Raw genomic sequence first — 115,343 nt, forward strand, 5'->3', positions numbered from 1 at the left:
CGTGACATGGCCTTCGACCGTCGTGTCGGCATCCCATGAGGCACGGACTGTGATGTCTGCGTTCCGGAGTATCTTTCGGTCGTGACCGACGCTCGCAGTAGGCGATGGGTGCTGCATCTCGACATGGACGCGTTCTTCGCGTCGGTCGAGCAGCTCACCCGGCCCACCTTGCGCGGACGCCCCGTTCTGGTCGGCGGAGCAGGCGGTCGCGGTGTCGTCGCCGGCTGCAGCTACGAGGCGCGTGTCTTCGGCGCGCGCTCCGCCATGCCGATGCATCAGGCTCGCAGATTGGTGGGCGGCGGCGCGATCGTGCTGCCGCCGCGCGGCGCGCTGTACCAGAGCGTCAGTCGGACGGTGTTCGACGGTCTGCGCACGAGGATGCCTGTTCTCGAGCAGCTGTCGATGGACGAGGCGTTCGGCGAGCCAGTCGAACTCGTCGGCGCCACCGCGGCCGAGGTGGCGGAGTTCTGCGAGATGCTGCGGGCACTCGTCATGGAACGGACGGGCCTCGTGGCGTCGTTGGGCGCCGGTTCCGGTAAACAGATCGCGAAGATCGCGTCCGGTCTGGCGAAGCCGGACGGCGTGACTGTGGTCGCGCCGGCCGAACAAAGTGCTCTCATGGCTGCGTTGCCGGTGCGGAAGTTGTGGGGAATCGGGCCGGTCGCCGACGAGAAACTTCGAAAGCTCGGCATCGACACGATCGGTAAGTTCGTCGCGACGCCGGAGTCGGAAGTGGCGTCGATCCTCGGTGCGACGGTGGGTCCGGGGCTGCACAGGCTGGCGCGTGGGATCGACGATCGAGCCGTCGCCGAGCGCGCCGAAGCGAAGCAGGTCAGCGCCGAGACGACGTTCGCACACGATCTGGTGACCTTGGCGCAGTTGAGGTCTGCGGTGGAACGGAGCGCGGAAGCCGCGCACCGACGCCTGGTGAAGGACGGGCGCGGCGCACGCACGGTGGTGCTGAAGCTGCGGAAATCGGACATGAGCATCGTGACTCGGTCGGCGACGTTGCCGTACGCGACCGTGGACAAGCAGACCATCGTCGCGACGGCACAGCGTCAGGTGCTGGACCCGGTGGAACTCGGTCCGATCCGGCTGGTCGGTGTCGGCCTCGCCGGGCTGTCCACCGTGCAGCAAGGGTCGCTGTTTCCCGAACTCGATCACGAACCGGAGGACACGTCCACGTCGCCCACGACCACGGGCGAAATTGTGCCTTCGGTAAGAGAACCGCAGCAGAGGTGGCATCCGGGCATGGACGTGAGGCATCCTGAACACGGACACGGATGGGTGCAAGGGGCAGGCCACTCCGTGGTGACGGTTCGGTTCGAGACACGGTCCACCGGACCGGGTCGAGCCCGTACTTTCGCAGAGGGGGACGAGCAGCTCGTTGTGGCGGATCCACTGGACAGTTTGAAATGACAGTGACTCGTCCTGAAATGACGCTCTCGGCTACCGGCGAGTAGCGACGCTTCTTTCCGCCCGAGGCCTCCAATGGCATAGTGGAACAGCCGAGACCGGCCTCTATGTCCGGTTCACGTGAACGACTGAGCAGTACAACCGAAGGGATAAGCACTTGAAGCTCCGTAACACCCGAAAGGCCGTAGTCGCCGGCGTGGCGATCGCTGCTGCGCTGACGATGACCGCATGTAGCTCGGACGACGGTGGCGACACGACGACCACGACGTCGGCAGCTTCCACGACGTCCTCGGCGTCGGCGGCACCGGAGGCATCGGGCGATTACCCACCTGTGCCCACGGCTGAAGAGCTCAACGCCGAACTCGCTCGCGGTCTCGACCCGGCTGTCCCGGTCGAGGAGAAGGCGGCCCTCATCCAGGGCGCCGAGGAAGATCCGGGCCTCATCGAGCAGGTCGCGGCCGCTGCTGTGCAGAACGGCGCCACCGTCGAGATCACCAGTGTCGACGACCTCGGCGACGGCACCCTGAACACGGGCGCGACCTTGACCATCAACGGTCAGGCGAACCCGGGCAACTTCATCTTCGTTGCCGAGGACGGCGCATGGAAGCTGTCCAAGGAGAACGCATGTGGTCTCGTCCAGCTGGCGCAGCTGACCTCGCCTGCGTGCGCGTAGTCACCTAGCTTTTCGCGGTACCTCGAAGCCGGTGCCGTACTCCTCGTTCGGAGTGCGGCACCGGCTTTCGTGTGCCTTCGTCTCGGTCAGGACCCGAGGTCACCACGTATACGCTCGGCTGCTGCATCGGCGAGTGCGGTGAACGATGCCGCGTCGACGCCTTCCTGACTGGTGACGGACAGCTGGAACACGGTGTGGTCGACTACTGCGATCACTACGTCGGACACCAGCGTGAACCCTTCGCTGGTGGTCGCGAGCCGAAACGACGTCGACGCGTCACCTACCGGGGACTGGTCCCGAGCCGACAGCGAGAAGTCGACGTCGATCCCGTCGGCGTCCGTGCCCGTGTACTCGGCGCAGCCGACGAGCGTGTCCTGCACGGTGCGGAACGCCTCTCCAGCGCCTCCGGCACCGTCCTCGCCGCCTGCGTAACTGGCGGCGTCTTCGTCGATGGACGAGAAATTCGGTCCCGAGTACCTGACGTCCGCCACCGCCGATGCGCCCGCCGACTGCGTCCCCACAGCCGCGAGAACGTCGGCGCACTCCTGCGGCTCGGTGCCGGACCGATCAGGCGAGTCGTACTCCGGAGCCGGGTCCAGCCCGAGATCACGCACCGGATCCGGAACCACCGCATACCCGTCGGGAAGGTCGCTGGGCGTCAGCATGCGGGATTGCAGATCTACGGAGTCGGTGACGACGGACCCGGAGAGAACGTCAGGGGCGTCGACGACCGTGACCGGAGCAGCCGGGGAAGTGTCGGTGTCGGCACCGGCGGCACCCGCGTCGTCCGTCCCACCGCAGGCGCCGAGGACCAGAAGAGCCCCCGCGCACACTGCGGCAGTACGTACCGATCCAGCTGCGGACCTCACTCCGACGCCCATTCCAGGGTGTCACTGATGTCCTGACGCAGAACCGTCGTGCCGTCGGTGTCGCTGTATTGCTGACTGCCACCGACGGTCACCTCTCCCCATACCGGAAGCGGTTTCGTCAGGTCGATGCGCAGAGTTCCGGTGCCGGACATCGTGTAGTTGTCGATCGCGAGTTGGCCGGCGTCGTCGGGCAGTTCCAGGGTCGTGGACTCCGGCGTCTGATCGATTCGCAGGTCGATCGTCAGCACGTCACCCTCCCGCGCGCGCAGGGTTGCGGTGGTCGTCTGATTGAGCGTCAGACCGCTGATGACTTGCTGTTGAGCCGTCCAGACCGCGCCGATTCCCAGATCTTCCTCGGGAAAGGAAATCGACCGGTACACCGCCTGGTTCAACGCTTGTTCTATTGCCGCACGTGCTGCGTCCTGTGCCGCGTCCGCAGGCGTGATGGACAGCGCGGTGACGGCCCCGCCGTCGGTCACGGTCAACCCGGCGCCGGAACCGTCGGCCGCGGCGAGCTGGTCCGTCAGACGCTGATCCGCCGACGTCGCGACCCCGATCGTGAGATCGACCTCGTCACCGCTGGCCCCCGACGCACGTGCCGTCAGCGGGACCGTCAGATTCGGCGTCGAGAAGTCCTGTACTGCCTGGTCGTCGATCTGCTGGGTGACGGTCGACCGCGTCGTCAGCCGTACCGACTGTTCGCCGGAGATGTTCCGCGTCACCGCGGTCCTGGGCTCGGCGCCGGGGTCGACGAGGGTGGTCGTCACCGGAGTCACCGGCAGCGACACACTCGACGTCGTGGCGGAGGTGTCCGTCTCCGACGATGCCTCGTCGTCGGACGACCCGCACCCCGCCAACAGTGTGGTGGCGGCGACGGCCACGGCGAGAACTCGGATACGTCGAATCGGGTTTCGGGAACGCGAGATCACGGGACCAGGCTACGGACACGCTCCGGCCACTTCACCGGACACCGTCGGCGAAGCCGTGCGCGTGCGGCCCGCCCGCGGACCCCTCGGTGTCGATCCGGGATTCGGCTGTGCCGGGGCGATGCGACATGATAGGGGGGTGAGTGACGACCGCCCGACCGATTCGACGAGCTCCGACCCGCACCGCGATCAGAAGGCCGAACCCGACGACACCGTGGTGTCCGGCACCGACGCAGACCCTGCCACCGGTGTGGCACCGAAGCCGCTGCGTACCAGGATGCTGGTCCTGATCGCCGTTGTCGTCCTCGCGTTCGACCTGATCACCAAGATCGCGGCCGTGCACTGGATCAAGCCGGGCAACCCGGTGGAGATCATCGGCGACGTCGTCACACTTCGGATGGTGCGTAATCCCGGCGCAGCGTTCTCGATGGCCACCGGCATGACCTGGCTTCTGACGATCGTCGCGGTATGCGTCGTCATCGGGGTGATCCGGATCGGCCGTACCCTTCGCTCTCCGTGGTGGGCTCTCGGCCTCGGACTCGTGCTCGGCGGGGCTCTCGGAAATCTCATCGACCGGTTCTTCCGATCGCCCGGACCGCTGCAGGGACACGTGGTCGATTTCGTGTCCATCGGATGGTGGCCGGTGTTCAACGTCGCGGACTCGTCGATCGTCTGTGGGGCGATACTCCTCGTCGCGCTGAGCCTGTTCGGATTCGAACCGAACGGTGAGCGGGCCACCACGTCGAAGAAGAATGCCGCAGCGAGCACCGACTCGGGAACGGCGGGACAGAAATGAGGGAATCGCGTTCCATGCCGATTCCCGACGGCTTGGACGGCATGCGGGTCGATGCGGGCGTCTCGCGGCTGCTCGGTCTGTCCAGGACGGTCGCGGCGACTCTCGCCGAGGAAGGGTCCGTCTCCGTCGACGGGTCGGCACTGGGGAAGTCGGATCGGTTGTCGGCGGGTGCGTACTTGGAGGTGCTGCTTCCCGAACCTGCTCGCGCGCTGACCATCGAAGCGGAGCCGGTCGAGGGCATGGAGATTCTCTATGCGGACGACGACATCGTCGCGGTCGACAAGCCGGTCGGGGTCGCGGCGCACGCGAGCGTCGGGTGGACGGGACCGACGGTGATCGGTGGGCTTGCTGCAGCGGGGTTCCGAATTTCCACGTCCGGTGCCCATGAGCGGCAGGGCATCGTGCATCGCCTCGACGTCGGGACGTCGGGCGTGATGGTCGTCGCCACGAGCGAGCGCGCGTACACGGTGTTGAAGCGGGCGTTCAAGCAGCGCACGATCGAGAAGCGTTATCACGCGCTCGTGCAGGGCCATCCGGATCCGAGCAGTGGCACCATCGACGCACCGATCGGTAGGCACGGCAGCAACGACTGGAAGTTCGCGGTGCGGGCCGACGGTAAAGCGAGCATCACGCACTACGACACCATCGAGGCGTTCCAGGCGGCCAGCCTGCTCGACGTGCACCTCGAAACCGGTCGGACTCATCAGATTCGCGTTCACTTCTCCGCATTGCGGCACCCGTGTTGCGGAGACCTCACCTACGGCGCCGACCCGAAGCTCGCCGACCGTCTCGGCCTGGAACGTCAATGGCTGCACGCCAAGACACTCGGATTCGCGCATCCGTCGGACGGTCGGTGGGTCGAGATCGAGAGCAAGTATCCAGCTGACCTCGAGCACGCACTCGAGGTGCTGCGCGCGGCATGACGCGGATGTCGGGTGCGGCAACGGCCGCGGCGACGGTCCTGGCCGCGGTGGTTCTGCTGTTCGCCCTCGGAACCGCGAATCCGGTGCCCCGGCCAGGGGTGAACACCGACACCCTCGGTCCGGACACCGGAGAAGCAGTGTCCGAGTACCTGGCGTGGGCGGAGGAGACGCTCGCGGAGGACTCCGCCGACCAGGACTCGGCGGGGAGCAATTCCGAGATGCAGTGGGCGTTGGTGTCGTTCGACGCCGAGGTTGCACCCGCGCGCGCGTACGACGCGGTGCAGGACGTACGGATCGCGCAGGTTCTGCTCCGAGTTCCCTTAGAGCGCGTCCAGACCCAGGTCATCTCCGTCGGAGTGCCGGGAACCGAGGCGTCGGTGCTGGGCTCGGCGGCCGTTGCGGGATCGAGACTTCATGGTTCGACCGGGCAGTGGGATCGCCAATCGCAGATCGATGCAGTGTCTTCCGCACGCTTGCTCGAGGGGTGCGAATGTGTCGTCGGACTGATCGTCCGCGGCTCTTCGGAGCAACTCGGAACCGTCGACGCCGGGGACGGGGTTCGGGCGGTCGAGGCCTTGCCCGCGGACGCTATCGCAGGCCGATTCGCCGTGCGCGCCCTACTTCCCGACTATGCGGACGTCGTCGGCCCGCTGCCGGACGACGGGCCCGTTCCTACTCCGTGACGTACGCCCGTTCGGCGGCGGTTACAGGCGCGGCGAGACCGTCGGCGCGCCGGGCCAGGGCCGACACGCGCGGGGGCCGGACACACCGAGAGCCAGGAATGCTCTGTCGGTTCGAGCGCTTAGAATCAGGTGCACTTCGCGCGCGGACATCTCGGCCCGTACGACCCGGCTCGATCTAGCTCGACCCAGTAGGAGACATCTTCGTGACTGACTCGTTCGTACATCTGCACAACCACACCGAGTATTCGATGCTCGACGGAGCGGCCAAGATTGCGCCGTTGTTCGCAGAGGCGAGTCGGTTGGAGATGACGGCGGTCGGTATGACCGACCACGGCAACATGTACGGCGCGAGTGAGTTCTACAACGAGGCGAAGAAGGCCGGCATCAAGCCGATCATCGGTATCGAGGCGTACATCGCGCCGGAGTCTCGGTTCAACAAGAAGCGTGTGCTGTGGGGTGACCGCAGCCAGAAGTCCGACGATGTGTCCGGTAGTGGCGCGTACACGCACATGACGATGGTCGCGGAGAACGCGACGGGTGTGCGCAACCTGTTCAAGCTGTCCTCTCTGGCGTCCATCGAAGGGCAGTTGGGCAAGTGGGCCCGGATGGACGAGGAGATCATCGCCGCGCATGCGGAGGGGATCATCGCGACGACGGGGTGCCCGTCGGGTGAGGTGCAGACGCGTCTGCGTCTCGGTCAGGACCGTGAGGCGCTCGAAGCGGCAGCGAAGTGGCGTGAGATCTGGGGTCCGGAGAACTTCTTCCTCGAGCTCATGGACCACGGTCTGTCGATCGAGCGTCGGGTCCGTGAGGGTTTGCTCGAGATCGGCAAGAAGCTGCAGATTCCGCCGCTCGCCACCAACGACTGCCATTACGTGACCAAGGACGCCGCGGAGAACCACGAGGCGTTGCTGTGCATCCAGACCGGTAAGACACTCAGCGATCCCACCCGTTTCAAGTTCGACGGCGACGGTTACTACCTCAAATCCGCCGCCGAGATGCGGGCCCTCTGGGACGATCAGGTGCCGGGTGCGTGCGACAGTACGTTGCTCATCGCCGAGCGCGTCCAGCCGTACGACGATGTGTGGGCCCACCGTGACAGGATGCCGATCTTCCCTGTGCCGGAAGGCGAGACGCAGGGTACGTGGTTGGCCAAAGAGGTCGACAAGGGTCTGGAATGGCGGTTCCCCGGCGGTGTGCCCCAGGAATACCGCGATCGTGCCAAGTACGAGATCAGCGTGATTCTGGAGATGGGCTTCCCGGCGTACTTCCTCGTCGTCGGTGACCTCATCGCACACGCCCGCGACGTGGGTATTCGCGTCGGTCCCGGCCGAGGCTCGGCCGCGGGTTCTCTCGTCGCGTACGCGATGGGTATCACCAACATCGATCCGCTGCCGCACGGTCTGCTGTTCGAGCGGTTCCTCAATCCCGAACGTGTGTCGATGCCGGATATCGATATCGACTTCGACGATCGTCGCCGCGGTGAGATGGTTCGGTACGCGACGGAGAAGTGGGGAAGCGACCGCGTCGCTCAGGTCATCACGTTCGGCACCATCAAGACCAAGGCCGCCATCAAGGACTCGGCTCGTGTTCAGTTCGGGCAGCCCGGATTCGCGATCGCCGATCAGATCACCAAGGCGTTGCCGCCGCCGATCATGGCCAAGGACATCTCGGTCGCTGGCATCACCGATCCGGCGCACGAGCGGTACAAGGAAGCGACCGAGGTTCGTGCGCTCATCGATTCCAATCCCGATGTCGCGACGATCTACAAGACCGCGCGTGGCCTGGAAGGGCTGATCCGTAACGCCGGCGTCCATGCCTGCGCGGTCATCATGTCCTCGGAGCCGCTGACCGACGCGATCCCGGTGTGGAAGCGCGCGCAGGACGGCGCGATCATCACCGGTTGGGACTATCCCTCGTGCGAGGCCATCGGCCTGCTCAAGATGGACTTCCTCGGCCTACGCAACCTCACCGTCATCGGTGACGCCATCGACAACATCAAGAGCAACCGCGGGATCGAACTCGACCTCGACACGCTGGGGCTCGATGACCCCGCGACGTACGAATTGCTTGCTCGCGGAGACACTCTCGGCGTGTTCCAGCTCGACGGCAGCGCGATGCGTGATCTTCTGCGACGAATGCAGCCCACCGGCTTCGAGGACATCGTCGCCGTTCTGGCCCTGTATCGGCCGGGACCGATGGGCATGAACGCCCACAACGACTACGCCGACCGCAAGAACGGTCGTCAAGAGGTCAAGCCCATCCACCCGGAGTTGGAAGAGCCTCTCGCGGAGATCCTGAAGGACACGTACGGCCTCATCGTGTACCAGGAGCAGATCATGCAGATCGCGCAGAAGGTCGCCGGGTATTCGCTCGGACAGGCCGACATTCTGCGTCGCGCCATGGGTAAGAAGAAACTGTCGGTGCTGGAAGAGGCGTACGCAGGATTCCGTGAGGGAATGCTGGCCAACGACTTCTCCGAGCCCGCGATCAAGGCCCTGTGGGACACCATTCTTCCGTTCGCCGGATATGCGTTCAACAAGTCGCACGCAGCCGGATACGGTCTGGTGTCCTACTGGACCGGCTATCTCAAGGCCAACTACCCCGGCGAATACATGGCCGGTCTGCTCACCAGCGTGTCCGACGACAAGGACAAGTCCGCCATCTACCTGGCGGACTGCCGCAAGCTCGGGATCACCGTCCTGCCCCCGGACGTCAACGAATCCGAACTCAACTTCGCGTCCGTGGGCAAGGACATTCGGTTCGGTCTCGGCGCGGTCCGCAACGTCGGCACCAACGTGGTGGCGTCGATCATCAGGGCACGCGAGGAGAAGAGCAAGTACACCGACTTCTCGGACTACCTGAACAAGATCGATGCGACGGCCTGCAGCAAGAAGGTCACCGAGTCGCTCATCAAGTCGGGTGCGTTCGATTCGCTGAATCATCCGCGCAAGGGCTTGATGCTCATTCACGCCGACGCCATCGATTCGGTCATGGGCACGAAGAAGGCCGAGGCAATCGGACAGTTCGATCTGTTCGGCGGAGAGGACGCCGACGAGTCGATTTCCGCGGTGTTCAATGTTCGTGTCCCCGAGGACGAGTGGGAATCGAAGCACCGATTGGCGCTCGAGCGCGAGATGCTCGGCCTGTACGTGTCCGGCCATCCGCTGCTCGGCGTCGAGCACATGCTCGCGGCCCAGTCGGACACCAACATTCCTGCCATTCTCGAAGGCGATGTCAAGGACGGTACGCAGGTCACCATCGGCGGCATCCTCGCGTCGGTGAACCGCCGGATCAACAAGAACGGTCTCACGTGGGCGTCGGCTCAACTCGAGGACCTCGTCGGCGGAATCGAGGTTCTGTTCTTCCCGCAGTCCTACTCGGTGTTCGGCGCCGACGTGACCGAGGATTCGGTGGTTCTCGTCAAGGGGCGCGTGTCGGTACGTGACGATCGAATCTCCCTGATCGCCAACGACCTTGCTGTGCCGGACCTCTCGGCGGTCGGTGTCGCGAAGCCTCTCGCCGTCAGCCTCCCGACCCGTCAGTGCACGGCCGACAAGGTCGGAGCACTGAAGCGGATTCTGAAGAGTCACCCGGGCACGTCCGACGTGCATCTCCGGCTGGTCAGTGGGGACAAGGTGACGGCGATGAAGCTGGACGACAGTCTGCGGGTCACGCCCACGTCGGCTTTGATGGGTGACTTGAAGGCGCTGCTCGGACCAGGCTGCTTGGCAGGCTGATGCACGCTCGGTGACCGAGAGTCACATTCGGTCACCGAGCGTGCGTGATCACCGGTTCACAGCAGGTGCGGCTAGCAAAGGATGCGTGAACGCTATCGGCGTACGGTCGCGCGGCGTTCGGCGAACAGCAGCGTCCACCACGTAACGACGGTGGCCGCAGCACTGGTCAGTACTGCCACCTGCAGCGACGTGGTGAATGCCAGAGCGCCGAGAAACACGAGGGCTCCGAGCACGAGCGCCTCGACCTTGTAGACCGGCCAGGCGGTCCCAGCGATGTCGACGGTACCGACATGAGTGCGCCGACGCGGGGTGGTGCTGGGAAGTGCGTAGGTCATGACGCTGACTCCTTCGGCAGTGCTGTTCTCCTACGTCAGGGTATACGCACAGAAGGATTCGGTCCACCGAACTTCTCTGTTCGATGTGCGTGTGCACGGTCGGTGGCGCGCCGGGCGGTACAGGTGTTGACTCGAGTGCATGCCATTGACAGGAGAGTACGAACCCAGCACATCCGATTGGGCACGCGAGCAGGCCGAACTGCTCGAAGGGTCCGGCGGTACCGAGGGCACCACGATGAACGGAATGCCAGTCATCTTGCTGACGACGCGCGGCAACAAGTCCGGCAAGCTGAGAAAGACGCCGCTTATGCGCGTCGAGCACAACGGGGAGTACGCGGCCGTCGCCTCGCTGGGCGGCGCGCCGAAGAACCCGGTCTGGTACTACAACGTGAAGGCCGAGCCGCTCGTGGAGTTGCAGGACGGAACCGATCGTGCCGACTACATCGCCCGTGAAGTGACGGGGGAGGAGAAGGCCGTGTGGTGGGAACGCGCCGTCCAGGCGTACCCCGATTACGCGGATTACCAGACGAAGACCGACCGCGAGATTCCCGTGTTCGTACTGTCGAGAGCATAGAAGGAGCCCGAAGAAATTGAGTACCGAGACTGTCGCCGATCAGATCGTCGGCCAACTGATCGAAGCCGGTGTCCAACGCATCTACGGAATTGTCGGCGACAGTCTCAACCCGATCGTCGACTCGGTACGACGCAGTGGCGGTTCGAAGGCCGGGGGCATCGACTGGATTCACGTTCGCCACGAGGAAGCCGCCGCCTTCGCCGCTGCCGCCGAGGCGCAGTTGACCGGCAAGCTCGCAGTCTGTGCCGGTTCGTGCGGGCCGGGCAACCTGCACCTCATCAACGGCTTGTACGACGCGAACCGATCGGGCGCGCCGGTGCTGGCCATCGCGTCGCACATTCCCAGCGTGCAGATCGGCTCCGGATTCTTCCAGGAGACGCATCCGGACCGGTTGTTCGTGGAGTGTTCGGTGTACGCGGAGTTGGTCAGTACGCCCGAACAGGCTCCGCGAGTGGTCCACTCGGCGCTGCAGCATGCCGTCGGCAGGTCGGGCGTCGCGGTGGTGACGTTGCCCGGGGACATCGCGGACGAACCTGCGGCGCGCTCGGCGCCCGCGTACGTCCGCACCGGCAGGCCAGCGCTGGTGCCTGCGGACGAGGATGTTCGAGCGCTGGCCGGCGCCATCGACGAAGCCGACACGGTCGCGATCTTCGCCGGAGCGGGTGTCCGGACGCGCGGCCCGAGTTGCTCGAACTCGCCGAGAAGGTGGGTGCTCCGATGGGGCACTCGTTGCGCGGTAAGGAGTTCGTTCAGTACGACAACCCCTTCGACATCGGGATGACCGGACTTCTGGGGTACGGGGCTGCTCACGACGGTATTCACGACGCGGATCTGCTGATCCTGATCGGCACCGACTTCCCGTACGACCAGTTCCTGCCGGACGAGGTACGCACCGCCCAGATCGACAGCGCCGCCGAGAACCTCGGACGCCGAACCAGCGTGGATCTGGCCGTGCACGGCGACGCGAAGAGCACGTTGGCCGCGTTGCTTCCGCTGGTGCAGCGCAAGGACGACCGTGGGTTCCTGGACCGTACGCTGGAGCGTCACCGCAAGCTGATGACGAAGGTCGTGGGCGCGTACACCAAGCCGGTGGGGCAACGCACTCCCATACACCCGGAATACGCGGCGTCCATCCTCGACGACCTCGCGGCGGCCGACGCGATCTTCACCGCCGACACCGGCATGTGCAACGTCTGGACCGCCCGCTACCTGAACCCGAACGGTCAGCGGCGCTTCATCTCTTCGGCGTTGCACGGATCGATGGCCAACGCTCTACCGCACGCGATCGGTGCGCAGGTGGCGTTCCCGACGCGCCAGGTCGTGTCGGTGTCGGGCGACGGCGGATTGTCGATGTTGCTGGGCGAACTGGTGACGGTGGCGATGTACAAGTTGCCGGTCAAGATCGTCGTGTTCGACAACTCGACGCTCGGCATGGTGAAGCTCGAGATGCTCGTCGACGGTATCCCGGACTTCGGCGTCGACGTGCCTGCGGTCGACTACGCAGCGGTCGCGGCAGCGCTGGGGATCTTCTCCAAGAGGATCGTCGAGCCGGGTGATCTGGAAGCAGGCCTTCGCGCTGCGCTCGAACACGACGGCCCCGCCCTGGTGGACATCGTCACCGACCCGAATGCGTTGTCTCTGCCCCCGACCATCACCGGCCAACAGGTCAAGGGGTTCGCTCTCGCGATGTCGAGGATGGTGATGAACGGAGGCGTCGGGGAAGCCGTGCAGATGGCGAAGTCGAATCTCCGGAACGTGCCGTTGCCGTCTCAGTTCTCGCCGCGAGGCTAGTCCCGATTGGTCGAGCACCCGCCGCTGGTGGCAGCATAGGTGGGTGTCCAACTCGCCTGACGTCTTCGCGCCCAGCACCGGTTCGTTCGCAGTGACTGCGGATGACATCGACATCGCTGCGCAGCGCATTGCGAAGGTCGTGGCCACGACGCCGTTGCAGTACTGCGAGCGGCTGTCCCGGGAGACCGGTGCCGTCGTCTACCTCAAGCGCGAGGATCAGCAGATCGTCCGGTCCTACAAGATCCGCGGTGCCTACAACCTGATGGCCCAGCTCACACCCGAGGAGCTCGCAGTCGGTGTCGTGACGGCGAGTGCAGGCAACCACGCGCAGGGTGTCGCGTTCGCGTGCCGGGCGATGCAGGTGCGCGGCCGAATCTACGTGCCCGCCAACACGCCCAAGCAGAAGCGGGACCGCATTCGAGTGCACGGCGGGGATTTCGTCGAGTTGATCGTCACCGGTGACACGTTCGACGCCGCCGCGGCAGCGGCCGCCGCGGATGTCGTGCGCACCGGAGCGACCATGGTTCCTCCCTTCGACGACGAGCGGACAGTGGCCGGGCAGGGCACGATCGCCGCGGAAATCGTCGAGCAACTGGGTTGTGCACCGGACACCGTCGTCATGCCGGTCGGCGGCGGGGGATGCATTGCTGGAATCTCGACCTATCTGCGTGAACGCGCACCGGGTACGGCGCTCGTCGGCGTCGAGCCGTCGGGTGCGGCGTCGATGACGGCGGCGTTGGTGGCCGGGGGTCCGGTGACGTTGTCCGACATCGACCCGTTCGTCGACGGCGCTGCCGTGCGCCGGATCGGTGACGTCCCGTTCGAAGCGCTGCGTTCGCTCGGCGCCGAGGTCGTGTCGCACGCGTCGTTGCCGCTTGTGGCGATGCCGACGTTCCCGTCGCGCGACGAGGGCGCAGGCCCATTTCTGATGACACAGATCGACGAGGGTGCAATCTGCACGGCGATGCTCGAGCTCTATCAGAACGAGGGCGTGATCGCCGAGCCGGCGGGGGCGCTCAGTGTGGCGGCGTTGACGCAGATCGCGGTGGAGCCGGGGAGCACCGTCGTCTGCCTGATATCGGGCGGCAACAACGACGTCTCGCGGTACGGCGAGATCCTCGAACGGTCACTCGTTCACCTCGGTCTGAAGCATTACTTCCTCGTCGACTTTCCTCAGGAGCCCGGTGCCTTGCGCCGTTTTCTCGACGAAGTCCTGGGGCCCGACGACGACATCACTCTGTTCGAGTACGTGAAGCGGAACAACAGGGAGACGGGCGCTGCGTTGGTCGGCATCGAGCTGGGCGTGGCCAGCGGCCTGAGTGCGCTTCTCGAACGGATGCGGGCCTCCGGGTTGACCGTGGAGCAGCTCGAGCCGGGTTCGCCCGCGTATCGCTACTTGACCTGATCCGACCCGAGCAGGCGCTCGACCACTTTCCGGTGGAGGTCGGCGTCGACGGGCGGAAGTTCGAGCAGGGCGCCGAGGTAGATTCCGTCGCCGACCAGGCGCACGATCTCGGCGTGCACCTCGTCGGGTATCTCGGTGCGCAGGCTCTCGTCCCACAGTCGCATCATGTCGATGACCGCCTGATGGATCTCGCCGGGGTTGCCGTCGACGCTGCGGAGGGCGGCGAGGGTCGATCTGTACAGCGCCACCTCGTGCTCGGCGATGCCCTCGGGCGGTTGCAGGTACCACCGCGCGACGGTGGTACCACCTCGCTCGGCCTCGGCACGTTGTAGATCGGCCTGCTCGCCGAGGCGTCGAACCATGGCCGCGATCATCGTGTCCTTGGTCTTGAAATGGTAGAGAAGGCCGCCTTTGGAGACGTCTGCCTTGGCTGCGACGCTTTCCAGGGTGACCTTCGTGACTCCTTGATCGAGGAGCATCTCTTCGAGGGCGTCGAGAATGCGATCGCGTGTGTCGGATGCCATGTGCGTCACCCTACCCAATTTCGCTTTACCGGCTGGACGGTTCACTGCTACTCTCGGTCGCTGTACCGGCTGGACGGTTCAGTCGAGGGTGAGAGCATCGAGGAGTGACGAAGTGAAAGACATCAGCGTCGGACCCGCCGCGCAGGCGCAGACCCAGCGGGCGACGCCGAAAGACTGGCTCGGTCTCGTCGTACTGGCGTTCGCGGTTCTCTTGATCGCGGTCGACGGTACGGTCCTGGACCTGGCGCTACCGTTCATCAGCTCGGATCTGTCACCGTCGAGCAACCAACTTCTGTGGATCATCGACGTCTACTCGTTCGTACTGGCCGGGCTGCTCATCACGATGGGCACCCTCGGGGACCGGATCGGACGACGGAAACTCCTGCTCATCGGTGCTGCCGGATTCGGAATCGCGTCCGTCGTCGCGGCATTTGCCACCAGCCCGGAAATGTTGATTGCCGCTCGCGTGCTGCAAGGTGTCTCGGGCGCGACTTTGATGCCGGCCACTCTCGGTCTGATCAGGACGATCTTCACCGATCCCCGCCAACGTGTCATGGCGATCGGTGTGTGGGGCGCAATGGCAGGCGGCGGCGCAGCGGCCGGACCACTGGTCGGCGGATGGTTGCTCGAGCACTTCTGGTGGGGCTCGGTGTTCCTGATCAACATCCCGGTGATGCTCGCGTTGATCGCATTCGGTCCTCTCGTGATACCGGAATCGAAGGATCCGAACCCCGGCACGTTCGACCTGATCAGCTCGGGATTGTCGATGGCCGCTCTGGTTCCGTTGGTCTACGCGGTCAAAGAGACCGCGGCCCACGGCATATCCGCCGTCAACGTCGGCGCGGCACTGGTCGGTGTCGGTGCAGGCGTTCTGTTCGTCCGGCGGCAGAGGCGGCTCGACGACCCGATGATCGACCTACGGCTGTTCTCCAACCCCGCCTTCTCGACGGCGGTGTTCACGAACTTCCTGTCGGTGTTCGCGCTGGCAGGCGTGCTCTTCTTCGGCGCCCAGTATCTTCAGCTCGTGCTGGGCAACAGCCCACTGGAAGCGGGCTTGCTACTGCTGCCAGGCACGGCGTCGAGCATCGTGACGTCTCTGGTGGCCGCGTACCTCGTCCGTATCTGGTCTCCGGCAACGGTGCTCGGCGCAGGACTTGCCGCCGCTGCTGTCGGTGCTGCCGTGCTGTTCGGGCTACGCGTCGACAGCGGCCCGGCATTGTTCATCATCGGCTTCGTTCTCGTCGGCGCGGGCGCGGGCACGGCACTGACGTTGACGTCGGACCTCGTCGTCAGTTCCGTCCGTCCCGAACGCGCCGGTGCGGCGTCCGCCGTGTCGGAAACGGCATACGAGTTGGGGATCGCGCTGGGCGTGGCCGTTCTCGGCACCGTGGTCATGTCCTACTTCCGCCGAGGGCTCGACGTCTCCGGCCTCGATTCCGAGCGCGCGGCGTCCGCCCAGGAGACACTCGGCGGCGCGGCTGCAGTCGCGCGTGACCTCCCGGCGGAGCTGGGAACGGCCCTGACCGAGTCGGCGCATGCAGCGTTCGTTCAGGGCATGCACACGGCGTCGGTGGCGACGGCCGCCGTCATGGCAGCGACCGCCGTCTACGTCGTCCTTCGGCTCCGCCGCAAGTAGAAACAAGCTCGGCTCCGCCGGAAGTAGAAACAAGCTCGGCTCCGCCGGACGTGACAACCGAGCCTCGGCCGCGTTGCTCAGGACGTTTCGAGCACCGCGAACGAGTGACCTGGAACGCGTGTGGCGGAGCCGGTGTCGTTCGACGTCGGCTCCTCCCACGACAGCACGGTGCGACCCCCGACCGGAACGGTCACCGTGGAATCGGACAGGTTGCACACGACGGCGAGCGATCCACGGTGCAGCACGATCCACTGCTGGTCCTCGTCGTAGTCGACCTTCAGATTCGGAAGCCACGGATCGGTGAGTTCGGGCCGCGCACGCCGCAGCGACAACAGATCCCGGTAGACGGTCAACAGCCGGGCATGATCTCCGGTGCCCAGTTCTGTCCACTCCAACTTGGACCGGAGGAACGTGTCCGGGTCCTGCGGATCCGGGATGTCTTCTTTGTCCCAACCGTGCTCGGCGAACTCGGATTTGCGGCCCTCGGCCGTCGCTTCGCCCAGCTCGGGTTCCGGATGCGAGGTGAAGAACTGGAACGGGGTCGACGCGCCCCATTCCTCGCCCATGAACAACATGGGTGTGTACGGAGAGGTGAGAACCAGTGCGGCTTTCACGGCCAGCTGACCCGGGCTGAGGTAGAAACCGGGCCGGTCACCGACGGCTCGGTTACCCACCTGGTCGTGCGTGGTGGTGTACGTGACGAACGAGCTCGCCGGGACTCGGCGCGTGTCGAGCGGCCTGCCGTGGGTTCGACCCCGAAACGTCGAGTACGTGCCGGCGTGGAAGAAGCCCTGGCGCAACGTGTTCGCGAGCCCCTTCAGCGATCCGAAGTCGCCGTAGTACCCCTGACGTTCACCGGAGACAGCAGCGTGGATTGCGTGGTGGATGTCGTCGTCCCACTGCGCGTCGAGCCCGTACCCGCCGCCGGAACGCGCGGTCACCAGCGTGGGATCGTTCAGGTCGCTCTCCGCGATCAGCGTCAGCGGTCGGCCGAGGTGCGCCGAGAGCCGACGGGTGTCGACGGCCAATTCCTCGAGGAGATGGACGGCGGTGTGATCGACGATGGCGTGCACCGCGTCGAGCCGTAATCCATCGATGTGGAACTCGGAGAACCAGCGCAGAGCATTGTCGATTGCGTACCGACGCACCACACCGGACTGAGCTTCCGCGTAGTTGATGGATTGCCCCCAGGTGTTGGCGCCCTGCGTCATGTACGGGCCGAACCGTTCCAGGTAGTTGCCGGACGGACCGAGGTGGTTGTACACCACGTCCAGCACCACCGCGAGGCCGCGAGCATGGCACGCGTCGACGAAGCGCTGCAGACCGTCGGGGCCGCCGTATCCCTCGTGAACGGTGTACCAGAGCACACCGTCGTACCCCCAGTTGTGGGTACCGTTGAATCCGTTCACCGGCATGACTTCGACGAACGTCACGCCGAGGTCCACGAGGTGGTCGAGGCGTTCGATCGCCGCGTCGAACGTACCCTCGGACGTGAACGTTCCGATGTGCAGTTCGTAGATCACCCCACCCGGCAGTTGACGACCGGTCCACGACGAGTCCGTCCAGCCCGACGGATCGAGCGTGTGCAGCTGAGACGGCGCGTGCACGCCGTCCGGCTGCCGCGGCGACCGAGGATCGGGAATCACCGCCGGATCGTCGTCGAGGACGAAACCGTACCGGGCATCGGGGGAGGCGTCGACGTCGGCGTGCCACCAGCCGCCGTCACCTCTGGTCATCGCATGGACGGTGCCGTTCACGTCCACGCGCACCGTGGTGGGGGTCGGAGCCCAAACTTCGAAACGATGGGTCATGCGTCACGTTCTCCTGACGTATCGCTCACGGTGATCTCACGCACGAGCACAGCAACGGGCAAGGACGACAGCAGTGTGTCGGCCTTGACTACGCCGTGGTACTCGTTGTCGGTCAAACGATCTCGCCACCGGCCCGCCGGCAGTGCAATCGTCGTCGACCCCCAGCTGCCCGAATCGAGCCCGAGGGAATGTCGGGTGGCGACGGCGATCACGTCCGCGGCTGCAGCAACGGGGCCACGGGCGAATCCCACGATGTGCGCTGCTGACGAACCTTGCGCGTACACCGGCGCGTACGTTCCGCCGACGAAGCTGTCCGGGCGTTCACGCCTCAGGTGCAGGGACTCGCGGACGACCGCGAACTTGGCCGATCCGGACGAGTCCACCACCGTCGACGACGGAGCGGACAGATGCCGACGTCGAACGTCGTAGTCGATCAACCGACGGTTGTCCGGGTCGACGAGCGAGTCCTCCCAGAGCTCGGTGCCCTGGTACACGTCGGGCACTCCCGGTCCGAGCAGATGGAGCAGTTTCTGGCCGAGTGCGTCACTTCGTCCGTGTGGGTCGAGCCGTGCGACCAGCATGGTCACCGAGTCGGCGACCGAACCGCTCATCACGGAGTCGAGCCACGAATGCACCGATGCCTCGAACGCCTCGTCGACGTCGGTCCATCCCGTACGGGTGCCGGCTTCACGCATGGCCTTCTCCGCGTACGCGTGGATTCGCTCGCGTAGTTCGGCGGAGACGACGCCGTCGGCGGGCCACACTCCGAACAGGTTCTGCCACAGGAACAGTCCGGTCGCACCGTCCGGACTCGGGGCGACCTCCTCCCAATCCGAGATGCACCGCGACCACAGTTCCGGTGTCTGCGACAGCACCCCGATTCGGGCCCGCACGTCCTCGCCGCGTTTGGTGTCGTGAGTGGACAGTGTCGTCATCGCCGCGGGCCACCGAGCCGCTCGCTCCGCATTCGCAAGATGGAACTGAGCGGGGGAGATCCCGAACTCCGCCGGGTCACCGCCGACCTCCTGCAGCGAGATCAACCGAGCGGCGCGGTAGAACAAGCAGTCCTCGACACCCTTCGCCGTGACCGCACCGCACACCTGCTCGAACCGCACCGCCGATTCGCCGTCGGCGATCAGCGCAGCGGTCACCGCATCCAGTGCGTCGACCAGGGCGGGTTCGGCGGCCCCGACGTCGCCGACGACTCGGCCGACCGTCCCGGCCAGCGGCCCGTAGTCCGACCGGTAGTACGGCATCCGGGCCACCACGGCCACGATCGCCGCGGTGATCGACTCGAACGGTGCGTCCGAACCGGACTCGCGCACGACAGCGCGCGCCAGCCGCCTGACCTCCGGAGCCAGATCGCCCTCGGCGACAGCAGTTTTCAAGTCGCGCTCCGCGGCATGCAACCACTGCGCGTCCCCCGGCGCTCCGCCCCGCGAACGAGACAGCTCGGTGAGAGCCTCGGCACCCGACGGATCGACGAAGACACCGCCGAGATCGGCCAGAGCGTCGTATCCGGTGGTTCCATGCACCGGCAACGCGGGATCCAGTGGCTCGCCGCGCGCCAATATCTTCTCGATCACCAGCCAACGATCGGGGCCGATGAGTTCGCGGAGCTCGGTGAGGTAGCCGGCGGGATCGGCCAATCCGTCGGGGTGGTCCACGCGGAGACCGTCGACCAGCTCGTCGGTGATCCAACTGGCAACCTGGACGTGCGACGCGGTGAACACGTCGAAGTCCTCCTGCCGAAGACCGGCGAGGCCGTTGACGGAGAAGAAACGCCGGTACCCGACGAGACCGGACTTCCAGTCGACGAGGCGATACGCCTGCGCGGCATGGACTGCCTCGGCGTCCTCGGTGCCGACTCCGTCAGGGATGGTGCCGGGTCCGTCGGAGAGGGTTCCGGCGGCGATGGGGAATCGGTGCTCGTAGTACGCGAGCAACGGCGTGTCTCCGGACCGGTCGATCGTCAGGGCCGCGGTGTCGTCGGCCGATCCGAGGACGGGCAACGCAATCTTTCCGTCGGCTCCGTTCTCCGACGCCCAGTCGATGTCGAAGTACGAGGCGTACTCGGAGGCCTTCCCCTTGGACAGCACGTCCCACCACCACGCGTTCTGCCGCGGATCGTCGACGCCCACGTGATTGGGCACGATGTCGACGATCACGCCCATGCCACGCGAATGCAGTTCAGCGACCAGCGCTTCGAAGCCTTCGCGCCCACCGAGCGGTGCGGACACCGAGGTGGGGTCGATGACGTCGTACCCGTGGGTCGAGCCGTCGGTGGCTTCGAGGATCGGCGACAGGTATGCATGGCTCACGCCGAGATCGTCGAGGTAGTCGACGATCCGGCGGGCGTCGGCGAAGGTGAACCCGTCCCCTCGCAGTTGAAGTCGATACGTACTCGAGGGAATCGGCCGCGGGGGATGGGACACTGGTGTCAGTCCGTCTTTCGTAGAACGAGGAGTGACCGGGCGGCCACCTCGACCGGTGTACCCGCTTCTATGACATTTTCACTCACCCCGGTGAGGATTGCCGTGTTCAGTGCGACCGTCCACTCCTTGGCGTACTCGCCGTCGGGGGTCAGGAACTCGATGGTTTCGTGATGGGCGTTGAAGCACAACAGGAACGAGTCGTCGACGACGCGCTCGCCTCGCTGATTCGGCTCGGGAATGCCTTCGCCGTTCAGGAAGACGGTCAGGCTCTTGCCGAATCCGCTGTCCCAGTCCTCGGGTGTCATCTCCTCACCGGCCGGGGTCAACCAGGCGATGTCGCGGGCCTGCTCGCCGGTGCGAATCGGCCGGCCCTCGAAGAACCTGCGGCGACGGAACACCGGATGGTCGTTGCGCAGCGCGATCGCGTTCTTGGTGAACTCGATCAAGTCCGCGTTGGTCTCGGCGAGCGACCAATCCATCCATGCCAGTTCCGAATCCTGGCAGTAGACGTTGTTGTTTCCCTGCTGGGTTCGACCTAGTTCGTCACCGTGCGCGATCATCGGCGTGCCCTGACTCAGCAGCAGAGTCGCCATGATGTTGCGGATCTGACGGGCGCGCAGGTCGAGTATCTCGGGGTCGTCGGTCGGGCCTTCGACACCGCAGTTCCACGAACGATTGTGGCTTTCGCCGTCGTTGTTGTCCTCGCCGTTGGCGTCGTTGTGTTTCTCGTTGTAGGACACCAGGTCGTGCAACGTGAACCCGTCGTGCGCGATGACGAAGTTGATACTCGCACCGGGGCGACGACCGGTGGCCTCGTACAGGTCGGAGGATCCGGTGAGTCGTGATGCGAACTCGCCGAGTGTGGCGGGCTCGCCGCGCCAGTAGTCACGGACGGTGTCGCGGTACTTGCCGTTCCACTCCGTCCACAGACCGGGGAAGTTACCGACCTGGTAGCCGCCCTCGCCGACGTCCCACGGCTCGGCGATCAGCTTGACCTGGCTGACGACCGGATCCTGTTGGACCAGATCGAAGAAGGCGCTCAGCCGGTCCACGTCGTGCAGTTCACGAGCCAGCGTCGACGCCAGGTCGAAGCGGAAGCCGTCGACGTGCATCTCGGTGACCCAGTAGCGCAGCGAGTCCATGATGAGTTGCAACGTGTGCGGATGGCGGGCGTTGAGACTGTTACCCGTGCCGGTGTAGTCCATGTAGTGGGCCGAATCGCCGTCGACGAGGCGGTAGTACGCAGCGTTGTCGATTCCCCGGAAGCTGATGGTCGGGCCCATGTGATTGCCCTCGGCGGTGTGGTTGTAGACCACATCGAGAATCACTTCGATACCGGCCGCGTGGAACGCACGGACCATCGCCTTGAACTCGGTCACGGCCGCGCCCGCCGTCGGGTTCGACGAGTAGTCGGCATGGGGCGCGAGGAAGCCGAACGTGTTGTATCCCCAGTAGTTCCGCAGTCCCTTGTCCAGCAGTGTCTGATCCTGCATGAACTGGTGCACGGGCATCAGTTCGATCGCGGTGATGCCCAGATTCAGCAGGTGGTCGATGATCGCCGGGTGGGCGAGCCCTGCGTAGGTTCCGCGCAACGATTCCGGAACGTCGGGGTGCGTGATCGTCATGCCTTTGACGTGCGCCTCGTAGATCACCGTCTCGTGATACGGCCGACGCGGTGCGCGGTCGTTCTGCCAGTCGAAGAACGGATTGATGACCACCGTGGTCATCGTGTGGCCGAGGGAATCGTGCTGCGGAAAATCGTCGCGTGGTGCCTCGTCGTGCGCGATGGGATCCGGCTCGACGACCTCGAGGTCCGGATCCGCCAGATCCGCGTCGTCCTCGTACGGCTTCTCGTCCGGAGCCGCGGCCTCCTCGGGCTCGGGAACGTCGAGGCTGTAGGAGAACAGCGAACGGTCACCGTCGAAGTCACCCTCGAACGCTTTGCCGTACGGGTCCAGAAGCAGCTTGCTCGGATCACAACGATGACCCGACGCCGGATCCCACGGACCGTGTACTCGGTAACCGTACTTCTGGCCGGGGATCACCGACGGAAGGTACGCGTGCCAGACGTAGCCGTCCGACTCCTCGAAACGGATACGAGTCTCGGTGCCGTCGTCGGCGATGAGGCACAGATCCACGGCTTCGGCAACCTCGGAGAACAGCGCGAAATTGGTACCGACACCGTCGTAGGTGGCTCCCAGCGGATACGCGGACCCGGGCCAGACTTCGATCGCGGGTGATTCGTTGGGTGCTTCGACAGACATGAAGGAAACCCTACTGTGGCCGGATCGAACCGGCTCACCACCAACCCGTCGCCGACGCCATCTGCCGCCCCAACTCGCTGGTCAGAGTGCGTACGTAGGTAGCGGTGAGGTGATGTTCGTCGCGGTAGATCAGTACGTTGCCCTCGATGACACGGCAGACCGGACCGTCGCACAGAGCGTTCGAGAGATCCAGGGGGTACACCGTCGGAAGCCGGAAGGATGCCGCGAGAGCTGGGTTGATCGGCCCGAGTGCGTTGCCTCGCTCCATGCCACACGATGTCGCGTTGCCGCCGTCGGCCAGGCAATCGATGGCCCGGTACGCGATGCCGTCACGTTCGAGCCACGGATTGTCGCGGATACCGAGGACGGGGATGCCGTAGGCCGACAGCTCGTTCCATACCTGCACGTACCAGTCGGGGGTGACGTCGCCCGGGCCGTCGTCCCTCGGCCGCGTCGCGGTGGTGAACACGTAATCGGGTCGTATCTGCGCGAGATCGGACAGTACCGTCTCGGTCCAGTCCAGGCAGTCGGGGTATTCGCTGTCGCCGAGCATGGGCATCGTGCCGAGGGTGAGTGGGCAGCCCATCTTGAGATAGGTCACGACGCGGAACCCGTGTTCGCGGCCGAGTAGATCCAGTGCGGTGATCCAGTGCTCCGCGTGGGAGCTACCGGCAAGTGCGATGGTCCGGTTCGCGGTCGTGTCGCCGTACTCGCAGCTGATCGCATCACGCGTCTCGAAGTCCGCGATGCAGCCTTCGACGGTGGTGATCGGCAGATCTTCCGGTGCCGAGAACAGCGCGGGACTGACCGGTGCGTCCTCGGCGACGATGCCGTCGGTGAGTTCGAGAGCGCCCGGATGAGTGATCGGGTCGACGGTGTCGTTGGCCTGCAGGTCCGCGACCGATCTCTGGATGTAGTAGTTCCATCCGGCGGAACCGGCCACGAGTGCGAGGGCAAGGACCGCAGCGGTGCCCGTCACCGCGAGGCGTGGAATGGATCGGGCGGGCGCCTGCACCGGCTTCTCGACGAGGCGAACGGTCAGCATCGCCAGAAGCACGGACGCTCCGATGATGCACGCGCCGGTGAGCAGGTCCGCGGTCTGTTCGCCCGTGTACGCGAGGGTGAAGATCAGAATCGGCCAGTGCCAGAGATACAGAGGAAAGGCTATCGAGCCGAGCCACAGCCCGAATCGCGTGCTGAGCAGCGCTGCGACAGGCGTGTCGGGTCCCGCGAGCACCAACGCGAGTGTCGCGAGTACGGGAAACAGTGCCCAGGGGCCCGGGAACTCCTGCACACCGTCGAAGATGAATCCGCACGCGACGATCGCGGTCAACCCGGCCGCCGCCAGTGCCGTGCGGGCTGTCTTCGACGGCCACGATGCATCGGCCCCGTCGTGGACGGGTGGTTTCGCGGCGTACATCGCTGCGACGGCCGCCCCCAGCAGGATCTCCCACAGTCGAGCGCCCGTGTCGTAGTAATTCCAGGATTGGAGCCGCGACGTACCGTCTGCGGCGTAGACGAAGGACAGCAGTGCCGCGCCGACGAACAGCACCAGGTAGACACGAGGATCGGGGCTGGGTCGCGATGCTCCGCGTGACTTGCGAAGAATCCAGGAGAGCCCGAAGACGACGGCGATGGCGATCAGATAGAACTGGAATTGGACCGCAACGGACCACAGGTGTTGGACCGGGCTGACCGTCGGGTCCGCCGCCAAGTAGTCCTGTGAGGTCCACGCCAACTCCCAGTTGGCGAAGAAGAAGACGCCCGAGACCAGCTGATTTCCGATGTCGACCCATCGCGTGCGCGGGAGCAGAACGATCGTTGCGACGGCCACACCGGTCAGGACGAGCACGAGCGGGGGGCCGAGCCTGCGCAGGATGCGGGCGACTCGACGGAACGGATCGATCGATCCACCCGCGCGGGCGGTGCGAATCAGCGAGGCCGTGAAGAAGAAGCCCGTCAAGGTCAGGAAGACGTCGACACCGCCGGAGACGCGTCCCATCCAGATGTGGAAGACGACGACCAGAGCGATCGCGACGCCGCGTAGACCGTTGAGATCCTGCCGCACTGCCGGTCGTGGGTCGGCCGCCCGAACCGGGGGAGCAGCGGGCACGGAAGTGCCGGCAGGTTGGTACTGGGCGTGCATAAGAGGGTGAAAGCTCCGACGGTCGACGAATACGGGGACGCAGTGCAGTTCTCGAGGCAAACGATACTGTGCCTGAACCCCGGGTGAACAATCAGCCAGCGGCTGCGGGCAATCGGTGGATCGCGTCGACGAGTGGTGCCAACTCGGGAATCTGCTCGGCCGACGACAGTGAGCTTTCCAGAACCTCGTCGTGCGTGGGGCGTGCTCGTTCCAACAGCGCTCGGCCGTCGGTGGTCAGTTCCGTGTAGATGCCTCGACGGTCGTCCTTGCACAGCACTCGTGTGAGGATGCCTCGATCTTCGAGTCGATTGACCAATCGAGTGGTGGCGCTGCTGCTCAAAGCCGTTGCACGTGCCAGTTGCTGCATCCGCATATGCCACCCGTCTTGCCGACCGAGCGCGTCGAGGACTGCGTACTCGACCACCGAGAGTGTGTGCTCGGCCTGCAGTGCGCGTTCGAGTTCGGCCTCGATGTGCGCGTGGAGCGCTGCGAGTGTTCGCCATCCCTGGGCGCGGATGAGGGATGAATCGTCGGCGATTCCCACTGTGTCCTCCTCGAAGCCTGTCGAAAGTTCAGTCGGAGTTTAGCAGCTTGCGCAGTTATAAGGCGTGTGCAACTATTTATGACGCGTCTGCAACTAAGTGCACGCGCTAGCTATCGGCGAACGCATCGATCTAGGAGAAACTGCATGCCGCTCGGACTGCTCGCACTCGCCATCGGAGGGTTCGGTATCGGACTCACCGAGTTCGTGATCATGGGGCTACTGCCGGAAGTCGCCGCGGACTTCGGAGTCACCGAGGCCGTGGCGGGCTGGCTCATCACCGGCTACGCGCTCAGCGTCGTCGTGGGGGCCCTCGTGGTGACGGCACTCGTCACCCGGTTTCCGCGCAAGAACGTTCTGGTCGCATTGATGGGACTGTTCATCGCGGGCAACCTTCTGTCCGCGATCGCCGGATCGTACGAGGCCATGATGCTCGGCCGTGTCGTGGCAGCACTGTGTCACGGTGCATTCTTCGGAATCGGAGCCGTGGTCGCAGCAAGTCTCGTCGAGCCCGCGAAGAAGGCAGGCGCTATCGCGATGATGTTCGCCGGTCTGACCGCAGCCAACGTTCTGGGAGTACCGTTCGGAACCCTGCTGGGTCAGACCTACGGCTGGCGTTCGACATTCTGGGCCATCACCGTCATCGGGGTTGTGGCGTTCGTCGGCACCATCACTCTCGTCCCGGCGAAGACGGACTCCGAGACTCCAGGGCATCTGCGGTCCGAGCTGCGTGCGTTCGGACGCCTACAGGTGTGGCTCTCGATCGCGATCACGATCCTCGGTTACGGCGGTATGTTCGGGGCATTCACGTACATCGCCTTCACACTCACCGAGGTCAGCGGGTTCACCTCCGGCTCGGTGCCGTGGTTGCTGATTCTGTTCGGCGTCGGACTGTTCATCGGCAACTACCTCGGTGGCAGGGCCGCGGATCGTAACCTCACCGCGACGTTGCTGACGTTGCTCGCAGCGCTGACCGCTGTGCTGGTGTTCTTCGCGTTCTCCGCGGAAAGCCAGATCGCAACCGTGGTGTCCCTGTTCCTGATGGGCGTGTTCGGCTTCGCCACGGTCCCCGGCCTACAGATGCGCGTGATGGCCTTCGCCGACGACGCACCGACCATGGCGTCGGGAGCCAACATCGCGGCCTTCAATCTCGGGAATGCTCTCGGTGCATGGATCGGCGGAGTGACGATCACTGCAGGGCTGGGATACACCTCGCCGATCTGGGCGGGCGCGGTCATCACCGTGGCCGCTGTGGTCGTGCTCGTGGTGGCCACCCGACTGCAGCATCAGCGCTCGATGGTTCGGATCTGATCCGACGCCCCACCCTGACGGCAATGGTCCCGAGCATAACGCTCGGGAACATTGCCGTTCAGGAACATTGCCGTTCAGGAACATTGCCGTTCAGGAACATTGCCGTTCAGGAACATTGCCGTTCAGGAACATTGCCGTTCAGGAACATTGACGTTCAAGAACACTGCCGTTCGGGACCACGGTCAGTTCGTTCGGCCTTCGTTCAGCTGATGGCGTCCGCTCGATGCGGCAGTTTCCAGCCCGGGCGAACGAAGTGGCAGGTGTAGCCCGTCGGGTAGTTCTGCAGGTAGTCCTGGTGCTCGGGTTCTGCTTCCCAGAACGGGCCTGCCGGCTCGACCTCGGTGACGACCTTGCCCGGCCACAAGCCGGAAGCGTCGACGTCCGCAATGGTGTCCAACGCGACTCGCTTCTGCTCGTCGGACGTGTAATAGATCGCCGAGCGGTAGCTCAGTCCGACGTCGTTGCCCTGGCGGTTCTTCGTCGACGGATCGTGTATCTGGAAGAAGAACTCCAGCAGGTCGCGGTACGAGATCAGACTCGGATCGAACACGATCTCGACGGCTTCGGCGTGCGTGCCGTGATTACGGTACGTCGCGTTGTCCACGTCGCCGCCGGAGTAACCGACCCGAGTCGACAGAACGCCCGGTCGGTGCCTGATAAGTTCCTGGGCTCCCCAGAAGCAGCCTCCGGCGAGAATGGCGGTCTCGGTGGTTGTACTCACTGCTGCGCTCCTTCGTCTGGCGTCGATACTGTGTCCGACTGTGCGTCGTCCGACTGTGTGTTGTCCGACTGTGTCGTCGTGTCGAACTGTGCGCGGTATTCACCGTAGCCCTCGGCTTCGAGGCGATCCACCGGCACGAACCGGAGGGCAGCGGAGTTCATGCAGTAGCGAAGGCCGCCCTGGTCCTTCGGGCCGTCCTTGAACAGGTGGCCAAGGTGCGAGTCGCCACCGGAGGAACGAACTTCCGTGCGGACCATCAGATGGCTGAAGTCGCGCTTCTGCACTACCGATGTCGCGTCGACGGGTTTGGTGAAACTCGGCCATCCCGAGTGGCTCTCGAACTTGTCGAGTGAGGAGAACAACGGTTGCCCGGTCACGACGTCGACGTAGAGGCCCGGCTCGTGGTTGTCCCAGTACTCGTTGTCGAAAGCTCGCTCGGTGCCTTCCTGCTGTGTCACTCGGTATTGCTCGGCCGTCAGATTCTTCAACTGCTCGGAATCCTTGGCGTAAGAACGTGTCATCGGTGTCCTTCCTGCTGTCACCGTCGGCCGTCACGGCCACACCATGAGTCAACAACGCTCACCTGTCGATATTCCGGTGCCCGTATCCACGTCGGGTGTTCAGTAGGCTGGCCGCGGCAAGGGCTCACGCCCACCGGCATCCGGCAGTAGGGACGAAACGAAGATGGCATCGGGTACTGATCGGTTCTGGAAGGTTCTGGGGCGCTCCGCGCAGAAGGGCCAGGCCCGGTCACGGTCCAGCGTCGACAACGCAGCCGGACACGCCGAGTGGGCGAAGGGCCTGTCGGACGAAGATCTGAAGGCCGCGGCTGCCGACGCAACTGTGTCGGACGCAGCCAAGCTCGACGTTCCGCGCTACCTCGCACTGGTCCGTGGGGCATCGTCGCGCGCGCTGGAGCTGCAACCGTTCGACGTTCAACTCCTGGCTGCGGTGCGCATGCTCGCAGGCGATGTGGTGGAGATGTCGACGGGCGAAGGCAAGACCTTGTCCGGGGCCCTCGCTGCGATCGGCTACGTGATGGCCGGGCGCCGCGTCCACGTCGTGACCATCAACGATTTTCTGGCTCGACGCGACGCCGAGTGGATGGGGCCGCTGTACGAATTACTGGGCTTCACCGTCGGTTGGATCTCCGAGGGCTCGTCCGCGGCCGAGCGACGAGCTGCATACGCGTGCGACGTCACGTACGCGTCGGTCAACGAGATCGGCTTCGACGTTCTTCGCGATCATCTCGTGGACGACGCCGCCGATCTGGTCACGCCCGCACCCGACGTCGCGCTGATCGACGAGGCGGATTCGGTGTTGGTCGACGAGGCGCTGGTTCCACTCGTGCTCGCCGGTTCGGTGAAGGGCGACGTTCCGTCGGATCGTGTTTTCGACGCCGTGAAGCTTCTGCAGAGTCGAACCGACTTCGACACCGATGCCGACGGTCGCAACGTCTTCCTCACCGATGCCGGTGCGGAGAAACTGGAGAAGGAACTCGGCGACATCGACCTGTACGCGGAGAACCACGTCGGATCCACCCTCGTCGCGGTCAACGTTGCTCTTCATGCCCAGGTTCTCGTCAAGCGCGACGTGCACTACATCGTGCGCGACGGACGGGTGCAGCTGATCAACGCATCTCGCGGACGTGTCGCGGAGTTGCAGCGGTGGCCCGACGGTCTGCAGGCGGCCGTGGAGATCAAGGAAGGCCTGACACCGACCGAGACCGGCGAGATTCTGGACACCATCACCGTCCAGGCCCTGATCGGTCGATACGCCACGGTGTGCGGAATGACCGGCACCGCGCTTGCTGCGGGCGAGCAGCTCAAGAAGTTCTATTCGCTCGGCGTGTCCGTCGTTCCGCCGAATGAACCCAACATTCGTGTCGACGAAGCCGATCGTGTGTACGACACGTCCGAGAACCGCAATGCCGCCGTCGTCGCGTTCGTCGAACAAGCCCACGAGACAGGCCAACCGATTCTGATCGGTACGCACGACGTCGCCGAGTCCGAGGTCTTCTCCGATCTGCTGGACAGGGCGGGTGTACCCCACGTCGTGCTCAACGCCAAGAACGACGCCGAGGAGGCGGCCGTCGTCGCGCGGGCCGGTGAGCGGTCGGCAGTGACGGTGTCCACTCAGATCGCCGGGCGCGGAACCGATATCAAGCTCGGTGGTCCCTCCGGCGGGGGGAAGGAAAAGGACGAGGTCGCCGAACTCGGTGGTCTGCTGGTGGTCGGCACCGGCCGACACACGACCGAACGGCTCGACAACCAGTTGCGGGGCCGAGCCGGGCGGCAAGGCGATCCCGGCCGCTCGGTGTTCTTCTCCAGTTGGGAGGACGAGGTCGTGACGGCGAACCTCGGTCCGAAGGATCAGCCGAAGAAGACCGACGACACCGGACTCGTCACGGCGAACGGTGTGGCGGCGAAGATCGACCATGCGCAACGCATCGCCGAGGGGGCCATGGTCGAAGTGCACTCTCGGACATGGCGTTACAACCAGTTGACGGCGCAGCACCGCGACATTCTGGATCGTCGGCGAGCGTCGTTGCTGACCACCGGCGAGGCGCTCGAACTTCTCGAATCCGCAGCGCCGGATCGAGCGGCCGAACTACGCGAGACGGTGTCGGAGGACGTGTTGACGGTTGCAGCACGCCGCATCGTGCTCTTCCATCTCGATCGGTCGTGGTCCGAGTACCTTGCTCATCTCGCCGACGTGCGCGAAAGTATCCATTTGCGCGCGCTCGGGCGCGAGAATCCGCTCGACGAGTATCACCGGATCGCAGTGGATGCGTTCAGGGAGGTGTCCGACAAGGCGATCGAGCATGCTCGTGCGACGTTCGAGTCGGCCGAGATCACCGAGAACGGCATCGATCTCGGCAAGAGTGGACTTGCCCGACCGTCCTCGACGTGGACCTACATGGTTCACGACAACCCGTTCGCCGGCAACACTGCGAACAGCGCGGGACTCGGCCCGATCTTCGGCGGTTAGGACAGTCGCGCTCGGTCTCCCAGGCGTGCTCGGACGCCGTCGACGAACAGGGTCAGTCCGAAATCGAAACGGCTTGTCGGGTCCGGGCTTTCGAACAGAGGCGATGCGGATTCGGTGAGCGCTCCGGCCGAGTCCATCTGCATGCGTGCCTGTTCGTCGACGGTCTGGCCGAGCACGTAGTAGAGCACTGTGTCCGCGGCCAGTTCGGATTCAGCCCGACGCAATCCGGCCCGTATGCACACCGCTGCAATACGTTCCCGGATGCGGTTGGTGACCAACCGTGACGCGTACGTCGCGGCGACCAACTCCGCACCGTCGCGGTGCGAGAGCAGCGCATTGCGTAGGCGATGGGCCAGTTCTCGCAGTTGGTCGTCCCAGTCGCCGGCGTCCGTCGCGGCGTCGACGTCGGCGAGCAGGGTGTCGGCGATGGCGCCGAGCAGAGTCTGCTTGTCCTTGAAGTGCCAGTACAGCGCGCCCGGCTGCACGTGAAGTGATGTCGCGAGGCGGCGCATCGTGAGATCGCCCAGGCCGTATTCGTCGAGGATCGCAATGGCACCGTCGAGGACGTCGGCTCTGCGCAGTTGCACTCTTCACTCCTTGTCGGTCCGCTCGACTTTGACAGTAATCGACGCCGAGTATAGCTTGAACGCCGTTCAACTTGAACAGTGTTCAAGGCTAAATTCGAGCCGCAGTCGGCGAACCTCAGGAGTTGCTCATGACGCACGGATCGGTAGGCACGGGGTCGAGCCTGCAGGAGCCGTCCGGTAGGACGGACGTTCTGGAGACCGCACGGGTGCAGGTGCTGGCGGACGGTATCGGGTTGGGGCAAGCTCAGGTGCTCGAGGTCCTGCGGCTGCCGGAATCGCGGTTGGAGGACCTTCTCGCTCTTGCGCACGACGTCCGCATGAAGTGGTGCGGGCCGGAGGTCGAGGTCGAGGGGATCATCAGCCTGAAGACGGGTGGTTGCCCCGAGGACTGTCACTTCTGTTCGCAGAGCGGGTTGTTCGAGTCTCCGGTTCGCGCGGCACGGCTGGACATCCCGAGCCTGGTCGAGGCGGCGAAGCAGACCGCGAAGACGGGCGCGACCGAGTTCTGCATCGTCGCAGCGGTCCGCGGGCCGGACGACAGGCTGCTTGCCCAGGTTGCCGCGGGGATCGAGGCCATCAGGAACGAGGTCGACATCGACATCGCGTGTTCGCTCGGCATGCTCACTCAGGAGCAGGTCGATCGATTGGCAGGCATGGGTGTTCACCGCTACAACCACAATCTCGAGACGTCGCGGTCGTATTTCCCCAACGTGGTGACGACGCACACGTGGGAGGAGCGCTGGGAGACACTGCGAATGGTGCGCGACGCGGGGATGGAGGTCTGCTGCGGCGGGATTCTCGGGATGGGGGAGTCGCTGGAACAGCGGGCGGAGTTCACTGCGGATCTCGCGGCGTTGGAGCCCGACGAGGTGCCGTTGAATTTCCTCAATCCGCGTCCGGGCACCCCGTTCGGGCATCTCGATGTGCTTCCTGCGTCCGAGGCGCTGCGTGCCGTTGCCGCGTTCCGTCTGGCGCTGCCGAGGACGATTCTGCGGTTCGCCGGCGGTCGCGAGATCACTCTGGGCGACCTGGGGGCACAGCAGGGAATTCTCGGCGGTATCAATGCGGTCATCGTGGGCAATTACCTGACCACTCTCGGTCGACCGGCCGAACAGGACCTCGACCTGCTCGGTTCGCTGCAGATGCCGATCAAGGCACTGAACTCGACCATCTAAGGTGGACGGGGTGATCAGTGCCGCGCTATTCGACGCTTACACCGGTCGGCCTGTGGTGCCAGGTGTCGCACAGGTGCTCTCGCCTGCGGTTGCCCTGGGCCTCGAGCCTCCTCGATTCTGTGTGGAGTGCGGCCGCCGAATGGTGGTCCAGGTGGTGCCCGACGGATGGACCGCGGAATGCTCCCGGCATGGAGTCACCGATTCGACGTTGCTGGGCAGGCGTTGATCGTGACGGGGCAGTTCGACGTGCCGACGACCGCGAGGTGGCGGGTGCTCGGTGTTCCGATCGCGGTGTCGGTCCTCGTCGGTGTTCTCGCCGGGATCGTCTGGGCGTTGCTCGCTCCGGCCGAGAGGTTCGTCGTGGTTGCCCCCGGGCGTGGAGCCGCTCTGACCGGTGAGAGCCTGCATCGATTCGATGCGCTGGCGATGGCGGCCTGTGCGGCGATTGTTGCGGGAATTGTTCTGCCCGTTGCGGTCTGGGCGTGGACGGCAGTTCGGGGTCCGCTGCAATTCGCGGGTATCCTCATCGGTTCGATACTCGGATCCGGGGCGATGCTGGGCGTCGGTATCGCTGCCGCACGGTGGGTTCATCCCAGGCCCGACGATCCGGCGACGGGCTCCGTCGTTGCAGTCGCACCGGGATTCGAATCGCCGTTGCTGCTGGTGGTGCAGCCCCTCGTGGCGTCGCTGGTGGTGCTCCTGTTGGTTGCGATGAACCCGCACGACAATCTGCGGTTCACTCCGCTGGATCACGACGGCGACCCCGACGGCGGCGAGGGCGGCGGCGACCCCGCCGGCGCGCCGGAGGGCGAGTTCTTTCTCGAGCGCGACCGAGCCTGAGGTCAGGTCGGAGGCCGCAGGGCCGCGAATTCGTCCGTGACTCTGATCGACGATTCCGCAAAGCGGAAGAGTGCGGGAGGTCGACCTCCGGTCCGGCCCGACGGCGAGGTTCGACCGGTCGGTTCGATCACTTTGCGCCGGCCGAGCACGCGTTGGAGGTTGGTCGCGTCCACGCTGTATCCGAGTGCTGCGGTGTAGATTTCCCGCAGCGTGGACATCGCGAATTCGACGGGTGCCAGCGCGAAGCCGATGTTCGTGTAGGACAACTTGGCGACAAGACGGTTGCGCGCGTGTCGCACTACGGTTCCGTGGTCGAACGACGTCTCCGGTAGGCGGGCCACGGGGTGCCACGCTGTGTCGGGTGGCAGTCGGGGGTCGGACACTATCGGGACAAGTCCGAGGAAGTTGGATGCGATTCGTCTGTCGCCCGGTACGCGCTCGGGGTCGCTGAACACCGACAACTGTTCGAGGTGCGCCACCGTGCGCACGTCGACCTTCTCGGCGAGTTGTCGCCGCGCCGAGGTGGGGAGGTCTTCGTCGTCGCTCAGTACACCGCCTGGAAGCGACCACGAACCCTTCTGGGGATCGAGCGCACGTTGCCACAGCAGCACGGCCAGTTCCGGCGCCTGGCCTGCGGCGAAGCTGCGAACCTGGAATACCGCGATGAGAACTTCGTGGACGGTGCTACGATGTTGCATGTTTTCGATTGTAAGTCGAAAACCTGAAGGAAGTAAATCCGGACGAAGTACGCCGGACCGACACGTTCGCTGGAAACGCCGGCGGCACTACCTCGGCCGGACGATCGATGAAGGAGTACCGCCATGGCGAGCAGGACGAACGGGCTCGGGGCCAGTGGTTCGGCAGTGATCAATTCTGCCGTGATGGATTCCGCCGCGACTGCGGCTCTGTGGGCGGGCGCGGCCGGCATAGTCGACGGCCCCGGCGGCTACAGCGGGGTGGAACCGACCGAGGAGTGGGCGGCCGAGGTGAAGCGTCTGGCGCGCCGTCGCGGTGCGACGATCCTTGCGCACAACTACCAGCTTCCCGCCATCCAGGATGTCGCGGACCACGTCGGTGACTCCCTGGCGCTGTCGCGGATGGCCGCCGAGGTTCCCGAAGAGGAGATCATCTTCTGCGGTGTCCACTTCATGGCCGAGACCGCGAAGATTCTCAGCCCGTCGAAGACGGTCCTCATTCCCGATCAGCGTGCCGGATGCTCGCTGGCCGACTCGATCACCGCGGACCAACTCCGCGAGTGGAAAGCCGATTACCCGCACGCCGTCGTCGTGTCCTACGTCAACACCACGGCCGAGATCAAGGCCCTCACCGACATCTGCTGCACGTCATCGAACGCTGTCGAGGTGGTCGAGTCCATCGATCCGAGTCGCGAGATTCTGTTCCTTCCCGATCAGTTCCTCGGAGCCCACGTCAAGCGGGTCACCAAGCGCGAGAACCTGCACATCTGGGCAGGCGAGTGCCACGTGCACGCGGGCATCAACGGTGACGAACTGGCGGAGAAGTCGAGGGCTCACCCCGACGCCGAGTTGTACGTTCACCCCGAGTGCGGTTGTGCCACGTCGGCTCTGTACCTCGCGGGTGAGGGCTTCGTCACGGAGGACAAGGTCAAGATCCTGTCCACGGGAGGGATGCTGGATGCCGCCCGTGCGACGGGAGCCAAGCAGGTTCTGGTGGCCACCGAGATCGGCATGCTGCATCAGCTGCGCCGTGCCGCACCGGAAGTCGACTTCCAGGCGGTCAACGACCGGGCATCGTGCGGTTACATGAAGATGATCACTCCTGCCGCGTTGCTGCGCTGCCTCGTCGAAGGAAAGGACGAGGTGCACGTCGACCTCGACACGGCGCACGTGGCGAGCAAGTCCGTCCAGCGGATGATCGAGATCGGCACGCCGGGCGGCGGCGAGTGACGACACCCTCGGGGGCTGCACGGGAGGCCTCGGCCGACATCGGGTCCCGGGAGGCCTCGGCCGACATCGGGTCCCGGGAGGCCTCGGCCGACATCGGGTCCCGGGAGGCCTCGGCCGACATCGGGTCCTGGGAGGTGTCGGCGGACCTCGTCGTCGTGGGAGGCGGCGTCGCGGGTCTGAGTGCGGCACTGTCGGCGAGCAGACGCGGGCTTCGCGTGCTCACGATCGCCAAGGACGGACCGCCCGGGACCGCGACTCAGTACGCGCAGGGCGGCATCGCTGTTCCCGGATCGGGCGGGCAGGCCGCGATCGACTCGCACGTGCGAGACACGTGCGGGGCCGGCGGCGGACTGTGTGACGTCGAGGCCGTCAGGTCGATCGTCGCGAGCGGTCGTGATGCCCTCGCGACGCTGCAGGAGTGGGGTGCCGTGTTCGACCTCGGTGCCGACGGTCTGCCTGCGCGTACGCGCGAGGGTGGGCACTCGGTTCGGCGGATCGTGCACGCCGGGGGGGATGCGACGGGAGCCGAGGTCCAGCGAGCGTTGACGGTGTCGAGTCGCCAGGCCGACGGGCACGTCGTGATGGCCGGACGAGTGGTCGAGGTTCTGACGGTGTCGCGGCACGTCGTCGGGGCGCTCGTGCTGTCCGGTCGAGGTTACGGAGTCGTCCATGCGCCTGCGGTTCTGCTCGCGACGGGCGGTCTGGGGCAGCTGTTCTCGTGCAGCACCAATCCGGCAGGGGCGACGGCCGACGGAATAGCGCTCGGTCTCGATGCAGGCGCGGACACGGCGGATCTCGAGTTCGTTCAGTTCCATCCGACGGTGCTGTTCGCCGCGGGCAGTACCGGGCGCAGGCCGCTCGTCAGCGAAGCCGTGCGAGGCGAGGGTGCTGTTCTGGTGGATCAGGACGGTGTGCGCTTCATGGCCGGAAGTCACCCGATGGCCGATCTCGCGCCGCGTGACGTCGTGTCGCGTGCGATCGCCGAGCGGCTGCGCGCAACCGGTACCGACCATGTTCTGTTGGACGCCAGGATGATTCGGGACTTCCGTACTCGTTTTCCGACGGTCACCGCCTCGTGCCTCGCTGCGGGAATCGACCCGGCCCACGACCTCGTTCCGGTCGCACCGGCAGCTCATTACTCGTGCGGAGGGCTTGTCACCGATGTGTGGGGGCGCACGTCGGTGACCGGTTTGTACGCGGCCGGGGAGGTGGCGCGGACGGGGCTGCACGGAGCCAATCGGCTCGCGTCGAACAGCCTGCTCGAAGGTCTCGTCGTCGGTGAGCGCGTCGGGCAAGCAGCGGTCGAACGACTCGGATCGCCGACCCCCGAGGTCGACGTGTCCGTGCCCACCGCCGCCGCGGTTCCGCGAGAACGATTGCAGAAGACGATGACTGAGTGCGCCGGTGTGGTGCGTGACGAGGGTGGTCTTCGCGTCGCCGCGGAGGTTCTCCGAGAATCCACCACCCGCGACGTGGTCGACGGGACGGCGCTCGAGGATTCGGCGCTGACAGCGGCGGCGTCGGCTCTCGTTCTCGCGGCGAGCCAGCGCGCCGAGAGTCGGGGATGCCACACCCGGGCTGACCATCCCGAAGTCCGGGACGATCTGCTGGGCAGTTTCAGAATTTCCAGGAACGAGGAGGGTGTGCTCGAATCGACGTTCGAGGCCTGCCTTTCGCACGTGACGACAGGGGTGAGCTGACAGTGAACGCGCTGATCGAACAGGGACTCGATCCCGACGAGATCCGGTCGATCGTCCGCACCGCGTTGGCGGAGGACCTGAGGTACGGGCCCGATGTGACCACGACTGCAACGGTTCCTGCGGAGGCGCGCGCAACGGCGACAGTGGTGTCTCGGCAAGCGGGCACCGTCGCGGGAATCGACGTGGGTCTTCTCGTTCTCGACGAGGTGTTGGGCGTGGACGGGTACACGGTCGAGGATCGAGTCGTCGACGGCACCGAAGTTGTTCCCGGACAGTCGGTTCTGACCGTCACAGCGCCGACGAGAGGTTTGCTGACCGCCGAGCGCACGATGTTGAACCTGGTGTGCCACCTGTCCGGAATCGCGACCGCGACTGCGGCCTGGGTCGACCAGGTCGCCGACACCGACGCGAAGATCAGAGACAGCCGAAAGACGTTGCCCGGCTTACGGACGCTGCAGAAGTACGCGGTGCGCGCAGGCGGTGGAGTGAATCACCGAATGGGGTTGGGTGACGCGGCGTTGATCAAGGACAACCACGTCGCAGCAGCGGGATCGGTCGTCGCGGCGTTGCAGGCCGTCCGCGACGCGGCACCCGACATCGAATGCGAGGTGGAGGTGGACAGCCTGGAGCAACTGGACCAGGTACTGGCCGAGAACGTCGAGTTGGTCCTGCTGGACAACTTCGCTCTGTGGCAGACGCAGATGGCCGTCCAGCGCCGAGCCGCACTTTCTCCGCAGACCAAGTTGGAGTCCTCCGGTGGTCTGACGATCGACGTCGCCCGCGACTACGCGAAGACCGGAGTGGATTTCCTCGCGGTCGGGGGGTTGACGCACTCGGTGACGGTGCTGGATCTCGGGCTCGACATGTAGACGGTGGCCGTCTTGTAGATTCGAATCCGATGTCAGAGATACAGAGCGTCCGCCTCGACAGCTGGATCTGGGCGGTCCGGCTGTTCAAGACCCGCTCGGCAGCGGCCGCCGCGTGCCGTGCGGGTCATGTTCGGGTGAACGGCACCCCGGCGAAACCCGGTCTGCGTATCGGCGTCGACGACGAAGTCAGACTGCGCGTGGAGGGACTGGAGAAGATCGTGGTGGTGACCCGCCTGATCGCCAAACGCGTCGGAGCGCCGGTAGCCGCGGAATGCATGATCGACCGCAGTCCGCCCCCGCCGGCGAAGGAAATTCTGGCCTCACAGCCTCGACGTGACCGGGGCGCCGGAAGGCCGACCAAGCGGGACCGTCGCGACCTCGACAAGCTGCGCGACCTCGATCGCATGCGGGACCTCGAGCGCCACCACGGAGCCTGACCGAGTCAGCGCTTGGGACGCTTACGCGGCCCCGCCTTGCGTGGTGCTTTCCCGCTCTGCGTCTTCCCTTTCGGCGCTGCGGGCTTCTTGACCTGATTCGGCTTTCGGGTCTGGTCCGCTGTCTTGCCTCGAGAGCTGCGCGCCGATCTGCCGCGGACGATACCGAAGAATTCCTCGACGTTCTCGGTGTTCTTGTCGCTCGGCCAGGCGAGCGCGACCGTGGATCCGGCCACCCCGTCCACCGGCCGATACACGAGATCCTTCCGAGCGTGCAGCCGCGCGATGGACTGAGGGACGATGGCGAGCCCCAGACCGGCAGCGACGTATTCGACAAGTTCCGAATTGGACCCGATGTCCGGGATCGGGAGGGCCGTACCGTCGGCGATCTCGGTGGCGACTGCCGCCCACTCCGGTATCTCCTCGGGTGACTGCAGGAGGTGCTCGTCGGCGAGATCGGTCACCGCGACCCGGTCGAACGCGGCTACCGCGTGATCCTTCGGCACGACGACCACAGGGACTTCTTCGTACAGCGCAACGACACTCAGCCCGTTCCGATCGACCGGCAGCCGAACGAAGCCGGCGTCCACGGCACCGCTTCTGAGCAAGTCGAGCTGGGTGTCGACTGTGGTGGGGACCAGCTCGAGGGTGATGTCCTCGAATCGCTCGGCCCAGATCCGGCTCCACTTCGTCGGGGTCACGCCCTCGGTGAACCCGACAGTGAGGGTGGCGACTTCGGCGGCCTTGCGCGCGGCCTCGGCGCGGAGTCTTGTGTCGTCCTCGGCGACGCGAGCCCGGGCGGTCACGAGAAACTCCCGGCCTTCGGCGGACAACTGGGTCGGGCTCACGCCGGGACGAAACAGTGGGTACCCGAGTTCTGCTTCCATGTCGATGACAGCCGCGCTGAGTTTCGTCCTGGCGATGTTCAGCTTCTTCGCCGCGCGTGCGAAGTGCAGTTCCTCGGCCACGGCGATGTACCAGCGGAGCACCTGCACGTCGAAATTCACGTGGTCAACACTATGCGAGAACCGGCGAGAGCCCGGACGGTGGCATCGAGCACTGCGTGGGGAAGATAGGCTGTGCGGGTGAGCCCGGAGAAGAATCAGCAGAACATGAAGCCCCTGACCGCGGCGAACAAGCTCGGCATCTACCTTCCTGCGGCCCCGCAGGAGTTTCAGTCGACTCCCGTGAGCCGCTCCGAACTCGACGCACTGAGGCAGAATCCGCCGCAGTGGTTGGCGGACCTGCAGCAGCACGGCCCGTTCCCGAAGGACGTCATCGCGCGCAAGCTCGGGATTTCCATCGCGGGACTCGGCAGGTCGGGCGTGACCGAAGCGCTGACGTCGGAACAGATCGAGACGTTGCTCGCCGACAAGCCGGACTGGCTCGTGAAGGAACAGCGGCTGCAGAAGGAAGTGCGAGCCGAAGCCGAACGCGTCAAGGCGAAGGAAGAAGCGCGCCGTGCGGCCTCCAATCGGCCGCAGAAGCTCCGCTGACCAGAGGCACAGAAGCTCCGCTGACCAGAGGTATGGAAGCTCCGCTGACCTGATTACGGGCTGAGGACGCCGTCGAGATAGAGCCAGTGTCCGTGTTCGCGAACAAATCGGCTGCGCTCGTGTAGAACTCCGTTTCCGTCGGGGTGCCGGTAGAAGGCACTGAACGCGACGACGCCGTCGGAGTCGAGCAGCCCACCGGAGCTGGTGTCGTCGATGTCCAGCCGGTACCAGCGCTGCTCGTCGTCCAGGGTGAGCTCGTCGGGCCTGGTCGTCGGGTGCCACGTTCGGAGCAGGTACTCGGGGTCGCGGACTGCGAATGCGGTGTACCGCGACCGCATCAGTCGTTCTGCGGTGGGTGCGTGCGTGGTTCCTGCGAGAAACGGTCCGCAGCAGGCGTCGAACAGGTCGCCGCTGAGGCAGGTGCAGGTGGGGCTCACTCGCCGACCACGGCGACGTCGTAGGTGCCGAGTTCGTGTTCGTCGCGGTGACCTTCGTCTCGAATCCAGGTGTTGGCTTCGAGAAGGGTGTCGAAGGTCCCGAGCGCCGTGACGGTGTCGCCGTCGGGCGATTTCATGAGCACTTGATACTTCCTCATGGTGTTGACTCCTGCCTTCAGATCGGGTTTGCCCTGCGGATGGTGGCCAGGAACGTGGCTGCGACGAAGAACAGGCCCGCGAACGTCCTGTTCATAGCGACCTGCTGACGGTGCGAGCGCATCAGCTTCAGCACTCGCGAGGCGAGTGAGGTGTAGCCGGTCATCACGAGCATGTCCACGGCAACCATCGTGGCAGCGATGATCATGTACTGCGGCAGAAGTGGATGTGCCGGGTCGAGGAATTGTGGGAGAACGGCCAGCATGAACACCACTGCCTTGGGGTTCGAGGCGTTGACGAGGAAGCCTCGTCCGAGCATGGCGACGCCCCGGTCGGCGACGCCGGGGGCGTTGTCGATGTCGGTCGGACCCGCCCGCCATTGCCTGATTCCGAGGTAGACGAGATAGGCGACGCCGAACCACTTGATCGCCGAGAACGCCACCGCCGACCCCGCGAGGACGGCGCCGAGGCCGACCGCGACGATTCCGATCTGCAGCAGCAACCCGATCTGCAGACCGACGATGTTCCAGTAACCGCGTCCCAGTCCGTAGCGGAGGCCGGTGGACATCGAGGCGATGGCGCCCGCGCCGGGCGAGAGGCTGATCACTACTGCCGCGCCGAGGAACGCCAACCAGACGTGCATGCTCATGGGACTATTGAACATCAGGAGTGGTTGCGGCGATCGTGGGTACTGAACCGGTATGGCTTCCATCGAAACGATCGATCAAGGTGACCGCGTCGTGGCTCGTCGCACCGTCGTGAATGCGCCTTCGTCCGAGTTGTTCGCTCTCGTCGCGGATCCGCATCGGCACGGCGAATTGGACGGGTCCGGCACCGTGAAGGACACGGTCCGCGGGCCGAGCCGTCTGACGCCCGGAGCGAAGTTCTCCGTCGGCATGAAGCAGTTCGGAGTTCCGTATCGGATCACCAGCACGGTCACGGATTTTCGCGATGACGCGGATGTCAAGGTCATCGAGTGGCAGCATCCGATGGGGCACACGTGGCGTTGGCAGTTCGAGGAGACCGAGCCGGGTCGTTCCGCTGTGACCGAGTCCTTCGACTACAGCACGGCGAAGGCTCCGAAGCTGCTCGAGGTGTTCAAGATGCCGCAGAAGAATGCGAAAGGCATCAGTTCGACGCTCGCACAGCTTGCCCGCAAGTACGCCTGACTTGAGCACCTCGTCACCGTCTGCAGGACGTGCGGGGATAACCGATTGGCACCGGCACTATCCTTGAGGATCGACAACCGTCACTTCTCGTCGTTTCGCAAGGAGTCCTTATGCCTGCCCGCATCGAGCTCGCCCGCGTGGATCTACGCGGCCGAACTCCATCCACCGCCGAACTACGCGGCGCGCTTCCACGAGGTGGAGTGGATGTCGATGCGGTGTTGCATCAGGTTCGTCCCGTCGTCGAGGCGGTGCGGGAGCGCGGCGTCGAGGCGGCGCTCGAGTACTCCGAACAGTTCGACGGTGTTCGTCCGGAGCGTGTGCGCGTTCCCGCCGCGGCTCTGGAGAAGGCACTGGCCGAACTCGACCCTGCGGTTCGTGCGGCGCTGGAAGTGGCCATCGAGCGCACTCGAATCGTGCACGCGGACCAGCGTCGCACCGACACGGCCACCGAGGTGGTTCCGGGCGGAACGGTCACCGAACGGTGGGTTCCGGTCGAGCGCGTCGGTCTGTACGTGCCCGGCGGAAACGCGGTGTACCCCTCGTCGGTGGTGATGAACGTCGTTCCGGCTCAGACCGCAGGTGTCGGTTCGCTGGTGGTCGCGTCCCCACCGCAGAAAGAGTTCGGTGGGTTGCCACACCCCACGATCCTCGCTGCCGCGCAACTGCTCGGTGTCGAAGAGGTGTGGGCCGTGGGCGGCGGCCAGGGAATCGCCTTGCTCACGTACGGCGGCACGGACGTGGACGGCACCGAACTGGAACCGGTCGACCTGATCACCGGTCCCGGCAACATCTACGTCACGGCAGCCAAGCGCCTGTGCCGTTCTCTGATCGGCATCGATTCCGAGGCAGGTCCCACGGAGATCGCCGTGCTGGCCGATTCCACTGCCGATCCGGTGCACGTCGCGGCGGACATGATCAGCCAGGCCGAGCACGACGTGATGGCGGCCAGCGTGCTGGTGACTACCAGCACCGAACTCGCGGATGCGGTGGATCGTGCGCTCGACGCCCAGCTGGAGTTCACCACGCACGCAGAGCGCGTCGCGACGGCGCTGTCCGGTAAGCAATCCGGCATCGTGCTCGTCGACGACATCGATCAGGGATTGGCCGTGGTGAACACGTACGCAGCCGAGCACCTCGAGATCCAAACAGAGGACAGCCGGGCCGTGGCTGCTCGTGTGCGCAGCGCAGGCGCAGTGTTCGTCGGCGCCTGGTCGCCGGTCAGTCTCGGTGACTACTGCGCCGGGTCCAATCACGTTCTGCCCACCGCGGGTTGCGCGCGTCACTCGTCGGGTTTGAGCGTGCAGACGTTCCTGCGCGGAATTCACGTCGTGGACTACTCGGAGGCGGCGTTGAAGGATGTTGCAGGCCACGTGATCGCCCTCGCGAACGCCGAGGATCTTCCGGCACACGGCGAGGCGGTCCGGTTGCGATTCGAAGGGTTGTCGAAGTGAGCGGCGTCATCGGATCGAGCGTCTCGATGGACGAGTTGCCGTTGCGGGAGAGCCTGCGAGGCAAGACGGCATACGGAGCGCCGCAACTGTCGGTTCCGGTGCAGCTCAACACGAACGAGAATCCGCATCCTCCGACGCAGGCGCTCGTCGACGACGTCGCGGAGTCCGTCCGGGTGGCCGCGGCCGAACTGCATCGGTATCCCGATCGCGATGCCGTCGAACTCCGCGCGGCACTGGCCACCTACCTGACCGGTCAGACCGGCTTCGAGGTCGACGTCAGCAACGTCTGGGCCGCCAACGGCTCCAACGAGATTCTGCAGCAGCTTCTTCAGGCGTTCGGTGGACCCGGCCGGACATCGCTGGGGTTCGTGCCGTCGTACTCCATGCATCCGATCATCTCGTCCGGGACCCAGACGGAATGGCTCGAGATGAACAGGAGCGAGGACTTCTCGCTCGACATCGATCGTGCCGTCGACGCCATCGCCCAGCGTGATCCGGACGTCGTGTTCGTGACCAGCCCCAACAACCCGACCGGGCACAGTATCGCGTCCGCGGACCTGCGTCGGATTCTCGACGCGGCACGCGGAATCGTGATTCTCGACGAGGCGTACGCGGAATTTTCCGCACAGCCCAGCGGAATCGGTCTGATCGACGAGTATCCGTCCAAGCTCGTCGTGAGCCGAACGATGAGCAAGGCCTTCGCATTCGCCGGTGGGCGGCTCGGTTACCTCGTCGCCGCACCCGCCATCGTCGACGCGATGTTCCTGGTGCGCTTGCCGTACCACTTGTCGGTCGTCACGCAGGCCGCCGCGCTGGCGGCGCTGCGGCATGCACCGGAAACCCTTGCGAGTGTGGCGCAGTTGTCCGCCGAGCGGGATCGGGTGATGGCACGGCTGACCGAGCTCGGGTTCGACGTCGTTCCCAGCGACGCGAACTTCGTTCTGTTCGGCCGGTTCTCCGACGCGGGCGCGACGTGGAAGCGGTATCTCGACGACGGAGTGTTGATTCGCGACGTCGGCATCGCCGGGTACCTACGCACCACGATCGGCCTCGACGCCGAGAACGATCGATTCCTCGACGTCAGCGCGGCACTCGCGCACGAACAACTGGACAACACCGACCGAGCAGAGGCACACCGATGACCGCAGCAGAGCGAGCACCGAGGATCGCGCGCATCGAGCGCACGACGAAGGAATCGGACATCACCGTCGAGATCGACCTCGACGGCACGGGCATCGTGGACATCTCCACCGGTGTGCCGTTCTACGACCACATGTTGACCGCACTCGGCACGCACGGCCGATTCGATCTGACGGTGCACGCCAAGGGTGACGTGGAGATCGATGCTCATCACACCGTCGAGGACACCGCGATCGTGTTGGGTCAAGCTCTCGGTCAGGCACTGGGGGACAAGTCCGGCATCACTCGCTTCGGTGACGCCTTCATCCCGATGGACGAGACTCAGGTCCACGCGTCGGTCGACGTGTCCGGCCGGCCTTACTGCGTGCACACCGGCGAGCCGGACTACATGGTGCATTCGGTCATCGGTGGCTATCCGGGCGTGCCGTATCACGCGGTCATCAACCGCCACGTGTTCGAGTCTCTGGCGATGAACGCGAGAATCGCTCTGCACGTGCGGGTTCTGTACGGACGCGATCAGCATCACATCACCGAGGCCGAGTTCAAGGCCGTTGCCCGGGCACTTCGGCAGGCGGTCGAGTACGACCCGCGGGTCACCGGAATTCCGTCCACCAAGGGCAGTCTGTGACGTCGGCTTGACTTCTCGGCTCCTGAAGATCGAGGGGCTGCCCGCGGCGATGGTCATGGGGGCGGCTGCGTTCGGTGGGTGGGGACTGCTCCTGCCCGTCGTTCCGTTGGCAGTGTCGGTCGGAGGCGGATCCGCGGCCGTGGCCGGGGCAACCACGGCCTTGTTCATGACAACGACGGTTCTCACCCAGCTCTTCGTTCCCCGGCTACTAGTTCGCTTCGGTCACCGGCCGGTGCTCGCGGCGGGATGCACCCTCCTCGGAGTGCCTGCGCTCGTCCTGGTGGCGTCGGCCGCTGTGGTGCCCGCGCTGGCTGTATCCGCTGTACGCGGAGTGGGTTTCGGGCTGTTGACCGTCGCCGGTGCGGCATTGGTGGCGGAGTTGGCCCCGCCCGTTCTGCTGGGGCGGGCCACTGGAGCACAGGGCATCGCGGTGGCGCTGTCGCAGATGGTGACGTTGCCGCTCGGCCTCGTGCTGTTCTCCGTGTCCCCGACGGCAGTGTTCGTCGTCGGGGCGCTGGTCTCGGTGAGCGGGCTGTTCGCGATCGTTTTTCTGCCGCCGGTACGGCCGATGGCTCCGCCGCGTCGGGACAAGTCCGACGGACGATCGTCGGCACGCGCGCTGGTGATTCCGTGTCTCGCCGTCGCGGCGGCATCTGCGTCGTTCGGTGGGTTGTCCAGTCTGCTGCCGATCGCCGAGCCCGGCCGGGAGTCGATGATCGGTGTCTCCCTCGCCGTGATCAGCGGTTCGATGCTGATCGGACGCTACGGCGCGGGCGCAGTGGCGGATCGTCTCGGCATCGGGCGCTCTCTCGCACCAGCGCTGCTGCTGGTGTTCAGTGGGGGAACGTTGTTCGCTGTCGCCGTCGCACAACGCAACCCCGCGGCTGTGTTCATCGCCGCGGCCGTACTGTTCGGCCTCGGGTACGGAGCGACCCAGAACGACAGCCTGGTGATGACGTTCCGTGCAGCCGGCCCGGACAGATTCAGCCAGGCCAGTGCCGCCTGGAACATCGGGTTCGACGCGGGGACCGGGGCAGGCGCCATGGCCCTCGGGGTGATCGTCGGGACGGTCGGCTACGCCACAGGATTCGCGACGGCGGCGTCGGTGGCGCTCGTGATGGCCGCGGTGGTCGCGGTCTACTCGTGGCGGAGGCCTGGATAGACTGGCGGCATGAAGTCTGTCGCGCTGCTCGATTACGGCTCGGGCAATCTGCATTCCGCGAAAAGGGCCCTCGACCGGGTGGGCGCAGACGTCACTGTCACCGCCGATCCCAAGATCGCGCTCGCGGCCGACGGGTTGGTGGTGCCCGGTGTCGGCGCGTTCGCTGCGTGCATGGAGGGCCTCCTGGGAGTCAAGGGAGACCGGATCATCGGGCAACGTCTTGCCGGTGGTCGACCCGTCCTCGGCATCTGCGTCGGAATGCAGATCATGTTCGACCGTGGCGTGGAATTCGGAACGTCGGCAGCTGGTTGCGGTGAGTGGCCGGGGACCGTCGAACGACTGCAGGCGGACGTGCTGCCGCACATGGGCTGGAACACCGTCCGAGCACCGGAGAAGAGCGTTCTGTTCGACGGTATCGACGCCGATACGCGGTTCTACTTCGTGCACTCGTACGCAACCCAGAAGTGGGAGATGGACGTCGGCGACACCATTGCCGCACCTCTGCTGACGTGGGCCGATCACGGCGGTGATTTCCTTGCCGCCGTCGAGAACGGTCCGTTGTCCGCTACGCAGTTCCATCCGGAGAAGTCCGGTGACGCGGGGGCCGCGCTGCTGAAGAACTGGATCGACTCGCTGTGAGCACGGCCTAGGTGAGCGACCGGGAGTTCTCGTTCGGGCGTCTGGCCGTCGCCTCCCTCGGGAGCGCGACGCTGGTTCTCGTCGTCACCACCGCGATCGTCGCCGTCGTGCGACCGGGGCCAGGAGTCGGGCTCTTGATCGTTGCCATCGGAATCGCTGCGGCGATCACCGCGATGGGTGTGGTGTCCACACGCATGACTCGCCGCGGTCTGGGCGCAGAGGGTTCGGTCGAGGACGGCAGCGGAGACCCTGAGCGCTGACGGCGTCGTCGATGGCAGTAGCATAATCGCACGTGAGCCTGGTCTTATTGCCTGCTGTCGATGTCGCAGGCGGCGAAGCTGTCCGTCTCGTTCAGGGAGAGGCGGGGAGCGAAACCAAGTACGGATCGCCTCGTGACGCCGCCCTCGCATGGCAGAACGACGGTGCCGAATGGGTCCATCTCGTGGACCTCGACGCCGCGTTCGGTCGTGGATCCAACCGTGAGTTGCTGGCCGAGGTCGTCGGCGAACTCGACGTGAAGGTGGAACTGTCCGGCGGAATTCGCGACGACGAGTCGCTTCGTGCGGCGCTCGCGACGGGTTGTGCGCGTGTCAATCTCGGAACCGCTGCGTTGGAGGACCCGGAGTGGTGCTCGCGGGCGATCGGCGAGTTCGGCGACAGGGTCGCCGTCGGGCTGGACGTGCTGATCGTCGAGGGGCAGAACCGTCTGCGTGGCCGCGGGTGGGTCAGCGACGGCGGTGATCTGTGGGAAGTTCTCGAGCGGCTCGAGCGCGACGGTTGCTCCCGGTACGTCGTCACCGACGTGACGAAGGACGGCACACTCACCGGACCGAATCTCGACCTGCTTCGCCAGATGTGCGAGAAGACCGACAAGCCGGTCATCGCGTCCGGAGGCGTCTCCACGATCGAGGACCTCCGCGCGATCGCGTCGCTGGTACCCGAGGGAGTCGAAGGCTCGATCGTCGGTAAAGCGCTGTACGCGGGCCGATTCACATTGCCCGACGCCCTCGCGGCCGTGTCCCGCTAGTACCGGAAGACGAGAGACATTTCATCGATGAGCCTGCCCGAGGACCCGCAACGGTTGCTGGAGATCGCCGGTCGTTTGCTCGACGGCACCCACGACCGCTTCGTCGCGGGCGTCGGTGCTCCGAGCGCGGTGCAGAAGGGGCCGGACGACTTCGCGACCGCGGTCGATCTCGAACTGGAGAAGCGGTTGTCCGCAGAACTGTTCGAGCACACCGGGATTGCGGTTCACGGTGAGGAGTTCGGCGGGCCGGATCTGAGTACGGGCACGGTGTGGGTCCTCGACCCCATCGACGGGACGTTCAACTACTCGGCCGGATTGCCCTCGGCCGGAACGTTGTTGGCGTTGCTGCACGACGGCGTGCCGGTGCTCGGGTTGACCTGGCTCCCGCTCGTCGGGCACCGGTTCACGGCGGCAGCCGGTGGGCAGGTGCACCTGAACGGTGAGGAATTGCCGAGACTGGGCAGTCGCGCACTGTCGGATTCGATGATCGGGTTCGGTGCGTTCAACATCGCCAGCCGAGGCCGCACGCCAGGCCTGTACCGGGTGCGAATCCTCGAAGAGCTGTCGAAGGTGTCCTCCCGCTTGCGTATGCACGGTGCCACCGGCGTCGACCTCGCCTACACGGCGAGCGGAGTGCTCGGCGGATGCGTCGTGTTCGGTCACCGTGCGTGGGACAACGCGGCGGGCGCGCTGCTGGTGCAGGCAGCAGGCGGCGTGGTCACCGACCTGGCGGGTGAGCCGTGGACCGTCGATTCGACGTCGGTGCTCGCTGCCTCTCCCGGAGCACACGACGAACTGCTGAAGGTCATCACCGACCTCGGTGATCCCGCCGATTTCCTGGAAGGACGAGTGCGATGAGCGTCGCCGTACGTGTCATCCCGTGCCTCGATGTCGACGCAGGCCGCGTCGTGAAAGGCGTGAACTTCGAGAACCTGCGGGACGCAGGCGATCCCGTGGAACTCGCGGCGGCCTACGACGCCCAAGGTGCCGACGAATTGACGTTCCTGGACGTCACCGCGTCCACTTCGGACCGCGCAACGATGCTCGACGTCGTCAGCCGAACTGCTGAGCAGGTGTTCATTCCGCTGACCGTCGGCGGGGGAGTGCGCACCGTCGCGGACGTCGACAGGCTGCTGCGTGCAGGCGCGGACAAGGTGAGCGTGAACACCGCCGCCATCGCGCGCCCGGAGCTTCTCCGCGAACTGAGCGAACGGTTCGGATCACAGTGCATCGTGCTGTCGGTGGACGCGAGGACCGTGCCGACCGGCGGGCAGGACACACCGTCGAGTTGGGAAGTGACGACGCACGGTGGAAAGCGCGGCACGGGCATCGATGCTGTCGAGTGGGCGGTTCGTGGTGCCGAACTGGGTGTCGGCGAAATTCTGCTGAACTCGATGGACGCGGACGGAACCAAGGCGGGTTTCGATCTGCCGATGATCGCAGAGGTTCGTCGAGCCGTGCACGTGCCGGTGATCGCCAGCGGCGGAGCAGGACTGGTCGAGCATTTCCCGCCGGCGGTGAGGGCAGGCGCGGACGCAGTCCTCGCGGCCAGCGTCTTCCACTTCGGGGATCTCACGATCTCCCAGGTCAAGGACGCAATGCGCAGCGACGGCATCGTCGTCAGGTGATGCGCCCCTCGGTCGTACCGAGGGTGTCGCTGTCGATTCGAGAGGTATAACGGTTGTCATGAGTCTCGACCCCGCTATCGCGGCACGCCTCAAACGCAACGAGGCGGGTCTCGTCAGCGCCGTAGCTCAGGAGAAGTCGTCCGGTGACGTTCTGATGGTCGCCTGGATGGACGACGAAGCCCTGGCTCGGACGCTGGAAACGCGCAAGGGAACCTACTATTCGCGTTCGCGGCAGGAGTACTGGGTGAAGGGCGAGACGTCCGGCCACACCCAGTACGTCCACGAGGTTCGACTCGACTGCGACGGAGACACCGTTCTCCTCGTCGTCGATCAAGAAGGCGGCGCCTGTCACACCGGTGACCACACCTGCTTCGATGCCGACGTGCTGTTGAGCTAGTGCAGTCAGGCTTTGCCTGTGCCTTCGGCAATGCCCTTGTCGAGTTGGGTGAGGATGGTGGAGCTGAGTCGGGCGAGTGCGGTGACCTGGTCGTCGTCGAGTCCTTCGAACAGCAGGGCTTGGACGGTGGCGACGTGGCCTGGTGCCGATTGGACGACTTTGTCCATTCCTGCGTCCGTGAGGACGGCGTAGCTGCCACGTGAGCCTTCGATGCTCTCGCGGCGTACCCAGCCGATCTTCTCGAGCTTGGTCACCACGTGGGACAACCTCGACAACGATGCGTTGGCGAATTTGGCGAGGTCGCGCAGCTGGATTCGCCGGTTCGGGTCCTCGGACAGCACGGACAACACGAAGTAGTCGAAGTGTGTCAGCGAGGAGTCGCGCTGGAGCTGCGTGTCCAGAGCCGCGGGGAGTCGGGTGATGATCGCGACTACGGAGCGCCAGGCCTCTTGTTGGCTGTCGGTGAGCCAGCGTGGTTCGGAGTGGTCTACCGACTCGGCCATCGCGGGGCAACCCTTCTTTCGAGCGAACAGTTGGTTGTAGTCAACACAGTGTTTCACTCGATTGAAGGTTCACGTTATCGCCCCGTGCGGTGGCTATGCCTTCGAGCGGTTCCGAACGAACTCCAGCGCGTGGTCGGCGTGCGCCTCGAACCTGAATTCGCTGGTGAAGACGTCGAGAACGGTCCGGTCCGTGTCGATGACGAACGTTGCCCGCTTGACCGGGGACAGCTTGCCGAGCAGGCCGCGTCGCACTCCGAACTGTGTGGCGACGGCGCCGGACTCGTCCGACAGCAGCGGATAGTCGAAGGACTTCACGTCGGCGAACTCGGCCTGCTTGGAAACTGCATCGGTGCTGATTCCCACGCGAGTGGCACCGGCCTCGGCGAACTCGGCGGCGAGGTCGCGGAAGTGGCAGGCTTCGACGGTGCAGCCCGGTGTGAGTGCGCCGGGGTAGAAGAACAGCACCACGGGCCCGTTCTGCAGCAGCGTGTCGAGCGATTGCGGGGTTCCGCTCTGGTCCGGCAACGTGAAGTTCTCTACACGATCTCCTGGTTTCATTCCTGCGACGCTACCGCTCGGTAAGTTCGAAGACCACCGCGCACCACACCTTCTGTCGGGCACCTGGGAGGATGGACGCATGCATGGCGAGACCACCACCCTGCCCGGCGTCCACTCCGATCCGGATGCGGAATCGACAACCAGTCGCGAGGTCTTTCGGGCGCTCGCAGCCGAGCACCGAGTGGTGCCGGTGGTGCGCAAGGTTCTCGCGGACTCGGAGACCCCACTGTCCGCCTACCGCAAGCTCGGTGGCGACCGGCCGGGCACGTTTCTGTTCGAGTCCGCCGAGAACGGCCGGTCCTGGTCACGGTGGTCGTTCATCGGTGCAGGAACACCTGCAGCGTTGACGACGGCCGACGGTGAGGCGGTGTGGCGCGGCAACGTCCCCGCGGGCGTCCCGACCGGCGGCAACCCGCTGGACGTTCTGGGAAGGACGCTCGAACTACTGCGCTCGGAACGGCTTCCCGATCTGCCGCCGTTGACGGGCGGCATGGTCGGCTACATGGGGTACGACGCTGTTCGGCGTATCGAGAAGCTGCCGGAGCACGCTCAGGACGACCTGCAGGTGCCGGAGATGGTGATGCTGCTGGCGACCGATCTCGCGGCCGTCGATCACCACGAAGGCGCGATCACTCTCATCGCCAACGCGGTGAACTGGGACGGCACGGACGATCGTGTCGACGAGGCGTACGACGACGCAGTTCGCAGACTGGACCGAATGTGCGCGGATCTCGCGGCGCCCGCACCCTCGACCGTGTCGACGGTGAGCCGACCCAAGCCGGACTACCGCCGTCAGCGCACGTCCGAAGGATTCGGACGGGACGTCGACAGGCTCGTGAAGGAAATCGAGGCGGGCGAAGCCTTCCAGGTGGTGCTGTCGCAGCGATTCGAAATGGACACCGACGCCACGCCGCTCGACGTGTATCGCATGCTTCGAGCGTCGAATCCCAGCCCGTACATGTACCTGCTGCACGTGCCGGGCGAGGACGGCGAGACCGCGTTCTCGATCGTCGGATCCAGCCCCGAAGCTCTCGTGACCGTCGTCGACGGTGTCGCCACGACTCACCCGATCGCCGGTACGAGGTGGCGAGGCGAGTCCGAGGAGGAGGACATCCTCCTCGAGAAGGACCTCCTGGCGGACGAGAAGGAGAACGCCGAGCACCTGATGCTGGTCGATCTCGGTCGCAACGACTTGGGGCGCGTGTGCACGCCGGGCACCGTGCGGGTGCACGACTATCGCCACATCGAGCGATACAGCCACGTCATGCATTTGGTGTCCGTCGTCTCGGGACATCTGGCCGAAGACAAGCAGGCACTCGATGCAGTCAAGGCGTGCTTCCCGGCAGGAACGCTGTCCGGTGCGCCGAAGGTGCGCGCGATGGAGTTGATCGACGAACTCGAACCGACGCGGCGTGGTGTGTACGGCGGGATCGTCGGATACCTGGACTTTTCCGGTGACGCCGACACTGCGATCGCGATTCGCACGGCTCTGATGAAAGACGGCACGGCCTATGTACAGGCCGGAGCGGGTGTGGTCGCCGACTCGGTCGCGGAGTACGAGGACACCGAGGCACGGAACAAGGCGATGGCGGTTCTGGGCGCCGTTGCCGCGGCCGAATCCCTCCGAGCCGTCGGCAACGATGCGGCGGGAGGGAAAGAGAAGTGACCGCAGCTCCGGCGTCGGGCACCGGGCGACCGGCGAGATCGAGAGCTGCGGCGATCCCCGTCGTCGCGATGCTCGTCGGGGCGCTCTGTCTGTGGGGGAGTTCGCGGATGACGTGGGTTCACGTGATCTCGTCCGACGGGCTCGGCGAGGACCGCGCGACGGATCTCCTCGGAAGCACGTGGGCAGCGGCATCGACTCCGTTGGCGCTGGCGTTGGTGGCGGCGGTTGCCGCGTCGTTCGCGGTGCGGGGGTGGGCTTCTCGCGTTCTCGCGGTTCTCGTGGGGCTCGTGGCGGTCGGGGCAGGGATTCCTGCAGTGCAGGCTCTGGTCTCGGACGTGTCGGAGGCGAGGGCTGCGGATCTGGCCGAGCTTCCCGGGCGCGCGGACGTGGTCGGCGCGGAGGCGTTCACGTTGCCCGCGGTCGTCGCACTGGTGGGCGCACTGTGCGCGGCGCTCGCCGCCGTCATGCTGCTTAGGAAACCGACCGCACGGAAGGTACTGTCTTCGAAGTACGACGCACCCGCTGCGCGTCGTGAGGAAGTGGCACGGCGAGCATCAGCGGCAGCATCGTCGGCCACGGACCGGGCCGCTTCGAACGACGAGGGGGAAGACTTGACGGAACGAATGCTGTGGGACGCACTCGACGCCGGTGAGGACCCCACCGACCCGTCGGGCACCCGGAGAAAAGAAGACTGAAGCTGCCGACTACGCTAGGACAGGCCTGAAATGAGTTTTCTCACATCAGGTCATCGATGGGAAAGGACTCGGGTCACCATGACTGTTCTCGATTCGATTCTGGACGGTGTGCGAGCCGATGTCGCTGCCCGGGAGTCGGTTGTCGACTTCGCGACCGTGAAGGCGGCAGCGGCAAAAGCACCCGCACCGCTGAACGCGACGGCAGCGCTGCACGAGGACGGAATCGGTGTCATCGCCGAGGTCAAGCGGGCAAGTCCGTCGAAGGGCGCGCTCGCCGAGATCGGTGATCCCGCCACACTCGCCCAGGCGTACGAGCAGGGCGGTGCACGCATCATCAGTGTGCTCACGGAGGAACGCCGGTTCCACGGCTCGCTCGCAGACTTGGACGCCGTACGCAAGGCCGTGAGTATTCCGGTGTTGCGCAAGGACTTCATCGTCGGTCCGTACCAGATTCACGAGGCGCGGGCGCACGGCGCCGACGTGATTCTGCTGATCGTCGCGGCGCTGGAGCAGGACGCGCTCGTGTCGTTGCTCGATCGCACGGAGTCGCTCGGAATGACCGCGCTCGTCGAGGTTCACACCGAAGCCGAGGCCGACAGGGCGCTCGAAGCGGGTGCCCGGGTGATCGGAATCAACGCCCGCAACCTGAAGACGCTGGAAATCGATCGTGACAGCTTCGGTCGCATCGCCCCCGGGCTGCCCAGCGAGGTCATCCGCATTGCCGAGTCCGGTGTACGCGGAACCGCAGATCTCCTGGCCTACGCAGGTGCAGGAGCGGACGCCGTACTGGTCGGAGAAGGTTTGGTCACCAGCGGTGATCCACGCACGGCCGTGTCGGATCTCGTCACTGCGGGCACACACCCGTCCTGCCCTCGCCCCGCTCGCTGACAGGCAAGTCCACCGTCCGATCGATCCTGCCCCGATGGTCGCCGCCGGCGGCCGCTGGGGCAGACTGTTCGGGTGAGCAGCGCGCAGACGAACCCCGGTTTCAAGGGCGGCGATCTTCCTCAGAGCAGTCTGGGGTTGACCGACCGTAGCCAACACGATCCCGACGTAGGTGGGCACTTCGGCGTCTACGGTGGCCGGTTCGTGCCCGAGGCGCTCATGGGCGTCATCGAAGAGGTCACCGCCGAGTACGACAAGGTTCGCTCGGACAACGAGTTCCTCGGCGAGCTCGATCGACTCCAGCGTGATTACACCGGACGGCCGTCCCCTGTGTTCGAGGCGACCCGTCTGTCCGAGCACGCAGGCGGTGCGCGCATTCTCCTCAAGCGAGAAGACCTCAACCACACCGGATCTCACAAGATCAACAATGTGCTCGGTCAGGTTCTTCTGGCCAAGCGTATGGGTAAGACGCGGGTCATCGCGGAAACCGGTGCGGGACAACACGGTGTCGCCACAGCAACCGCGTGCGCTCTGCTCGGTCTCGACTGCGTCGTGTACATGGGTGAGGTCGACACCGAGCGTCAGGCTCTGAACGTCGCCCGCATGCGGTTGCTCGGATCCTCGGTTGTCGCGGTGAAATCCGGTTCGCGAACCCTGAAGGATGCGATCAACGAGGCGCTGCGGGATTGGGTTGCCCACGCGGACAACACGTACTACTGCTTCGGCACCGTCGCCGGGCCGCATCCCTTCCCGGCTATGGTGCGCGATTTCCAGCGCATCATCGGACTCGAAGCGCGGCAGCAGGTTCAAGCGTCCACCGGGCGGTTGCCCGACGCCATCGCCGCCTGCGTCGGTGGCGGATCGAACGCCATCGGAATCTTCCATGCCTTCATCGACGATCCGTCGGTGCGTCTGATCGGATTCGAAGCAGCGGGCGATGGCGTGGAGACAGGCAGGCACGCCGCGACGATCAGTGGTGGTTCGCCCGGTACGTTGCACGGCACCTACTCGTACCTGCTGCAGGACGAGGACGGGCAGACCATCGAATCGCACTCCATCTCGGCCGGGCTGGACTATCCGGGTGTCGGTCCGGAGCACTCGTACCTCAACGACATCGGCCGTGCCGAGTACCGCGGCATCACCGACACCGAGGCGATGAACGCGTTCCGGCTGCTGAGTCGTACCGAAGGAATCATCCCTGCCATCGAGTCCGCACACGCGGTGGCCGGAGCGTTGAAGCTGGGCAAGGAACTCGGTGAGGGTGCCATCGTCCTGGTCAACCTATCCGGTCGCGGCGACAAGGACGTCGACACCGCGGCGGAGTGGTTCGGCCTGGTCGACGGTGACGGTGATGCAGAAGTAGACGGCGAGAAGGGCGAGAAAGCATGACCGAACGACGTTCGAGGCTCGCGGACACGTTCGCACAGTGCCGCTCGGAGAATCGCGCTGCTCTCGTCGGGTATCTGCCTGCAGGATTCCCGACGGTGCCCGAGTCGATCGAGGTGTTCCAGACCATGGTCTCGGCCGGTTGCGACATCGTCGAGGTCGGGATTCCGTATTCGGATCCGGTCATGGACGGACCGACGATCCAGGCCGCGGCCGACACCGCCCTGCGAGCGGGTGCACGGGTTCGCGACGTGTTCACCGTCGTGGAAAAGGTTTCCGCGGCGGGTGGCAAGGCCGTGGTGATGACGTACTGGAACTTGGTCATGCGCTACGGGATCGACGCGTTCGCTCGTGATCTCGCGGCCGCAGGAGGGCTCGGCATCATCACGCCCGATCTCATCCCCGACGAGGCAGGGGAGTGGATCGAAGCGTCGGACAGACATGACCTCGACCGCATCTTCCTCGTCGCGCCGTCGTCGACGGAGGAGCGTATCGCCAGCACGGTCGCGGCGAGCCGCGGGTTCGTCTACGCCGCGTCGACGATGGGTGTCACCGGCGCCCGCGATGCCGTGTCCTCGGCGGCGCCCGAACTGACGGCCCGTATTCGTCGCCACTCGGACATTCCGGTGGGCGTCGGCCTCGGTGTCCGGTCGGGTGCGCAAGCTGCCGAGATCGCGCAGTTCGCCGACGCGGTCATCGTCGGATCAGCGCTCGTCAGTGCCGTGGACCGCGGCCTGGATGCGGTCGCCGAGCTCACGTCGGAACTCGCCGAAGGCGTCCGATCCGCTAACGTGGCGTCGTGATGTCCGGCAGCTCCGCGTCGTCCGCAGTACTCGCGTACATTCCCAGTCCTCCTCAGGGAGTCTGGTACGTCGGGCCTCTGGCTCTGCGTGCGTACGCACTGTTCATCATCGTCGGGATCGTCGTTGCCATCGTGTGGGGCGATCGCCGGTGGGTTGCTCGTGGAGGCACGAAGGGCACGGTTCTCGACGTCGCCGTGTGGGCGGTCCCGTTCGGTCTGCTGGGCGGGCGGCTCTATCACGTGGCGACCGACTGGAGCACGTACTTCGGTCCAGGTGGCGATCCCGTGCGGGCACTCAAGGTGTGGGAGGGCGGCCTCGGAATCTGGGGCGCGGTGCTTCTCGGTGGTGTCGGCGCCTGGATCGCGTGCAGGCGACGAGGAATTCCGTTGCCCGCGTTCGGCGACGCCGTGGGTCCTCCGATTCTGCTGGCTCAGGCCATCGGCCGCATCGGTAACTATTTCAACCAGGAACTGTACGGCCGTGACACGACGGTGCCGTGGGGACTCGAGATCTACGAGCGCGTGAACGACTCGGGCCGCATCGATCAACTCACCGGAGTGTCGACGGGCGTCGTGGAGAAGATCGTCCATCCGACGTTCCTGTACGAACTGCTGTGGAGTCTCGCCGTCGTGGCGCTGTTGGTCGTCGTGGACCGCAGGTTCTCGATCGGCCACGGTCGTCTGTTCGCACTCTATGTTGCGGGGTACTGCGCAGGTCGGTTCTGGGTCGAGCTCATGCGCGACGACTACGCCACCCACATCGCAGGCATCCGCATCAACAGCTTCACGTCGGCCATCGTGTTCGTGCTCGCCGTGCTGTACTTCGTCCTCGCCACCAAGGGCCGCGAGGACCCGGCATCGCTCCGGTCCGACGACGACAGGTTCGACGACGACCGGTTCGCGGCCGGCGACAGGTCCGAAGGCGAGGACAGGTCCGGGGACGAACCATCCGACGGCGACGATGCTGCCGAGGTTCCGTCCGGCGACAACGCGGCGCCGGGGACCGATGCGCAGTCCACCTCGAACAAGGAGTGACCGGTGAGCGAGTCCGACAAGAATCAGGAATCCGGTTCCGGTAGCGCATCCGACGGCACCGAGTCGCGGCCCGAGTTCGCCTCGTCGTTCGACTACGACGCAACCGCCGAGGCGTCGCTGTCCGAGCCGCCTGCCACCTCGGAGGCAGGCCCGGTGACGGGAGCCGTCGGCTCCGGTTCCGGGTCCGGCCCAGGCTGGGACGTCCACTCCGGGGTCGGGAACGGTCCGGGTTGGGGTGAAAGTCCCAGCTACCCGCCGCCCAGCACTCCGGACACCACACCGCAGCCGACGGTCGATCTGGGCAAGCGCGCGTCCGCGGCCGGTGATCCGACGGCCGCTCACGCCCCTGATTCTCAGGGTTACCCGCCGTACCGAGCGGATTCACCGACGACTGCATTCGGCGCACCGGGCGGCCCCGTGTACGGCCCGCCGGATCCGAACTATCCGCAACCGGGCCCGTACGACGGACAGGGTTACGGTCCGCAGCAGGGTTATGGCGGATCCCAGGGCTACGGTCCCCAGCAGGGTTTCGGTGCTCCACAGGGTTTCGGTGCTCCACAGGGTTTCGGTCCACAGGGTTACGGTCCGCAACCGGGCTACGGTGCTCCGGATGGCTACGGTCCGCCGCCCGGGTATCCCGTGCCACCCGCGTATGCCGTGGGACCGTACGGTGTGGATCCCGTCGCTCCCTACGGCCGTCATCCGGTGACGGGCGAGCCGTTGTCCGACAAGTCGAAGGTGACCGGCGGGGTGCTCGGAATACTCCTCGGTCCGTTCGGTGCCGGACGGTTCTACCTGAATCAGCCAGGGATGGCCGTTGCACAGATTGCGGTGACGTGGTTGACGTGCGGTATCGGCGGAATCTGGCCGTTGATCGACGGGATCATGATGCTCACCGGGAACGTGCGCGATCAGAACGGACGCCCGCTGCGGGACTGAATCCGCCGGCATCGTTCGCTGGTGGCTGCCTGCCGGTGGAGGTAAGCCGGCCTGGTGGTTTCGGTGTTTGTCAAGAGCTACGGTAAGCTCCAGTCATTCGGTGCTGAGACGGCCGAATTCCTTCGCGGGCCAGAGTTGTCCCGGTAGACCCGTTCAGTGAAACAAGAGCTCCCACGAGCCTAGAATCGTGTCGGAGCTGATCGCTAGCGGAGTTGCCGAGGAGAACGAGACGGCGCCGTGATGTTTCGAGTGCCGTTCGCTCTGCGGTGCCTCCCTGGCCGAGAGGGAGGTGGCGGATTTGCTGTTCTCACAGTTGCCGGCGGAGCAGGGGCTGTACGACCCGTCTCGCGAAAAGGATTCCTGCGGCGTCGCGATGATCGCGGACATCGCGGGTCGCCGCTCTCACAGCATCGTCGCCGACGGCGTTCTCGCCCTGGAGAATCTGGAGCATCGGGGTGCTGCGGGCGCCGAGCCGAACAGTGGTGACGGCGCAGGCATTCTGATTCAGCTTCCGGTCGAACTGTTGGCCTCCCTCGCCGACTTCCCGTTGCCCGACGCCGCCGCCGACGGCGCGAACACGTTTGCCGCCGGTATGTGCTTTCTGCCGCAAGGAGTACGTGAGCGGGCTGCCGCCGTGGCTCGGGTCGAAGCGATTGCCGCCGAGGAGGGTCTGTCGGTTCTCGGGTGGAGCGAGGTCGAGGTCGATCCGGACAAGGCCGATATCGGTGTGACGGCACTGGGCTGTATGCCGCACATGACGTATCTGTTCGTGACGGCTCCCGAGGTGAACGGCGTCAGGCCGTCGGGCGTTGAACTGGATCGTCTGGTCTACGGCTTGAGGAAGCGGGCCGAGCGGGTGACACCGGAGATCGAAGCTGCCGGCACCGGGCTGTTCTTCCCGTCGCTGTCCTCGCGGACGATGGTCTACAAGGGCATGCTGACGACGATGCAGTTGCCGCTGTTCTTCCCGGATCTTCGTGACCCGTTGTGCATGAGCGCAATTGCCATTGTGCACAGTCGATTCTCCACCAACACGTTTCCGTCGTGGCCGCTGGCGCACCCGCATCGGTACGTCGCGCACAACGGTGAGATCAACACCGTCAAGGGCAACCGAAACCGTATGCGCGCCCGTGAGGCGATGCTGGCGTCGAGTCTCATTCCCGGTGATCTGGAGCGTCTGTACCCGATCTGCAATCCGGACGGTTCGGATTCGGTGTCTCTCGACGAGGTCCTCGAACTTCTGCATCTCGGCGGGCGCAGTGTGCCGCACGTGGTCATGATGATGGTCCCCGAGCCGTGGGAGAACCACAGCACCATGGATCCGGCGGTGCGGGCGTTCTATCAGTTCCATGCGTCGGTCATGGAGGCGTGGGACGGGCCCGCCTGCGTCACGTTCACCGATGGTGCGTACGTCGGGGCCGTGCTGGACCGGAACGGTCTTCGTCCGGGCAGGTGGTGGCAGACCGAGGACGGTCGGGTCATTCTCGCCAGCGAGGCCGGTGTGCTGGACGTGCCGCAGTCCGAGGTGGTGGCCAAGGGACGGCTCGAGCCCGGCAAGATGTTCCTGATCGACACGGAGGCAGGCCGTCTCGTTCCCGACGAGGAGATCAAACTGCAGCTCGCGTCGGAGCACCCCTATCAGGAATGGCTGCATGCAGGCCTGCTCGAGATCAAGAGCCTGCCCGATCGTGCGCACATCCAGTACAACCACGACTCGGTGGTTCGTCGGCAGGTTGCGTTCGGGTACACCGAGGAAGACCTGCGCGTCGTGCTGACGCCGATGGCCGCGTCGGGCGGTGAGCCGTTGGGATCGATGGGAACCGACACGCCACCCGCTGTGCTCTCGCAGCGGTCGAAGCAGCTGTACGACTACTTCATCGAACTGTTCGCCCAGGTCACCAACCCGCCGCTCGATTCCATTCGCGAGGAGATCGTCACGTCGCTGACGCGAGTGATGGGCCCGGAGCAGAACTTGCTCGAACCGTCCGCTGCGTCGTGCCGTCAGATCGTTCTGCCGTGGCCGGTGTTGGACAACGACGAACTGAACAAGATCATTCACATCAACTTCGACGGCGATCACCCTGGCTTGTCGGCCACTGTGCTGCGGGCACTGTACGAGGTCGAGCGCGGCGGCGAGGGGCTCGCCGAAGCCCTCGAGGATCTGCGTCGTCGTGCCAGTGATGCGATCGCCGCCGGATACCGAACGCTCATCATCTCCGATCGGGACTCCGACCACACGTACGCGCCGATTCCGTCGCTGTTGGCCACGGCTGCAGTCCACCATCACCTGGTGCGCACCAAGGAACGCACCAAGGTCGCTCTCGTCGTCGAGTCCGGTGACGCACGCGAGGTCCACCACCTCGCCCTGCTGATCGGTTTCGGTGCAGCGGCGGTCAATCCGTATCTGGCGATGGAGTCCATCGAGGATCTCGTCGCTGAGGGTGAACTCACCGGTGTCGAGTCCACGGTCGCGGTCCGCAACTACCTGTACGGACTGGGCAAGGGCGTGCTCAAGGTGATGTCGAAGATGGGCATCTCCACGGTCGGCTCCTACACCGGTGCGCAGGTCTTCGAGGCCGTCGGTCTCGACAAGGAGGTCGTCCGCGAGTACTTCAAGGGGACGGTCAGCACCCTCGGCGGTGTCGGCCTGGACGTTCTCGCCGAGGAAGTCAAGCTGCGGCATCGTCGCGCCTACCCGGAGAACCCCACCGACCGGGTCCACCGTCGTCTCGACATCGGTGGTGAATATCAGTTCCGTCGCGAGGGCGAGCTGCATCTGTTCACTCCGGAAACCGTCTTCCTGCTTCAGCACGCGACCCGCACCGGGCGTTACGACGTGTTCCAGAAGTACAGCAGCGAGGTGGACCGGCTGGCGCGGGAAGGTGGTGCGCTCCGCGGTTTGTTCGAGTTCAAGGAAGGCCTGCGCGCCCCTGTTCCGCTGGACGAGGTCGAGTCGGCCGAGTCGATCGTCACCAGGTTCAACACCGGTGCGATGAGCTACGGGTCGATCTCTGCCGAAGCGCACGAGACCATGGCCGTCGCCATGAACAACCTCGGCGGTCGCTCCAATTCCGGTGAGGGCGGCGAGGACACGGATCGGTTGTACGACAAGTCTCGTCGCAGCGCGGTCAAGCAGGTGGCGAGCGGCCGCTTTGGGGTCACGAGCGACTATCTGGTCAATGCCAGCGACATTCAGATCAAGATGGCGCAGGGCGCGAAACCTGGTGAGGGTGGTCAACTGCCCGGCTACAAGGTGTATCCGTGGGTCGCCAAGACCCGTCACTCGACGCCGGGTGTCGGTCTCATCTCGCCGCCCCCGCATCACGACATCTACTCCATCGAGGACCTGGCGCAGCTGATCCACGATCTCAAGAACGCCAACGAGAATGCACGCGTCCACGTCAAACTCGTCAGCTCGGTCGGAGTGGGCACCGTGGCAACGGGTGTGAGCAAAGCGCACGCCGACGTCGTCCTGATCTCGGGTTACGACGGCGGCACGGGTGCGGCGCCGTTGACGTCGCTCAAGCACGCGGGCGCTCCGTGGGAGATCGGTCTCGCCGACGCTCAGCAGACTCTGGTACTCAACGGACTCCGCGACCGAATCACGGTGCAGTGCGACGGTGGGCTCCGCACCGGCAGGGACGTCATCGTGGCGGCGCTGCTCGGTGCCGAGGAGTTCGGATTCTCGACGGCTCCGCTCATCGTGTCGGGATGCATCATGATGCGTGTGTGTCATCTCGACACGTGCCCGGTGGGCGTGGCGACCCAGAACCCGGAACTACGCAAACGGTTCACCGGAAAGCCCGAGTTCCTGGAGGACTTCTTCCGGTTCGTGGCCGAGGACGTGCGCAAGTATCTGGCGCAGCTCGGTTTCCGCAGCATCGACGAAGCCGTCGGGCACGCAGATGCTCTGGAGACGGCCGCCGGTGTGGCGCACTGGAAGAGCAAGGGCTTGGACCTGACGCCGATCTTCGCCATGCCGAAGGATCAGCACGGCGCACCGATGACGCAGCGTCGACGCCTCCGCGGTCAGGACCACGGACTCGATCTCGCGCTCGACCGAACCCTGATCCAGTTGGCCGAGGGTGCACTCGAGGATGCGCATCCCGTGAAACTGGAACTGCCGGTGCGCAACGTCAACCGAACCGTCGGCACTCTGTTGGGTGCGGAGGTCACGCGCCGGTACGGCGGTGCGGGGCTTCCCGACGACACGGTGCGCGTCGAACTGACAGGGTCTGCAGGTCAGTCGCTCGGTGCATTCCTCCCCACCGGGATCACCCTCGATCTGATCGGTGACGCCAACGACTATGTCGGAAAGGGGCTTTCGGGCGGCCGCGTCGTCGTCCGGCCGTCATCCGACGCCACCTTCGTCGCGGAGGACAACGTCATCGCCGGCAACACCATTCTCTACGGCGCCACTGCGGGTGAGGTCTTCCTGCGCGGACGGGTGGGGGAGCGGTTCGCGGTCAGGAATTCCGGCGCGACTGCGGTCAACGAAGGCGTCGGCGACCACGCGTTCGAGTACATGACAGGTGGCCGTGTCGTTGTCCTCGGACCGACCGGACGCAACATGGCCGCCGGTATGTCCGGAGGTATCGCCTTCGTCCTCGGGCTGGACGAGAGCAACGTCAACATGGCCATGGTGTCTCTGCAGACGCCCGATCCCGACGATCTCGCATGGCTGCGGGACACCGTCGAGAACCACCGGAAGTGGACGGGATCCGCGGTGGCGTCGTCGCTGCTCGCGGATTGGCCGCGCCGTTCCGCTCTGTTCACCAAGATCATGCCCGTCGACTATCAGCGTGTGCTGGAGGCGACCTCGATGGCGCGCGCCGAGGGGCGCGACGTCGACTCAGCAATCATGGAGGCTGCACGTGGCTGACCCACGAGGATTTCTGAACATCGTCAAGCAGGAAGCAGCGAAGCGGCCGATCGGTGAGCGGGTCAAGGACTGGAAAGAGGTCTACTCGCACCAGCCTGCCGACGAGCGAGCAGCCGAGGTCTCCGATCAGGCACGCCGGTGCATGGATTGTGGAATTCCGTTCTGCCACTCCGGAACTGCGGGCTGCCCCCTCGGCAACCTGATTCCGGAGTGGAACGACCTGGTGCGTCGAGACCGCTGGGACGCTGCGAGCGATCGCCTGCACGCGACGAACAACTTCCCGGAGTTCACCGGCCGTGTGTGTCCTGCACCCTGCGAAGCTGCGTGCGTGCTCTCGATCTCGGAGAGCGAGACCGGTGGAAGCGTGACGATCAAGCGCGTCGAGCAGACCATCGCGGACCTTGCGTGGGACGAAGGCAGCGTCGTACCGCAGCCGCCGACGATCAGCACGGGTAAGACCGTCGCGGTGGTCGGCTCCGGCCCGGCCGGACTCGCCGCCGCGCAGCAGCTGACCCGCGCGGGTCACGACGTCACCGTGTACGAACGGGACGACAGGCTCGGAGGTCTGCTTCGGTACGGCATCCCCGAGTTCAAATTGGAGAAGTCGGTTCTGGATCAGCGCCTCATGCAGATGCGTGCGGAGGGTACCCATTTCGTCACCGACTGCGAGGTCGGAATCGACTTCACCGTCGAACAATTGCGGGCGAAGTTCGACGCTGTGGTTCTTGCTGTCGGTGCATTGCGGGCGCGGGACAACACCGAGGTCGAGGGTCGTGGTCTGAGCGGTATCCACCTCGCCATGGAGCATTTGGTGCCGTCGAACAAGGAATGCGAGGGCGACGGCCCCACGTCCATCTCGGCCAAGGACAAGCACGTCGTCATCATCGGCGGCGGAGACACCGGAGCCGACTGTCTCGGCACGGCGCACCGTCAGGGCGCCGCGTCGGTGACGCAGCTGGATTACAACCAGGCGCTTCCGGATGCTCGGGACGACTCCAAGTCGCCGTGGCCGTCGTGGCCCCTCGTTCTGCGCACCTCACCGGCCCACGCCGAGGGTGGTGTCGTGCGGCATCAGGTTGCCGTCCAACGTTTTCTGGGCGACGAGAACGGCCGCGTTCGAGCGATGGTCCTCGCCGAGGTCGAGGTACAGCGCGACGCAGACGGCCGACGGATCATCACCCCCATCGGTGAGGAAGTCGAGCTTCCCTGCGATCTCGCGCTCTTCGCGATCGGATTCGACGGTGTCGAGCACAGTCCTCTTCTCGACGACTACGGCCTGTCGCTCACTCGTCGCGGTTCGCTTTCCTGTGGGCCCGACTGGCAGACCACCGCTCCCGGCGTGTTCGTCTGCGGCGACGCTCATCGCGGCGCGTCCTTGGTGGTCTGGGCCATTGCAGAGGGACGGTCCGCGGCGCATGGCGTCGACGCGTTCCTGACCGGTCGCTCCGACCTTCCGTCGCCCGTTCATCCGACGGCTCTGCCTCTCGCAGTGGTGTGATCAGCACCGTTGTGAAGTCGTAGTCTGTACCGATCCAGGTCTGTTCACCTGTGGCAACTCACTACTACCGGCCAGTAGTATTGCGTCGGTTACCTCTGCCGTAGAGAAGGTGAGGGGCACCGACTACGCTCGTGGTCGTGAGCCGACGTACGAAGATCGTTTGCACCCTTGGACCTGCAACCGCCAGCGCTGAGCGAATCCGCGAACTCGTCGAGAGTGGAATGGATGTCGCTCGACTGAATTTCAGCCATGGTGATCACCCCGATCATCAGGCCAACTACGAGTGGGTCCGTGCGGCCTCGAATGCCACCGGCAAAGCCGTCGGCATCCTTGCCGACCTACAGGGACCCAAGATCCGTCTCGGACGGTTCACGGAAGGCAAGACCACCTGGGCCGCCGGTGAATTGGTACGCATCACCGTCGACGAGTGCGACGGCACGCACGATCGCGTGTCGACCACGTACAAGGAATTGGCGCAGGACGCCAAGGAAGGTGACAGGCTCCTCGTCGACGACGGCAAGGTCGGCTTGGTCGTCACCGGAGTCGAAGGCAACGACGTGCTGTGCCGCGTCACCGAAGGCGGACCGGTCAGCAACAACAAGGGTGTGTCCCTGCCCGGCATGGACGTGTCCGTTCCGGCGTTGTCCGAGAAGGACATTGCCGATCTCGAGTTCGCCTTGTCGCTCGGAGTCGACTTCATCGCACTGTCGTTCGTTCGTTCCCCCGCGGACGTCGAGCTCGTGCACGCGGTCATGGATCGCGTCGGTCGCCGAGTGCCGGTCATCGCGAAGCTCGAGAAGCCCGAAGCCGTGGACAACCTCGAAGCCATCGTGCTCGCGTTCGACGCGGTCATGGTCGCCCGCGGCGACCTCGGCGTCGAGCTCCCTCTCGAGCAGGTTCCCCTGGTGCAGAAGCGCGCGATTCAGATCGCCCGCGCCAACGCCAAGCCCGTCATCGTCGCCACCCAGATGCTCGAGTCGATGATCGAGAACTCCCGTCCTACCAGGGCCGAGGCGTCCGACGTCGCGAACGCCGTGCTCGACGGCACCGACGCGGTCATGTTGTCCGGTGAGACCTCCGTCGGCAAGTACGTGATGGAGACCGTCCGCACCATGGCCCGCATCGTCGAAACGGTCGAGAGCGAGGGCGATCCCGTTCCTCCTTTGACTCACGTTCCGCGTACCAAGCGAGGCGTCATCTCCTACGCTGCGCGGGACATCGGCGAACGTCTCGACGCCAAGGCGCTCGTCGCGTTCACTCAGTCCGGAGACACCGTTCGACGGTTGGCGCGCCTGCACACGTCGCTTCCACTGCTGGCGTTCACCTCGATTCCCGAGGTGCGCTCGCAGCTGGCGCTGAGCTGGGGAACCGAGACGTTCCTGGTCCCCGAGGTCGCGACCACCGACGCGATGGTTCTCGAAGTGGACAAGGCACTCCTGGAGCTCGGCCGCTACAACAGGGGCGATCAGGTCGTGATCGTCGCCGGAGCGCCTCCCGGCACAGTAGGCTCGACCAACTTGATCCACGTGCATCGAATTGGGGAAGAGGACCGGTAAGTGACCGACGCGGGGGGAACCGGCGCAGCTACTGCGCCCAGCAGTGATCGTGATGTGACGACCGACCTGGACACACTCCTCGAGCTGCTTCAGCTCGAGGAGTTCGGCGAGGACAAATTTCGGGGAGTGCATCCTCGCCAGGTCGGGAGTCGCACGTTCGGTGGTCAGCTGGTGGCGCAAGCGCTCATCGCGGCGGGCCGAACGGTCACGGGAACGACCCGCGACGTACACGCGATCAACGCGCACTTCATCCGCGGCGGTGATGTGAAGAAGCCGATCGAGTATCACGTCGATCGACACCGCGACGGTCGAGCATTCGCGAACAGGCAGGTCACGGCCTATCAGGACGGCAACGAGATCTTCGTGATGCTCGCCGCGTTCCAGGATTTCGGCACCGGGCTCGAGCACAGTGTCGAACTGCCCGATGTTCCGTACCCGGACGCATTGCCGCCGCTCGGCGACCACTTCGTCGGGTACGAGGACAGGCTGCAGATGTTCGTCGACGCCCTCAAACCGATCGACATGCGCTACGCGAACGATCCGGCGTGGATTCTGCAGGGGACCGGGGAGAAACTCAACCACAACCGCGTGTGGATGAAAGCCGACGGCGACCTTCCCGACGACCCGATTTTCCACGCCGCCACTATGGGATACGCGTCGGACACGACGGTGCTCGACTCGATCATCACCACTCACGGTCTGTCCTGGGGGTTCGACCGCATCGTCGCGGCGACGGTGAACCATTCCATCTGGTTCCATCGACCGTTCCGGTTCGACGACTGGGCGCTGTACGCGACGGAGTCTCCCGTCGCGGCGGGGTCCAGAGGCCTGGCCACGGGTAGGTTCTTCTCGATGGACGGCTTGCTTCTCGCGACCGTGGTGCAGGAAGGTCTGATCAGGCACTTCCCACGGAAGGCCTGACTCGGGGGCCCGACGCTCAGGCCAGGGCAGGCGCGATCGTCGTGGTCCAGGCTTCGCGTAGCTGGTCTTCGAAGAGCGGCCAGGTGTGAGCGCCCCGCTCACGCATGGAAATCGTTGCCGGAACTCCAGTTCGGTGCAGAGCGTCGACGAACAGTGACGTGCAGTAGTTGACGAGCGCTTCGACGACGATTCCGCCGACGGGTGGGAAAGCGCCGACAGGGATACGGTCCACCGGCCCCGGTTGCCCCTCCGATGCGCTGACGTACACCGCTGTGCCGCGCAGTCTTTCGACGTTCACGGCCGGGTCGTGTTCGCGCCACGCAGGGTTGCCGGGCAATCCCCACATGTTGAACGGATTGTTCAGGCCACCCGCGATCATCGTCGAGATTCCCGCCATCGCAAACGGATTCGAGGGTGCAGGGCAGCCGCTGAACGACGCCGCGGCATCGAACACGTCCGGTGCCTGAATGGCAAGATCGAGCGCGGGGCCTCCGCTCATGGACAGGCCGGCGATGCCGTTCTTCCCGGTCGAGCCGAAGTGGCCGTCGATCGCCTGGGGCAGTTCGCGGGTGAGATACGTCTGCCACTTGTAGTTTCCGAGCACCGGGTCGGGGTTCTGCCAGTCGGTGTAGAAGCTGAACCTCCCACCGACCGGCATGACGACGGTGACGTTCTTGTCGGCGAAGAACTCCGCTACCGAAGAGTTTCCGAGCCATCCCACGCCGTCCTCGTTCCCGAGTGCACCGTTCAGGAGATACAGGGTGGGAAGAGTGCCGCCGTGGGAAGGCCGCAGGACGTCGTTCGAGATCACCTTGTCCATGGACGGCGAGTACACGTCGACTACCGAGTGAGTTGCGGACACGGCGCGCACATCGACCACACGGGCGGCTTCGGCGGGACCGGCGTACGCGGGACCGGCGATCGCGAGGACACTCGCAGCGAGCGCGATCACGACGACGGAACGCAACATCAGTAACTTCTGCCACATCCGCATCAATCGATGGTGGCATGGATCGGCGTGACCTCTGCTAACGATCCAGCGTCGAAACGACAAAGTTCACCCGTGTCGTCCGTGACATTTCACGGATTCGCAATATTCTCCGATTCATGCCGGGAACAGACACGTTTCGACGACACGACGGGCGATGGGTCACGTGTGCAGTTGTCGCCGCAGCCGTCGCGCTCGTCGCACACGCGTGGACGTTGGGATTCGCCGGCTTGTACGGACTGTTCGGAAACGGGGTCGACGCCATCGTGTACCGGCACGGCGGCGGGACGTTGCTGACCGGTGAGGGCCTGTATTCGTTCTCGCTGTTCGACACAGCGCTCCCGTTCACCTACCCGCCGTTCGCTGCTGTGGTGTTCGTTGCGCTTGCCGTGCTACCGATCTCGGCCACGACGGCGGTCGTGGGCATCGTCAACATCCTGCTTCTCTATCTCGCGGTGCTGTCGAGTTGGCGGATTCTCGGATATCGCGGAGTGCCCACTCATGTCGTCTCCCTGGGGTCGGCGATTGCGTTCACCTGGCTCGAACCAGTTCGAATGACGCTGTGGCTCGGGCAGATCAACCTTCTACTGCTGATCCTCGTGCTGTGGGACCTCGGCCGTCCCGACGGCAGTCGCCTACGAGGAATCGGCGTCGGCCTCGCCGCGGGGTTGAAACTGACGCCGGCATTCTTCGTCGTGTACGCGCTTGCCATCAAACAGTTCCGGACTGCGGCGGTGGCCGTCGCGACGTTCGTCGCCACCGTCCTCGCGGGATCGATTCTGTTGTTCGACGACGCACGCACCTTCTGGACCAGCGCGATCTTCCAGTCCGATCGGATCGGGTGGCTACCGTCGCCGGCGAATCAGTCGGTGCACGGTGTGCTCGCTCGACTCTGGTCCGACGGGTCCCCGCCGATGGTGCTGTGGCTAGGCTGTGTTCTCGTCGTCGGCGCGATCGGACTGTGGTGCGCGGTGGCGGCCGAGCGACGAGGCGCTCGATTGTTGTCGTTGACGATCTGCGGCCTGACAACACCCATGGTGTCCCCGTTCTCGTGGGGGCATCACTGGGTGTGGTGCGTGCCGTTGGTCGTGGTGGTACTGGACTGGGCCGCGAGATCCGCTCGGTCCTGGAGCTGGGCGGTGCCGGCCCTCGTCGTGGCCCCGTTCGTCGCCTGGTACTGGACGGCGCCCAGCGGCACTGCCGTCATCGGCACATTCATGCTCGGCGTCCCGTCATGGGCGTGGATTCCGGTTACGTCGGTCTACCCGATCGTGTTCGTCGTCGTTCTCCTGGTGGCCCTCGTCTCGACCGTAGGACCCAGATATCGCCGGCCGAGGCTGCGCGATCGTTCGCCACGCGTCGAGCTTTCGGTCGAAGGACAGAGAGGCGTGAGCGGGACTGGTCGACGGAAGCCGACGTACAGCGACATCGCGTACGGACGGGGCGACGTGACGAACGAAACTCGTCTCCGCCTTGGCTCCGTTGAAGACGATGCGCCGGATGGAAGGAAATTCGCCGAGCAGGGAGTCGAAGTCGTTCGTCACGACAGTCGAATCGACGATCGCGGAGTCGAGGCTCCCGCGCCGCGTGCATAGCTTCACCACATCCCACACCGCGATTCCACGCGCGAGCAGAATCGCTGTTCGCTCGTCGTAGGACTTCTCCGGGCCCGCACCGAACAACGCACCCATGATCGGCCAGAACGCGTTACGAGGATGCGCGTAGTACTGCGCCGCTCTCAGTGACGCCACTCCGGGCATGGAGCCGAGGATCAACGTGTGCGACGAACGGTCGACTATCGGCGGAAAGCTGTGCACCGTGGTCATCCCACCAGCATGTCAGGCCCAATCGCGTGCGGGCACCGGCGTCGTCGACGACAATGGAGCTATGTTGGATCCACGAGTACTCGACAATCATGAACTCGACGCAGAACTCGCTGTGCTCAAGCGCGGCCGCGACCAATCGATGGACGAGGGTGCGCAAGGCGCCGAGCTCGCCGAGGCGGATGCTCTGATCGAGAAGTTCGAAGCCGAGATCCGTCATCGTCACGAGCAACCGCAAGCAGATTAGATCCGCGCCGCCGCGGTCAACACAGCACACGCCAGAGTGGCCGCCGCAGTCCTGGCATGGTTCCACCGCGTCCAGCGGGTGAGGTAGTCCGCCCACACCGAAGCACCGTGGCTGCTGGACGGGTCGACCGAGGCCAGAGAATCGTTGAGCGGCACGTTGATTGCGACCGTCACCGCTACGCACCCGACCACGTACACCACGGCGCCGGCAACGACGAGCGTCCCCGAATCTCCGCCCGACGCAAGGCTCGTGACGGCCGCGGCCACTGCAGCAGCAGCGGCGCCGAGGAAGACCGTCAGGAACACAGGTGAGACGATCACGTTGTTGATCTGCTGCATCGTGGCAGCGGCGTCGGCGGCGGGTCGCGTTCTCAGCGCGGGCATGACGCCGACCGAGAACGCCAGCAGCACCCCCGCTGTCAGCCCGCACCCGACGGCAGAGGTCGTGGTGGCGATGGATGCAACCTTCTCGAGCACGACGGTGTCCCTTCTGTCGGTTCGTCCAGCATGCCTCCGAGTGGCTGGACGATCCATGCTCGTTCGTCGCTACTTCATGCTCGTTCGTCCACGACGTCGTACGATCGGTCGATGCGCGGCCACGATCCATGGAGAACATCCGACCCGCTCGGCGAAGCCCTGCATTTCGTCCGAATGACCGGTGCGTTCTACTGTCGGTCCGAGCTGGCCGAGCCCTGGGGACTCGCGATGCCCCCCATGGAGGACTGCCTGTGGTTTCACGTCGTGGTCGCCGGACGAGGCCTCCTCGAGGTCGACGGCGCCGAGCCTCGGTGGATCGCCCCGGGCGAATTTGCGCTGGTGCCGGACGGTTCCGGACATGTCCTGTCCAGCGACGCCTCCCTCGCCGACTCCGCGCCCCTCGTGCACGAGTTGCACCACGACTACATCAGCGATCGATACGCCGTCGTCCGCCACGGAGGCACCGGATCCCCGACGACCATGATCTGTGGAGCCGTGCGGCTCGATCACCCGTCGGTCGGAAAGCTGCTCGACTGCCTGCCGTCGCTGATCGTCGTCGAGTCGGCACCGACACCGCAGCTGTCGTGGATGCACAGCACACTCGGCCTCGTCGCCGACGAGGCCCAGCGAGTCCGACCCGGCGGGGAAGCCGTGATCACGCGGTTGTCGGACATCCTCGTCATCCAGGCGCTGCGGTGGTGGATCGAGAACGATCCCGCGGCCGGATCCGGTTGGCTCGGTGCACTGCAGGATCGAGGGATCGGCCCAGCGCTGGCGGTGATTCACCGCTCGCCGGACAAGCCGTGGACCGTGGCGACCCTCGCCGCCGAAGTCTCGATGTCGAGGTCGGCCTTCTCCGCACGCTTCACCACACTCGTCGGTGAAGCACCCATGCGCTACCTCGCTCGGTGGAGGATGCAGTGCGCTCACGACGCACTGAAATCCGGTGACCGCACTGTCGCCGAACTGGCACGTCGAAGCGGCTACGAGTCCGAAGCAGCCTTCGGGAGAGCATTCAAAAGGCTCGTCGGGCAGTCACCGGGAAGCGTCCGTCGCCGAGAGCTACCGGTGCCCTGACACTAGTCCAGAAGGTGACGCAGATACATCGACGGATCGGCGAGGTACCGACGCCAATGCGCGACGAGTTCCAGTTCCTCCCAACTGGTTCTGCGTAGACCGTGGTCACCGACTTCGACGATGTCGGCTCCGGGCACCGACGCCAACACAGGCGAGTGCGTCGCGCAGACGACCTGGGCCCCGGCGTCGGCGAGTTCGGACATCAACGCCACCAGTCGAAGGCAGGCCGTGAAGGACAGTGCCGACTCCGGTTCGTCCAGCACGTAGAAGCCCGGGTCCTGGAACATTGCGCGAAACACCGCGAGAAATCCCTCACCATGGCTCAATTCGGTGGTGTCCTCGTCCCAGTAACCCGGCACGCCCGAGTAACGCTCGGTCAGTTCGACAGCCGTCTCGGCACGGAGAAAGAAGCCTTTCTTCTGCAACCGCGGTCCGCGAAGCATCCGTGCGCCTCGCGGCGTCGTCTCGAGTTCGATGACGTCACCCAGCGGGGTCCGAACGGTGTCCGTGCGCGGCAGTCTCGACGCCCGGCCGCCACGCGAATCGAGATCGAAACCCTCCGCGACAGCCTCGACGATGGTCGACTTACCCGAGCCGTTGTCACCGACGAGCATCGTCACGGGCGCATGGAACTCGAGTCCGTCTCCGACGAGGTCCGCCACGGCAGGAACGGTGAAGGGCCAGTCGTCGACGTGATCGACCGGATCGACGAATGCGCGCTCTACGAACATGAATTCAGGCGGTCACCGGTCGATCGACGTATCCGGTCACATGGGTGCTGTCGGCACTGCACTGGAAGTACACCCACTTCGGTTCCGACCGGTCCGCAGCATCTCCGAACCGGTGATTGACACGCTGAGCGCACAAAGTGCCGGCGCCGGTGTCGTGGCATCGGAGATTGCTGGGTATGTACATCGCTTCACTGTATGCCTAGCGGCTTCACCGTGTGACCAGCGGTGCGGGTCGGTGTACCAGAGACGATGGGGGGTGGTGCCCTCGGTGAGACTCGAACTCACACTGGACGGGTTTTGAATCCGTTTCCTCTGCCAATTGGGATACGAGGGCTGGCGTCTTCGTGCGGTTCACTACTTTAGAAGATGCGCTTCAGGCCCCGTACACCGGTACCCTCGAAGGGTTCGTGGAACCAGGTGAGGTCTGCGGCAGAGTGCCGGGCATGCGAGGATTTCTGCTGGTCGATGACGTGTCTAAGGAGACTGGTAAACGATGAATGCTCCTGCCCAGCAAGAGAGCGCAAAGCCCGCTCTACGGGTCGTGGTCGCCGAGGACGAATCGCTCATCCGCCTCGATCTGGTGGAGATGCTGCGTGAAGAGGGCTACGAGGTGGTCGGTGAGGCGGCCGACGGTCAGCAGGCCGTCGACCTTGCCGTGGAACTTCGCCCCGATCTGGTGATCATGGACGTCAAGATGCCACGACGGGACGGAATCGACGCAGCGTCGGAAATCGCCGAGAAGCGTATAGCTCCCGTCGTCATCCTGACGGCGTTCAGTCAGCGTGAACTCGTGGAGAAGGCGCGGGACGCGGGAGCGATGGCGTATCTGGTCAAACCGTTCTCCAAAGCCGACCTGATGCCTGCCGTGGAACTCGCGGCAAGTCGGTACACGGAGATCTCGTCGCTCGAGAGCGAAATCGCGGATCTCCAGGAACGGCTGGAGACGCGCAAGCTCATCGAGCGGGCGAAGGGCAAGCTGATGGAATCCCAGTCGCTCACGGAGCCACAGGCGTTCAAGTGGATTCAGCGCGCCGCGATGGATCGACGGACGACGATGAAGGCCGTCGCCGACGTCATCATCGAGACGCTCGACGCCCCGCCCGAGGCCTGATTTCGGGCCCGCACGCTACGGCGATGTAAATCTTCGGCTCCTCAGGTCACAGTCAGGTCACGAGCCGTCTTCTCGCCCATCGCGAACCGATGGGGACAGCTAGCGTCTGATCCACACACGCGGCGCATGACTCACGTGCGCTTCGTTTTTGGATCGACCAAGGAGACCCTAGATGGCAAAACGGACCTATGTCCGCACGGCTGCGGTGCTGGGTGCTGCTTCACTGGCACTGTTCGGCTGTTCCTCGAGCGACGATTCCAGCTCGGGGGACAGTTCCAGCTCTGCCAGCGGTGGAAGTTCGGCGGCCGAAGAGACAACGGTGTCGACCGACTGCACGCCGGATCAGGCAACGGCAGGGGCGACCCCCGTCACGACCCCGCTGGTCGTCGGTACGCTGCTTCCCGAAACCGGCAGCCTCGCATTCCTCGGCCCGCCGGAGGTCGCGGGTGTGCGCCTCGCGGTCGACGAGGTCAACGCTGCGGGCGGCGTTCTCGGACAGCCTGTTCAACTCATCCCCGGCGACTCGGGTGACACGACGACGGACACCGCGAACACCACGGTCGACCGTCTGCTCGCGGGTGGAGCGGACGTCATCGTCGGTGCGGCATCGTCCTCGGTGTCACTGAAGGTCATCGACAAGATCGCCAGCGCCGGCGTCGTACAGTTCTCCCCGGCCAACACTTCGGACCAGTTCGTCTGCTACGCGGACAAGGGCCAGTACTTCCGTACCGCACCCACCGATGTACTTCAGGCTCAAGCGCTTTCGCAGCTCATCGCGGAGGACGGTGCGCAGCGTGTATCCATCCTCGCGCTCAACGACCCCTACGGCACCGGCCTCGCCGCCAACACCGTGGAGAACCTCGAAGCAGCGGGCATTCCGTCGGATCAGATCCAGTCGATCATCTACGACCCCAACGCACAGTCGTTCAACGCCGAGGTCGACGACGTGAACAACTTCGCGCCCGACGCCGTCGCAATCGTCGGCTTCGAGGAGTCCGCGAAGATCATCACGCGTATGCACGAGGTCGGCATCGGACCGTCGGACGGCACGCTCGTCTACGGAGTCGACGGCAACATGGGCAACGCCCTCGGCGAATCCGTCGCACCGGGCCTGCTCGACACGATGCGCGGAACCACCCCGCTCACCGACGTCGGCACCGCCTTCCAGGATCGACTCAAGACCGTCGACCCCGCCCTGGTGGACTTCAACTACGCCGGCGAGTCCTACGACGCAGTCATCATCTCGGCCCTCGCAGCAGAGCAAGCAAAATCGACGGCGGGCACGGACATTGCGGCCAACATCAACAGCGTCACCAAGGACGGCGAGAAGTGCACCACCTACGCACAGTGCCTTCCCCTCGTCCAGGCCGGAACCGACATCGACTACGACGGTGTCACCGGTGCGCTGAACTTCAGCGACGCAGGTGAGCCGGCCACAGGTTCCTACGGCAACCTGGTCTTCGGCCCGGACAACACCCTGAAGACGGACGGATACATCGTCGTCGGAGAGTGATCGGTCCTCGGTACTGACTCAGAACACACGGAACCCCGGTCCACCTGGACCGGGGTTCCGTGCTGTCGGTGGCCATGCCGTGCGGTTATCCGTTGGGACCGAATGAACCGTTCGGTCACTCCAAGTGACCGAACGCCACGTTCGCTCCGCCTTGGGCATCCGCCGTTGGGACCGAATGAACGGTTTGGTCAGTCAGACTGACCGAACGCCACGTTCGCTCCGAACGGGGCGTGCCCGAGCCCGTCTGCGCTGGGGAGCACGAGGACGGCCCCTGAGAATGCAGCAAGACCCGGGCTCGTGGGGTGAGCCCGGGTCTTGTCGGAGTGCGGAAGTTATTTCTTCTCTTTGCTTCCCGCCAGGGTGCCGAGGTAGAGCTCGATGACCTTGGGGTCGTTCATGAGGTTGGTGCCGGTGTCGGTGTAGGCGTTTCGGCCCTGGTCGAGGACGTATCCGCGGTCGCAGATCTGGAGGCAGCGGCGTGCGTTCTGTTCCACCATGATGATGGAGACGCCTGTTGCGTTGATCTTCTTGCAGCGGATGAAGACTTCGTCCTGGAACATGGGGGAGAGGCCTGCGGACGGTTCGTCGAGCAGCAGGACCGATGGTTCCATCATCAGGGCACGGCCCATAGCGACCATTTGTCGTTCGCCGCCGGAGAGTGCGCCTGCTTTGACTTTCTTGCGTTCGCCGAGGAGTGGGAAGAGTTCGCTGACGAAGTCGAAGCGTTCCGCGAATTTCTTCGGCCGCAGATAGATTCCCATTTCGAGGTTTTCCTCGATGGTGAGTGACGGGAAGACGTTCTGTGTCTGCGGCACGTATCCGACGCCTTTGGTGACCAGTACGTGGGCTTCGGCGGAGGTGATGTTGTCTCCGCGGAGTTTGACCGACCCCTTGCGGACGGGGATGAGCCCGAACAGTGTTTTGAGCAGGGTCGATTTTCCTGCGCCGTTGGGGCCGATGATGCCGACGATCTCGCCGTCTTTCAGGAAGAAGTTGCACTCTTCGAGGATGTTGACGCCAGGGATGTATCCGGCGACGAGGTTGTCGGCGCGGACGAGAGCCCCCTCGGCGAGCCGGGCGTGTTCTTCCGGTGTTGCGGCGAATTCGGGGGGTGTCAGTTTGTCGGTGTTCGGTTCGCTCATTTGCCGTCTTCTTCCTTGGCGTGCTTGCCGGTTGCGACGTCGGCAGACGCGACGAACTCGGGCTCGGACAAGTCGCCGCCTGCTTCGAGCTCTTCGGCTTCGGCCTGTTCCAGCGCTTCGGCCAGTTCGGCTGTGGCGCCGACGGGATTGCCGTTCTCGTCGAATTCGAGGGCCTGGTCGTGATGGCTTCCGAGGTAGGCGTCGACGACAGCACCGTTGTTGGACAGGTCTTCCGGGGTGGATTCGGCAATGACGCTGCCCTGCGCCATCACGACGACCCAGTCGCTGATGTCGCGAATGACGTCCATGTCGTGTTCGACGAACACCACCGTCATCCCGTCGTCGCGCAGCGACTTGATGTGGCCCAGAAGGCTCTGTGTCAGTGCGGGATTGACGCCTGCCATGGGTTCGTCGAGCATGACCACGGCCGGATCGGTCATGAGGGCGCGCGCCATTTCGAGTAGTTTGCGTTGTCCGCCGGACATGGAGCCGGCGAGGTCGTCGGCCTTCGCGTCGAGCTTGAATCGCTCGAGCAGTTGGTAGGCCCGGTCGGTGATCTCCTTCTCCTGCTTCTTCCACGTCCAGGGCATCAGCGTGTTGACGATCCGTTCGCCGCGCTGGCCGGTGGCGCCGAGACGAACGTTGTCCAGCACAGTGAGTTTGGACAATGCTTTGGTCAACTGGAACGTGCGTACGACGCCCTTGCGCGCGACCTGGTGGGGGTGCATCCGGCCCAGTGACTGTCCGTCCATCGACCAGGTGCCCGTGTCGGGGCGGTCGAATCCGGTGAGCAGGTTGAACAAGGTGGTTTTACCGGCACCGTTGGGGCCGATGAGGCCGGTGATGCAGCCTCGCTGGATCTCGAGGTGTGCGACGTCGACTGCTTTCAGGCCGCCGAAGGTTCGGGACACTCCGTCGACGACGAGCGTCGGATCCGGTTTTGCCGCACCGGGAGTCTGGGGGACTCCGGCGAACAGCGATGACCTTTCCTGAGCGCTCAGTGGCCGCCGTGCGTCCGCTGTTGTCTTGTCAGGCATTGAGCTGTACCTCTCGCTTGTTGCCGAGAATGCCTTGCGGCCTGAACACCATCATCACGGCGATCAGAATGCCAAGGAGTACGAATCGAGTGGCGCCGACCTGCTGTTCGGTCAGGTTGAGCAGGGGATCGGGACCCGAAATGGCTTGCCGCAGGATGGCGTCGGGGATGGAGAGAAGGAACCAGAACAGCATGGCGCCGAGTACCGGGCCGAACACTGTTGCGGCACCGCCGAGAATCAACGCACCGAAGGCGAAGAACGTCTGCGCGGTGGAGTAGAAGTCCGGGTTGATGGACTTGGTCTGCAGGGCGTTGAACACGCCGCCCATGCCTCCGATGACGCCGCCGAGGACCAGAGCCTGCATCTTGTAGACGAAGACGTTCTTGCCGAGCGATCGCGCTGCATCCTCGTCCTCGCGGACGGCCTTGAGAACGCGGCCCCACGGGCTGTGCGTGAGCAGATAGATGAATCCGCAGAGGATCAGTACGAGCGACCATCCGACCACCATGGCCCACAGGTCGTCACCGTAGAACTTCACGCCGAGGAACGCGTACTGCTTACCGGAGTCGAACGGGCTGAGAGAGGTGAACGGATCGGCGAAGCCGAAAATACCGTTGGTGGACTTGGTGATCGGATCGGACGCCGTCGATCTGAAGACGAGTCTGAGGATCTCCGATGCGGCGATCGTGACGATCGCGAGATAGTCGGCGCGCAGCCGTAGCGTCGGGATGCCGAGGACGAGTGCCAGCAAGCCTGCGGCGCCGAGGCCGACGAGTATGCCCAGCCACAGAGGCTGCTGGTAGGTGATCGTCATGATGCCGACGCCGTAGCCGCCGAGCAGCGCGAAGCCGATCTGACCGAAGTTGAGCAGCCCGGCGTAGCCGAAGTGCAGATTCAAGCCGATTGCGAGCAGTGCGTAGAAAATTGCCGACGGCCCGACCAGTTGGGCGAGCGAGACCTGGAGTGCTCCGAGGATATCCACGTTGTCACCCGATCCTTTGCCGCGAGCCGAGTATGCCCTGGGGTCTGACGACGAGGATGAGAATCAAGACGAGCAGTCCTCCGATGTATTTGAGATCGGGATTGATGATCATCGTCGACCACTGGACCAGCAGTCCGACGATGACGCAGCCGAGGAGGGCTCCGTACGCAGTTCCCAAGCCTCCCAGTGTGATTCCTGCGAACATCAGGAGCAGCAGCTTGAAGCCCATCTCCCACTGAACGCGGCCACCGAGCTCGGAGAGCCCGAACAGGACGCCGCCCAGGGCGGCGAGGCCACCACCCATGCACCAGACGAAGGTGACGACGCGCTCGACATTGATTCCCGACGAGGCGGCGAGGTCACGATTGTCGGCAACGGCGCGCATCGCCTTGCCGATTCGGGTGCGCTGCAGCATCACCGCGACGCCGACGAGGACGACGATGCTGATGACGATGCAGGCAAGGTTGACATTGGTGATCGCCAGCGGTCCCCATTCGTTCTGGGTCTGCGCCTGGTAGTCGGCGAACGGTTCGGCGCGATCGGAGAAGAAGATCAGGATGAGGTATCGCAGTGCGATGGCCAGGCCGATCGACACCACGAGTTGAGCGATCAAGCCGGTCTTCCGTTTTCGCAACGGGCGCCAGATCACTGTGTTGTTCAGCCAGCCGATCGCGATGCCGACGATGATCGCCAGGATCGTCGCCCAGATCAGCTGTATGCCCATGCTGACGTTGAAGACCCACGCGGCCACGGCGCCGAGCGTCACCAACTCGCCGTGCGCGAAGTTGGTCAGGCCCGTGGTGCCGAAGATCAGGCTGAGGCCGACGGCTGCCAGTGCGATGACCAGACCGAAGCGAAGGCCGTCGACGGTAGTCCTGATGAATTTCTCGTAGAACGGCACTTCCGTGGCCGTTCTGGCTTCACCGAAGGAGAAGATGACGGTGTTGGCGCGTCCGGCCTGCACGTCGCGTTCCACCGAGCCCTGGACGCTGACTCCGTCCGGGAGGGTTTCGGAGTCGACTTCGAATGTGTATGTGCCGGGCGACAACTGGAGTGTCCAGCGGCCTCCGTCCTGAGAGGTGGTGCGAACCACCTCGTCACCGGAGGAGTCCAGTGCCTTCACATCGACGTCGGCAAGGCGTTCACCGCCGTTGTTGAGGCTTCCGCTCACGGCGACCGCGTCGGCGGGCGGTGCGTCCGAGATCGCGGTGGGCGGGGGAGTAGGGGTCGGTTCTTGAGCTGCGGCAGTGCCACCGAACGTCACTGCTGCTATGGATCCGAGTATCGCCAACATGAGGATCTGTCTCAGAAGGCGGAACGAACGTCGGTCTGTGTACCGAATTCGGATCTTCCTTCGGGTCCATCGAACATTTGGAGCCACGCACGTCCTCCGGACGGTTGTCGGGGTGAGCCCAGGATTGGGCTCGGCTGCTTGCAATTGTCGGACTCTAACCGTTGGAACCGCACGAAATCGGCGTCTCGAATTTCCGATAAGTATCATTTGTGTTTCGAACTACGTGAACAGGCGAAATCGCAGCAGATTCCCATCCGCGCCCGCCGCTGTCGGACCCTCTACCTAGACTGGGCAACCGTGAGCCCCGTAACCGACGCCAGTGCCGCATCCGCACCCTCGACCGGCAAATCAGCCGACGGTCAGCAACCGACGCTGTTGCTCATCGACGGTCACTCGATCGCGTTCCGCGCGTTCTTCGCCCTGCCCGTGGAGAACTTCAAGACCACGAGCGGCCAGTCGACCAACGCGGTCTACGGGTTCACCTCCATGCTGATCAACCTCCTCCGGGACGAGAAGCCGACGCACATCGCCGCAGCCTTCGACGTCTCTCGGCAGACGTTTCGCGCCGAGCGATTCCCGGACTACAAGGCCAACCGCAGCAAGACCCCCGACGAGTTCGCCGGCCAGGTGGACATCACGAAGGACGTCCTGGGCGCAATGGGTATCCCGGTCATGGCCGAGCCGGGTTTCGAGGCCGACGATATCATCGCCACGTTGGTCACTCAGGCCGAAGCGCTCGGCTACCGCGTTCTCGTCGTGACCGGTGACCGCGACTCGCTGCAGCTCGTCACCGACAACGTGACCGTGCTCTACCCCAAGAAGGGGGTTTCGGAGCTCACCCGGTTCACCCCGGAGGAAGTGACCACGAAGTACGGGTTGTCGCCGTCCCAGTACCCCGACTTCGCGGCGCTGCGAGGCGACCCGAGCGACAACCTGCCCGGAATCCCCGGCGTCGGCGAGAAGACGGCGACCAAGTGGATCGTGCAGTACGGCTCTCTGGAAGAACTGGTCAACAACGTCGACAAGGTGAAGGGCAAGGTCGGTGACGCACTGCGCGCCAACCTGTCCTCGGTCGTCCTCAACCGCGAGCTCACCGAAATGGTGCGCGACGTGCCGTTGCCGTACACCCCGGACCAACTCGAACTGGCACCGTGGGATCGCGAGAAGATCCACGGCTTGTTCGACGACCTGGAGTTCAGGGTTCTCCGTGACCGCCTGTTCGACACGTTGTCCTCGGCCGAACCGGAGGCGGAGGAGGGCTTCGACGTCAAGGGTGGCGCCGTCCCCGTCGGAGAGCTCGCCTCGTGGCTTGCCGCTCACGCGTCGACGGGTGAGCGCCACGGACTGTCGGTCGTCGGTCCTCGTCGCCCGTTCGACAGTGATGCCGTGTCCATCGCGATCGCCGCGTCCGACGGTGAGGGCGGATTCGTCACGACGAGCTCACTCGATCCGTCGGACGAGACAGCGCTCGCGGCATGGTTGGCCGACGAAACGCAGCCCAAAGCCCTTCACGAGGCCAAGTGGGCCATCCATGCACTCCGCGGTCGGGGATGGACTCTGGGCGGGTTGACGAGCGACACCGCACTCGCTGCATACCTCGTTCGTCCGGGGCAGCGAAGCTTCAACCTGGACGATCTGTCCCTGCGCTACCTCAAGCGTGAGCTTCGGGCCGAGGGCTCCGTCGAAGGGCAGATGTCCCTACTGGACACCGAGGACGTCGCCGAAGCCGCGGTGGCCGAGGGCGAGATCCTGCGAGCGCAGGCCATACTCGATCTGGCGGCTGCACTGGACTCGGAACTGACCGACATCGAATCGACGTCGTTGCTGTCCGAGATGGAGCTACCGCTCCTCGGAGTTCTCGCGGACATCGAAGCGACGGGCATCGCCGTCGATCGCACCCACCTCGAGGAACTCCAGAGCCGCTTCGCCGGGCAGGTGTCCGACGCCGCCAATGCCGCCTACGAGGTGATCGGCAAGCAGATCAACCTGGGTTCGCCGAAGCAGCTGCAGGTCGTGCTGTTCGAAGAACTCGACATGCCGAAGACGAAGAAGACCAAGACCGGTTACACCACCGATGCAGACGCACTGCAGGGCTTGTTCGAGAAGACCGAGCATCCGTTCCTGAAGTTCCTGCTGGACCACCGTGATGCGACGCGCATGAAAGTGACCGTCGACGGGTTGCTCAAGTCCATCTCCGACGACGGGCGTATCCACACGACGTTCAATCAGACGGTCGCAGCGACGGGCCGCCTGTCCTCGACGGAGCCGAACCTGCAGAACATTCCGGTTCGTAACGAGGCCGGGCGCCACATCCGCGACGGGTTCGTCGTCGGCGAAGGCTACGACATGCTGCTGACGGCCGACTACAGCCAGATCGAGATGCGCATCATGGCCCACCTGTCCGGCGACGAAGGTCTGATCGAGGCGTTCAACACCGGCGAGGATCTGCACAGTTTCGTCGGAGCGCGAGCCTTCGGTGTTCCCATCGAGGAGGTCACCCCGGAGCTGCGTCGTCGGGTCAAGGCCATGTCGTACGGGCTCGCCTACGGGCTCAGCGCCTTCGGGTTGGCTGCGCAACTCAAGATCTCCACGGACGAAGCCAAGCAGCAGATGGAGGCGTACTTCGCTCGCTTCGGCGGCGTGCGTGATTACCTGCGGAACGCGGTGGAGGAGTCCAGGAAGGTCGGATACACATCCACGTTGTACGGCCGTCGCCGCTACTTGCCGGACCTCAACAGCGACAACCGTCAGCGGCGTGAGGTTGCCGAGCGTGCTGCGTTGAACGCGCCCATCCAAGGCACGGCTGCGGACATCATCAAGGTTGCGATGATCGACGTGCACAAGTCGTTGAGCGCGTCGAACCTGAAGTCGCGCATGCTGCTTCAGGTTCACGACGAGTTGGTGCTCGAGGTGGTCGAATCCGAGCGCGACGAGGTCGAGGCACTGGTTCGCGACAAGATGGCGTCGGCCATTTCGTTGTCGGTGCCGCTCGAAGTGTCGGTCGGTACGGGGCGTAGTTGGGACAAGGCCGCGCACTAGGCGCTATCCGGCCCCATCCGACAAGGGCACCGCTCGACCACACAGTTCAGGGCCGGTCGCAGTTGCGACCGGCCCTGAACGCGGCAACGCCGTCCGAATTATTCGCTGTCAGCGGCGGCAGGCTGCTCGGCGATCTGCTTGCGCACCTCGTCCATGTCGAGTGCCTTGACCTGTCCCACCAGATCCTCGAGTGCCGCGGCGGGGAGTGCGCCGGGCTGCGCGAAGACCAGGACGCCCTCACGGAACGCCATGATCGTGGGGATCGACTGGATGTTGGCAGCGGCCGCCAATCCCTGCTCCGCCTCGGTGTCGACCTTGGCGTGCACAACATCCGGGTGGGATTCCGAGGACTTCTCGAACGTGGGCGCGAACTGGCGGCACGGTCCACACCACGACGCCCAGAAGTCCACGAGCACCACGTCGTTGCCGCCGACGATCTCGTCGAAGTTCTGCTGAGTCAAAGTCTGTGTTGCCACGCCTGCCCTTTCGTCGATGTTTGCTTCTCTGGATCCCTCAACGCGCCCCGGGCTCGAAATCATCCCGGGTCATGCAGGTTGCGGCGCCGCCCGGAACGTACGTCGGTACGAGTTCGGCGTCGTACAGCGCAGCCGGACGAAGTGTTGCCGCAGCACAGCGGCATTTCCGAAGCCCACGCGTTCGGCGATGACATCCATCGACAGGTCCGAGTTCTCCAGTAGCTGTTGCGCCGCCAGTACCCGCTGGTCGTTCAACCAGCGGGCGGGCGTGGTCCCGGTTTCGGCCTGGAACCGGCGCGCGAACGTGCGTGCGGACATGTTGACCCTCGCGGATAATGTCTGGACCGACAGTTCGGTATGCAGGTTTTCCGTCATCCAATCCAGCAGTGGCGCAAGGGTATCGACCTCGACGGCGGGGAGGGGCGTGGTGACGAACTGGGCCTGGCCGCCGTCCCGATGCGGCGGTACGACCATCCGTCGCGCGATACCGTTCGCCACGACGCTTCCCTGCTCCTTGCGGACGATATGAAGACACAGATCGATGCCGGCAGCCGTTCCCGCGCTGGTCAGGACATTTCCGTCGTCGACGTAGAGCACGTTGCGGTCGACCTCGGCGAGAGGATATTCCGCGGCCAGTCGGTCCGAGTGTCGCCAGTGCGTCGTGCATCGCCGTCCGTCGAGCAATCCTGCTTTGCCGAGAAGAAAAGCGCCGTTGCACAGGCTCGCGACCTTGGCGCCCCGAGCAACAGCGGCGCGTAACTTGCCGAGCAGGGGTTCCAGTGTGTCGTCGAGTTCCGAGTTGCACAGCGCGGAGCCGTCGGAGGCCAGGTGGGTACCTCCCGCCGGAATCACGATGAGATCGGCGTCGTCCAGCTGGGACAGGTCGTACGGAACGTCTATGGTGTAGCCGAACCGGGATCTGATGGGTTCCGCCACGCCTGCGATCAGAGAGAAGTCGTAGGTGGGCAGTCCCTCGTCGGACCTGTCGAAGCCGAACACCTCGCAGGCGACACCCATCTCGAATTGCTCGGTCAGTGGCAGCAGTGGAACGACGACGCGTTTCAACATGTCGGCAAGTATGGCAGAAAAACGTGGAACTGTGTCGTATCTGCCACTGTTGGTGTGGAACCCCTGCTAGCAGGCTTGCATCCATGACCATCGCACTGATTTTCCTGGCCACGATCAGCCTGGTGTACCTCGCGACGATGCTCGGTTACGCCCCCGACACCCATGCCGAGGTGACTCAGTTCGGTGACTACAAGTTCTGATGACCGGGCCGCGTCGCGAGCCACTCACGCTTGCCGTCACCGTCCCATCGACGCAGTGCCACCGTGTGTCCGACGAGGTCCGGTTGTGCCGAGTCCAGGCGCACGAGCGCTTCGGCCAGCTCGACCCGCGTCATCCGTCGTGCAAGCGTGACGTGTGGTGACCACTTACCGGGTTGAGTGTGGGATCTGTTGCCGTCGGCGTCCCCCAGAATCGTTGCCGCTCGAGAGTGCAGGTCGAGCAGCTTCCTCGAGGGGACGACTGCACGCGCGAGGGTGATGTGCTTGCCCCGGAACAGCACGTAAGCCCCGAGCCGAATCGGGAACTCCACAGCGAGGTACTCGTCCGCGATGCGCGCGTCCAACCCCTCCATTTCGTCGGCGACCGCCAGGGTCACATGTGGCCTGTTGGACTCGCCGGTGTGTCGCGCCTGGCTGGGCAGGTCGGCGTCGAGCAGGATCTGCCACTCGCGCCGGACCGCGGCATCGAGGGATTCGTCGAGAAGCAATTCGAGAGACTGAACCATAGTCAGTCATGATTGCCGATATGGCACACGACGGAGTCACGAAGGTGAGAATCGGCTCGATGCTCGGCGACGGCATCGGGCACGAGATCGTTCCGGCGACCCAGCGCGTCGTCGACGCCGCTGTGGGGGCGGAGCACGCCCTGGCCGTGGAGTGGGTCGAGTTGCCGCTGGGGCACGCGGCGATCGAGTCGCACGGAACGCCGGTTCCGGAGTCCACGCTCGCGGAACTCGATGCGCTCGATGCCTGGGTACTCGGCCCGCACGACAGCGCGTCGTATCCGGAGCCTTTCAGGTCTCAGTTGACGCCGGGCGGTGTGATTCGCAAGCGATTCGATCTGTACGCGAACATCCGCCCTGCCAAGGCTCATCCCGGTGTCCGGGCGGTGTCGAACGGGATGGACCTCGTCGTGGTCCGCGAGAACACGGAAGGGTTCTACGCAGACCGCAACATGTTCGTCGGCAGCGGGGAATTCATGCCGACGCCGGACGTCGCTCTGGCAGTCGGCGTGTTCACCCGGGCCGCGTGCGAACGGATCGCCCGAGAAGCATTCGTGCTGGCACGAACGCGGTCGCGGCACGTCACCATCGTGCACAAGACCAACGTCCTGTCGTTGACCACGGGGTTGTTCCGCGACGTCTGTCGCGGCGTGGCCGAGAGCTTCCCCGATGTGAGCGTCGACGAGCACCACATCGACGCTCTGACTGCCCACCTCGTTCGGCGGGGAGAGGATTTCGACGTCATCGTCGCGGAGAACATGTTCGGCGACATTCTGTCCGACCTCGCAGGTGAGCTGTCCGGATCGCTGGGAATGGCACCGTCGGTGAACACGTCCGAGAACAAGGTGATGGCGCAGGCAGCGCACGGATCCGCACCGGATATCGCCGGAACGAACAGAGCCAATCCGACGGCGTTGTTCCTCTCTGCCGCAATGCTTCTCGAATGCCTGGCGACCCGACACGGCGACACGCGGCTGGCGCACGCTGCCGGGCGGATCCGGCACGCCGTCGACGGTGCCCTCGAATCCGGAGTGGCCACAGCCGACCTCGGCGGCACCGCGTCGACCGGTGAGTTCACCGAGACCGTTCTCGCGAGAGCGCTGCGGATCTGACTGCGCCCCGCGTGCCGAGGCCGCCGAAGGTACGAAAATGCCCTGAGGTTCGACGCGCCCGCGTTACTGTTCGATTACCCGGACAGCAAGGGCGACGAACGTCGCCTAGGGTTCGTAGGTCCGGCTCACCGCTCGACGTGGTGCGGCCGTGCAGGACTGTCGCGTTGGATCGTGTTTGGATTTCGGAGGATTTCTCGTGTTTGATCGCTCGTACTCGAAGACCGCTCGGATGTTGTTGGCAGTGGGCGGCGCCGGGGCGCTGTTGCTCTCGGGCTGCGCCCAGAACACCGAAGAAGGTGCTTCACCCGCAACCGACGAGACGACAGCTGTCGAGGTGACCAAGGTCGACGAGATCGCGGCGACCCTGCCGGAGAAGAACGTGTCGTCAGGGACTCTCGTCGTCGGTGTCAACGTGCCTTACTCGCCCAACGAGTTCAAGGATTCCTCGGGCAAGATCGTCGGTTTCGACGTGGACCTGATGAATGCAGTGGCAGGCGTGTTGGGCGTGACGGCACAGTACGAGGAAGCCGACTTCGATCGGATCATTCCGTCGATCCAGGGCGGTACGTACGACGTCGGGATGTCGTCGTTCACCGACACCAGGGAGCGTGAGCAGACCGTCGACTTCGCCACGTACTTCAACGCGGGTACGCAGTGGGCGCAGCAGACGGGCGGAAGCGTCGACCCGACGGACGCCTGCGGGCTGAAGGTCGCCGTGCAGACCACCACGATCCAGGATCAGGAGGAAGTTCCTGCGAAGAGCGAAGCGTGTGTCGCCGCAGGCAAGCCCGCCATCCAGATCGAGAAGTACGACAGCCAGGACGATGCCGTCAACGCACTCGTACTCGGGCGTGTCGACGCGATGTCCGCCGATTCACCGGTCACCGCGTACGCCATCAAGCAGACCGGCGACAAGCTGGAGGCGGCCGGTGACGTGTTCGACTCCGCTCCGTACGGTTACCCGGTCGCCAAGGGATCGCCGTTGGCGGCAACCCTGCAGCAGGCAGTGCAGCACCTGATCGACAACGGTCAGTACCAGACCATCGCGGAGAACTGGGGCGTCGAGGCGGGCGTCATCGAGGAGTCGCAGATCAACGGTGCGGTCAACTGATCCGCGGTCTGCTGCACTCACTCGTCGAAAGGACTTAGTGTGACCTCCTCGGCTTCGCCCGGCGCCGGCCGTTCCGGATCCTCGGACGGTTCGAGCACGGATCCGGCGCCGATCAAGGCGATTCCGCTGCGCCACCCGGGACGCTGGATCACCGCGGTCATCGTCATCGTGTTGTTCGGGCTGTTCGTGTACGGGGCTGCAACCAACCCTGCCTATGGTTGGGGCACGTACGGGCGCTACCTGTTCGACAGCCGGATCGGCAACGGTGTCTGGATCACCGTGCAACTGTTGGTCTACTCGATGGTCATCGCGATCGTGTTGGGCGTCGTCGTCGCGGTCATGCGATTGTCTCCCAACCCGGTGCTGCGCAGTGCCGCGTGGATCTACCTCTGGATCTTTCGCGGGACCCCGATCTACGTCCAGCTCACGTTCTGGGGACTGGTTCCGGTCATCTACCGCGAGGTGGCGCTCGGAATCCCGTTCACCGTTCAGTTGGCGACGTTCGATCTGCAGTCGCTGTACTCGGCGTTCTGGTTCGCGGTGATCGGGCTGGCCCTCAACGAGGCCGCCTACATGGCCGAGATCGTGCGCGCCGGCATCAACTCGGTCGGTGAAGGTCAGGTCGAGGCGTCGACGGCACTCGGCATGTCCTGGTCCCAGACGATGCGTCGGACGGTGTTGCCGCAGGCGATGAGGGTGATCATTCCTCCCACCGGTAACGAAGTGATCAGCATGCTGAAGACCACCTCGCTGGTCATCGCTGTGCCGTTCACGGGTGAGCTGTACGGGCGCGCCCGTGATATCTCGGGAGTGAACTTCGAGCCTGTGCCGCTGCTGCTCGTGGCGTCCACGTGGTACCTGGTGATGACGAGCATCCTGATGGTCGGGCAGTTCTACCTCGAACGCTATTACTCGAAAGGTGTGTCTCGTAAGTTGACCGGTCGCCAGTTGCAGGCCCTCGCCGATGCGCAGGGTGGCAAGCCGTTGCCCGTGCAGCGCTCCAGCGAAGGCGGCCCGTCGTGAGTCCGATGGTCAAAGCGCAGCAGGTGTGCAAGAACTTCGGCGCGCTGCAGGTTCTCAAGGGGATCACCCTCGAGGTCGACAAGGGCCAGGTCCTGTGCATGGTCGGACCGTCGGGATCGGGCAAGTCGACGTTCCTGCGGTGCATCAATCACCTCGAGCAGGTCAATGCCGGCCGGTTGTACGTCGACGACGAGCTCGTCGGGTACGAGGAGAAGAACGGCAAGCTCTACGAACTGCACCCGAAGAGGGCCGCACAGCAGCGCCGTGACATCGGAATGGTCTTCCAGCACTTCAACCTGTTCCCGCACCGAACGGCTTTGGACAACATCGTCGAGGCGCCGACGCAGGTCAAGGGCATCAAGAAAAAGGATGCGACGGCCCGAGCGAAGGAACTACTCGACCGGGTGGGTCTCGCGGACAAGGCCGACGCCTACCCGGCCCAGCTGTCCGGCGGCCAGCAACAGCGGGTAGCGATAGCGCGGGCACTGGCGATGGACCCCAAGCTCATGTTGTTCGACGAGCCGACGTCCGCACTCGACCCCGAGCTGGTCGGCGAAGTCCTGGGAGTCATGAAAGAACTCGCGCGCGACGGAATGACCATGGTCGTGGTGACGCACGAGATGGGCTTCGCCCGTGAAGTTGCGGACCAACTGGTGTTCATGGACGGCGGCGTCGTCGTCGAATCGGGCGACCCGAGATCTGTTCTGTCCAACCCGCAGCACGAGCGGACGCAGGCGTTCCTGTCGAAGCTGCTCTAGCTCGGTTTCCGAGCGCTGAAGATCGCGGTTCCGGGGAAGAGCTGACCGCGGAGTGGGCTCCACTGACCCCACTCGCGGTCCAGCCACTCCGGCCAGTCCGGTTCGACGATGTCCACGACCTCGAGTCCGGCGCCGACGATCTCGCGGACCCGGTCTCCGATCGTGCGATGGTGCTCGACGTACGTCGGCACGCCGTCGGCATCGAACTCGACGTACGGAGTTCGGTCGAAGTAGGGGATCGTCGCTGTCAGTCCGACCGGTCCCGGATCGTCGGGGAAGATCCACCTCATCGGGTGGTTCACCGCGAACACCCAGATTCCGCCGGGACGAAGTACGCGCGCGACTTCCTTCATCACCCCGGCGGAGTTCGCCACGAACGGCACGGCACCGAAAGCCGAGCATGCGATGTCGAAACTCGAATCGAGGAACGGAAGCGCCTCGGCGCTCGCCTGCACCAGCGGAACGTGATCGCCCGCGGCGGCCATGGCATCGACGCCGGTGCGCAGCATCCCTGCCGAAATATCCAGGCCGACGGCGCGGGCCCCCTGGGCGCCGAGCCACCGAGCACACGGCGCGGACCCGCAGCCCACTTCGAGGACATCTCGTCCGGACACGTCGCCGAGCAGGTGCACGTCGCCCTCGTGAAGACCTTCGGGGCACCAGACGAACTCTCCACGTTCGGACCCGACACCCAGAAACTCCCCGTGAGTGCGGTGGTACTCGTCGGCGTCGGAATCCCACCACGATCGGCTGGCTCGGTCGCTTGCCTCGGAGTCGATACGCGCACGGCCCGGGACGGCGGGAGACTGCGGGGTGTCGGTCACCGGAAACACGTTAGCTGGATTGCTCGAGCGTGGTGCTGTCGCGTTTGCCCACCTGTGACCTGGTCGAGTACCCTTACTGACGCGAGTGTGTTCACGCTGCCCCTGATCCGTCGAGGTTCGAGGGTGCGCGGGAACATTTTCGTTCTCGATCTGTTCTTGCATCACGAGCAGTAGGTGTCTTTCGACGCATACGGTTCTCGTTCTGTTCAGAACTACGTTCTACAGTCCGACCGAACATCCATCAACCGATACCCAACCCGTCCGGAGCAACTCAACACATGCCCTCAACCACAACCTCACCGCAGGTAGCCGTCAACGACATCGGCTCCGCAGAGGATTTTCTCGCCGCTATCGACGCCACGATCAAGTACTTCAACGATGGTGACATCGTCGAAGGCACCATCGTCAAGGTCGACCGCGACGAGGTTCTGCTCGACATCGGTTACAAGACCGAAGGCGTCATCCCTTCCCGTGAGCTCTCCATCAAGCACGACGTCGACCCCAACGAGGTCGTCTCCGTGGGCGATGAGGTCGAAGCTCTCGTCCTCACCAAGGAGGACAAGGAAGGCCGCCTGATCCTGTCCAAGAAGCGTGCGCAGTACGAGCGCGCCTGGGGCACGATCGAAGAGCTCAAGGAGAAGGACGAGGCCGTCAAGGGCACCGTCATCGAGGTCGTCAAGGGTGGACTCATCCTCGACATCGGTCTCCGTGGCTTCCTTCCCGCCTCGCTCGTCGAGATGCGTCGCGTCCGCGACCTCCAGCCGTACGTCGGCAAGGAGATCGAGGCCAAGATCATCGAGCTCGACAAGAACCGCAACAACGTGGTCCTGTCGCGCCGCGCATGGCTCGAGCAGACCCAGTCCGAGGTTCGCAGCGAGTTCCTGCACCAGCTCCAGAAGGGCCAGGTCCGCAAGGGCGTCGTGTCCTCCATCGTCAACTTCGGTGCCTTCGTGGACCTGGGTGGCGTCGACGGACTCGTCCACGTCTCCGAACTGTCCTGGAAGCACATCGATCACCCCTCCGAGGTTGTCGAGGTCGGCACCGAGGTCACCGTCGAGGTTCTCGACGTCGACCTGGACCGCGAGCGCGTGTCACTGTCGCTCAAGGCAACGCAGGAAGATCCGTGGCGCCAGTTCGCTCGCACCCACGCGATCGGCCAGATCGTGCCCGGCAAGGTCACCAAGCTCGTTCCGTTCGGCGCATTCGTTCGCGTCGAAGAGGGCATCGAGGGCCTCGTGCACATCTCCGAGCTGGCCGAGCGCCACGTGGAGGTCCCGGACCAGGTCGTCGGCGTCGGCGACGATGCACTTGTCAAGGTCATCGACATCGATCTCGAGCGTCGTCGTATCTCGCTGAGCCTCAAGCAGGCCAACGAGGACTACGCAGAAGAGTTCGACCCGTCCAAGTACGGAATGGCCGACTCGTACGACGAGCAGGGCAACTACATCTTCCCCGAGGGCTTCGACTCCGAGACCAACGAATGGCTCGAAGGCTACGAAAAGCAGCGTGAAGAGTGGGAAGGCCGCTACGCCGAGGCAGAGCGTCGCCACAAGATGCACACCGCTCAGATGGAGAAGACGGCCAAGGACGAAGCTGCCGAAGCCGCCAACACCAACTACTCCTCCGAGTCGGGTCAGGTTGCCGACGCCGAAGGTGATGCTCCCGCAGCATCCGCTCCGGCATCGACCGGCGGATCACTCGCCAGCGACGCACAGCTCGCTGCACTGCGTGAGAAGCTGTCGGGCAACGCCTGATAGACACTGTCCACCCCTAGTGGTGTGACCACAGCCCCGGCCCTCCCTTCGAGGGCCGGGGCTTCGTCGTTCGCCCCACCTCCTTCGAGACCGAATGTGCCGTTCGGTCACTTGAAGTGACCGAATGTTCCGTTCGGTCACCGAAGGGGCGGGAGGTGGTGCATCCGGGAAAACAAGAATGGACCCGATTCCGCGAGGGAATACGGGTCCATCGTCGTTTCGACGGGGTGGCTCAGCCTGCGACGGCGGGACTCCACTGAGCGACGGCGCCTGTCCGCTTGCGCATGGACGCGAAGCTGTGACGAGCCGGGCTGAGCAGGTTGGTGAACCAGTTGCGCCGATGGTCGGCCAACGCCAGGGCAACCTCGGGGATCAGAATGACGTGAACTCCCGATTCCATGCCGAGACGGTGCCGACCCGGTTGGATCTGATTGCTTCGCATCGAAAGTCCTTTTCGCTAGCAGTGGGTCGGCAAATACTTATCTCGCACGACGAAGATAACGGACACGGAGCCGAACCTGGTGCATTTGAGGCTGGTGTGCTTCGGCGTGTTTCGGTGAGAGACTGGGGACATGTTGAGACTCGGCCTCACCGGAGGCATCGGAGCAGGGAAGTCGACCGTGTCGAAGAGGCTGGCGGAGTTGGGCGGGGTGCTCGTCGACGCCGACGTGATCGCTCGGGAAGTCGTCGAGCCCGGGACTGTGGGTCTGCAGGAGTTGCTGGAGGCGTTCGGCGACGACATTCTGGCTGCCGATGGCTCGCTCGATCGGCCGGCGTTGGCGGCCAAGGCATTCGGTGACGATGCCTCTCGCGCGACGTTGAACTCGATCGTCCATCCGCTCGTCGGGAAGCGTACTGCCGAAATCATCGAGGGCGCCGCGGACGATGCCGTCGTGATTCAGGACATCCCACTTCTGGTGGAAGGCAAGATGGGTGCGCTGTTCCAACTCGTCGCTGTCGTGTTCGCCGATGCCGAGGAGCGGGTGGAACGACTTGTAGGCCAGCGGAAGATGCCGGAGACGGATGCGCGGGCCAGGATTGCTGCTCAGGCAACGGACGAACAACGCCGTGCGGCGGCGGATATCTGGATCGACAACAGCGGCGCACCGGATGATCTCGACGACGTGGTGCGTGATCTGTGGACCGAGCGCCTGGTGCCGTTCGAGAGGAACATCAGAGACGGCGTGATCGTCAGAACACATCCTGAACTCGTTCCGGCAGATCCTCGGTGGGCAGCTCAGGCCGAGCGCATCAAGGCGCGCATCGCGGTTGCGGCTGGAAGTTCAGCTGTGAGAATCGATCACATCGGCTCGACGGCGGTGCCCGGTCTCGACGCCAAGGACGTCATCGACATCCAGGTCACCGTCGCGAGTCTCGACGACGCGGATGCACTCGCGGAACCGTTGCGTCGGATAGGGTTTCCCCGCAACGCCAACATCACCGCGGACAACCCCAAGCCCGCCTACGGAATCGGCGGTGAGGCTGATCCTGCGTTGTGGACCAAGCGTTTCCACGGTTCGGCGGACCCGGGCCGGACGGCCAACATCCACATCCGCGTCGACGGGTGGCCAGGGCAGCAGTTCGCGCTCGTCTTCCGTGACTGGCTGATCGCCGATGTCGACGCGACCGCCGAGTATCTGGAAATCAAGCGCGCCGCTGATTTCGCGGCCAAGGATCGGTCCGATTACCAGTCCGCGATCGAGGCTTACGTCGGCGTGAAGGAGCCCTGGTTCGACCGAGCCTACGTGCGCGCCTGGGAATGGGCGGAGCGCACGGGTTGGAAGGCCTGAGAGTGAGCTCGTTCCCCGCTGCCGCATGAATGGACCATGCAAGCCGGCAGACCGTATGAATGGAACTTTCAAGCGATGGCGTCCCGCGCTGGAGCGAACCTCCGAAGCACTCCAGTCGTGTGGATGATCCGTTCGAGCGGTAGGGGACCGAACCCTCGTACGTGAGACCTCGACTTCTGCGTGACCTCAAGTGTTGCGTGGACGCCAGGTCGTGGGCATGCCCAGGGAGTCGAGCCAGGCGTCGAGGTCGTAGTCGTGGGAGGCGAGGCCGGCGACGGCGAGGACGGAGCGGTTGACTGCGAGGTCGGCGGTTGCGGTGTCGAGGTGGCCCTCGACTCTGGCTTCGAGGAGTTCGTCGGCGTCGAGGTAGTCGAATCCTCGTCCGGTGCGGACGCTGAGGTCGAGGTAGTGGTCGACGGAGGTCCAGGCGTCGACGCCGGGTGTGAACTCGCCGATGTCGATGTAGTAGTCCTGGTCGCGTTCGCTTCCTGGGGTGTAGTGGAAGATCGAGGCGCGCAGCCCGAGGCTGGGCAGTAGCCAGGACTGCAGGTAGTCGAATTGTGGGTGGTCGGACGGCCGCGCCATGTAGAGGCCCCACGGTTCGACGCGGTACTCGTCCACCGGGCGCACGAATCCCTTCGGGTCGGTGTTGGTGAGACCGACGACGTCGAAGTACTCGACCTTCGGTGGGTGGACGTGTACGTGTGGTGCCGCGGCGGGTGCGTCCATGGGTGAACAAATTACCTGGACGCGGCTCGAAAGGAACCTGTCGGTGGTCGCGTCTACCCTGGTTTCATGGCGTTTGCATCCGAACATCCCGTGGTGGCTCATTCCGAACACCGTCCGGTCGGAGAGATCGAACGGACGGGTCCGGCGTTCGAGGTTGTCAGTGAGCACAAGCCTGCCGGTGACCAGCCGACGGCTATCGCCGAGCTGGAACGCAGGATCAAGGCCGACGAGAAGGACGTGGTCCTCCTCGGTGCCACCGGAACGGGTAAGTCGGCGACCACGGCGTGGTTGATCGAGAAGCTGCAGCGGCCGACGTTGGTGATGGCGCCCAACAAGACGTTGGCGGCGCAGCTGGCCAACGAGCTTCGCGACATGCTGCCGAACAATGCGGTCGAGTACTTCGTCTCCTACTACGACTACTACCAACCCGAGGCGTACATCGCTCAGACGGACACCTACATCGAGAAGGACTCGTCGATCAACGACGACGTCGAGCGGCTGCGGCATTCCGCGACGGCAAACCTGTTGTCCAGGCGGGACGTCGTCGTGGTCGCGTCGGTGTCGTGCATCTACGGCCTCGGTACCCCGCAGTCGTACGTGGATCGCTCCATCGAACTGCAGGTCGGCGTCGAGGTGCCCCGGGACGCACTGCTGAGGCTCCTCGTGGATGTTCAGTACACGCGCAACGACATGGCGTTCACACGCGGATCGTTCCGGGTGCGCGGCGATACGGTCGAGATCATCCCGTCCTACGAGGAGCTGGCGGTTCGCATCGAGTTCTTCGGGGACGAGATCGAGGCGCTGTACTACTTGCATCCGTTGACCGGTGACACCGTCCGCCAGGTCGATTCCGTCCGTATTTTCCCGGCGACGCACTACGTTGCCGGTCCGGAGCGGATGGAGAAGGCGGTCGCGAACATCGAATTGGAGTTGGAGGAGCGCCTCGCCGAGTTGGAGAACAAGGGCAAATTGCTCGAGGCCCAGCGACTTCGCATGCGCACGCAGTACGACCTGGAGATGATCAAGCAGGTCGGGTTCTGTTCGGGCATCGAGAACTACTCGCGTCACATCGACGGCCGCGGACCGGGTACCGCTCCGGCGACGTTGATCGATTACTTCCCGGAGGATTTTCTTCTCGTCATCGACGAGTCCCACGTGACGGTGCCGCAGATCGGCGCGATGTACGAGGGCGACATGTCGAGGAAGCGCAACTTGGTGGAGTTCGGGTTCCGGCTTCCCTCGGCAACGGACAATCGACCGTTGACCTGGGAAGAGTTCACGCAGCGTATCGGTCAGACGGTGTATCTGTCGGCGACGCCCGGCAAATACGAGTTGGGGCAGACGGGCGGAGAGTTCGTCGAGCAGGTCATCAGGCCCACCGGTCTCGTCGATCCCAAGGTCGTGGTCAAGCCCACCAAGGGGCAGATCGACGACTTGGTTCACGAGATCCGCGAGCGCGCGGAGAAGGACGAGCGCATCCTCGTCACCACGTTGACCAAGAAGATGGCCGAGGACCTGACGGATTATCTGCTCGAGCTCGGCATCCGCGTCCGGTACCTCCACTCGGACATCGACACCCTCCGGCGCGTCGAGCTTCTCCGTCAGCTCCGCCTGGGCGAGTACGACGTTCTGATCGGAATCAACTTGCTTCGTGAGGGACTCGACCTTCCCGAGGTGTCCTTGGTCGCGATTCTCGACGCGGACAAGGAAGGGTTCCTGCGGAGCGGCACCAGCTTGGTCCAGACCATCGGCCGTGCGGCACGTAACGTCTCGGGCGAAGTCCACATGTACGCGGACAAGATGACGGACTCGATGACGTATGCCATCGAGGAGACCGAGCGGCGACGTGAGAAGCAGATCGCGTACAACCTCGAGAAGGGTGTCGATCCTCAGCCACTGCGCAAGAAGATCGCCGACATCCTGGATCAGGTGTACGAGGAAGCCGAGGACACCGAGGAGTCGGTCGAGATCGGCGGCTCCGGGCGCAACGCGAGTCGTGGGCGCCGTGCGCAGGGGGAGAAGGGCAGGGCCGTCAGCTCGGGTGTCTACGAGGGCCAGGACGTCAAGTCGATGCCGCGTGCAGAGCTTGCGGCCTTGGTCCAGAATCTCACCGATCAGATGATGAACGCCGCCCGCGAGTTGCAGTTCGAGCTTGCCGGACGACTGCGCGACGAGATCCAGGATCTGAAGAAGGAGCTGCGCGGAATGGACGCGGCCGGGTTGAAGTAACCGGCTTTCGCTACGGTTCAACCCATGAATGCTTCCACTGCCGGCCGGAGTGCCCGCGCACTCGAACTTCTGCACTCGTTGAGCTATTTCGTCCCGGAGACCCAGGACGCCTTGTCGGGTGCCGGCCTGGAGGGGCGTGCGCCGTACTTCGCCGGTCGTGCGGCTCCGCTGGGGGCTGTCGGTGCGGGCGTGGTGGCCGCAACGTTCTACAACTTCAATCGTGAACTGATCGAGCCGTTGGTACCCGCGGCGTGGAAAGCGGTGTCGCCGGAACGAGTCGTCGAGATCCGTTACCGAGCTGTCGGTGACGCCTACACCCGTCTGTTGGGGCAAGACGTGGTGTCGTCACATGCCATGGCCGAGGCCGCCGAGTTGGCATCGATCGCGGCGAGCCACATTCCCGGCGACGACGGACGTCCCCTGTATGCCGCGTACGCCGAGCTCGACTGGCCCGAGGTGCCCCACCTTCGTTTCTGGCACGCGTTGACGCTTCTCCGTGAGCACCGGGGCGACGGGCATATCGCGGCATTGCAGACAGCCGAGTTGAGCGGAATTCAGGCGCTCATCACTCACACTGCAACGGGCAAGGGGTTCGAGAAGGAATTCGCTCGGAAGCGTCGCGGGTGGTCGACCGAACAGTGGAACGACGGCCTGGACTCTCTTCGGGACCGTGAGATCGTAGACGCGGACGGTGCGCTCACCGAACACGGCAACGACCTCCGCGAGCTGGTGGAGGACATCACCAACGACTTGGCCCTCGCGCCCTGGGCTGCTCTCGGTGAGGAGGGCGCAGCGCGCCTCGTAGAGCTCGCGACACCGTGGCGGGACACGGTCATCGATCAGGGCGTGTTCCCGAACGGTGTGTTCAACAAGAAGTAGGCCAGGTGTCGGTCAGCTGGTGATGTCCTTCGTCGAGAATCGCTGCCAGGCCGCAACTCCGAAGACCGCCGCGTAGGCAAGGGCCGAGAAGGATCCGACGACCATGTCGTTCCATTCGATCGTGGGCGACAATGCGTCGATCCACGTGTTCGCGTAATGACCCGGCAGGTAATTGCGCAGCGAGCCGAGGGCGGTGATCTGGTCGAGGATCTGCATCAGGATGGAGGTCATCACCGCGCCGCCGACGGCTCCGAGCGGTGCATCGGTCAGGACCGAGAGCAACATCGCCAGGCCCGCGACCCACAACAGGTTGATGCAGATGTAGAGCACGGCAATCGCCAAGCGGCCCAGAGCCTCGGTGTAGGACAAGCCGTCGCCGAACGGTGTCACCAGTGGTTCGGCGCCGTACAGCACCGTGCCGAGGGCTAGGGACACCACTACCAGCGTGACGATCGCCGCGATGGACAGCGTTGCGGACACCAACGCTTTCTGCATCAGCAGGCGTGTGCGCGGAACCGGGATCGCCAGCAGATATCGGAGTGACGACCAGGACGCCTCGCTGGCCACCGAATCGCCGAAGAACAGCGCGACGACGACGATGAGCAGAAATCCGACGGACATGAACAGTGCGAACACGGTGAAGTTGACGCCTCCGCGCGTGCCGAGCTCGATGAGGCCGCCTGCATCGGAGTCCGCCGAGTTGCTGCCCACCGCGAACGCGATCGCCAGGATCACCGGGAGCAGGGCGAGAAATCCGATCGAGAGCTGTGTCCGACGTCGCCCGAACTGGCGTCGCAGTTCGGTCCGGAACGGGAGCGTCTTTCCAGCCGAGTAGCCGTCCACTCGTCCATCCGAATGCGCGCTCATGGGGTCTCCTTGGTCGACGCCGCGCTCATGGGGTCTCCTTCCGTCGACGCCGCGGGCAGGGCGTCGTTGTGGACGAGGTCGAGGAACACGTCTTCGAGTCGCGTCGACTGCGAGAGGCCGCGAAGCTGCAGCCCGTCGTCGAACAGCGCCCGGGTGACCCGTGCAGGGTCGAGCGCGCCGAGGTCGACTCGGAGTGTCGTGTCGTCGACGACGGCTGGGTGCAGGTCGAGCCGTTCGAGAACGCGCGCGCCGCGCTCTGCGTCGTCGACGCGCACTTCGGTCTGGCCTTTGGCTTCGGTCAGTTCGCGGACGGTGCCGGAGCTGATGACCGAGCCGCGGTTCATGACCACGACGTGGGTGCATGTCTGTTCGACCTCGGCCAGCAGGTGGCTCGAAACCAGCACGGTACGTCCTGTCTTCGCGTAGTTGATCAGGACGTCACGCATCGTGCGGATCTGGGGCGGATCGAGACCGTTGGTGGGTTCGTCGAGGACCATCAGGTCCGGTAGTCCCAGCATCGCCTGCGCGATGGCCAGACGTTGCCGCATGCCTTGGCTGTAGGACTTCACCTTGCGTTCGATGGCGGCGCCGAGATCGGCGATCTCCAACGCCTCCTCCAGGTGGGCGTCCTCGGGCGGTCTACCGGTCGCCTGCCAGTACAGCCGCAGGTTCTCCTTGCCGCTGAGGTGTGGGAGGAAGCCGGATCCTTCGACGAAGGATCCGAGGCGGGACAACACCGGCGATCCTGGTGACACCTTGTGTCCGAACACCCGGATTTCACCCGCGGTCGGAGTAATGAGACCCATGAGCATGCGCAGTGTCGTCGTCTTGCCTGCCCCGTTCGGACCGAGGAGACCCAGCACCTGGCCCTTCTTCACCTCGAAGCCCACGCCGTTCACGGCTTTGAACCCGTTGGAGTAGGTCTTCTCGAGTCCGGTGATGACAAGAGGTGTCTCGACGAGTGACTCGTCGACCTCGGCGACGATCCTGCGGCGTCCCCGAACGACGTTGACGCCGATCAGCGCGGCCACCGCGAGTGCGATCACACCGATACCGACGAGCGGAGCCGTCGGCACGGAACTGCTGCTCGTCGACGTGCCTTCGACGGACGGGACCGACAGGGTCGGGTCATCGAGGGACACGACGAATTGGGCCGGCTCGAGCGGGACCGCGTAGGCCTGATCGGTCGTCGACACGGAGATCTCGATGTGGTGGCCCTGTGGAACTGCATAGCTGATGCCCGGCAGCGTGACGGTGACGGGGATCGACCCTTCCGTGGCGGTACTCGGCAGTCTCACGGCAGCGACGCCGCCACCGGGAAGCGTGCGGCGACCGTCGGGCGCGACGTCGTAGAGCTTGACGAAGACAACTGCTTCCTGGGGCTGAGCGAATGCACCGATGCGGAGATTCACACGCGACGAGCCTGTGATGTTGAGTGGTTCGGCGAGTGGCGTGCCCTCGAACGTTGCCGACTGACCGGGAATGTCGGCCGACAGCGCAGCACCCGCCGGAGTAGCGGTCAGGGCGGACAGAGCCGAACCGAGACCGGGGACGGACGAGATCGCCGACGGGGATGCGCCCGGTGGCCTCACGATGGTCTGCTCGGCCGGAGGAGGGGCCTGCGCCGAAGGATCCTCCTGCGCGCCGTCCGCGGTGGCCGCGGATTTCGGGGACAGATCGACATCGACGAATTGTGCCGACGACGGCTTCGGGTCGCCCGCGAGGCCTGGGTAGTCCGGGGCGGTCATCCGGCGGTTCCGCGCTCGTTCCTGTTCGACGGCGGATCCTTGTACGGCATAGTTGAACGGTTGTTCGCTGCTCTCGGCGGCGTCCGGGCCGCGGAGCTTCGCGTCGAGGAAGTCCTTCATCGCGTTGTCGGAGCCGCCGTTGGTTCCGCCCCCGTCGTGCCCACCGCCGAACCACCGGACCTCCACGTCACCGCCGGCCTCCGAAATCTGGCGGGCGGTCGTGTCGGCCTGGTCGAGTCCGAACAGCGTGTCCTGCAGACCCTGCACGAGAAGCGTCGGGGCTGTGATGTTCGACGCGACGGCTGTGGGTGAGTGCGCGCTGAGGAGAGCGAGTAGTTCGGGTGTCGGCTCTCCGGTCACCGCAGACTGCGCGTACGCGGCACAGAATTCGGGCGCGAAACGGCCGCAGCCCGTCGAGGTCGCGTCGGCGCCGCCGCTGGTGTCCGGCGGCGGCGTGCTTCCGGCGCCGAAGAACACGCCCGCCCATCCTCGTTTGAGGACACCGGGTCCTCCGTACACGGATCCGGCGGGTGAGTCGATCGCGGCCAGTGAGGCGCGTGCTTCGTCGCTGGTGACGCCGTAGTTGGGGAACAGGGCCTGGCCGAGGTCGTTCCACGTGATGGCTGCGGCGACCGCGTCGATGCGTGGATCGGTTCCGGCGACACTCAGGGCGAGCGCGCCACCGTACGAACCTCCCGCGACACCGACACGTGGATCGCCGGGGCCATCGAGGAGAGTTTCGGGCCGCTCGGCGAGCCAGTCGATCAATGCGCGGCCGTCCGCGACTTCACCGTCCGGGTCGTTGAGGGAAATTGCTCCTCCGCTGTCACCGAAGCCGCGTGCACTGTAGGTGAGCACGAGAAAACCGTCAGCGGCAAGCGAGCGAGCTTGGCCGTCGACCGACAGTTTGTCGCCGCCGAATCCGTGGGCCAGCAACACGGCAGGCGCGGGCGTCACCTCGGGCACGTACAGGCGGGCATCCAGATCGATCGTCTCGGCACTGCCCGGGGCCTCCGGTACGGTGATCCTCGTGTCGAGGGTGGACGCCGCATCCTGGGAGGCGGGGGAGCGGAATACGAAGAAGATCGAGACAGCCAGAACGATCGCAACGAGAAGTACGGCGAACGCGGCGGTTCCGGGCGACCGAAGCGGCCGGGGGATGTGCATGTGAACCAATGTATGTGAGGCGCGAGAGTCGTGTTGTCGGCGAACTCCGCCTCACATCCGGCGGATGCAGATAGGGTCATCGAAACGGGTACGGGGACGGGCAGATCGGCTTGTGATCGACCACGACCGCACCCGTAGAAGCATCGTCGAATGTGTGACAGAACACCTACAACTGGAGGAATGAATGAGTGCCTATCGCACCGTCGTCGTCGGAACCGATGGGTCCGAGTCGTCATTGCGCGCAGTGGAGAAGGCTGCGTCGATCGCCGGCGACGCGGACGCGACGCTGGTGATCGCCTGCGCTTACTATCCGGCCGATCCCAAGGACACAGGCAAGGCAGCCGATGCGTTGCGCGAGGATGCGTACCAGATCACCGGTTCCGCTCCGACGCACGACATCCTCCGGACCGCGCGTGAGCATGCGGTCAAGGCAGGCGCGAAGAACATCGACGAGCGTGCGATCGTCGGCGCCCCCGTCGAGTCCTTGCTTCAGCTGGTCGACGATGTGAAGGCGGATCTGCTCGTCGTCGGAAACCGCGGACTCAATTCGCTGACCGGTCGGTTGCTGGGTTCCGTCCCGTCCGACGCAGCGAGGAAGTCCACCAGCGACGTCCTCATCGTTCACACCGTCAGGTAGACGAGATCACTGTGGCCCGGCGGACTGCCCGCCGGGCCACAGTCGTGCGGTCAGGTACTGCGTGGGTCAGTGGACGAGGGCCTCGAACGGTGCGAGCGAGCGGAGTTCGACGGGCAGCGGACGGCTGTGCACGACACCCAGACGCTGCGTCGCGCGCGTCAGAGCGACGTAGAGATCACTCATGCCCATGGGGGATTCGTCGATGATGTCCGAGGGCTCGACGATGAGAACCGAGTCGAATTCCAGTCCCTTCGCGTCCTTGACCGTCGACACCGTCACGGTGTCCGATCTCAGATGCGCGAACGTGTCGACTCTGTCGTGGGGTGCCAGCACGACGCTGATGCCTGGGCGTGGGTGCTCGGCAAGACGCTGTTCGACGGTGCGCGGCAACGAGGTCTCGGCGACTTCCTGCGCCCACGGCACATTGCCGGAATCTCGTACCGATCGTGGCACCGACTGAACCGGGTCGATGGCCGCGAGAACGTCACGGGCGACGGTCATGATTTCCGACGGCGTTCGGTAGTTGACCGTCAGCTCCGTCTTCTTCCACCGCTGTGCGACATACGGTTCCAGTACTCGAGCCCACGACGTGGTACCGGCGGGGTCGCCGGTCTGAGCTACGTCTCCGACGAGGGTCATCCACCGATTCGGTATGCGCCGCATGACCATTCGCCACGCCATGTCGGACAGTTCCTGAGCCTCGTCGACGATGACGTGCCCGTACGTCCAGGTGCGGTCACCGGCGGCGCGTTCGGCCGTGGTGAGACGTGCCCCGGAGTCCTGTCGGCTGGCGAGCTGACTCGCGTCGATCAGGTCGTATGCCATCAGAATTTCGGGGTCGAGCTCGTCTTCGAGATCCTGCGGTGCGGACCCTGTGAGGATGTCCAGTGCTCCCTGCGCGTCGGCGATTTGGTTGCGCCACTGACGATTTGCTTGTTCGCGTTCCGCGTTGTCGTCGATGCCGAGCAATTCGGCGAGTTCGTCCAGCAACGGTGCGTCGGCGGACGAGAATCCGCGTCCGCGTCGGACCAATGCGTCACGCTCCGCGGGGGTGAGGTCCGGCGCAGCCGACGCGATCCGGTCCGGGGAAGCGAACAGGTCTCGGAGTACTTGCTGGGGAGTGAGATCCGGCCACAGCTCGTCGATCGCCGCCATGACGTCGGCGTCTTCCTTCATCTCGTCCCGCATGTCGGCGATGTCGTCCCGGCTGAGAAGGCTGCCACCGTCGACCACGTTCTCACCCAACTTCGCCGCCAGTTGTTGTGCGAGCCCGTCCACGACGGACGCCACGAACAGCGGCCGCGCCAGGTTGTGGGGCCGCCGCGACGATCTGGCCCGGCCCCGAGCACGGGTGACGATCTTGCGGTCGAGGGTGATGTCGTAGGTGTCGAAACGCAGTCGCTTCGGTTCCGACGGCACCTCTTGGCGATCGCGTACCGCCTTGGTGAGCACCGCGACCATCGACGTCGATCCCTTGACCTGTGCAGCGAGTGTGGAGTCCTCGAGCGTCGCCCGCACCCCCGGGTAGAGGTTGCCGATGGTGGAGAGCAGCACTCCGGTCTCGCCGAGCGAGGGGAGTACTTGGCCGATGTAGTCCAGGAATGTGGCGTTCGGCCCGATGATCAGCACACCGCTCTTGGCGAGCTGCTGACGATAGGTGTAGAGCAAGTACGCGGCACGGTGAAGTGCCACGGCGGTCTTACCGGTACCGGGCCCTCCCTGCACCACCAGCACACTGCGGTGCTCGGAGCGAATGATGGCGTCCTGTTCGCTCTGAATCGTCTCGACGATGTCGTTCATCTGCCCCGTGCGGGCCGCGTCCAGAGCCGACAACAACGCGCTCTCGCCGGCGACACCGGTGGAATCGGAACTCAGGCCGACTTCCTGCGCGGCGGCGAGATCGAGGTACTCGTCGGCCAAAGACGTGACCCGACGACTCCTCGTACGGATGTGGCGCCGACGAAGCACGTTCTCCGGCGCAGCAGGCGTGGCGAGGTAGAACGGGCGGGCCATGGGCGCACGCCAGTCGAGCAGCAGGGTTTCGTAGTCGTTGGCCTCGTCGAGAATCCCGACACGGCCGACGTAGCGGACCGGCGAGTCGTCACCGTCGGTGGACAGGTCGATCCGTCCGAAGCACAGGCCGTTCTCGGCGGCGTCGTACTTCGCGATGTCGTCGGTGTAGAGATGCGTGAACGATTCCCGTTCACTTCGCGCCTGCGGTGTGCCCCCGGTTTCGAGCAAGACGGTGCTGAGCCGATTCTGCGCGTACTTCCGTAGGGCGTCGAGTTGGTCGTAGAGCATTGTGACGTAGGACTGCTCGCGATCCTGGTCGGTCACGTGCTGATCGCTGGTGACCGAAAGGCCGTCGTCCGGCAAAGGTTCTCCTCGGGAGTTCGGCGAATAGATGCGCGAAAATCGCCCAAGTAGTCTACGACGAACGAGAGCCCCACCGCAGAACAGCTGCTCGCGGATGGGGCTCTCGGGTCGGTTCGACCTACTTGGAGTACTTCTGCACGCGCTTGTCGAGCTCCTTGCGCGCCTTCTCGACCTTCTTGTCCAGCTTCGCGCGAGCCTTCTCGGTTGCCTTGTCGAACTCACGGCTCTGCTTCTCCGCGCGCTTGCGTGCCCGGTTGCTCAGGGTTTCCGTGCGGTCCGCAACCAGCTCCGCCAGTTTGCTTCCGCGTTCCTGAGCGACGTCGGCGAACTCCGCCGCACGCGCCGACGCCACGTCGGCCCATTTTCCGCTTCGGTCCTGGGCGGCATCGACGAGGTCTGCACCGCGATCGGCGGCGGTCTCGGCCCACTTGGAGCCGCGCTTCTGAGCCAGCTCGGCCAGCTCTGCGCCGCGGTCCGCGGCTTCCTCGGCCAGCTGCGAACCACGCTTCTGTGCCTTCTTCGCGAGTTTCGAGCCACGCTTCTGAGCGAGTTCGGTCAGTTCCTCGCTGCGATCGGCGGCGGTCTCGGCCCACTTGGAACCGCGCTTCTGCGCGACCTTCGCCAGATCCTGTCCACGATCGGCTGCTTCCTCGGCGAGCTTCGAGCCGCGCTTCTGCGCGACCTCGGCGAGGTCGTGGCCCCGATCTGCGGCCTTGTGGGCCCATCGTGAGATGACCGGCTGGGCGGCGTCGGCGAAGTCGGATCCCTTGTCCGCCGCGACGTCGGCCCAGTGCGACACGACGGGCTGTGCTGCCTCGGCGAGATCGGAACTCTTCTCGGCAGCGACGTCGGCCCACTTCGAGACGACCGGCTGTGCTGCCTCGGCGAGGTCCGCGCTACGGCTCGCAGCCACCGACGCGATCTCGCGGATGCGGCCGGTGGCGGCACCGAGGTGGTCGGCGGTGTCGTGAGTCCCCGGCAATGCCGAGACGACGGATTCCTGCGCCTTGCGTGCAGCCCTACGTCCACGCCATGCGAGGGACGGCTTGCCCTCGGTGTCGACGGCGGCGATCAGAAGACCACCGAGCAAGCTGACGTTCTTGAAGAACTGGGTGCGCTGTGCGGCCTTCGCGGCGGGATCGGTCTCGTTCCAGAAGGCGTGGCCCGCGACAGTGGTGGGCACGAGGCTGCCTGCCAGAGCGAGCGACGCGATCCGCGGGGCCTTGCCCGTCGCCAGGAGGATTCCACCGCCGACCTGAATCGCGCCGTTGATGCGGACGAGGGTCTCGGGATCGCTCGGCACGTTCGATGTGACGCTGTCAGGAAGTGTGTCCTGCCCCTGCTCGATCAGGGGTGCCGCAACCTTCGCCTTCCCGGCGGGGTTACGCAGCGCGTCGATCCCTCCGGCGATGAAGATGGTCGACATCAGCGGACGAGCGATACGGCGGACCAGCATTGACAGCCTCCTGGATGGGTCGATGAACGTCGATGTTCGACGCGGACACCCCTCCGAGGACAGGTGCCTGCGCCGCTCCACCGTATCCATACCCGGGGTTCGGGCATCTCAAGCGCGCCGAGAAGATCACCAGCCGCGCGAGCGCCACTCGTCCAGCGATCCACGCTCGGCGCCGAGCGTGGTGTCCTTGCCGTGCCCTGGATAGACGACGGTGTCGTCCCCGTACTCGTCGAACAGTTTCGACGAGACGTCGTCGAGCAACTGCGTGAAATCCTCGGGTGTGGAGGTCTTTCCGACACCGCCGGGGAACAACGAGTCGCCGGTGAAGAGATGCGTGACACCGGACTTGCCGTCCGTGAGAGCGAGCGCGATGGACCCGGGTGTGTGACCACGCAGGTGAATCGCTTTCAGTGTGAGGCTGCCCACCTCGATGGTGTCGCCGTCGGCCAACAGGCGGTCCGGGGTGACCGGCAGCGGTTCCGCATCCAAGGTGTGTGCAGCCGTGGGCGACGCCGTTCCGCCTGCGATGTCCTCGAGCGCCTGCCAGTGATCCGCATGCTGGTGAGTCGTGACGATCAAGCTCAGGGTCGGCGCGTTCTCGTCGATGAGCTGTGACAGGCGCTCGGCCTCGTTGGCGGCGTCGATGAGAAGCGACTCGCCGCTGGTGGAACAAACGACGAGGTAGGAGTTGTTGTCCATCGGGCCGACCGACATCTTCGTGATCGTGCCGCCGGAGATCTGCCGTCGCTGAGGCGTCGATCCCGGGGAAACCGCGCCGGTGTACTGGTCGTCGATGACCATGAGGTGCTCGTCCATTGCGAGGAGGCTACCGTCGGCGCGAGCACGTTGCCTGTTCGACCCTGTGTAAGTCCTGGGCCTTGCGTAGCCACCGAGTGCTGCGGCGCCGAGCAAACGTGTCGGTGGGTCGGCCTAGCATTGCTCGTGCGTGAACTGGATCTTCACGTGTGCATCACAACAGCATCGGTTGGATCGGTTCGGTCGGTGGTACCCGAGAGTCGTCGGTATCGGCGTCCGATGTTCGAAGACTTCCGAAAAGAAGGGAAAATTGTGGCGGATCGCCTGGTCGTTCGAGGTGCGCGGGAACACAACCTGCGGGGGGTCGATATCGACCTGCCGCGCAACAGTCTCGTGGTCTTCACCGGGCTCTCGGGTTCGGGTAAGTCGTCGCTGGCGTTCGACACCATTTTCGCGGAAGGTCAGCGACGCTACGTCGAATCGCTGTCTGCCTATGCCCGTCAGTTCCTCGGTCAGATGGACAAGCCGGACGTCGATTTCATCGAGGGTCTGTCGCCCGCGGTGTCCATCGATCAGAAGTCGACCAACCGCAACCCGCGCTCGACCGTCGGCACCATCACCGAGGTGTACGACTATCTACGTCTGCTCTTCGCGCGCGCCGGCACGGCTCACTGCCCGGTGTGTGGGGAGAAGATCGCCAAGCAGACACCTCAGCAAATCGTGGACCAGGTGCTCGCGATGGAGGAGGGCATCAAGTTCCAGGTGCTCGCTCCGGTTGTCCGTACCCGCAAGGGCGAATTCGTCGACCTGTTCGAGTCGCTGAACACTCAGGGCTACTCGCGAGTCCGCGTCGACGGCGTGGTGCACCAGTTGACCGATCCCCCCAAGCTCAAGAAGCAGGAAAAGCACGACATCGAGGTCGTGGTCGACCGCCTCACGGTGAAAGCCAGTTCGAAGCAGCGGTTGACGGACTCGGTCGAGACGGCGCTACGCCTCGCCGACGGGATCGTCGTCCTGGATTTCGTCGACATCGACGAGAACTCGCCCGATCGCGAGCGTCGCTTCTCCGAGAAATTGGCCTGCCCCAACGCGCATCCGCTGTCGATCGATGATCTCGAGCCCCGGTCGTTCTCGTTCAACTCGCCCTACGGCGCGTGTTCGGAGTGCCTCGGGCTCGGTGTGCGCAAGGAGGTCGACCCGGATCTGGTGGTACCGGACCCGGATCTGTCCTTGGCCGACGGTGCCATTGCGCCGTGGTCGATGGGCCAGACATCGGAGTACTTCGGTCGGCTGCTGTCCGGGTTGTCGGACGCAATGGGCTTCGACCTGGACGCGCCCTGGAACAAGCTGCCCGCGAAGGTGAAGCGCGCTGTCCTGGAGGGCAGCGAGCACCAAGTGCACGTCAAGTACAAGAACCGGTACGGGCGTACCCGTTCTTACTACGCGGAGTTCGAGGGCGTCATGCCCTTCCTGCATCGCCGGCTGGAACAGACAGAATCCGAGCAGATGAAGGAACGCTACGACGGGTACATGCGTGACGTCCCGTGCCCGGCGTGCGGTGGCGATCGTCTTCGGCCGGAAATCCTCTCGGTCACCATCGAGGCCGGGGGATTCGGGGCGAAGTCCATCGCCGACGTCTGCCGTCTGTCCATTTCCGACACCGCCGACTTCCTGAACAGCCTCACCCTCGGGGCCAAGGAAGAGGCCATTGCAGGTCAGGTCCTTCGGGAGGTCCAGGCCAGGCTCGGGTTCCTGCTCGACGTCGGCCTCGAATACCTCTCGCTGTCCCGCGCAGCCGGTTCCCTCTCCGGCGGAGAGGCTCAACGCATCAGGCTCGCCACGCAGATCGGATCCGGTCTCGTCGGCGTCCTGTACGTCCTCGACGAGCCGTCCATCGGCCTGCACCAACGGGACAACCGTCGACTCATCGACACCCTCACACGACTACGAGATCTCGGGAACACCCTGATCGTCGTCGAGCACGACGAGGACACCATCCGTACGTCCGACTGGGTCGTCGACATCGGACCGCAGGCGGGCGAGCACGGCGGACGCGTCGTACACAGCGGGTCCTACCAGGACCTGCTGAAGAACGAGGAGTCCCTGACGGGTGCCTACCTCGCGGGTCGCCTCGAGATCCCGCTGCCCGACCTCCGGCGTGTGGTGGACAAGAAGCGTCAGGTCACCGTCGTCGGTGCTCGCGAGCACAACCTCAAGGGAATCGACGTCAGTTTCCCGCTCGGTGTGCTCACCTCGGTCACCGGCGTGTCGGGATCGGGAAAGTCGACGCTCGTGAACGACATTCTCGCGACGGTCATGGCGAACAAGCTCAACGGTGCTCGACAGGTCCCCGGACGGCACACGCGAATCAACGGACTCGACCAGCTGGACAAGCTGGTGCGCGTCGACCAGTCGCCCATCGGGCGTACGCCGCGCTCCAACGCGGCCACGTACACCGGTGTGTTCGACAAGATCCGAACGTTGTTCGCGGCCACCACCGAGGCGAAGGTGCGCGGGTACCAACCAGGCCGATTCTCGTTCAACGTCAAGGGCGGTCGGTGCGAGGCATGCTCGGGCGACGGCACGCTGAAGATCGAGATGAACTTCCTTCCCGACGTGTACGTCCCGTGCGAGGTGTGCAACGGAGCTCGCTACAACCGCGAGACACTCGAAGTGCACTACAAGGGAAAGACCATCTCCGAGGTACTGGACATGCCGATCGAAGAGGCAGCCGAGTTCTTCGAGCCCATCACGTCCATCCACCGTTACCTCAAGACCTTGGTCGAGGTCGGCCTCGGTTACGTCCGGCTCGGTCAGCCGGCGACCACGCTGTCCGGTGGTGAAGCGCAGCGAGTGAAGCTGGCGTCCGAGCTGCAGAAACGCTCCACCGGTCGGACCGTCTACATTCTCGACGAACCGACGACCGGCCTGCATTTCGAGGACATCCGCAAACTGCTCGGCGTCGTCAACGGACTGGTGGACAAAGGCAACACCGTCATCGTCATCGAGCACAATCTCGACGTCATCAAGGTGTCGGACTGGATCATCGACATGGGTCCGGAAGGCGGTTCCGGCGGAGGCACCGTCGTGGCCCAGGGCAACCCCGAAGAGGTCGCTGCAGTGCCGGAGAGCTACACCGGCAAGTTCCTGCAGGAGGCTCTCACCCGCGAGCCTGTGAAGGAAACCAAGAAGGCACCGGTCAAGAAGCGGCGTCCCCGCAAAGCCGCAGCCGTCTGACCTCCCCGACCGTCTCTGCACCGAACGTCACATTCGCTCCGGTTCTTCCCGCTCTTTCCGGAGCGAATGTGCCGTTCAGTCACTTCAAGTGACCGAACGGCACATTCGGTCCCTCCAAGTGACCAGACGGCACGTTCAGTCCCTTCAAGTGACCAGACGGCACGTTCAGTCCCTTCAAGTGACCAGACGGCACGTTCGGTCCGACAGGGGAGCGGGTGATCAGTACACCGGCCCCGTGTATTTCTCGCCGGGACCCTTGCCGGGCTCGTCGGGGTAGGCGGAGTTTTCGCGGAAGGCTTTCTGCAGTGCCTGGAGTCCTTCGCGGATGGGGCCTGCGTGGGGTCCGAGGTATTCGACCGAGGAGGTGACGAGTCCTGCGAGGGCGGTGATGACTCGTCGGGCTTCGTCGAGGTCGAGGTGGGGGCTGGAGGAAGGGTCGGCTTCGGACAGTCCGAGTTTTTCGGCTGCGGAGCTCATCAGCATCACGGCGGCGCGGCTGATCACCTCGACGGCGGGGACGTCGGCGAGTTCGCGGACGTCCGGCTCGTCGGCATGTTCGGGGTTGCTCATGTCTACGAGGATGTCACGGCGATGGTGAACAGCGTCCGCCAGCGCCGATTCGGCGAACAGCCTGGTCGGCTGGTACAGTTCTTCAACGACCGTCTTCGACGCGTTCTCCAGCTGGGGATTGTTACTCGAAGGCAGCAAGTGGAGCCCGACTCCCACCGGCTTTCAGCTCAGGTTGATTCCGGTCCGGTCACTCGGACAGGCGCCGTAGAGGCGCAGTGCCGAGCTTCCTCGCGAGAGGGGATGTGCATCGCGTGCGGTGTTCGTCCGGCCGGTCGACTTCGGGCCCTGCTTCAGCGGAAATGCTGAGCAGGGTTTTTGCGTTGTACGGGTCAGTGCCGCAAGGCATGGACGTCCCGGCGGCGCCGTCGTCGTAGGACAAGCGGGCAGGCGGGCTGTGCCAGGCGGTCGGCTCGACCCCACATCGCACTACCTAGGAGGCCCCATCAGCACTGAGACTCGCATTAACGACAACATCCGTGTTCGCGAGGTTCGTCTAGTCGGACCGGGCGGTGAACAGGTTGGCATCGTGCGTGTTGAAGATGCACTCCGCTTGGCTCTCGAAGCCGATCTCGATCTCGTAGAAGTGGCTCCCGACGCTCGTCCGCCGGTCTGCAAGATCATGGACTACGGGAAGTTCAAGTACGAGGCAGCACAGAAGGCGCGTGAATCGCGCAAGAACCAGACTCTGACGGTGATCAAGGAGCAGAAGCTCCGCCCGAAGATCGACGCACACGACTACGAGACCAAGAAGCGAAACGTCGTTCGCTTCCTCGAAGCCGGCTCGAAGGTCAAGGTCACCATCATGTTCCGCGGACGCGAGCAGTCGCGTCCCGAGCTCGGCTTCCGCCTGCTCCAGCGTTTGGGAGCGGATGTAGCTGATCTCGGCTTCGTGGAAACGTCCGCGAAGCAGGACGGACGCAACATGACGATGGTCCTTGCCCCTCACAAGGGTGCCAAGACTCGCGTCAAGGCGCAGGAGAGCGCGGCAGCTCCGCCGGCTCAGCGTGCGGCAGCTCCGGCTCCGGCCGCCGAGCCCGCACCTGCCGAGCCTGCAGCGGGAGATGCTCCGGCTGCGGCGACGCCGCCGAGCTCCTGAACCAAGCACGACCAGTAAGACGATCCGTGCCGGTGATCACCGGCACGGATCGTGCCGAGCAAGACCGAAGAGCAACACAGAACTGAGGACTCCATGCCCAAGCAGAAGACCCACAGTGGCGCCAAGAAGCGATTCAAGGTGTCCGGCAGCGGCAAGATCCTGCGTCAGAAGGCCGGCCGTCGCCACCTGCTGGAGCACAAGGCCACCAAGGTGACCCGCCGTCTCGACGGCGTTGCAGTCGTCACGAAGGCTGACGAGCCGCGGATCAAGCGCCTGCTCGGCATCTGATCTGGACTTCGTAGTCGGCGCACTTCGCCGGCGTCATCCCATACCATTCGGGGTTGTGTGACTAGCCCCCAGATCGACAGGATTTACCAGTGGCACGCGTAAAAAGGGCGGTCAACGCCCAGAAGAAGCGCCGTTCGATTCTCGAAGCGTCCAAGGGCTACCGCGGACAGCGCTCACGTCTGTACACCAAGGCCAAGGAGCAGCAGCTCCACTCGCTCACCTACGCATACCGCGACCGCAAGGCTCGCAAGGGTGACTTCCGCAAGCTGTGGATCACGCGTATCAACGCTGCAGCTCGCGCCAACGACATCACGTACAACCGCTTCGTTCAGGGTCTGAAGGCCGCAGGCGTCGAGGTCGATCGCAAGATCCTCGCCGAGCTCGCAGTCTCGGACGCTGCTGCATTCGCTTCCTTGGTGGATATCGCCAAGGCTGCACTGCCTGCCGACGTCAACGCTCCTGCCGGAGAAGCAGCCTGAGTAGGTTGACGCACGACGATCTCGATCCGAAACGACCCGTGGACACGCTCACCGAGCGAACGCCACGGGTCGTTTCGGCTGTGAAGCTCCTTCGCGCCTCCGAGCGAAAGAAGACGGGTCTTTTCCTCGCCGAGGGCACCAACTCCGTCGCCGAGGCGTTGCACGCCGGCGTCGCGCGCGAGGTGTTCTTTCGCGAGGACTCGGCAGACCGCAACGGTGTCGTGCTCGACCTCGCGCGCACGACGGGCGTTCCGGTTCACGCGATCACCGAACGCGCCGCCAAGGGCCTGTCGGACACGGTGACTCCGCCTGGGGTGGTTGCGGTGTGCCGCACCGTCGATGTGGATGTCCGGGTGGCTCTCGCCGGAACCCCGCAGCTGGTGGCTGTTCCTGTGGAGGTGTCCGAACCGGGCAACGCCGGAACTGTCATACGGGTCGCCGACGCAGTGGGTGCGGACTCGGTGATTCTGCTCGGAGATGCCGTCGATCCGCACAACGGCAAGTGCGTTCGTGCGTCGGCGGGCAGTGTGTTCCATCTCCCGATCGCTCGCGAGCGGTCGGTGAACGTCGGGCTCGATGCGCTGCGTGCGGCCGGCGTCACGATTCTCGCGACGGCAGCCGACGGTGATGTGGACCTCGACGATGCGGACGAGCTCCTGAGCCGACCGACGGCGTGGTTGTTCGGCAACGAAGCGCACGGGTTGGCACCCGCGGTTGCAGCGGCTGCGGACCATCGCGTCAGAATTCCGATTCACGGCCGAGCCGAAAGCCTGAACCTGGCGACGGCGGCGGCGATCTGCCTCTACGCTAGCGCGCGAGCTCAGCGCAGGTCCGGGCATAAATGACTTTGTCGCTCGCCTAGAATCGTCCTTCAGGGACATCAATCCACACCATCAAGGAGTTGCAGCACTCGTGGCGAAGAAAGAAGCCGACAACGCCCAGCCGGTAGATCCGAGCGTGCTCGAGCCGGCTGCGCTCGATGCCGCCGCCGACGGGGCCGAGAAGGCTTTTGCCGCTGCTCGTGATCTGGACGAGTTGACGCAGGTGAAGATCGAGCACATCGGCAACCGGGCGCCGCTCGCGTTGGCGCAGCGTGCTCTGGGATCGATCCCGGGTGATCGGAAGGCCGATGCCGGTAAGCGAGTGAAGGTCGCGCGCGATCGCGTACAGAAGGCTTTCGATGCTCGCCGCGAGGTTCTGCTCGCCGAGCGCGATGCCGCGATCCTCGTCGCCGAGACCATCGACGTGACCCTGCCGTCGACGCGTCGTCCGGTCGGTGCTCGGCACCCGATCACGATCATTGCCGATCAAGTTGCCGACGTGTTCGTTGCGATGGGGTGGGAGGTCGAGGAAGGCCCGGAGGTCGAGACCGAGCATTTCAATTTCGACGCCTTGAACTTCTTGCCGGACCATCCTGCTCGAACGATGCAGGACACGTTCCACATCGCACCGGAGGGGTCGCGCCAGGTTCTTCGTACGCATACGTCGCCGGTGCAGGTGCGGTCGATGTTGTCGCGTGAGGTGCCCATCTACGTCGTCTGCCCTGGGCGGACGTTCCGCACCGACGAACTGGACACAACGCATACCCCGGTGTTCCATCAGGTCGAGGGCCTCGCAATCGACAAGGGTCTGACGATGGCGAACCTACGCGGCACGCTCGATGCTTTCGCTCGGGCGCTGTTCGGCGAGGAGACTCGTACTCGTATGCGGCCCAACTACTTTCCGTTCACCGAGCCGTCCGCCGAGGTCGATGTCTGGTTCCCGAAGAAGAAGGGCGGGCCGGGCTGGGTCGAGTGGGGCGGCTGCGGAATGGTCAACCCGAAGGTGCTGCGGGCCAGCGGTATCGACCCGGAGGTGTACTCGGGCTTCGCCTTCGGTATGGGTCTGGAGCGAACGCTGCAGTTCCGCAACGACATTCCCGACATGCGGGACATCGTCGAGGGTGACATTCGTTTCACCATCCCCTTCGGCGTCGACGCCTGATCTCGAGAACTGCCCTTACCGAGTTTCGATCCGTAGAAAGAGCTGAGCAGACGTGCGAGTTCCACAATCCTGGCTGACCGAGGTTCTGCAGCGCACCGCGCCGCAGTGGAAGGTGACCCCCGAAGAACTCGACGAAGGCTTCGTTCGCGTCGGCTTCGAGGTCGAGGAGTTGGAATCGCTGGACAACGTCACCGGTCCACTCGTGGTCGGTCGTGTCTCGTCGATCGAGGAGTTGACGGAGTTCAAGAAGCCGATTCGGTTCTGTCATGTCGACGTCGGCGCCGAGGAACTGCAGGAAATCGTCTGCGGTGCACGGAACTTCGCCGAAGGCGACCTTATCGTCGCAGCCCTGCCGGGAAGTGTGCTGCCCGGAGGATTCGCGATCGCGGCCCGTAAGACGTACGGCAAGACGTCCAACGGCATGATCTGTTCGACGGCGGAACTCGGGTTGGGGCGTGACTCGTCGGGAATCCTGGTGTTGCCGGAAGGCACCGCAGCTCCCGGTGACGACGCCAAGGCCGTGCTGGGGCTCGACGACGCGGTGATCGAGTTGAACGTGACACCCGACCGCGGATACGCCTTCTCCGTCCGAGGGCTGGCTCGGGAGCTCGCGAGCAGCTTCGATCTGGAGTTCGCGGATCCAGCAGCTGGGCCGGTACAGAACAACGAGGCCGATACGTGGCCCACTACGGTCGAGGCCGATTCCGGGGCGACCCGATTCGCGCTGCGCAAGGTCAGCGGCATCGATCCGAACGCGACGACTCCGTGGTGGTTGCAGCGCAGGCTGCTGCTGGCGGGCATCAGGCCGATCTCGGCTGCGGTGGACGTCACCAACTACGTGCTGCACGAGTTGGGTCAGCCGCTGCATGCGTTCGACGCGAACAAGCTGAGCGGCGGAATCGTCGTCCGGCGGGCCGAGGCAGGGGAGAAGCTGACCACGCTCGACGACGTGAAGCGCACTCTCGACGCCGAGGACGTCGTGATTGCCGACGATTCAGGTGCGATTTCTCTTGCAGGTGTCATGGGTGGTGCGTCCACAGAGGTCGACGACAATACTGTCGACGTGATTCTCGAGGCAGCGACGTTCGATCCTCTCGCGGTGTTCCGTACGGGTCGCAGGCACAAACTGTCCAGTGAAGCGAGCAAGCGCTTCGAGCGCACTGTCGACTCGGCGCTGCCCGTGGCTGCGTTGGATCGTGCGGCGCAGTTGCTCGTCGAGATCGCCGGAGGTCGCGTCGAGTCGGTGTTGACCGATATCGGGGAGCCGCACACGTTCGACGCCGTTCGTATGGATCTCGATCTACCTGATCGTGTCGCTGGGGTCGCGTACCCGAACGGCACGGCCGCTCGACGTCTGACCCAGATCGGGTGCGATGTCGAGGTCGGTGTCAGCGCGTCGGGCCACGGCGAGCTGGTCGTGACTCCGCCGACGTGGCGTCCGGACCTGCAGCAACCTGCCGATCTCGTCGAGGAGGTCCTGCGTCTGGAGGGGCTGGAGCAGATCCCGTCGGTGCTCCCGACGGCTCCGGCCGGGCGCGGTCTGACGGCCACTCAGAAGCGCAAACGCGCTGTCGGCAAGTCGCTCGCGTTCGCCGGCTTCGTCGAGGTGCTGCCGACGGTCTTCCTGCCGACCGGGGTGTTCGACACGTGGGGACTGCCCGCCGACGATGTTCGTCGCCGGACCACCTCGGTTCTGAACCCGCTGGAAGCGGACCGTCCCGAGCTCGCGACGACGGTGTTGCCCGGCTTGTTGGAGATATTGGCGCGCAACGTCAACCGTGGGCAGCGGGATCTGGCGTTGTTCGGCATCGCTCAGGTCGTTCGCCCCGGTGATCACACGGTTCCGGTCGATGCGCTAGCGGTGCACGCGCGTCCGAGCGACGAGGAGATCGCTCACTTGCGCGGGTCGCTTCCGGACCAGCCTGTGTTCGTCGGTGCTGTGCTGACCGGCCAGCGCGATCCTTCGGGTCCGTGGGGACCGGGGCGCGCAGCCGATGCGTCCGACGCGTTCGCGGCGGCTCGGACGGTCGCGGCGGCCGCCGGTGTGCAGTT

103 protein-coding genes, 1 tRNA gene and 2 pseudogenes (2 of these 106 cut by a window edge) are annotated in these 115,343 nt (G+C 64.9%); 65 read left to right on the forward strand and 41 right to left on the reverse strand.

The window, feature by feature from the left end; all coding sequences use genetic code 11:
- The 3 genes from CH290_RS06400 to CH290_RS06410 all read left to right on the forward strand — a co-directional run.
- Window positions 1–5 carry the 3' end of a peptide deformylase gene (locus CH290_RS06400; protein WP_033188569.1) on the forward strand. It extends 658 nt beyond the left edge of the window, so the window shows 5 of its 663 coding nt (coding positions 659–663); its start codon lies beyond the left edge, outside the window; the stop codon is at window positions 3–5.
- 118 nt (window positions 6–123) lie between these two features.
- Window positions 124–1,419, forward strand: a complete 1,296-nt coding sequence (locus tag CH290_RS06405; RefSeq protein ID WP_441347090.1) for a DNA polymerase IV — start codon at window positions 124–126, stop codon at window positions 1,417–1,419.
- Between the two features lie 154 nt (window positions 1,420–1,573).
- On the forward strand, window positions 1,574–2,089 hold the full coding sequence (locus CH290_RS06410) for a WKL family lipoprotein (protein ID WP_019665908.1): 516 nt from the start codon (window positions 1,574–1,576) through the stop codon (window positions 2,087–2,089).
- Window positions 2,090–2,175: 86 nt separating this feature from the next.
- Here the strand turns inward: CH290_RS06410 and CH290_RS06415 are convergent, their stop codons facing one another.
- Window positions 2,176–2,958 carry a hypothetical protein gene (locus CH290_RS06415; RefSeq protein ID WP_230620891.1) on the reverse strand — a complete coding sequence of 261 codons (783 nt, stop codon included), beginning with the start codon at window positions 2,956–2,958 and terminating at the stop codon, window positions 2,176–2,178.
- A complete protein-coding gene (locus CH290_RS06420) occupies window positions 2,955–3,839 on the reverse strand; it encodes a hypothetical protein (RefSeq protein WP_033188571.1) in 885 nt (294 codons plus the stop codon). The genes CH290_RS06415 and CH290_RS06420 overlap by 4 nt, the downstream gene beginning before the upstream one ends.
- Before the next feature lie 322 nt (window positions 3,840–4,161).
- On the opposite strand from CH290_RS06420, the gene lspA reads away from it, so the two are divergent.
- The 4 genes from lspA to dnaE all read left to right on the forward strand — a co-directional run bounded on the left by lspA (window position 4,162) and on the right by dnaE (window position 10,026).
- Entirely contained in the window at window positions 4,162–4,680 is a 519-nt protein-coding gene (lspA, locus tag CH290_RS06425; RefSeq protein WP_230594098.1) for a signal peptidase II, read from the forward strand.
- On the forward strand, window positions 4,677–5,603 hold the full coding sequence (locus tag CH290_RS06430; RefSeq protein ID WP_020111985.1) for an RluA family pseudouridine synthase: 927 nt from the start codon (window positions 4,677–4,679) through the stop codon (window positions 5,601–5,603). The genes lspA and CH290_RS06430 overlap by 4 nt, the downstream gene beginning before the upstream one ends.
- On the forward strand, window positions 5,600–6,286 hold the full coding sequence (locus CH290_RS06435; RefSeq protein ID WP_033188572.1) for a hypothetical protein: 687 nt from the start codon (window positions 5,600–5,602) through the stop codon (window positions 6,284–6,286). The genes CH290_RS06430 and CH290_RS06435 overlap by 4 nt, the downstream gene beginning before the upstream one ends.
- 203 nt (window positions 6,287–6,489) lie before the next feature.
- Window positions 6,490–10,026 carry a DNA polymerase III subunit alpha gene (gene dnaE, locus CH290_RS06440; RefSeq protein WP_019665901.1) on the forward strand — a complete coding sequence of 1,179 codons (3,537 nt, stop codon included), beginning with the start codon at window positions 6,490–6,492 and terminating at the stop codon, window positions 10,024–10,026.
- Window positions 10,027–10,118: 92 nt separating this feature from the next.
- On the opposite strand, the gene CH290_RS06445 is transcribed toward dnaE, so the two are convergent.
- Window positions 10,119–10,361 (reverse strand): hypothetical protein, encoded by a 243-nt coding sequence (locus tag CH290_RS06445; RefSeq protein ID WP_033188573.1) that lies wholly within the window; start codon window positions 10,359–10,361, stop codon window positions 10,119–10,121.
- Between the two features lie 139 nt (window positions 10,362–10,500).
- Between CH290_RS06445 and CH290_RS06450 the strand changes: the two genes are divergently transcribed.
- The 3 genes and pseudogenes from CH290_RS06450 to ilvA all read left to right on the forward strand — a co-directional run bounded on the left by CH290_RS06450 (window position 10,501) and on the right by ilvA (window position 14,131).
- Window positions 10,501–10,935, forward strand: a complete 435-nt coding sequence (locus tag CH290_RS06450; protein ID WP_019665899.1) for a nitroreductase family deazaflavin-dependent oxidoreductase — start codon at window positions 10,501–10,503, stop codon at window positions 10,933–10,935.
- Window positions 10,936–10,951: 16 nt separating this feature from the next.
- Window positions 10,952–12,726 (forward strand): annotated as a pseudogene (locus CH290_RS06455) (pyruvate dehydrogenase).
- A 43-nt stretch (window positions 12,727–12,769) separates the two neighbouring features.
- Window positions 12,770–14,131: a threonine ammonia-lyase IlvA gene (gene ilvA, locus CH290_RS06460; RefSeq protein ID WP_033188574.1), complete on the forward strand. Its 1,362-nt coding sequence runs from the start codon at window positions 12,770–12,772 to the stop codon at window positions 14,129–14,131.
- On the opposite strand, the gene CH290_RS06465 is transcribed toward ilvA, so the two are convergent.
- The gene (locus CH290_RS06465) at window positions 14,119–14,655 is read right to left on the reverse strand and encodes a TetR/AcrR family transcriptional regulator (protein WP_019665896.1); all 537 of its coding nucleotides are present in this window, start codon (window positions 14,653–14,655) and stop codon (window positions 14,119–14,121) included. The genes ilvA and CH290_RS06465 overlap by 13 nt on opposite strands.
- Window positions 14,656–14,767: 112 nt before the next feature.
- On the opposite strand from CH290_RS06465, the gene CH290_RS06470 reads away from it, so the two are divergent.
- Window positions 14,768–16,291, forward strand: a complete 1,524-nt coding sequence (locus CH290_RS06470) for an MFS transporter (RefSeq protein ID WP_019665895.1) — start codon at window positions 14,768–14,770, stop codon at window positions 16,289–16,291.
- Between the two features lie 77 nt (window positions 16,292–16,368).
- On the opposite strand, the gene treZ is transcribed toward CH290_RS06470, so the two are convergent.
- The 5 genes from treZ to CH290_RS06495 all read right to left on the reverse strand — a co-directional run bounded on the left by treZ (window position 16,369) and on the right by CH290_RS06495 (window position 25,491).
- Window positions 16,369–18,102 carry a malto-oligosyltrehalose trehalohydrolase gene (treZ, locus tag CH290_RS06475; RefSeq protein ID WP_026347907.1) on the reverse strand — a complete coding sequence of 578 codons (1,734 nt, stop codon included), beginning with the start codon at window positions 18,100–18,102 and terminating at the stop codon, window positions 16,369–16,371.
- Window positions 18,099–20,537: a malto-oligosyltrehalose synthase gene (treY, locus tag CH290_RS06480; protein WP_019665893.1), complete on the reverse strand. Its 2,439-nt coding sequence runs from the start codon at window positions 20,535–20,537 to the stop codon at window positions 18,099–18,101. The genes treZ and treY overlap by 4 nt, the downstream gene beginning before the upstream one ends.
- A gap of 5 nt (window positions 20,538–20,542) precedes the next feature.
- Window positions 20,543–22,801, reverse strand: coding sequence for a glycogen debranching protein GlgX (gene glgX / locus CH290_RS06485; RefSeq protein ID WP_019665892.1), 2,259 nt, complete (start codon window positions 22,799–22,801; stop codon window positions 20,543–20,545).
- A gap of 34 nt (window positions 22,802–22,835) precedes the next feature.
- Entirely contained in the window at window positions 22,836–24,947 is a 2,112-nt protein-coding gene (locus CH290_RS06490) for an acyltransferase family protein (protein WP_033188575.1), read from the reverse strand.
- Window positions 24,948–25,038: 91 nt separating this feature from the next.
- Window positions 25,039–25,491 (reverse strand): MarR family winged helix-turn-helix transcriptional regulator, encoded by a 453-nt coding sequence (locus CH290_RS06495; protein WP_019665890.1) that lies wholly within the window; start codon window positions 25,489–25,491, stop codon window positions 25,039–25,041.
- Window positions 25,492–25,635: 144 nt separating this feature from the next.
- On the opposite strand from CH290_RS06495, the gene CH290_RS06500 reads away from it, so the two are divergent.
- On the forward strand, window positions 25,636–26,799 hold the full coding sequence (locus CH290_RS06500) for an MFS transporter (RefSeq protein WP_033188576.1): 1,164 nt from the start codon (window positions 25,636–25,638) through the stop codon (window positions 26,797–26,799).
- 202 nt (window positions 26,800–27,001) lie between these two features.
- Here the strand turns inward: CH290_RS06500 and msrA are convergent, their stop codons facing one another.
- Together msrA and msrB are read right to left on the reverse strand one after the other, a co-directional pair.
- Window positions 27,002–27,520, reverse strand: a complete 519-nt coding sequence (gene msrA, locus CH290_RS06505) for a peptide-methionine (S)-S-oxide reductase MsrA (RefSeq protein ID WP_033188577.1) — start codon at window positions 27,518–27,520, stop codon at window positions 27,002–27,004.
- A complete protein-coding gene (gene msrB, locus CH290_RS06510; protein ID WP_033188578.1) occupies window positions 27,517–28,041 on the reverse strand; it encodes a peptide-methionine (R)-S-oxide reductase MsrB in 525 nt (174 codons plus the stop codon). Before msrB ends, msrA begins: the two co-directional genes overlap by 4 nt.
- A 163-nt stretch (window positions 28,042–28,204) precedes the next feature.
- Between msrB and secA2 the strand changes: the two genes are divergently transcribed.
- Window positions 28,205–30,511 (forward strand): accessory Sec system translocase SecA2, encoded by a 2,307-nt coding sequence (gene secA2 / locus CH290_RS06515; RefSeq protein ID WP_033188579.1) that lies wholly within the window; start codon window positions 28,205–28,207, stop codon window positions 30,509–30,511.
- Here secA2 and CH290_RS06520 read toward each other — a convergent pair.
- The gene (locus tag CH290_RS06520) at window positions 30,508–31,098 is read right to left on the reverse strand and encodes a TetR/AcrR family transcriptional regulator C-terminal domain-containing protein (RefSeq protein WP_019665885.1); all 591 of its coding nucleotides are present in this window, start codon (window positions 31,096–31,098) and stop codon (window positions 30,508–30,510) included. The two genes, secA2 and CH290_RS06520, sit on opposite strands and share 4 nt — an antisense overlap.
- A gap of 128 nt (window positions 31,099–31,226) precedes the next feature.
- On the opposite strand from CH290_RS06520, the gene bioB reads away from it, so the two are divergent.
- The 3 genes from bioB to CH290_RS06535 are packed head-to-tail and all read left to right on the forward strand — an operon-like array spanning window position 31,227 to window position 33,113.
- Window positions 31,227–32,273 (forward strand): biotin synthase BioB, encoded by a 1,047-nt coding sequence (gene bioB / locus CH290_RS06525; RefSeq protein ID WP_020111997.1) that lies wholly within the window; start codon window positions 31,227–31,229, stop codon window positions 32,271–32,273.
- Window positions 32,274–32,283: 10 nt separating this feature from the next.
- Complete coding sequence (gene bsaP / locus CH290_RS30645; RefSeq protein WP_230620893.1) at window positions 32,284–32,499, forward strand: biotin synthase auxiliary protein BsaP; 216 nt, start codon at window positions 32,284–32,286, stop codon at window positions 32,497–32,499.
- Window positions 32,439–33,113: a DUF2567 domain-containing protein gene (locus tag CH290_RS06535; RefSeq protein ID WP_033188580.1), complete on the forward strand. Its 675-nt coding sequence runs from the start codon at window positions 32,439–32,441 to the stop codon at window positions 33,111–33,113. Before bsaP ends, CH290_RS06535 begins: the two co-directional genes overlap by 61 nt.
- A 2-nt stretch (window positions 33,114–33,115) precedes the next feature.
- Here the strand turns inward: CH290_RS06535 and CH290_RS06540 are convergent, their stop codons facing one another.
- Complete coding sequence (locus tag CH290_RS06540; protein WP_020111999.1) at window positions 33,116–33,811, reverse strand: NUDIX hydrolase; 696 nt, start codon at window positions 33,809–33,811, stop codon at window positions 33,116–33,118.
- A 183-nt stretch (window positions 33,812–33,994) separates the two neighbouring features.
- Between CH290_RS06540 and nadA the strand changes: the two genes are divergently transcribed.
- The 4 genes from nadA to CH290_RS06560 all read left to right on the forward strand — a co-directional run bounded on the left by nadA (window position 33,995) and on the right by CH290_RS06560 (window position 38,044).
- Window positions 33,995–35,038 (forward strand): quinolinate synthase NadA, encoded by a 1,044-nt coding sequence (nadA, locus tag CH290_RS06545; protein ID WP_027498857.1) that lies wholly within the window; start codon window positions 33,995–33,997, stop codon window positions 35,036–35,038.
- Between the two features lie 119 nt (window positions 35,039–35,157).
- Window positions 35,158–36,738, forward strand: a complete 1,581-nt coding sequence (locus CH290_RS06550) for an L-aspartate oxidase (RefSeq protein WP_249277804.1) — start codon at window positions 35,158–35,160, stop codon at window positions 36,736–36,738.
- Window positions 36,739–36,740: 2 nt separating this feature from the next.
- Window positions 36,741–37,607, forward strand: coding sequence for a carboxylating nicotinate-nucleotide diphosphorylase (gene nadC, locus CH290_RS06555; RefSeq protein WP_020112002.1), 867 nt, complete (start codon window positions 36,741–36,743; stop codon window positions 37,605–37,607).
- A 29-nt stretch (window positions 37,608–37,636) separates the two neighbouring features.
- A complete protein-coding gene (locus CH290_RS06560; protein ID WP_020112003.1) occupies window positions 37,637–38,044 on the forward strand; it encodes an RNA-binding S4 domain-containing protein in 408 nt (135 codons plus the stop codon).
- Between the two features lie 5 nt (window positions 38,045–38,049).
- On the opposite strand, the gene CH290_RS06565 is transcribed toward CH290_RS06560, so the two are convergent.
- Window positions 38,050–39,048 carry a LysR family transcriptional regulator gene (locus tag CH290_RS06565; protein ID WP_020112004.1) on the reverse strand — a complete coding sequence of 333 codons (999 nt, stop codon included), beginning with the start codon at window positions 39,046–39,048 and terminating at the stop codon, window positions 38,050–38,052.
- Between the two features lie 78 nt (window positions 39,049–39,126).
- Here CH290_RS06565 and CH290_RS06570 point away from each other — a divergent pair, with 78 nt between their 5' ends.
- Entirely contained in the window at window positions 39,127–39,537 is a 411-nt protein-coding gene (locus CH290_RS06570; protein ID WP_019665876.1) for a DUF5997 family protein, read from the forward strand.
- 53 nt (window positions 39,538–39,590) lie between these two features.
- Here CH290_RS06570 and CH290_RS06575 read toward each other — a convergent pair whose 3' ends face one another.
- Genes CH290_RS06575 through CH290_RS06580 form a run of 3 tightly spaced genes read right to left on the reverse strand, consistent with a single transcriptional unit; the run spans window position 39,591 to window position 40,779 of the window.
- Window positions 39,591–39,974 (reverse strand): YchJ family protein, encoded by a 384-nt coding sequence (locus CH290_RS06575; RefSeq protein ID WP_033188582.1) that lies wholly within the window; start codon window positions 39,972–39,974, stop codon window positions 39,591–39,593.
- The gene (locus CH290_RS30165) at window positions 39,971–40,132 is read right to left on the reverse strand and encodes a hypothetical protein (protein ID WP_020112006.1); all 162 of its coding nucleotides are present in this window, start codon (window positions 40,130–40,132) and stop codon (window positions 39,971–39,973) included. Before CH290_RS30165 ends, CH290_RS06575 begins: the two co-directional genes overlap by 4 nt.
- Before the next feature lie 17 nt (window positions 40,133–40,149).
- Window positions 40,150–40,779, reverse strand: a complete 630-nt coding sequence (locus tag CH290_RS06580) for a LysE family transporter (protein WP_019665873.1) — start codon at window positions 40,777–40,779, stop codon at window positions 40,150–40,152.
- Between the two features lie 52 nt (window positions 40,780–40,831).
- Here CH290_RS06580 and CH290_RS06585 point away from each other — a divergent pair, with 52 nt between their 5' ends.
- The 11 genes from CH290_RS06585 to hisI all read left to right on the forward strand — a co-directional run bounded on the left by CH290_RS06585 (window position 40,832) and on the right by hisI (window position 49,371).
- Window positions 40,832–41,299 (forward strand): SRPBCC family protein, encoded by a 468-nt coding sequence (locus CH290_RS06585; RefSeq protein ID WP_033188583.1) that lies wholly within the window; start codon window positions 40,832–40,834, stop codon window positions 41,297–41,299.
- Window positions 41,300–41,409: 110 nt separating this feature from the next.
- A complete protein-coding gene (gene hisD, locus CH290_RS06590; RefSeq protein WP_033188584.1) occupies window positions 41,410–42,750 on the forward strand; it encodes a histidinol dehydrogenase in 1,341 nt (446 codons plus the stop codon).
- Window positions 42,751–42,776: 26 nt separating this feature from the next.
- Entirely contained in the window at window positions 42,777–43,892 is a 1,116-nt protein-coding gene (locus tag CH290_RS06595) for a histidinol-phosphate transaminase (RefSeq protein WP_371828574.1), read from the forward strand.
- A complete protein-coding gene (hisB, locus tag CH290_RS06600; RefSeq protein WP_019665869.1) occupies window positions 43,889–44,518 on the forward strand; it encodes an imidazoleglycerol-phosphate dehydratase HisB in 630 nt (209 codons plus the stop codon). Before CH290_RS06595 ends, hisB begins: the two co-directional genes overlap by 4 nt.
- A gap of 49 nt (window positions 44,519–44,567) precedes the next feature.
- Window positions 44,568–45,680, forward strand: coding sequence for an MFS transporter (locus tag CH290_RS06605; protein ID WP_033188586.1), 1,113 nt, complete (start codon window positions 44,568–44,570; stop codon window positions 45,678–45,680).
- A gap of 9 nt (window positions 45,681–45,689) precedes the next feature.
- On the forward strand, window positions 45,690–46,319 hold the full coding sequence (gene hisH, locus CH290_RS06610) for an imidazole glycerol phosphate synthase subunit HisH (RefSeq protein ID WP_019665867.1): 630 nt from the start codon (window positions 45,690–45,692) through the stop codon (window positions 46,317–46,319).
- Window positions 46,320–46,330: 11 nt separating this feature from the next.
- Window positions 46,331–46,579, forward strand: a complete 249-nt coding sequence (locus tag CH290_RS06615; RefSeq protein WP_019665866.1) for a hypothetical protein — start codon at window positions 46,331–46,333, stop codon at window positions 46,577–46,579.
- Between the two features lie 32 nt (window positions 46,580–46,611).
- Entirely contained in the window at window positions 46,612–47,346 is a 735-nt protein-coding gene (priA, locus tag CH290_RS06620; RefSeq protein WP_026347902.1) for a bifunctional 1-(5-phosphoribosyl)-5-((5-phosphoribosylamino)methylideneamino)imidazole-4-carboxamide isomerase/phosphoribosylanthranilate isomerase PriA, read from the forward strand.
- Between the two features lie 27 nt (window positions 47,347–47,373).
- On the forward strand, window positions 47,374–48,204 hold the full coding sequence (locus CH290_RS06625) for an inositol monophosphatase family protein (protein ID WP_033188587.1): 831 nt from the start codon (window positions 47,374–47,376) through the stop codon (window positions 48,202–48,204).
- A complete protein-coding gene (hisF, locus tag CH290_RS06630) occupies window positions 48,201–48,974 on the forward strand; it encodes an imidazole glycerol phosphate synthase subunit HisF (RefSeq protein ID WP_020112012.1) in 774 nt (257 codons plus the stop codon). The genes CH290_RS06625 and hisF overlap by 4 nt, the downstream gene beginning before the upstream one ends.
- A gap of 58 nt (window positions 48,975–49,032) precedes the next feature.
- Window positions 49,033–49,371: a phosphoribosyl-AMP cyclohydrolase gene (gene hisI / locus CH290_RS06635; RefSeq protein WP_019665862.1), complete on the forward strand. Its 339-nt coding sequence runs from the start codon at window positions 49,033–49,035 to the stop codon at window positions 49,369–49,371.
- Window positions 49,372–49,376: 5 nt separating this feature from the next.
- On the opposite strand, the gene CH290_RS06640 is transcribed toward hisI, so the two are convergent.
- Entirely contained in the window at window positions 49,377–49,874 is a 498-nt protein-coding gene (locus CH290_RS06640) for a MarR family winged helix-turn-helix transcriptional regulator (protein ID WP_033188588.1), read from the reverse strand.
- 93 nt (window positions 49,875–49,967) lie between these two features.
- Window positions 49,968–50,432, reverse strand: a complete 465-nt coding sequence (locus CH290_RS06645; protein ID WP_033188589.1) for a peroxiredoxin — start codon at window positions 50,430–50,432, stop codon at window positions 49,968–49,970.
- Between the two features lie 79 nt (window positions 50,433–50,511).
- Between CH290_RS06645 and CH290_RS06650 the strand changes: the two genes are divergently transcribed.
- The 11 genes from CH290_RS06650 (at window position 50,512) to CH290_RS06700 (ending at window position 66,697) form a co-directional block, all read left to right on the forward strand.
- Window positions 50,512–52,098, forward strand: a complete 1,587-nt coding sequence (locus tag CH290_RS06650) for an anthranilate synthase component I (protein WP_033188590.1) — start codon at window positions 50,512–50,514, stop codon at window positions 52,096–52,098.
- Entirely contained in the window at window positions 52,095–52,793 is a 699-nt protein-coding gene (locus tag CH290_RS06655; protein ID WP_019665858.1) for a TIGR02234 family membrane protein, read from the forward strand. Before CH290_RS06650 ends, CH290_RS06655 begins: the two co-directional genes overlap by 4 nt.
- 78 nt (window positions 52,794–52,871) lie before the next feature.
- Window positions 52,872–53,681, forward strand: a complete 810-nt coding sequence (gene trpC / locus CH290_RS06660; RefSeq protein WP_020112015.1) for an indole-3-glycerol phosphate synthase TrpC — start codon at window positions 52,872–52,874, stop codon at window positions 53,679–53,681.
- A 72-nt stretch (window positions 53,682–53,753) separates the two neighbouring features.
- Entirely contained in the window at window positions 53,754–55,067 is a 1,314-nt protein-coding gene (trpB, locus tag CH290_RS06665; protein ID WP_019665856.1) for a tryptophan synthase subunit beta, read from the forward strand.
- Window positions 55,064–55,867 carry a tryptophan synthase subunit alpha gene (gene trpA, locus CH290_RS06670; RefSeq protein ID WP_020112017.1) on the forward strand — a complete coding sequence of 268 codons (804 nt, stop codon included), beginning with the start codon at window positions 55,064–55,066 and terminating at the stop codon, window positions 55,865–55,867. The genes trpB and trpA overlap by 4 nt, the downstream gene beginning before the upstream one ends.
- Window positions 55,867–56,901, forward strand: coding sequence for a prolipoprotein diacylglyceryl transferase (gene lgt, locus CH290_RS06675; protein WP_019665854.1), 1,035 nt, complete (start codon window positions 55,867–55,869; stop codon window positions 56,899–56,901). Before trpA ends, lgt begins: the two co-directional genes overlap by 1 nt.
- A gap of 3 nt (window positions 56,902–56,904) precedes the next feature.
- Window positions 56,905–57,840: a TM2 domain-containing protein gene (locus CH290_RS06680; RefSeq protein ID WP_019665853.1), complete on the forward strand. Its 936-nt coding sequence runs from the start codon at window positions 56,905–56,907 to the stop codon at window positions 57,838–57,840.
- Between the two features lie 298 nt (window positions 57,841–58,138).
- Window positions 58,139–62,722 carry a glutamate synthase large subunit gene (gene gltB, locus CH290_RS06685; protein ID WP_026347901.1) on the forward strand — a complete coding sequence of 1,528 codons (4,584 nt, stop codon included), beginning with the start codon at window positions 58,139–58,141 and terminating at the stop codon, window positions 62,720–62,722.
- Window positions 62,715–64,220, forward strand: coding sequence for a glutamate synthase subunit beta (locus CH290_RS06690; protein ID WP_019665851.1), 1,506 nt, complete (start codon window positions 62,715–62,717; stop codon window positions 64,218–64,220). The genes gltB and CH290_RS06690 overlap by 8 nt, the downstream gene beginning before the upstream one ends.
- Window positions 64,221–64,357: 137 nt before the next feature.
- On the forward strand, window positions 64,358–65,776 hold the full coding sequence (gene pyk, locus CH290_RS06695) for a pyruvate kinase (RefSeq protein WP_027498862.1): 1,419 nt from the start codon (window positions 64,358–64,360) through the stop codon (window positions 65,774–65,776).
- Window positions 65,777–66,697 carry an acyl-CoA thioesterase gene (locus CH290_RS06700; protein WP_019665849.1) on the forward strand — a complete coding sequence of 307 codons (921 nt, stop codon included), beginning with the start codon at window positions 65,777–65,779 and terminating at the stop codon, window positions 66,695–66,697. It begins immediately after the preceding gene.
- Window positions 66,698–66,713: 16 nt separating this feature from the next.
- Here CH290_RS06700 and CH290_RS06705 read toward each other — a convergent pair whose 3' ends face one another.
- Window positions 66,714–67,685, reverse strand: a complete 972-nt coding sequence (locus CH290_RS06705; RefSeq protein WP_371828575.1) for an alpha/beta hydrolase — start codon at window positions 67,683–67,685, stop codon at window positions 66,714–66,716.
- A gap of 119 nt (window positions 67,686–67,804) precedes the next feature.
- On the opposite strand from CH290_RS06705, the pseudogene CH290_RS06710 reads away from it, so the two are divergent.
- Window positions 67,805–68,719 (forward strand): annotated as a pseudogene (locus CH290_RS06710) (glycosyltransferase 87 family protein); the annotation flags it as partial.
- 198 nt (window positions 68,720–68,917) lie between these two features.
- Here CH290_RS06710 and CH290_RS30510 read toward each other — a convergent pair.
- Window positions 68,918–69,511 carry a DNA-deoxyinosine glycosylase gene (locus CH290_RS30510; RefSeq protein WP_080733928.1) on the reverse strand — a complete coding sequence of 198 codons (594 nt, stop codon included), beginning with the start codon at window positions 69,509–69,511 and terminating at the stop codon, window positions 68,918–68,920.
- 61 nt (window positions 69,512–69,572) lie between these two features.
- On the opposite strand from CH290_RS30510, the gene CH290_RS29930 reads away from it, so the two are divergent.
- Window positions 69,573–69,755 (forward strand): hypothetical protein, encoded by a 183-nt coding sequence (locus tag CH290_RS29930; protein ID WP_019665846.1) that lies wholly within the window; start codon window positions 69,573–69,575, stop codon window positions 69,753–69,755.
- On the opposite strand, the gene CH290_RS06725 is transcribed toward CH290_RS29930, so the two are convergent.
- Window positions 69,752–70,231, reverse strand: a complete 480-nt coding sequence (locus CH290_RS06725) for an anthrone oxygenase family protein (protein ID WP_020112025.1) — start codon at window positions 70,229–70,231, stop codon at window positions 69,752–69,754. The genes CH290_RS29930 and CH290_RS06725 overlap by 4 nt on opposite strands.
- 111 nt (window positions 70,232–70,342) lie before the next feature.
- Here CH290_RS06725 and CH290_RS06730 point away from each other — a divergent pair, with 111 nt between their 5' ends.
- Entirely contained in the window at window positions 70,343–71,308 is a 966-nt protein-coding gene (locus tag CH290_RS06730; protein ID WP_033188605.1) for an AraC family transcriptional regulator, read from the forward strand.
- Between the two features lie 2 nt (window positions 71,309–71,310).
- Here the strand turns inward: CH290_RS06730 and CH290_RS06735 are convergent, their stop codons facing one another.
- The 3 genes from CH290_RS06735 to CH290_RS06745 form a co-directional block, all read right to left on the reverse strand.
- Window positions 71,311–72,039 (reverse strand): AAA family ATPase, encoded by a 729-nt coding sequence (locus CH290_RS06735; RefSeq protein ID WP_033188593.1) that lies wholly within the window; start codon window positions 72,037–72,039, stop codon window positions 71,311–71,313.
- Between the two features lie 4 nt (window positions 72,040–72,043).
- On the reverse strand, window positions 72,044–72,223 hold the full coding sequence (locus CH290_RS06740; RefSeq protein WP_020112028.1) for a hypothetical protein: 180 nt from the start codon (window positions 72,221–72,223) through the stop codon (window positions 72,044–72,046).
- Window positions 72,224–72,296: 73 nt separating this feature from the next.
- Window positions 72,297–72,373, reverse strand: a tRNA-Leu gene (locus tag CH290_RS06745).
- A gap of 159 nt (window positions 72,374–72,532) precedes the next feature.
- Here CH290_RS06745 and CH290_RS06750 point away from each other — a divergent pair.
- On the forward strand, window positions 72,533–73,150 hold the full coding sequence (locus CH290_RS06750) for an ANTAR domain-containing response regulator (protein WP_019665841.1): 618 nt from the start codon (window positions 72,533–72,535) through the stop codon (window positions 73,148–73,150).
- A gap of 172 nt (window positions 73,151–73,322) precedes the next feature.
- Window positions 73,323–74,663: an ABC transporter substrate-binding protein gene (locus CH290_RS06755; protein ID WP_020112029.1), complete on the forward strand. Its 1,341-nt coding sequence runs from the start codon at window positions 73,323–73,325 to the stop codon at window positions 74,661–74,663.
- A gap of 332 nt (window positions 74,664–74,995) precedes the next feature.
- Here the strand turns inward: CH290_RS06755 and CH290_RS06760 are convergent, their stop codons facing one another.
- From CH290_RS06760 to CH290_RS06775, 4 genes are read right to left on the reverse strand one after another with little or no spacing between them, the layout of a single operon-like run.
- A complete protein-coding gene (locus CH290_RS06760) occupies window positions 74,996–75,805 on the reverse strand; it encodes an ABC transporter ATP-binding protein (protein WP_033188594.1) in 810 nt (269 codons plus the stop codon).
- The gene (locus CH290_RS06765) at window positions 75,802–76,842 is read right to left on the reverse strand and encodes an ABC transporter ATP-binding protein (protein WP_020112030.1); all 1,041 of its coding nucleotides are present in this window, start codon (window positions 76,840–76,842) and stop codon (window positions 75,802–75,804) included. Before CH290_RS06765 ends, CH290_RS06760 begins: the two co-directional genes overlap by 4 nt.
- Window positions 76,835–77,824, reverse strand: a complete 990-nt coding sequence (locus tag CH290_RS06770; protein ID WP_019665836.1) for a branched-chain amino acid ABC transporter permease — start codon at window positions 77,822–77,824, stop codon at window positions 76,835–76,837. Before CH290_RS06770 ends, CH290_RS06765 begins: the two co-directional genes overlap by 8 nt.
- A gap of 4 nt (window positions 77,825–77,828) precedes the next feature.
- Entirely contained in the window at window positions 77,829–79,118 is a 1,290-nt protein-coding gene (locus CH290_RS06775; protein ID WP_019665835.1) for a branched-chain amino acid ABC transporter permease, read from the reverse strand.
- Window positions 79,119–79,415: 297 nt separating this feature from the next.
- On the opposite strand from CH290_RS06775, the gene polA reads away from it, so the two are divergent.
- Window positions 79,416–82,157, forward strand: a complete 2,742-nt coding sequence (polA, locus tag CH290_RS06780; protein WP_033188595.1) for a DNA polymerase I — start codon at window positions 79,416–79,418, stop codon at window positions 82,155–82,157.
- A 98-nt stretch (window positions 82,158–82,255) separates the two neighbouring features.
- Here the strand turns inward: polA and trxA are convergent, their stop codons facing one another.
- From trxA to CH290_RS06795, 3 genes are all read right to left on the reverse strand, one after another.
- Window positions 82,256–82,633, reverse strand: a complete 378-nt coding sequence (gene trxA, locus CH290_RS06785; RefSeq protein WP_019665833.1) for a thioredoxin — start codon at window positions 82,631–82,633, stop codon at window positions 82,256–82,258.
- Between the two features lie 69 nt (window positions 82,634–82,702).
- Window positions 82,703–83,701 carry a helix-turn-helix domain-containing protein gene (locus tag CH290_RS06790; protein WP_019665832.1) on the reverse strand — a complete coding sequence of 333 codons (999 nt, stop codon included), beginning with the start codon at window positions 83,699–83,701 and terminating at the stop codon, window positions 82,703–82,705.
- A 187-nt stretch (window positions 83,702–83,888) separates the two neighbouring features.
- Entirely contained in the window at window positions 83,889–84,425 is a 537-nt protein-coding gene (locus tag CH290_RS06795) for a 2'-5' RNA ligase family protein (RefSeq protein ID WP_020112034.1), read from the reverse strand.
- A gap of 20 nt (window positions 84,426–84,445) precedes the next feature.
- Between CH290_RS06795 and CH290_RS06800 the strand changes: the two genes are divergently transcribed.
- From CH290_RS06800 to CH290_RS06815, 4 genes are all read left to right on the forward strand, one after another.
- Window positions 84,446–85,534, forward strand: a complete 1,089-nt coding sequence (locus CH290_RS06800) for an isocitrate/isopropylmalate dehydrogenase family protein (protein WP_020112035.1) — start codon at window positions 84,446–84,448, stop codon at window positions 85,532–85,534.
- A gap of 229 nt (window positions 85,535–85,763) precedes the next feature.
- Entirely contained in the window at window positions 85,764–86,645 is an 882-nt protein-coding gene (locus CH290_RS06805; RefSeq protein ID WP_033188606.1) for an ABC transporter substrate-binding protein, read from the forward strand.
- Between the two features lie 39 nt (window positions 86,646–86,684).
- Entirely contained in the window at window positions 86,685–87,668 is a 984-nt protein-coding gene (locus CH290_RS06810; protein WP_020112037.1) for an amino acid ABC transporter permease, read from the forward strand.
- A gap of 5 nt (window positions 87,669–87,673) precedes the next feature.
- Window positions 87,674–88,426, forward strand: coding sequence for an amino acid ABC transporter ATP-binding protein (locus CH290_RS06815; RefSeq protein WP_019665826.1), 753 nt, complete (start codon window positions 87,674–87,676; stop codon window positions 88,424–88,426).
- Here CH290_RS06815 and CH290_RS06820 read toward each other — a convergent pair.
- Window positions 88,423–89,259: a class I SAM-dependent methyltransferase gene (locus tag CH290_RS06820; RefSeq protein ID WP_019665825.1), complete on the reverse strand. Its 837-nt coding sequence runs from the start codon at window positions 89,257–89,259 to the stop codon at window positions 88,423–88,425. The genes CH290_RS06815 and CH290_RS06820 overlap by 4 nt on opposite strands.
- A gap of 269 nt (window positions 89,260–89,528) precedes the next feature.
- Here CH290_RS06820 and rpsA point away from each other — a divergent pair, with 269 nt between their 5' ends.
- Window positions 89,529–91,004 carry a 30S ribosomal protein S1 gene (rpsA, locus tag CH290_RS06825; protein ID WP_019665824.1) on the forward strand — a complete coding sequence of 492 codons (1,476 nt, stop codon included), beginning with the start codon at window positions 89,529–89,531 and terminating at the stop codon, window positions 91,002–91,004.
- Window positions 91,005–91,236: 232 nt separating this feature from the next.
- Here rpsA and CH290_RS06830 read toward each other — a convergent pair whose 3' ends face one another.
- On the reverse strand, window positions 91,237–91,446 hold the full coding sequence (locus tag CH290_RS06830; protein ID WP_019665823.1) for a hypothetical protein: 210 nt from the start codon (window positions 91,444–91,446) through the stop codon (window positions 91,237–91,239).
- Window positions 91,447–91,576: 130 nt separating this feature from the next.
- Between CH290_RS06830 and coaE the strand changes: the two genes are divergently transcribed.
- Window positions 91,577–92,794: a dephospho-CoA kinase gene (gene coaE / locus CH290_RS06835; RefSeq protein WP_033188596.1), complete on the forward strand. Its 1,218-nt coding sequence runs from the start codon at window positions 91,577–91,579 to the stop codon at window positions 92,792–92,794.
- A 186-nt stretch (window positions 92,795–92,980) separates the two neighbouring features.
- On the opposite strand, the gene CH290_RS06840 is transcribed toward coaE, so the two are convergent.
- Complete coding sequence (locus CH290_RS06840) at window positions 92,981–93,523, reverse strand: ribonuclease FAU-1 family protein (protein ID WP_020112038.1); 543 nt, start codon at window positions 93,521–93,523, stop codon at window positions 92,981–92,983.
- A gap of 66 nt (window positions 93,524–93,589) precedes the next feature.
- Here CH290_RS06840 and uvrB point away from each other — a divergent pair, with 66 nt between their 5' ends.
- Entirely contained in the window at window positions 93,590–95,752 is a 2,163-nt protein-coding gene (uvrB, locus tag CH290_RS06845; RefSeq protein ID WP_033188597.1) for an excinuclease ABC subunit UvrB, read from the forward strand.
- 24 nt (window positions 95,753–95,776) lie between these two features.
- Window positions 95,777–96,631: an SCO6745 family protein gene (locus CH290_RS06850; protein WP_033188598.1), complete on the forward strand. Its 855-nt coding sequence runs from the start codon at window positions 95,777–95,779 to the stop codon at window positions 96,629–96,631.
- 12 nt (window positions 96,632–96,643) lie between these two features.
- Here the strand turns inward: CH290_RS06850 and CH290_RS06855 are convergent, their stop codons facing one another.
- Together CH290_RS06855 and CH290_RS06860 are read right to left on the reverse strand one after the other, a co-directional pair.
- Window positions 96,644–97,498 (reverse strand): ABC transporter permease, encoded by an 855-nt coding sequence (locus CH290_RS06855; RefSeq protein WP_019665818.1) that lies wholly within the window; start codon window positions 97,496–97,498, stop codon window positions 96,644–96,646.
- Window positions 97,495–100,413, reverse strand: coding sequence for an alpha/beta fold hydrolase (locus tag CH290_RS06860; protein WP_052083086.1), 2,919 nt, complete (start codon window positions 100,411–100,413; stop codon window positions 97,495–97,497). The genes CH290_RS06855 and CH290_RS06860 overlap by 4 nt, the downstream gene beginning before the upstream one ends.
- A gap of 184 nt (window positions 100,414–100,597) precedes the next feature.
- On the opposite strand from CH290_RS06860, the gene CH290_RS06865 reads away from it, so the two are divergent.
- Window positions 100,598–101,050, forward strand: a complete 453-nt coding sequence (locus tag CH290_RS06865; RefSeq protein WP_019665816.1) for a universal stress protein — start codon at window positions 100,598–100,600, stop codon at window positions 101,048–101,050.
- A gap of 66 nt (window positions 101,051–101,116) precedes the next feature.
- Here the strand turns inward: CH290_RS06865 and CH290_RS06870 are convergent, their stop codons facing one another.
- From CH290_RS06870 to CH290_RS06880, 3 genes are all read right to left on the reverse strand, one after another.
- Window positions 101,117–103,426, reverse strand: a complete 2,310-nt coding sequence (locus CH290_RS06870; protein WP_033188599.1) for a HelD family protein — start codon at window positions 103,424–103,426, stop codon at window positions 101,117–101,119.
- 118 nt (window positions 103,427–103,544) lie between these two features.
- A complete protein-coding gene (locus CH290_RS06875) occupies window positions 103,545–104,882 on the reverse strand; it encodes a DoxX family protein (protein ID WP_033188600.1) in 1,338 nt (445 codons plus the stop codon).
- Window positions 104,883–105,008: 126 nt separating this feature from the next.
- Window positions 105,009–105,698, reverse strand: a complete 690-nt coding sequence (locus CH290_RS06880) for an MBL fold metallo-hydrolase (protein WP_033188601.1) — start codon at window positions 105,696–105,698, stop codon at window positions 105,009–105,011.
- A gap of 252 nt (window positions 105,699–105,950) precedes the next feature.
- Between CH290_RS06880 and uvrA the strand changes: the two genes are divergently transcribed.
- Window positions 105,951–108,875 carry an excinuclease ABC subunit UvrA gene (gene uvrA / locus CH290_RS06885; RefSeq protein WP_019665812.1) on the forward strand — a complete coding sequence of 975 codons (2,925 nt, stop codon included), beginning with the start codon at window positions 105,951–105,953 and terminating at the stop codon, window positions 108,873–108,875.
- A gap of 219 nt (window positions 108,876–109,094) precedes the next feature.
- On the opposite strand, the gene CH290_RS06890 is transcribed toward uvrA, so the two are convergent.
- Window positions 109,095–109,445 (reverse strand): DUF1844 domain-containing protein, encoded by a 351-nt coding sequence (locus CH290_RS06890; RefSeq protein ID WP_026347894.1) that lies wholly within the window; start codon window positions 109,443–109,445, stop codon window positions 109,095–109,097.
- Window positions 109,446–109,839: 394 nt separating this feature from the next.
- On the opposite strand from CH290_RS06890, the gene infC reads away from it, so the two are divergent.
- The 6 genes from infC to pheT all read left to right on the forward strand — a co-directional run.
- Entirely contained in the window at window positions 109,840–110,541 is a 702-nt protein-coding gene (gene infC, locus CH290_RS06895) for a translation initiation factor IF-3 (RefSeq protein WP_020112045.1), read from the forward strand.
- 93 nt (window positions 110,542–110,634) lie between these two features.
- Window positions 110,635–110,829: a 50S ribosomal protein L35 gene (gene rpmI, locus CH290_RS06900; RefSeq protein WP_019665809.1), complete on the forward strand. Its 195-nt coding sequence runs from the start codon at window positions 110,635–110,637 to the stop codon at window positions 110,827–110,829.
- 89 nt (window positions 110,830–110,918) lie between these two features.
- A complete protein-coding gene (rplT, locus tag CH290_RS06905; protein WP_020112046.1) occupies window positions 110,919–111,308 on the forward strand; it encodes a 50S ribosomal protein L20 in 390 nt (129 codons plus the stop codon).
- A 38-nt stretch (window positions 111,309–111,346) separates the two neighbouring features.
- Complete coding sequence (locus tag CH290_RS06910; RefSeq protein ID WP_027498865.1) at window positions 111,347–112,153, forward strand: TrmH family RNA methyltransferase; 807 nt, start codon at window positions 111,347–111,349, stop codon at window positions 112,151–112,153.
- A gap of 67 nt (window positions 112,154–112,220) precedes the next feature.
- Window positions 112,221–113,291, forward strand: coding sequence for a phenylalanine--tRNA ligase subunit alpha (gene pheS / locus CH290_RS06915; protein ID WP_020112048.1), 1,071 nt, complete (start codon window positions 112,221–112,223; stop codon window positions 113,289–113,291).
- A gap of 52 nt (window positions 113,292–113,343) precedes the next feature.
- On the forward strand, window positions 113,344–115,343 hold the 5' portion of the coding sequence (gene pheT, locus CH290_RS06920; protein ID WP_020112049.1) for a phenylalanine--tRNA ligase subunit beta. It continues 487 nt past the right edge of the window; the window shows 2,000 of its 2,487 coding nt (coding positions 1–2,000); it begins with the start codon at window positions 113,344–113,346; the stop codon falls past the right edge of the window.

Source organism: Rhodococcus sp. 06-156-4, from assembly GCF_002259345.1.
In the GTDB taxonomy this organism is placed as follows: Bacteria; Actinomycetota; Actinomycetes; order Mycobacteriales; family Mycobacteriaceae; genus Rhodococcoides; species Rhodococcoides fascians_E.

Coding starts and splice junctions, on each gene's coding strand:
- CH290_RS06405 (WP_441347090.1), top strand. CDS start 124: ATGGACGCGTTCTTCGCGTCGGTCGAGCAGCTCACCCGGCCCACCTTG.
- lspA (WP_230594098.1), top strand. CDS start 4,162: ATGCTGGTCCTGATCGCCGTTGTCGTCCTCGCGTTCGACCTGATCACC.
- CH290_RS06430 (WP_020111985.1), top strand. CDS start 4,677: ATGAGGGAATCGCGTTCCATGCCGATTCCCGACGGCTTGGACGGCATG.
- CH290_RS06435 (WP_033188572.1), top strand. CDS start 5,600: ATGACGCGGATGTCGGGTGCGGCAACGGCCGCGGCGACGGTCCTGGCC.
- CH290_RS06445 (WP_033188573.1), bottom strand. CDS start 10,361: ATGACCTACGCACTTCCCAGCACCACCCCGCGTCGGCGCACTCATGTC.
- CH290_RS06450 (WP_019665899.1), top strand. CDS start 10,501: ATGCCATTGACAGGAGAGTACGAACCCAGCACATCCGATTGGGCACGC.
- CH290_RS06465 (WP_019665896.1), bottom strand. CDS start 14,655: ATGGCATCCGACACACGCGATCGCATTCTCGACGCCCTCGAAGAGATG.
- treZ (WP_026347907.1), bottom strand. CDS start 18,102: ATGACCCATCGTTTCGAAGTTTGGGCTCCGACCCCCACCACGGTGCGC.
- glgX (WP_019665892.1), bottom strand. CDS start 22,801: ATGTCTGTCGAAGCACCCAACGAATCACCCGCGATCGAAGTCTGGCCC.
- CH290_RS06490 (WP_033188575.1), bottom strand. CDS start 24,947: ATGCACGCCCAGTACCAACCTGCCGGCACTTCCGTGCCCGCTGCTCCC.
- CH290_RS06500 (WP_033188576.1), top strand. CDS start 25,636: ATGCCGCTCGGACTGCTCGCACTCGCCATCGGAGGGTTCGGTATCGGA.
- msrB (WP_033188578.1), bottom strand. CDS start 28,041: ATGACACGTTCTTACGCCAAGGATTCCGAGCAGTTGAAGAATCTGACG.
- secA2 (WP_033188579.1), top strand. CDS start 28,205: ATGGCATCGGGTACTGATCGGTTCTGGAAGGTTCTGGGGCGCTCCGCG.
- bioB (WP_020111997.1), top strand. CDS start 31,227: ATGACGCACGGATCGGTAGGCACGGGGTCGAGCCTGCAGGAGCCGTCC.
- CH290_RS06535 (WP_033188580.1), top strand. CDS start 32,439: ATGGACCGCGGAATGCTCCCGGCATGGAGTCACCGATTCGACGTTGCT.
- CH290_RS06540 (WP_020111999.1), bottom strand. CDS start 33,811: ATGCAACATCGTAGCACCGTCCACGAAGTTCTCATCGCGGTATTCCAG.
- nadA (WP_027498857.1), top strand. CDS start 33,995: ATGGATTCCGCCGCGACTGCGGCTCTGTGGGCGGGCGCGGCCGGCATA.
- CH290_RS06560 (WP_020112003.1), top strand. CDS start 37,637: ATGTCAGAGATACAGAGCGTCCGCCTCGACAGCTGGATCTGGGCGGTC.
- CH290_RS30165 (WP_020112006.1), bottom strand. CDS start 40,132: ATGAGGAAGTATCAAGTGCTCATGAAATCGCCCGACGGCGACACCGTC.
- CH290_RS06580 (WP_019665873.1), bottom strand. CDS start 40,779: ATGAGCATGCACGTCTGGTTGGCGTTCCTCGGCGCGGCAGTAGTGATC.
- CH290_RS06585 (WP_033188583.1), top strand. CDS start 40,832: ATGGCTTCCATCGAAACGATCGATCAAGGTGACCGCGTCGTGGCTCGT.
- hisD (WP_033188584.1), top strand. CDS start 41,410: ATGCCTGCCCGCATCGAGCTCGCCCGCGTGGATCTACGCGGCCGAACT.
- CH290_RS06595 (WP_371828574.1), top strand. CDS start 42,777: ATGGACGAGTTGCCGTTGCGGGAGAGCCTGCGAGGCAAGACGGCATAC.
- hisB (WP_019665869.1), top strand. CDS start 43,889: ATGACCGCAGCAGAGCGAGCACCGAGGATCGCGCGCATCGAGCGCACG.
- CH290_RS06605 (WP_033188586.1), top strand. CDS start 44,568: ATGGTCATGGGGGCGGCTGCGTTCGGTGGGTGGGGACTGCTCCTGCCC.
- hisH (WP_019665867.1), top strand. CDS start 45,690: ATGAAGTCTGTCGCGCTGCTCGATTACGGCTCGGGCAATCTGCATTCC.
- CH290_RS06625 (WP_033188587.1), top strand. CDS start 47,374: ATGAGCCTGCCCGAGGACCCGCAACGGTTGCTGGAGATCGCCGGTCGT.
- hisF (WP_020112012.1), top strand. CDS start 48,201: ATGAGCGTCGCCGTACGTGTCATCCCGTGCCTCGATGTCGACGCAGGC.
- hisI (WP_019665862.1), top strand. CDS start 49,033: ATGAGTCTCGACCCCGCTATCGCGGCACGCCTCAAACGCAACGAGGCG.
- CH290_RS06640 (WP_033188588.1), bottom strand. CDS start 49,874: ATGGCCGAGTCGGTAGACCACTCCGAACCACGCTGGCTCACCGACAGC.
- CH290_RS06645 (WP_033188589.1), bottom strand. CDS start 50,432: ATGAAACCAGGAGATCGTGTAGAGAACTTCACGTTGCCGGACCAGAGC.
- CH290_RS06650 (WP_033188590.1), top strand. CDS start 50,512: ATGCATGGCGAGACCACCACCCTGCCCGGCGTCCACTCCGATCCGGAT.
- trpC (WP_020112015.1), top strand. CDS start 52,872: ATGACTGTTCTCGATTCGATTCTGGACGGTGTGCGAGCCGATGTCGCT.
- trpA (WP_020112017.1), top strand. CDS start 55,064: ATGACCGAACGACGTTCGAGGCTCGCGGACACGTTCGCACAGTGCCGC.
- lgt (WP_019665854.1), top strand. CDS start 55,867: ATGTCCGGCAGCTCCGCGTCGTCCGCAGTACTCGCGTACATTCCCAGT.
- CH290_RS06705 (WP_371828575.1), bottom strand. CDS start 67,685: ATGTGGCAGAAGTTACTGATGTTGCGTTCCGTCGTCGTGATCGCGCTC.
- CH290_RS30510 (WP_080733928.1), bottom strand. CDS start 69,511: ATGACCACGGTGCACAGCTTTCCGCCGATAGTCGACCGTTCGTCGCAC.
- CH290_RS29930 (WP_019665846.1), top strand. CDS start 69,573: ATGTTGGATCCACGAGTACTCGACAATCATGAACTCGACGCAGAACTC.
- CH290_RS06730 (WP_033188605.1), top strand. CDS start 70,343: ATGCGCGGCCACGATCCATGGAGAACATCCGACCCGCTCGGCGAAGCC.
- CH290_RS06735 (WP_033188593.1), bottom strand. CDS start 72,039: ATGTTCGTAGAGCGCGCATTCGTCGATCCGGTCGATCACGTCGACGAC.
- CH290_RS06740 (WP_020112028.1), bottom strand. CDS start 72,223: ATGTACATACCCAGCAATCTCCGATGCCACGACACCGGCGCCGGCACT.
- CH290_RS06750 (WP_019665841.1), top strand. CDS start 72,533: ATGAATGCTCCTGCCCAGCAAGAGAGCGCAAAGCCCGCTCTACGGGTC.
- CH290_RS06755 (WP_020112029.1), top strand. CDS start 73,323: ATGGCAAAACGGACCTATGTCCGCACGGCTGCGGTGCTGGGTGCTGCT.
- CH290_RS06760 (WP_033188594.1), bottom strand. CDS start 75,805: ATGAGCGAACCGAACACCGACAAACTGACACCCCCCGAATTCGCCGCA.
- CH290_RS06765 (WP_020112030.1), bottom strand. CDS start 76,842: ATGCCTGACAAGACAACAGCGGACGCACGGCGGCCACTGAGCGCTCAG.
- CH290_RS06775 (WP_019665835.1), bottom strand. CDS start 79,118: ATGTTGGCGATACTCGGATCCATAGCAGCAGTGACGTTCGGTGGCACT.
- CH290_RS06790 (WP_019665832.1), bottom strand. CDS start 83,701: ATGTTGAAACGCGTCGTCGTTCCACTGCTGCCACTGACCGAGCAATTC.
- CH290_RS06795 (WP_020112034.1), bottom strand. CDS start 84,425: ATGGTTCAGTCTCTCGAATTGCTTCTCGACGAATCCCTCGATGCCGCG.
- CH290_RS06800 (WP_020112035.1), top strand. CDS start 84,446: ATGGCACACGACGGAGTCACGAAGGTGAGAATCGGCTCGATGCTCGGC.
- CH290_RS06805 (WP_033188606.1), top strand. CDS start 85,764: ATGTTGTTGGCAGTGGGCGGCGCCGGGGCGCTGTTGCTCTCGGGCTGC.
- CH290_RS06815 (WP_019665826.1), top strand. CDS start 87,674: ATGGTCAAAGCGCAGCAGGTGTGCAAGAACTTCGGCGCGCTGCAGGTT.
- rpsA (WP_019665824.1), top strand. CDS start 89,529: ATGCCCTCAACCACAACCTCACCGCAGGTAGCCGTCAACGACATCGGC.
- CH290_RS06830 (WP_019665823.1), bottom strand. CDS start 91,446: ATGCGAAGCAATCAGATCCAACCGGGTCGGCACCGTCTCGGCATGGAA.
- coaE (WP_033188596.1), top strand. CDS start 91,577: ATGTTGAGACTCGGCCTCACCGGAGGCATCGGAGCAGGGAAGTCGACC.
- CH290_RS06840 (WP_020112038.1), bottom strand. CDS start 93,523: ATGGACGCACCCGCCGCGGCACCACACGTACACGTCCACCCACCGAAG.
- uvrB (WP_033188597.1), top strand. CDS start 93,590: ATGGCGTTTGCATCCGAACATCCCGTGGTGGCTCATTCCGAACACCGT.
- CH290_RS06850 (WP_033188598.1), top strand. CDS start 95,777: ATGAATGCTTCCACTGCCGGCCGGAGTGCCCGCGCACTCGAACTTCTG.
- CH290_RS06855 (WP_019665818.1), bottom strand. CDS start 97,498: ATGAGCGCGCATTCGGATGGACGAGTGGACGGCTACTCGGCTGGAAAG.
- CH290_RS06860 (WP_052083086.1), bottom strand. CDS start 100,413: ATGCACATCCCCCGGCCGCTTCGGTCGCCCGGAACCGCCGCGTTCGCC.
- CH290_RS06865 (WP_019665816.1), top strand. CDS start 100,598: ATGAGTGCCTATCGCACCGTCGTCGTCGGAACCGATGGGTCCGAGTCG.
- CH290_RS06875 (WP_033188600.1), bottom strand. CDS start 104,882: ATGCTGGTCCGCCGTATCGCTCGTCCGCTGATGTCGACCATCTTCATC.
- CH290_RS06880 (WP_033188601.1), bottom strand. CDS start 105,698: ATGGACGAGCACCTCATGGTCATCGACGACCAGTACACCGGCGCGGTT.
- CH290_RS06890 (WP_026347894.1), bottom strand. CDS start 109,445: ATGAGCAACCCCGAACATGCCGACGAGCCGGACGTCCGCGAACTCGCC.
- rpmI (WP_019665809.1), top strand. CDS start 110,635: ATGCCCAAGCAGAAGACCCACAGTGGCGCCAAGAAGCGATTCAAGGTG.